This window comes from Burkholderia sp. AU31624, assembly GCF_020420065.1.
Taxonomy (GTDB): Bacteria; Pseudomonadota; Gammaproteobacteria; order Burkholderiales; family Burkholderiaceae; genus Burkholderia.
Genome location: NZ_JAIZRT010000002.1, coordinates 1 through 115,343, shown reverse-complemented (window position 1 = coordinate 115,343; position 115,343 = coordinate 1). Strand labels below are relative to the sequence as shown.

Below are 115,343 nucleotides of genomic sequence, written 5' to 3'. Positions count from 1 at the left end.
CACAGCTTCAGCCGCGACAATCTCAGCCTCACGATTCGCGACGGGCAGAAGGATTTCATCGGAAAATTGCAACCCGGCGACATCTGGGGTTTCAACATCGGCATGGGCCTCGCGCTGAACGAGAAAGCGTCGGTGAGCCTCGGCTACGACCAGAGCATCGTGCTGCCCACGAAACAGAACGGCCAGACGATTCCAAGCTCGGTGCGCGTGATCCTCGGTTCACTGCTCCTCGGTTACTCGTACCGTCTGTCGCCGAAGACCACGCTGAATCTTTCGATCGGCGCGGGCCTCACGCGCGACACGCCGGACGTGGTCATGACGCTGCGCGTGCCGATTGCATTCTGATCGCCGACATGCACCGACGGCGGGCCGCACGCCGGCCCCCGCGTGCCATGACCCGCTCCTCCGCCGATCATCAAGCGCTCGCCGAACCTCATCGTCCCGGCAACGCGCCGAGCAGCGCATGGTTCAGCGTCGACATCACGTTCAGGTTCTTGAACGTCGCCAGTGTGTTGACGGTCGTGTTGATCGTCGTCAGCGCCTGGATTTGCTGGTTGCTCAACGTGTTCTGGATCACCGCGCCGGTCAGCGCCGGCAGCGCGGCGGGCTGCGCGGCGTTGCCCGCGCCCACCTGGATCAACGCGCCCGCGTTCGCGGCCGCCAGCGCCTGCGCCTGTTGCGCGGTGATATGACTGATGTCCGGGATGTTGAAGCTGGTCGTCGTCACCAGCGTGCCGTTCACGAACGCGACACGCGACACGCCGAACGAAATCTTCAGGCCGCTGGGCATATCGAAGCCGCCGCGCATCGCATCGAGGCGCGCGTCGCCGAGCGCGATCGCACCGGTTGCCGCCCAGTTTCGTTGTTGCGCGCCGCCCGACTCCGGTTCCGGGGCCGGCGGCCCGGCCGCGCACTCCGCCATCGCGAGCGGCCCGGCACGCTGGATCGGCGCGCCCCCGGCCGCCGGCTCGGCAGGCGCCGTATCGACGCCTGCGTTCGCGGCGGCTGCCGACACGACGCTGCTCGCCTGCGCGACAGGCTCGACCGTCGCGGTCGGCGCGCCGTCCTGCACCGCCGCCGCACTCACGCACGTCGCCCCGCCGCACACCATCGCGGCGATGCCGGCGATCCTCCTGGTCTCGGATCTCATGACGATCCTCAAAAGTCGCTCGGCCCGTGCTTCGGCATCACGACGTTGTACAGGCCGTCGCGGGCAATGCCGGTGTAGAGCGGCGCGCTCGGCGCAACGCGCCAGTCCCGCGGATCGTTGAACACCGCCCGCTCGGGCCGGTTGTGGATCACGAAAATCACATGGTCTTCCCACTTCTGCTCGAAACTCGCCAGCGACATCGGCCGCGTGCCGGTGGCCGGATCGCCGACGAGCACACGCCCGTCACGCAGCCCCTTCACGACCACGAAATGGTGATAGCCGTGTTCGGTGATCAACACGATCGCCGGCGTGTGCGTCTTCGCAAGCGTCTGCAACGGCAACTCGAAGCCGTCCGCGACGAAGCCGTGCGCGTCCAGAAAACGCCGGATGTCGAGCAGCGAGAAGCCCTGCTGGCGGATCTTCTCCTGATTGCCGTTCTCCCACATCTGGGCGAAGGCGGTCTGCTCGGTCATCGGATAGTCATACTGATAAGTCAGCAGCGTCGCGACAGCGGCCGACCCGCAACTGAAATCGAACTGCTGCTTGACGGTGCGCTTGAACCGCGCTTCCTTGAGACTCGTGACGTGCATCGCATAACCGGCGCCCGCCGGATCGACGATCGTCATCTCGTCCGCCGATGCAGCCGGGCCGGACAGCGCGTACGCGAGCGCCACGATGCGCGCGGCGGCAACCTGTCTCATCGCTCAATTCCCGAAGCGCACGTTGAGCACCGTCGCGTTCTGGATCAGCACGTTCGCGCCGGTATTCTGGATGACCGTCGGCAGGCCGCTCGCATTGGCGAACGAGCCGTCGGTGATCGCATTCGAGCCGGTCGACACCCGGTTCGCGACGTTGTCGGCCACCGTGCCGGTCAGATAGTTCTGGCCGATCAGCGCATCGCCGCCCCGATGCTCGTCGAGCTGGTCGGGCGTCATCGCGACGCCGAAGCTGGCCGCTGGCGCGGCCGCGGCGCCCGTCGCGGAGGGTGTCGCCGCCGCCGGGGGTGAGACGGTCGCGGCCGGATCAGCCTGATCCGTGCGTGCGGCGGATGGGGAAGGGGCAGCGCCCGGCGCAACGCCGGCGGCGGACTCCACCGCGACGGTTCGCGCCTCATCGGCCATGGCATGGGCCGTCAGGCCCGGCAGCAGCGCTGCGGGCAATATCACCTGCGAAAGTGCCGTTCGGATTCGCATGGCTGTCTCCTTGGTCCCTGCGCGAACCGGCACGAACCGGGCGCACGGGGAGCCGAATCCGCGTGACCGTCGATCGACGGAAATCGGCCCGGCCTGCGCCGACGAGAGCGAGACGGCCATTCGGCCATCCCGCCCTTGCCGGCGCGCCAGTCCCTTGGCGATGGAACGCGAGCCGCGGGCTCGCCAGCGCCCGCGTCGACGCATCCGGCTCGCCGGGACCAGCCGGCCGTTCTAACGTCCGACCGACAGGTTGGCCTGCACGGTCACGGCCTGCTGAACGAGCGACGCCATGCCGCTGTTCTGGTTGGCGACCATGATGCCCGCCGCGGTCTGGCCGACGCTCGCCATTGCGTTGGACATGTTGAATGTCCCCGCGTTGACCGTATTGGCTCCGCCTGCGCCGCCCGCGCCGCCGACCGCGCCGTTACCGACGCCGCCGTTGCCCGCGCCGCCTGCGCCGCCGGCTCCGCCCATCGCGCCCACCGCGCCGCTACCCGCGGTCGCGCTGCCGTTGCTGGCCGTCGTCGTCGCGCCGCCGTTCGCCGCGCCGCCGCCCGTGCCCGCGCCGCCGGCTCCGCCGTTGCCCGCCGCGGCCGTCGCCGCGCCGCCGGTGCCGCCCGCGGCCGCACCGCTGCCGCCGGTACCCGAGCCCGATCCGCCCGAAGCCGTCGACGTGCCTGCCGACCCTGCGCCGCCCGTGCCGCTACCCGAACCGCTGCCGGTGCCCGTGCCCGTACCGGTGCCGCTGCCGGCCGATGCCGACGCGCTTCCGCTGCCATGATTCTTGGCCCATGCGGAACCGGCATCGGCCGTGCCGGTGCCGCCGCCCCAGCCGGTGCCGGCGCCCGTGCCGGAGCCGCCTACGCCGACCGAAGCCGCGATGGCGCCGCCGCCCTTGCCGGAGCCATAGCCGCCGCTCGCCGTGGCCTTGCCGCCGGCCCCGCCGCTGGCGTCGGGCGAACCGCCGGTTCCGCCGCCACCGCCGTTGCCGGTGCCGGCCGTCGCGCTGCCGTTGCTGGCGTTGCCTGCCGTGGCGCTGCCGTTATGCGCGCTGCCGCCTTTCCCGCCGCCGCCGCCCGCACCGCCGCCGCCGCCGTTACCGCCCGCGCCGCCGTAGCCGTAGCCATTGCCGCCCTTGCCACCGCTTCCGCCGGCCGCGCTGCCCGAATTGGTCGCGTTGTTGCCAATGCCCCAGACCTGGACATTGCTCACGTACCCGTCGAGTTTGCTGATCGCGACGATCTTGGTGCTGTTGTAGGAATCCTGATAGACGCTCGCGCCAGGCGAGACTTCATTTGCATTGGACCCGGTGGTGCTGGTCTGGCTTGAGCTGACCGAATTGCTGAGCGTGTTCGATCCGTCATCCGCTTTCTGGCTGCACGTCGAACTGGCATTGCTGCTGCATGGATTCGCCATCGCGTAGCCGCTGCATCCCAGGGCGAGAAGCGCAGCGGACGCCAATAAAGTCTTACGCATGAAATCCTCCTGAAGTAACGAGGAACGGCTTGGCCGACCGCACCAATCCGGACGACAACACGCATCGGCGATGCCACGCCGCCAAGCGGCCCGAATACCAAGAGACCGTGGGATTTTCCATGCGAGATGGCCAGCCCCGCGCGACGCCGGCACGCCACTCATGTTTCAACGCTGAAACGTGCGGAGCGGCACGATACCGCGGCGTCCGCGATGCGCAGATGCCTTTCCCGTTTTCATTCAAGGGCTTGCCGATCAGGCCGGCGCGGGCACGGCAAATGCGCGATGTTTCATTTTTGAGATTGCCGTTGGGGCCGCATTCGGGTTTGCCTGTCGTGCCGGATATTCGATCTCGATCGCAAACCCTCGCCCCGGCAAGGACGCGCGCGAATTCATTCCGCCGAGGCGTTAAAAGCCCCGATAAAGCGCCATTCAGAAATGTTTCGAATGTGATAGGTCGCCTTTTTTCTTCGGCGCCCGTCAGCGGGTAGCGCCGGCACGCGCGGATCGGGTGATCGATTGGCATGAGGATTCCGGCCGGCGGACGCGAAGGAATGGCGATGCACGTCCCGCTGCGGTGCAGCGCACGGAACCCAACGGCCTGGGCGAACTGCGTCGCGTCGTCAGACGCAGTGGCATCGCCGCGATTACCGGACGCGACATCGAGCGCGCGCCGTACGATGCGCACCTGCCCGACACGCTGGCTCGCCTCATGACCGACGCCGGGCGTCGGCTGCCGTCCATCGCAACGGCGTACCGTCGCATCCGCTCGCTTGCGTGCTCGGCACGAAGTAGCGGCCGCGGGTCGGCAGGCCGCTTCACGTTTCACGGGGACGTCCCGGTCGCAAGCGCATGCGCGTCCGGCCGAATTACCTCATACACGGCGTGCAGCCACCACGCAACCGTCTGCGGAAATGAAGCGTCTCGGTCGATGAACGGCACGTCGACCCATCCGCCCGTCGCCTTGCCCATCGCTTCCCGCCCGTCGTCGATTGTTGCCGGTCGAACAACATGATGTGTGCGCTCGCGGTGCTTCCGCCTTTCATCCCCCTGACTACAATCCTTCTCACGCCCGGTTGAAAGGCGAGCGAAGCGAAACGCGCGAAATTCGTGGTCGTGCTCGTGAACCGCACCCTGCAGTGCGACTTACCCCACTCGATGAATAGGACTATTGATGATGAGCGAAACCACCCGCAATGTTCAGCCGGTTATCTCCGACCTCGGCAAGCCAGGTTCCGGCGAACTCGTGCCGTCCCGCTACGCCGTCCGCGTGGGTGACGTCGACGTCGTGCTGATCAGCGACGGCATTCTGCCGCTGCCGACCTCCACCATGTCCACCAACGTGAGCGAAGCGGACCGCAATGCCTGGTTCGACGGCCGTTTCCTGCAACGCGACATGTTCGACTGGGCGCTGAACATCGCGCTCGTGCGCAGCGGCGAACGCCTGATCCTGATCGACTCCGGCGTGGGCGACGGCTTCGAATACTTCACGCGCGCCGGGAAGTCGGTGATGCGTCTGGAATCGGCCGGCATCGATTTGTCCGCGCTCACCGATATCGTGATTACCCATATGCACATGGATCACGTCGGCGGGCTGAACGTCGACGGCGTCAAGGCCAGGCTGCGCCCGGACGTGCGCATTCACGTGTCGGCCGCGGAAGTGGCGTTCTGGAAAAATCCCGACTTCAGCAAGACGGTGATGCCCGAAACGGTGCCGCCGGCCCTGCGCAAGGCGGCCGAGAAGTTCGTGACGCTCTACGGCGAAAACATCGTCCAGTTCGACCAGACCGTGGAAGTCGCCGCAGGCGTGTCGGCGCGCGTGACGGGCGGGCACACGCCCGGGCACTGCGTCGTGGACATCGCATCGAACGGCGAGAAGCTGACGTTCGCGGGCGATGCGATCTTCGAAGTCAACTTCGATCATCCCGAGTGGCAAAACGGCTTCGAGCACGATCCTGAAACGGCTGCCGCCGTGCGTATCGCGCTGTTCAATGAAGCCGCCGAGAGCGGCGCGCTGCTGGCCGCCGCGCACGTCGCGTTTCCGTCCATCGGTCATATCGCCAGGAACGGCGACGGATTCCGGTTCGTGCCGGTTCTGTGGGACTACTGATCACGGATCGGCGCTCGACGATCAAGACGCAACCGCCGCGTGTCCACGAGACTCGCGGCGGTTTTTCGTGGACGATCACGTGTCGTCGCCGTGGCGCCGAAAAAAGGCACGCTGCCCGTCGCGGCGTGCCGTTCTTCATGCTCCCGTCAATTCACGCTCGTGCGCTTCTCCACGAACCGCCGGACATAATCATCCGCCGGCCGCGACAGGATATCGTCCGGCGTCCCGACCTGCACGAGCGTGCCGTCGCGCAAAATCGCGATCCGGTCGCCGATACGCAACGCTTCGTCCAGATCGTGCGTGATGAACACGATCGTCTTCGCGAGCGTCGCCTGCAGCTCGAGCAGCTGATCCTGCATCTCGGTACGAATCAGCGGATCGAGCGCGGAAAACGCCTCGTCCATCAGCAGCACGTCGGTATCGGCCGCCAGCGCGCGAGCGAGCCCGACACGCTGCCGCATCCCGCCCGACAGCTCGTCCGGGTAATGATCGCCATAGCCGTCGAGCCCGACCTTCGTCAGCCAGTTGCGCGCGGCCTCGGCCGCATCGTGCCGCTTCTCGCCACGCGTGCGCAGCGCATACGCGGCGTTGTCGAGCACGGTCTGGTGCGGCAGCAGCCCGAAGTTCTGGAACACCATGCTGACCTTGAAGCGGCGCAGCTCGCGCAGCCCGTGCGCGTCGAGCTTGATCACGTCGCGGCCGTCGATCACGATCTCGCCGGCCGTCGGCTCGATCAGCCGGTTGAAGTGCCGCACCAGCGTCGATTTCCCGGAACCCGACAACCCCATGATCACGAAGATCTCGCCCGACTCGATGCCGAGGCTCACGTCGTTGAGCCCGACGTTGCAGCCCGTTTCGGCCAGCACCTCGGCCTTGCGCTTGCCCGAGCGCAGCAGGTCGAGCACGCGCGCATGCGCGGCCTGCGGCCCGAACAGCTTGTACACGTGTTTGACGTCGATGGTCGCCATGTCTGTCTCCGTTCCTATGCCCGCGACGACTGCGTCGCCTGATTCGAATCGACGCCCGCCGACTGCGCCTTGCGCGGCAGCCGGTACGGCACGCGCGACGCGCCCTTCTGGCGGCGCTGCTGCGCGAGCCGCCGCCGGGCGCGGCGCTCCTGGCCGAAGCCCTGGCTGATCCGGTCGATCACGATCGCGAGAATCACGATCGCGAGGCCCGCCTGCGTGCCCTTGCCGACGTCGAGCGTCTGGATGCCCGCGAGCACGTCCTCGCCGAGCCCGCGCGAGCCGATCATCGACGCGATCACGACCATCGACAGCGCCATCATCGTCGTCTGGTTGATGCCGGCCATGATGCTCGGCCGTGCGAGCGGCAACTGCACGTTGACGAGCAGCTGCCAGCGCGTCGTACCGAATGCGCGCGCGGCTTCCGTCACGTCCGGATCGACCTGGCGGATGCCGAGATCGGTCAGGCGGATCAGCGGCGGCAGCGCATAGATGATCGTCGCGAGGATCGCGGGCACCTTGCCGAGGCCGAACAGCATCAGCACCGGGATCAGGTACACGAAGCTCGGCAGCGTCTGCATCACGTCGAGCACCGGCAGCAGCATCCGCCGCAGCCACGCGCTGCGCGACGCGAGGATGCCGACCGGCACGCCGATCGCGACCGACAGCACCGTCGCGACGAGCATCAGCGCGAGCGTCTGCATCAGCTTGTCCCACAGGCCGAAGCAGCCGATCGCGTAAAGCAGCAGCATGAAGAGCGCGCCGAGGCCGATGCGGCGCGTCGCATTCCACGCGATCGCGCCGACCACCAGCAGCACGAGCCACGGCGGCGCCACGCGCAGCGCGCCTTCGAGCGGCACGAGCAGGTAGCGCAGCACCAGCACGCTGAAGTGATGGAAGCCGTCGCCGTATTGCGCGACGAACGTCTCGAGCGCGCTGTTCACCCAGTCGGCGATCGACAGGTGCAGAAAGAAGCCGTTCATGTTGAGTCTCCGTCGCGCCGCGAAGGCGCGTGACGGCGGCGGCGGGCGCGGGCCCGCCGCCGCGCGCAGGTTACGCGCCCTTCAGGCTGCCGGCGATCTTCTGCGCGACGTCGGCCGGCACCCACTGCTTCCACATGTCCTGGCGGGTCTTCAGGAACTGCGTGGCCATCGCCGCGCCGTCGATCTTCTTCGTGGTCATCTCGAGGATCGTCTGGTTCAGGAAGTCCATCGGGAAACGCACCTTGCCGAACACGCCGACGAGATCGGGGTTCGCCTCGGCGAACGGCTTCGACACGCCGACCGTCAGCCGCGACACCATGTACGACGACGCGCACTGGTGCGTGCTGCTCTCGTCGCGCAACGTCTTCCAGCAGGCTTCGTTATAGGCCGGCATCTTCAGCGCGGTGAACTTGTATTTCGCCATCAGCGCGGCCGGGCCCCAGTAATAGAACACGATCGGCGCGCCGCGCTGGTACGCGGACGCGATCGCCGCGTCGAGCGCAGCACCCGTGCCCGGGTGGAAGTTCGTGTACGACTGGTCGAGTTTCAGCACGCGCAACAGGCGCGTGTTCACGCGCTCGCAGTCCCAGCCCGTCGGGCAGTTCAGGAAGCGGCCCTTGTCCGGCTCCTCCTCGTCGGCGAACACCTGCTTGTACTTCGGCAGATCGTCGACCGACACGAGCCCCGGCGCGACCGGCTTGATGTTGCGCGCCGGATCGCCCTTCACCACGTAGTCGGGCACGAACCAGCCTTCCGTCGTGCCGCCCGGCAGCGTGTCGCCGATCAGCTTCACGGCGCCCGACGACACGGCCTTCGCGGTGATCTCGCTGCGCCCCGTCCACTGCTCGGCCCAGATCTGCAGGTCGTTGCGCGCGAGCGCCGTTTCGGTGGCGGCCGTGCTGCCCGGCACGACGTCCGTCTTGCAGCCGTAGCCCTTCTCCATGATCTGCCGCAGCACTTCGGTCGCGAACGACCCGCTTTCCCACGTGATGCCCGCGAAATGGACCGTCTTGCCGTCGGTGCACGCGCCGCCGGCCGCATGGGCGGCAGGCGCGGACAGGATCGCCGCGGCGGCGAGAAGGACCGTTTTCAGTCGTCGAATCTGCATGGTGGGTCGTCTCCAAATCGAATCTGTTGTTTGTGCGTCGCGGCGTGCGCGGCGACCGGCGAAGCGTGAACGCATCCACGTCCGGTCAGCCTGCATGTTTCAGCCGCCAATTTGTTTAGGGAAACGAGTAATTCCGATCATTGCAATCGGCGGCGTCAATCGATCTTCCGGCACCCCTGCCAGGCCCGCCGGACGGGCCTCGCGGCCGATTTTCCGAGCCCGTACATGGCCCGGCGCGGGCTGCGTCGCTGCCACGTTCGGCCGTTGCGCGGCCGGCGTTGCAGCGCGGCACGCCACGCCCCGTTTCGACTGTCGAAACGGCCTGTCGCGCCCCCATTGGCGAACCCGATCCCATCCATCGAAATTACTCGCTTTCGGTTCCGTGCCGGCTTGGGAAGAATGCGCGGTGTCATCGGAGGAGACACGACCCGACGCTGCCGGTTGCCGCGCCGCCGCGCGTTGCGCGACCCGGCGCCGCGCGCGCTGCATCGGGTCGCCCCGGATGACGGGGCGCGCCACGCCGGGCGCGCTCACGACAACCGATACCAGCTGGATATCCCGGAGATCTCTCAATGAAAAAGACCCTGACGGCGCTCGCCGTAACGGCAACCTTCGCGGCCCCCGTGTTCGCGCAAAGCAGCGTCACGCTGTACGGCGTGATCGACGAAGGCCTGAACTACACGAACAACGTCGGCACCGGCCACGTCTACGAGATGGCGAGCGGCTACGCGCAGGGCAGCCGCTGGGGCCTGAAGGGCAGCGAGGATCTCGGCGGCGGCATGAAGGCGATCTTCCAGCTCGAGAACGGCTTCGACGTGAACACTGGCCGGCTCAACCAGGGCGGCCGCATGTTCGGCCGCCAGGCGTACGTCGGCCTGAGCCAGGCGCAGTACGGCACGCTGACGTTCGGCCGCCAGTACGACTCCGTCGTCGACTATCTCGCGCCGACCACGGCCAACGGCAACTGGGGCGGCTACCTGCTCGCGCACCCGTTCGACAACGACAACACCGACAACTCGTTCCGCCTCGACAACACGGTGAAGTACGCGAGCCCGAACTTCGGCGGCTTCCAGTTCGGCGGCGCATACAGCTTCAGCAACAGCACGAGCTTCTCGGACAACCGCGCGTACAGCTTCGGCGCACAGTACCAGAACAACGGCCTGCTGATCGGCGCCGCGTACCTGCAGGCGAACCATCCGGGCAACGGCTCGGCCGGCGCGATCACCGCGAACGACGCGAGCTACATCGCCGAGCGCATGCGCGTGTTCGGCGCGGGCATCAACTACACGTTCGGCCCGGCGACGGTCGGCTTCGCGTACACGAACTCGAACTACAAGAACCCGACCGGCAACGGCTACCTCGGCACGCCGGGCGCGATCATCGCCCCGGGCGCGACGGTCAGCGCGATCAAGTACCAGAACTTCGAGCTGAACGGTTCGTACCAGGTCACGCCGGCGTTCATGGTCGGCGCGCAGTACGTGCTGTCGCTCGAGAAGTACGACGCATCGACCGGCAATGCGAAGCCGAAGATCCATTCGGCCGGGCTGATGGCCGACTACAACCTGTCGAAGCGCACCGACGTGTACGTGCAGGCCGCGTACCAGCACATCGCCGGCGACAAGACGAACTCGATCCTCGACAACGCGTTCATCCCCGGTACCGACGCGCCGTCGTCGACGTCGAACCAGGTGGCCGTGCGCGTCGCGCTGCGCCACAAGTTCTGATGTAACCCGGTTCTCCGTTCTTCACGCGACACCCGCGCGGGTCTGCCCGAGGTGTCTTTGCCCGCCCGCAAGCGCCAGCCTGCCGGCGGGTTTTTTCATGGTTGCGCGGCATCGGTCGTATTGCCTTCAACACCATCGCGCTCCCGCTCATCGCCGTTGCGTGCCTCGGGATCTATTACGCCATTGCCGGATATTGATCGGCGGCGCATTGCCCCGTGACTGCACGACATCCCCGGATATCCGGGTTCGATCGTGTCATCCCGTGTCATGAACCGCCTGCCGTCCCGTCAACCATGACAGGTCGACAGCCGGCCATCCGTCGATACACTGTGCGCCACCCCACCCGAAGGAGTGTCACTTGAAGCACTGGCGCCGCGCGCTGTTCACCTTCGCCGCCGGCCTCCTGGCCGCCGCGACTTCCGATGCCCGCCCGATCTGCACCGTCGTCGCCGACGCCGCCACCGGCCAGATGCTCGTGCAGCAAGGCGACTGCGCGACCCGCGTGACGCCGGCGTCGACGTTCAAGGTCGCCATCAGCCTGATGGGCTTCGATGCGGGCGTGTTGAAAGACGCACACACTCCGACGCTCGACTTCCACGCCGGCTACCCCGACTGGGGCGGCGCACCGTGGCGCGCGCCGACCGACCCGGCGCGCTGGATGAAGCTGTCGATCTTCTGGTACTCGCAGCAGGTCACGCAGGCGCTCGGGCAGGCGCGCTTCCAGCAGTACACGACCGCCTTCGGCTACGGCAACGAAGACGCGACCAGTCCAGCGGGCGAACTGAACGGCGTGATGGGCGCATGGGTCAACGCGTCGCTGCGCATCTCGCCGCTCGAGCAGGTCGCCTTCATGCGCAAGATCGCGAACCGGACGCTCCCGGTCAGCGCACACGCGTACGACATGACCGAACGCATCACCCTGATCGACACGCAACCCGACGGCTGGATCGTGCATGGCAAGACGGGCACCGGGTCGCCGGGGCGCAAGTACGATGCGTCGCACGCGTACGGCTGGTTCGTCGGCTGGGCGGCCAAGGGGCCGCGCAAGGTCGCGTTCGCGTACCTGATCCAGGACGACGAGCGGCAGACGCCAAACGCCGGCCTGCGCGCACGCGATACGTTCCTGGCAACATTGCCGGCCCTCGCCGAACCGGGCAGGCAGCAATGAGCACCGGCCCGCGCAACGCGCGGATCGACCTGCTGCGCGGCGTGTCGATCGTGCTCGTCCTGCTGCACCACTTCAACATCCCCTACTCGCTGCGCGACACGTCGCTGGCACGCGTATTCGGTTGGGATGCCGTGCATGCGATCGCGCGCAACGGCAACTACGGCGTGACGATGTTCTTCGTGATCTCCGGCTATCTGATCACGTCGAATGCGCGCCGCCGCTGGGGTAGCCTCGGCGCGGTCGACGTGCGTGCGTTCTACGTGTCGCGTCTCGCGCGCATCGTCCCGTGCCTGCTCCTGCTGCTCGCGCTCGTCAACGGTCTCGCAGCGGCCGGCGTGCCGATCTTCCAGAATCATGCGCCGGAGGGCATCGCCGTGTCGTTCTGGCTCGTGAACCTCGCGTCGCTGACGTTCTGGATGAACGTGCTGATCGGCGCATACGGGTGGGTCAACTACGCGCTCGGTGTGCTGTGGTCGCTGTCGGTCGAAGAGGTGTTCTATCTGTCGTTCCCGCTGCTGTGCATCGCGCTGCGCCGCGATGCACGGCTGGTCGCGTTCTGGGTGGTCATCGCCGCGATCGGACCCGTGTACCGCTTCACGCATGCCGGCGACGAAGGCGGGTTCCTCTATGCGTACTTCGCGTCGTTCGACGGGATCGCGATCGGCTGCTGCACCGCGTTGCTGGCCGAACGCGTGAACGGGCAGCGGCTGGCCGCGCCGTTCGTGCAATGGCCCGTCGCGGCGGCGATGGCCGCGCTCTATCTCGCCTGGCCGATTGCGGAAAGCCATGTCGCCGGCGTCACCGCGATGGCGCTCGGCACGGCCGTGCTGCTGATCGGTGCGCACGTCAGCGGCGAGCGCGTGCACGGCCGCCTGCTCGCGCCGCTGGGCCGCGCCGGCAAGCTGAGCTACGAGCTGTACCTGTTCCACCTGATCGTGCTCGGCGGGCTGCGCACCGTCTGGCCGCCGTCGGCCACGCACGGCGACACGAAGCTGCTGTTGCTGATTGCGTATCTGGTGTTGTCGGCGGCACTGAGCGCGGCGATCGCGCGCGGCTATGCGACACCGCTCGACCGTTTCATCAAGCGCGTCGCGTCGCGGCCTTCAACGCGCGTGCCGGACGGTGCGCGCTTCTAGCGTGTCATCGGCAATGGCTGCCGGCCAGCCGCAAAAAAAATCGGCCAGGGCCCGGCCGCATCGCTTGACGATACCGGCTGGCCTGACCGCAAGCCCCGCGTACAGATGGTCGAATTCGCCGATCAGTCGAGATAATCCGCGTATTCCTTGCGCGTATAGCTGGCGAGCGTTTGCCACGGCAACGTCTCGCGCCGCGCGGCCGGCGCCGGTGTCAGCGTCAGCTTGCGCACCACGCGCCCGTCGGCGCTCCGGTATTCGACCGACAGCGGCGCCTGCAGCGTCTCGCTCCACAGGATCCGGTTCACGCCGCGCGCGCCGGGCGTGTCGACCGCCTGCTCGTACCAGCGGGTGCCGGGTACGTCGCCGCGCTTCACCGCCGCGAGCCGCTTCAACTGCGACGGCGGCGTGACGTAGTACGCGTTGTCCCACGAGCCGTCGAAGCCCGTGGTTTCGTACTCGGCCGGCGGCACGCTGACGACCGTCCGGTGCGCCGCGTCCACGTACTCGATGCGCGCCGTCTTGCCGTCGTACGTCACATGCCGCGCGGCTGCCTGGAAGTTGAAATGCTTGTGGCCCGCGCGGCCCGCGTGGGCGGCGGCCGGCTGCACGCCGGTGCGACCGCCCGCGTCGTGATCATGGTCGTGATCGTCGCCATGACCGCCGGCCGCCGCGACGGGCAGCACGCGTTCGACCCACACATGCCCGTCGCGCCGCACCATCCGTTCGCGATACATCGTCGTGCGCGTCACGCCATCGGCCGTCACCGTGCGGCTCTCGTGCAGCAGCACGGCGTCGAGATCGGCCGCTGCAAGGGCCGGCAGCGCAACCCACCCGCAAGCGAGCGCGCAGAGAAGCTGACGTTTCATCGGGCGTTCCCGTTCCTCATGAAGTCAACGGATTCAGAAGCCGAACGCCGAGCGCACGAGACCGAACACCTTCGTGTTGTCGATCGTGCCCTTGAACGCCTTCGCGTCCGCGCCGTCGGCGAACAGCATCACGTCGCCGCCGCCGTGCGTCTCCGAGCCCGCGCTGCCCATCCGCACGCCGACTTCCTGCAGATACGCTTCGTTCGTCGCGGTGGCCGAATCGACCGACGCGCGCACGTTCGGCCGGTTCGCGCCGTTGCCGAACACCAGCGTCGTGTAGGTGTTGCCGTCGGCGTCCTTGCTCGGCTGGCCGTCGCGATAGTTGCGGCTGATGTCGAGAATCGGGTTGCCGCGCTTCGAATAGCCGTTGATCGTCATCGTGTGGTCGTGGTCGGCCGTCACGACGATCAGCGTGTTCGACAGGTCGACCTTCGACAGCGCGACGCGGATCGCTTCGTCGAACGCCGCCGTGTCCTCCAGCGCGCGCTTCGCGTTGGTGCCGTGCAGCGCGTGATCGATACGGCCGCCCTCGACCATCAGGAAATAGCCGTTCGAATTCTTCGACAGCACGTCGATCGCCTTCGACGTCATCTCGGCGAGGCTCGGCTGCGTCGGCCCTTCGCCCTTGCCCGCGACACGGTCGAGTTCGTACTCGAGATGGCTCGTCGAACTGAAGAGACCGACCAGCTTGCCGTTGCCGGCCTGCGCGAGCTGATCGCGGGTCGCGACGACCGTGTAGCCCTTCGCCTTCATCTCGTTGAGCAGGTTGCGCCCGTCCGCGCGGCCGCGCTTGTTCGCCACCGGATCGAACGGCGTCCAGTGGTTGCGGCCGCCGCCCATCAGCACGTCGACGCCGTCGCCGAGCGCCGCGTTGTAGCCCGCGCCGCCCGGCGCCGCCTGCGCGGCGATGTCGTACTGCGCATCGCGATGGCAAATGTGCGAATAGGTCGCGGCGGGCGTCGCGTGCGTGAGTTCGGTCGTCGTGATCGCACCCACCGCCTTGCCGCGCGCCTTCGCGAGCTCCAGCAGCGTCGCGACCGGCTGGCCGTTGCCCGGCGCGCAGTTGTTGACCGTCTTGTTGCCGTTGGCGTCGCTGCCCGGCGCGACCGCGCGCGTGTCCGACGACATCGACAGCACTTCGTTGTTCATCTTCACGCCGGTCATGTATGCGGCCATCGACGGTGCGCTGTCGGTCGTCTGCGCGTCGTTCGAGAAGGTCTTGACGCGCGCGGTGCGGGCCAGCTTCTCCATCGTCAGTTGTCCCGACTCACCGACCTTGTAGATCCGGCTCGCCGTCACGGTCGTCGGCCCCATGCCGTCGCCGAGAAAGAAAATCACGTTCTTCGCCTGGCCGGCGGCCTGCGCCGCGCCGCACGCGAAACCCGCGACGGCCAGCGCCGCCGCGATGCACTTGATGGTCGACATCCTGTATTCCCCTGTACCCGTATGGTCGGCGCTCACAGCTGCACCGCGTTGCGCACCAGCTCGAACACCTTGTTGTTCTCGATCACGCCGTGGAACGCATCCGCGCCGCGGCCGATCGCACCGAGGAACACATCGGTGCCGCCGTGCGTCTCGTTGCCCTTGTCCATGCGCACGACCGCCTCCTGGCGATAGTCGTCGGCGCCCGTCACCGCGTCGGTGAGCGTGGTGCCCGCTCGGCTGCCCTGCACGCGGTTCTCGCCGTTGCCGAAGCCGATGATCGTGTACGGCGCGCCGTCCGCATCCTTCGCGACCGCGCCGGTCTGGTAGCTGCGCAGCACGCCGAGCACGCCGGGCTTGCCCGCCTCGGTCTTGCCGGTGCGCGCCGCATAGCCGTTCAGCACCAGCGTGTGGTCGTGGTCGGCCGTGACGACGATCAGCGTGTTCTTCAGGTCGGGATCGGTCTTGCGCACCTTGTCGATCGTGGCCTTGATCGCGTTGTCGAACGCGACCGTATCCTGCAGCGCGCGCTTCGCATTGGTGTCGTGCAGCGCGTGGTCGATCCGGCCGCCTTCGACCATCAGGAAATAGCCGTTCGGGTTCTTCTGCAGCACGTCGAGCGCGCGCGTCGCCATGTCGGCGAGGCTCGGCTCCTTCGTCGCGCCGCGATCGAGGTCGTAGCTCAGGTGGCTCGACGCGAACAGGCCGACCAGCTTGCCGCCCTTCGTCGCATCCGCGGCCAGCAGGTCGTCGCGGTTTTGCGCGACCGCATAGCCCTTCGCCTTCAGCTCGTTGACCAGGTTGCGCCCGTCGGTACGCTTGCCGCCGCCGTCCTTCGGCACGAAGAATTGCGTGCCGCCGCCGAGCACGACGTCGACGCCGTCGCCCAGCGCGCCGTTGTAGCCCGCGCCGCCCGGCACGAGCTGCGCGGCGATGTCGTTCTCGGCGTCGCGATGGCACACGTGCGCATACGTTGCCGCCGGCGTGGCATGCGTGACGCGCGTGGTCGTCACGACACCGGTGGCCAGCCCCTGCGCCTTCGCGATCTCGAGCAGCGTCGTCGCCGATTTGCCGTTGTTCGCACCGCAGTTGCCGGTGAGGCTCGCGGTCGGCTCGATCGCCTTCGTGTCGGGCGACATCGAGATCACTTCGTTGTTGGTCTTGACGCCGGTCATGTACGCCGACATCGACGGCGCGCTGTCCGTCACCTGCGCATCGTTGGAATAGGTCTTCACGAACGCGGTTTCGGGCAGCGTATCGATCGTGAGCGCGCCGTCTTCACCGACCGCGTAGATGCGTGCGGCCGTCAACGTCGTGATCCCCATGCCGTCGCCGAGGAAGAAGATCACGTTGCGCGCCGCCGCCTGCACGGGCGCGGGCGACGTGCTGCTGGTCGGGCCGTCGTCGCTGCCGCATCCGGCCAGTGCAAAGGCGCCCGCGCACAGCAGCGCCGCCAGTTTGATTCGATTCATGTTGCCAGCTCCCCCCGCCATTGATGCTTTCGAAATGAAAGGCGATGGTAGGAACCTGATGTGACGGCAATATGAATGGAAATTGGAAGGGTCAGAAGGATTTATGAAAGGCTAGAGCGAGGCGCCACGATCGAGCGCCCCCTTGGGAGGCGACGTCATTCCGCGTGTTCGGCGGTGAGGCTGCGCACGGTCACGATGCGCGCAGGCGGTATGTTTGCCCACACGATCCGGCTACCGCAGGCAACGAATGCCGAATCGCCGAGCGGATGACGGCCGGGCGGCCGCAGGTCGTACGTGAACTGGATCATCACGCCGTCGGCGGACAGCACGCGATGGCACTGGTCGATGATGGCCGTCACGTCCTGACGCGGCAGCGTGCGCAGCGGCAGGCACGACACGATCGCGTCGACGCGTGCATCGGGCGGCAGCAGCCGCTCGAGCTGCCGCGCGTCGCCCGACACGATCGTGATGCCTGGAAAGCGTCGCCGCAGATGCTGGACGAACGCCGGCGAACGTTCGACCACGACGAGCCGCCGCGGCGCGACACCGCGTTCGAGCAACGCCGCGGTGATCGCGCCGGTGCCGCCGCCGAGCTCGACGACCAGCCCGTCGCCGTCCGGCACCGCGTCGGCCATTTCGCGCGCCAGCTGCCGCGAACTCGGGCACAACGCGCCCACCGCGGCCGGACGGCCGACCCACTCGCGCACGAACAGTGCCGAGACACGCCACGCGTTCGGCCACATCATCGGCGGGCCTCCGGCGCTTGCGCGGCCAGCGGCGGCGTGCCGATGACCGCGCGGAACGGGGCTACGGCGACACGGGTTGGGTTCATGCGCATCCTCCTCCTAAGCGAATCGGTCCGTCGCTGTACACGCGACGTGTCAATCGATTCTAGGAAACGCAAACTTAAGCTGACGTGAAGATTGACCCTGATTTGCCTGATCAATTCGTGCCGGATCAGCTGGCGCGCCCGGTCAGCGGTCCATGCGCTGCTGGAAGTGCGCCGGATAGCGCTCGCCGACGATCCCGATTTGCTGCAGTGCGGTCTCGATCGCGGCGAGGTCGTCGGCGGTCGACATGCCCACTCGTTCAACGCGTCGAGCGCGTCAGGACGTCCGCGAACGGCAAGCCTTCGTCGTCCTCGTCGCGCCGCGAAACTTCGGCGAAGCCGAGCCGCGTGTGACGAACGCCCCCGCACGCTCATCGATGCGTTACGCCGCGCGCGCTGCCTGCAGCATCGCGCGCGGCACCGCATTACCGCAGGTTGGTTCTCGCCAGCTCGACGATCTCGTCGCCGCGCCCACTGAGGATCGCGCGCAGCATGAACAGGCTGAAGCCCTTCGCATGCGCGAGTTCGATCTTCGGCGGCATCGCGAGCTCGTACTTCGACGTGACGACGTCGACGACCGCCGGCCCATCATGCGCGAACGCCATGCGCAGCGCTTCCTCGACGTTCTCCGAATGCTCGACGCGCACGCTGAAGATGCCCGCGCCCTTCGCGATCGCCGCGAAGTCGGTCGGGCTCAGGTCGACGTTCGTGTCGAGATAGCCGGCCGCCTTCAGCTCCATCGACACGAAGCCGAGCAGGCTGTTGTTGTACACGACGATCTTGATCGGCAGCTTGAGCTGTCGCGCGGTCAGCAGATCGCCGAGCAGCATCGACAGCCCGCCGTCGCCGGAGAGCGACACCACCTGCCGCCCCGGATGCGCGCCCTGCGCGCCGAGCGCCTGCGGCATCGCGTTCGCCATCGAGCCGTGATTGAACGAGCCGTGCAGTTGCCGCTTGCCGTTCATCGTCAGGTAGCGCGCGGCCCACAGCGTCGGCGTGCCGACGTCGGCCGTGAAGATCGCGTCTTCCGCCGCGACTTCGTCGACGATCTTCGTCAGATATTGCGGATGGATCGCGCGGCCCGGCGGCTCGGCCACCGCGAGATCGTCGAGGCCCTTGCGCGCCGCCGCGTAGTGCTTCAGCGCGTTCTCGAGAAAACGCCGCTGCGTCTTGCGCGTGAGGCGCGGCAGCAGCGCCGCGATCGTTTCCTTCACGGTGCCGACGAGGCCGAGCGCGAGCGGCGCGCGATGGCCGAGCTGCGAACCTTTCCAGTCGATCTGCGCGACCTTCGCGTTCGACGGATAGAACGGCCGGTACGGGAAATCCGTGCCGAGCATCAGCAGCGTGTCGCACGATTCCATCGCGTGATAGCCCGAGCTGAAGCCGATCAGCCCGGTCATCCCGACGTCGAACGGGTTGTCCCATTCGACGAACTGCTTGCCGCGCAGCGCATGCACGACCGGCGCCCCGAGCGTGTCGGCCAGCGCGACCACCTCGTCATGCGCGCCTTGCGTGCCGCTGCCGCACAGCAGCGTGACCGCGTCGGACGCGTTGAGCAGCGCCGCGAGCCGGTCGAGATCGGCATCGGCCGGCAGGATCGACGGCGGTGACGATTCGCTCCACGCCGGCGCCTCTTCCGGGCCGTCGCCCAGCGCGATGTCGCCCGGCAGCACGACCACCGCGACGCCCCGCTCGTCGATCGCGGTACGCATCGCGCGGGCGAGCACGCGTGGGAACTGCGACGCGTTCGTCACGAGCTCCGCGAAATGGCTGCATTCGCGGAACAGCTCCTGCGGATGGGTTTCCTGGAAGTAGCCGAGCCCGATCTCGGTCGACGGAATGTGCGCGGCGATCGCAAGCACCGGCTGGTGATTGCGGTGGCAGTCGTAGAGCCCGTTGATCAGGTGCAGGTTGCCGGGGCCACAACTGCCCGCGCACACCGCGAGCCGCCCGGTCGACGCGGCATCCGCGCCGGCCGCGAACGCGGCGCTTTCCTCGTGCCGCGTATGCATCCAGCGGATCGAGCCGATCTGGCTCAGGCTGAACGACAGGCCGTTCAGGCTGTCGCCCGTCACGCCCCAGATGCGCTCGACGCCCGCTGCCGCCAGCGTCTTCGCCAGATATTCCGCCATCGTCTGTTTGGCCATGCTGTCCTCGCTCGTTGATGGGTCGTCACACGAATGAATCGGCTCAGGTGGCCGCCTTCGCCACCGAACGCGACGAGCATACGCGATCGCTTCGCGCGGCGTCGTGAAGGTGCAATGCGCTTGCGCGCGTTTCGTTCGGTCCCTTTCGGCGGTGTCGGGCGACTGTCGCCGGTTCGTCGGCAAATGGACGGGTTGACGGGGATACCAGGCGCCAGTCCGGCGCGCACTCGTCGAACACGCGTACTTACAACGGCAGCGCATGCGTCGACAGAATCTCCTTGAGCACCATGAACGAGCGCACCTGCCGCACGCCCGGCAGATACAGCAGTTGTTCGGCGTGCAGCCGGTTGAAGCTGTCGTTGTCGCGCGTGCGCACCAGCATGAAGTAGTCGAATTCGCCGGTCACGACGTGGCACTCGACGCACCCCGACACTTTCTGCGCGGCCTTCTCGAACGCGGCGAACGCTTCGGGCGTCGAGCGATCGAGCACGAAGCCGATCACGACCAGCATCCCTGCACCGAGCGGCTTCGGGTCGAGCAACGCGACGATGCCGCGGATCAGCCCCATTTCCTTCAACCGCTCGACGCGCCGCAGGCACGCCGGCGCGCTCAGCTTCACCTTCGCCGCGAGGCTCACGTTGGAGATCGACGCGTCCTGCTGCAGTTGCCGCAGGATCGCGCGGTCGATGCGATCGAGCGCCGGTGCGGCGTCGGCGGGCGATGCGCCGCCTCGATCTAATTTCATTGCGTCATCCTCCTTTTCAACGAATCAAAATTTCTTATTACGTTCTCGTATCGTCGATAACGTAGGCCACTGCAATTGATTTCGCAAGCTCATTTCTCGCGCTTCTGCCTATCATTTTTCTGGTCGAAACACGGCCTCCCGGCCGCGCCCGAACGATTCCGTTTCCCGACCTGTCCACCGCTTTCCGGAGCCCGCCGATGAACCTGCAACGTTTCCCCCGTTATCCGCTCACGTTCGGCCCGACGCCGATCCAGCCGCTCAAGCGCCTGAGCGAGCACCTCGGCGGCAAGGTCGAGCTGTATGCGAAGCGCGAGGACTGCAACAGCGGCCTCGCGTTCGGTGGCAACAAGACGCGCAAGCTCGAATACCTCGTCCCCGACGCGCTCGCACAAGGCGCGGATACGCTCGTGTCGATCGGCGGCGTGCAGTCGAACCAGACCCGCCAGGTCGCGGCCGTCGCCGCGCATCTCGGGATGAAATGCGTGCTCGTGCAGGAACACTGGGTCAACTACGAAGATCCGGTGTACGACCGCGTCGGCAACATCCAGCTGTCGCGCATGATGGGCGCGGACGTGCGGCTCGTGTCCGACGGCTTCGACATCGGCATTCGCCGCAGCTGGGAAGAAGCGATGGAGAGCGTGCGGCAGGCGGGCGGCAAGCCCTACCCGATTCCGGCCGGTTGCTCCGAGCATCCGCTCGGCGGGCTCGGCTTCGTCGGTTTCGCGGAAGAAGTGCGTGCGCAGGAGGCGCAACTCGGCTTCAAGTTCGACTACATCGTCGTGTGCTCGGTCACGGGCAGCACGCAGGCGGGGATGGTCGTCGGCTTCGCGGCCGACGGTCGCGCCGACCGCGTGATCGGGATCGATGCGTCGGCCACGCCCGAGCGCACACACGAGCAGATCACGCGCATCGCGCGGCACACCGCCGAACTCGTCGATCTCGGCCGGCCGATCACTGAAGCGGACGTGGTGCTCGACACGCGCTACGCCGGCCCCGAATACGGGCTGCCGAACGACGGCACGCTCGACGCGATTCGCCTGTGTGCGCGGCTCGAAGGCATGCTGACCGATCCGGTCTACGAAGGGAAGTCGATGCACGGGATGATCGACAAGGTACGGCTTGGCGAATTCGAACCGGGGTCGAAGGTGCTGTATGCGCATCTCGGCGGCGTGCCGGCTTTGAGCGCATATAGCGAGATTTTCCGGAACGGGTGACACCGTCGCGATGACCCGCCGGCACGACAGGCGATGCCTGTCCGCCGCCGGTCGGCAGCTTGCGAACCATCCGGCCCGCTCGCCGGACCACCAGGACGTGTGCGCACGCCGGTCGTCCTCATGCCGGACGCCGGCACCCGGTTTTCCCGCATCGGCACATTCCGATCAGAAAAATCCGACAAGACAGATCACTTATCCACGACCACTCGTACTTGTTCAATATTCAACCGTGAACGCGTTTCGTACCATCAGCCGGCCTCCTGATTAACCGGTTCGACCATCGACGTGCCGGGGCAGGTGTCCACACGCTCGAGGTCAGAAATTCGGTCCATTCGCTGTTTCTCCTGCCTGTCTGCCGGCCGCGATTCGGCTCGCCAGGCGATCCCCCCACCCGGCGGCAAACCGGCGGCCGCTCGCCGTGCCAGCGCCGTACCCGGCTCCGACCCCCCACTTCGTTCCGTCCTGCGTTGTGCGTGCATGCTTGGCATCGCGCTGTCGCAATCCGGTCTCGCGCACGCACAAGTGCCGAATGCCGGGCAGTCGCTGCGCGACGTTGAAACCGTCCGTCCGGCGCTCCCTGCCCCTGCATCGCCCGATATCGCGATGCCACCGTCGAGCAACGCTGCCGCGCCGGCCGTGCCGTCGGATGCGGAAGCCGGCTCGCGCGTGTCCGTTCGCGCATTCCACATCGAAGGCAACCAGGTTCTCGACACGGCGCGGTTGCAGGCACTGCTCGCCGATCTCGTCGGCCGCGATCTCGGCTTCGACGAACTTCGTTCCGCGGCCGACCGGATAACCGTCGCGTACCGCGAACGCGGCTATGTATTCGCGCGCGCCTACCTGCCGCAACAGGATATCGAAGACGGCGTCGTGCGCATCGCGATCGTCGAGGGTCGCTACGGCAGGATCGAACTTCGCAACGACTCGCGCGTGCTCGACGGCGTGCTGCGCCAGCCGCTCCGCACGCTGCGGCCCGGCGACGTCGTGCGCGGCGCCGATCTCGAACGCAGCCTCACGCTGCTCGATGAACTGCCGGGCGTCACGGCCAGCGGCACGCTGCGCGCGGGCGAGACACCCGGCACCACCGACCTGATCGTCGACGCGGCGCGTGCGCCGTTCGCCACCGGCTCGCTCGAACTCGACAACTACGGCGATCCGGTCACGGGCCGCTACCGCGCCACCGGGGCCGTCACCGTCAACTCGCCACTGCGGCTCGGCGATCAATTCTCGCTACGCGGCCTCACCAGCAATACGAACCAGCAGTACTACCGCGCGATGTACCAGGTGCCGGTCGGCCCCGCGTCCACACGGATCGGCGCCGCCTTTTCCGACATGGGCTACCGGCTCGGCAAGGAGATGCGCGCGCTCGGCTATCACGGCCGCGCGAGCGTGCGCAGCGCGTTCGTCACGCAGCCGCTGCTGCGCAGCCGGCGCGCGAGCGCCAGCGCGCAGGTCCTCTACGAGAACAAGCACCTGCGCGACGACTACGGCGTGTTCGACCTCGTCAGCGACAAGCGCGTCGACCTGTGGTCGTTTTCCGTCACCGGCAACAGCAATGACGACCGGTTCGGAGGCGGCCGCAACGCGTTCTCGGCCACGCTCGGCCTCGGCCGGATGAGCAGCAACGATCCGCTCGGCATGAACCGGTTCTCGCACACGCAAGGCAGTTTCGCGAAGCTCAACGTGAATGCGATGCGGCTGCAGGCGCTCGGCTCGCGGCTGCAGTTCTACACGCAATTCAGCGCGCAGCTCGCGTCGCGCAATCTCGACTCGTCGGAAAAATTCAGCCTCGGCGGCCCGTACGGCGTGCGCGCCTACGCGCTCGGCGCGGGCAGCGGCGACCAGGGCTGGCAGGCCAGCGCCGAGCTGCGCTATCTCGCCACGCCGGGCTGGCAGGTCAGCACCTTCGTCGACACGGGCCGGATGCAGATCAACAAGCAGCCGTGGGTGCGCAACGAGCTCAACACGCTGCAACTGTCCGGCACGGGTGTCGGCGCGAGCTGGTACGGCGCCAACCGGCAGATCAGCATCACCGCCGCATGGCCGCTCGGCAACGCGGACCGCTCGCAGAGGGTCACGCGCGCGCCGAGTGTCTGGCTGCAGGCCGCGCAGTATTTCTAAGGAACCGAGCAACCGGGGCGGCCTCAAGTCGGCCGAACCGCACCGGCGGGCAGCCCCGCTGCCCGCATTCCGAAGGGGCGAATCCATCCGCTCCATCCGTTTCGCTTCGTCGCGCACACGCGCTGCGTCGTGCCGGCGAAGCGAACCAACCCTGAGGAAACAACAACGATGAACAAGACCTATGCATTGGTATGGAACGGCGCCCAGCGATGCTGGACCGCGGTCGGGGAAACCGCGCGCCGGCGCGGCAAGGCGAGCGGCGGCAAGCGCGCCGCCGTCACCGCCGTCTCGCTGCTCGGCTTCGCCGCGCTGCCCGCGTTCGCACTGCCCACCGGTGAAGCGATCACGTCCGGCAACGCCGACATCCTGCGCACCGACGACGGCCGCACGATGAACATCAATCAGCAAACCGACAAGCTCGTCACGAACTGGCAGGACTTTAGCGTCGGCGGCGGCGAACGCGTCAACTTCCACCAGCCCACCGCGCAATCGATCGCGCTCAACCGCGTGATCGGCGGCAACGGCAGCCAGATCGACGGCCAGATCTCCGCCAACGGCCGCGTGTTCCTCGTGAACCCGAACGGCGTGCTGTTCGGCTCGGGTGCACAGGTCAACGTCGGCGGCCTCGTCGCCTCCACGCAGAACCTGTCGGATGCCGACTTCCTCGCCGGCAACTACCGCTTCTCCGGATCCTCGACGCAAGCCGTCACCAACGACGGCACGATCACCGCCGCCGACGGCGGCAGCGTCGCGCTGCTCGGCGCGCGCGTCGCCAACAACGGCACGATCCAGGCGAAACTCGGTAGCGTCGCGCTCGGCGCCGGCAACGCGTTCACGGTGAACTTCGACGGCAGCGGCCTGCTGAACCTGCAGGTCGACGGCGGCGCGGTCGATGCGCAGGCGTCCAACGGCGGCCTGCTGAAGGCCGACGGCGGCGCGGTGCTGATGACCGCCCGCGCGGCCGACAACCTGCTCGGCGCCGTGGTCAACAACACCGGCACGATCGAGGCGCGCGGCCTCAGCACGCGCGGCGGCAAGATCACGCTCGACGGCGGCACCGTGAACGTCGGCGGCAAGCTCGACGCGAGCACGGCCGACGCCGGTACGCCGGCCGGCTCGATCACGACGCGCGGCGAACGCGTGAACGTCGCGAACGACACGCAGGTCGATACGCGTGCAGGCGACACGGCCGGCACGTGGGCGATCGAAGCCGCCAACGCGGGCGTGAACGGGGCGAATGTCAACGGTCAGGCAATCGACGCGGACACGCTGTCGCGCAACCTCGGCACGACGAACGTCGCGCTCGCGAACACGAAGGGCGACCTGACGGTCGGCGGCCCGATCGCGTGGACGAACGACAACGCACTGACGCTCACGTCGCAGAAGGGCAACGTCGACCTGAATCAAACGCTGTCGGCCACCGGGGCGAACGCGAGCCTGTCCGTCAACGCCACAGACCGGATTCGCGTGAACGATGCGGTAAAGCTCTCGGGCCGCAACGCGCATCTCGAGCTGAATTCGACCAACGGCCACACGCTGGCGAACGACACCGGCGTCGTCACGCTGTCGGGCGACAACGCGTCGTACAGCTCGAACGGCGAAGGCTACAAGGTACTGCACACGCTTGCCGACCTGCGCAACGTCGACGCGGACCTGAACGGCCGCTACGTGCTCGGCAACGGCATCGACGGCGCAAACGCCGGTTTCACCAGCATCGGCGGCAGCAACAACGCGTTCGCCGGCACGTTCGACGGCCTCGGCAACACCATCCGCCGCCTGACCATCAGCAATCCCCGCAGCGACGTGGTCGGACTGTTCGGGTGGAACTTTGGGACGATCGGCAACCTGAGACTCGACTCGCTCGCCGTCAGCAGCGTATCGACGTACTACAACGCGATGATCGGCGGGCTCGTCGGCGCCAACTTCATGGGCCGGATCCACGACGTCTCGGCCACGAACGTGAACGTCGTCCACAACGGCGCGGGCCTCGGCTGGGTCGGCGGCATCGTCGGCCGGAATGTCTCCGGCACGATCGACAACGCCCGCTTCAGCGGGAAGCTCGACGGCACCCGCGACACGATGAACATCGGCGGTATCGCCGGCAGCAGCGAAGGCGCGCGCGCGACGATCACGAATAGCCGCGCCGACGCCGACATCAAGATTGCCCGCGCCAAAGATCTTGCCCAGCACATCCAGAGTGCCGGCACGCTGGTCGGCCTGAACACCGGCACCATCGAGAATTCATCCGGCAGTGGCCGCATCGCAGCCGGCGACGGCATGAACGTCGGCGGGCTCGTCGGCTTGAACGACGACGGCACGCTGCGCAACGTGTCGGCGGCCGCAACCGTCACCGCTGGCAAGGGCAGCCAGGTTGGCGGGCTCGTCGGCAAGGCCGTCGGCGGCACGATCGAGCATGCGTCGGCGAGCGGTACGGTCAACGCGACGCAAGCCGCGGCAGCCGGCGGCCTCGTCGGCCTCAACGAGCACGGCAGGATCGCCAACGCGTCGTCGTCCAACACCGTCCAGGCCGGCACGTCGGCCTACGCAGGCGGGCTCGTCGGCTTCAACTCAGGTGTCCTGTCGAAGGTCTCGGCAAGCGGTCAGGTCATCGCGAACGGCCCGGGCTCCGTCGGCGGCCTCGTCGGCCGTCACACCGGCTCGATCGAGAACGCGTCGGCCGACGTCGACGTCTCGGCAGGGCGGGATGCCAACGCAGGCGGCCTGGTCGGCACGAACGGCGGCGGCGTAATCCGCAACGCATCGGCCAAGGGCAGCGTCAAGGCCCTTCGTGCCAACGTCGGCGGCTTGGTCGGTGTCAACGAGAAAGGCGGGCTGATCGAGAGCGCCAACGCATCCGGCGTCATCGGCGGCGCTGGTTCGACTCTTGGCGGCCTCGTCGCGATCAATGACGGGGCAATCCGCTCGTCCGAGTCGCATACGACGCTCGATGCCAATGCATCGACCAACCCCGGCTTCCGCGGCGGGCTGGTCGGATTCAATAGCGGCTCGATCGAATCGAGTGCCACCTTCGGCCCCGCGAAGCAATTCAACACCGTCGGCTTCAACGTCGGCCTCATCGACGGCCAACACCGCCCGGGCCAGATCAGGTAAGTCGCACCGGCCAGCGTCGGCTTCCCGCACGGCGCTACCGGTACGAGCAGCCGCATCGCGACCGTGCGATGCGGCTGCCGGGGAGCAGGCAAAGCCCGCTCCCACCAGATTCGCTTCGCCCTATGTCTCGCCGCCTCGCCGCTTTGAACCCCGGCGCAGGCGGCCGACTCGTCCCGCCCCCCGTCGCGGATTCCGCGTCGGGTCCGGGAACATTTCCCGCTGAAGATCAGCGCAACCCTGAGGAAACAACAACGATGAACAAGACCTACGCATTGGTATGGAACGGCGCCCAGCGATGCTGGACCGCGGCCGGGGAAACCGCGCGCCGGCGCGGCAAGGCGAGCGGCGGCAAGCGCGCCGCCGTCACCGCCGTCTCGCTGCTCGGCTTCGCCGCGCTGCCCGCGTTCGCACTGCCCACCGGCGAGGCGATCACGTCCGGCAACGCCGACATCCTGCGCACCGACGACGGCCGCACGATGAACATCAACCAGCACACCGACAAGCTCGTCACGAACTGGCAGGACTTCAGCGTCGCCGGCGGCGAGCGCGTCAACTTTTCGCAACCCACCTCGCAATCGATCGCGCTCAACCGCGTGATCGGCGGCAACGGCAGCCAGATCGACGGCCAGATCTCCGCCAACGGTCGCGTGTTCCTCGTCAACCCCAACGGCGTGCTGTTCGGCTCGGGTGCGCAGGTCAACGTCGGCGGCCTCGTCGCCTCCACGCAGAACCTGTCGGATGCCGATTTCCTCGCCGACAACTACCGCTTCTCCGGTGCCTCGACGCAAGCCGTCACCAACGACGGCACGATCACCGCGGCCGACGGCGGCAGCGTCGCGCTGCTCGGTGCGCGCGTCGCCAACAACGGCGTGATCCAGGCGAAACTCGGCAGCGTCGCGCTCGGCGCCGGCAACGCGTTCACGGTGAACTTCGACGGCAGCGGCCTGCTGAACCTGCAGGTCGACGGCGGCGCGGTCGATGCGCAGGCGTCCAACGGCGGCCTGCTGAAAGCCGACGGCGGCGCGGTGCTGATGACCGCCCGTGCGGCCGACAACCTGCTCGGCGCCGTGATCAACAACACCGGCACGATCGAGGCGCGCGGCCTCAGCACGCGCGGCGGCAAGATCACGCTCGACGGCGGCACCGTGAACGTCGGCGGCAAGCTCGACGCGAGCACGGCCGACGCCGGCGCAGCGGCCGGCTCGGTCACGACGCGCGGCGAACGCGTGAACGTCGCGAACGACGCGCAGGTCGATACGCGTGCAGGCGACACGGCCGGCACGTGGGCGATCGAAGCCGCCAACGCGGGCGTGAATGGGGCGAATGTCAACGGTCAGGCAATCGACGCGGACACGCTGTCGCGCAACCTCGGCGCGACGAACGTCGCGCTGACGAACACGAAGGGCGACCTGACGGTCGGCGGCCCGGTCGCGTGGACGAACGACAACGCACTGACGCTCACGTCGCAGAAGGGCAACGTCGACCTGAATCAAACGCTGTCGGCCACCGGCGCGAATGCGAGCCTGCTCGTCAACGCCGCGAACCGGATTCGCGTGAACGACGCGGTAAAGCTCACCGGCCACAACGCACATCTCGAGCTGAATTCGACCAACGGCCACACGCTGGCGAACGACACCGGCGTCGTCACGCTGTCGGGCGACAACGCGTCGTACAGCTCGAACGGCGAAGGCTACAAGGTACTGCACACGCTTGCCGACCTGCGCAACGTCGACGCGGACCTGAACGGCCGCTACGTGCTCGGCAACGGCATCGACGGCGCGAACGCCGGCTTCAACAGCATCGGCGGCGGCACGACGTTCGCCGGCACGTTCGACGGCCTCGGCAACACCGTCCGCCGCCTGACCATCAGCAATCCCGGCAACGACCGGGCCGGCCTGTTCGCGGCGAACAAGGGATCGATCGGCAACCTGACGCTCGATTCGCTCACCGTCAGCAGCGCGTCGACCTCCCCCAACGCATTCATGGGCGGGCTGGTCGGCATCAACTACGGCGGCCGGATCCACGACGTCGCGGCCACGAACATGAGCGTCGTCCACAACGGCAAGGGCATCGGCATACTCGGCGGGATCGTCGGCAAGAATAACGACGGCACGATCGACAACGCCCGCTTCAGCGGGCGACTCGACGGCACCCGCGACACGTTCAGCATCGGCGGGATCACCGGCAGAAACGAAGGCGCACGCGCGACGATCAGGAACAGCCGCGCCGATGCCGACATCAAGATTGCCCGGTCCTACCGCCTCCCCACGTATGCGCAGAGCGCGGGCACGCTGGCCGGCCTGAACACCGGCACCATCGAGAATTCGTCCGGTAGCGGCCGCATCGCGGCCGGCGAAGGCATGCACGTCGGCGGGCTCGTCGGCCTGAACGACCGCGGCACGCTGCTCAACGTGTCGGCGAAAGTGGCCGTCTCGGCGGGCAAGGACAGCCATGTGGGCGGGCTCGTCGGCAAGGCCCTCGGCGGCACGATCGAGAACGCCTCCGCCAACGGCACGGTCAACACGATGCATGCCGCGACAACCGGTGGCCTCGTCGGCCTGAACGAACGCGGCCGGATCGCCAACGCATCGTCCGACGTCAAGATCGATGCATTCGGCGGCGGCCCGGTGGGCGGCCTGGTCGGTCGCAACGACCGCGGTGCCATCGAGAACGCAAGCGCAACTGGCGACGTGCAAGCCTACGTGGCGGCGCCCGTGGGCGGGCTGGTCGGCAGCAATACGGGCACGATCGAGAATGCGGCCGCCAGCGGCAACGTGATCGCCGGCACCCGCTCGGACGTGGGCGGGCTCGTCGGAACCAACACAGGCACGATCACGCGCGCATCGGCCAGCGGCAACGTCACGGCCGGCAGGGAATCGAACGCGGGCGGGCTCGTCGGCCTGAACGACTTCAACGGCGTGATCCGTCAATCGTCGTCGTCCGGCAGCGTCACCGCGGACCTTTCGTGGGTCGGCGGCTTGGTCGGCGCCAACGTCAACCTGATCGAAAACAGCAAGTCGACGGGTTCGATCGACGGCGTGAATTCGGATCTCGGTGGCCTGGTGGCGCTGAACATGGGCACCATCCGGTCGTCGGAGTCGAGCACCCGGATCGGCAGCCGTCCGTTGCCGGTACCGCTCCTCCGCGGCAGCCTGGTCGCGCTGAACTTCGGGAGCATCGAGTCGAGCACGGTGTCGGGTCCGTCGGCGGGCATGCAGATCGTCGGCGAAAACTGGGGTACGGTTGACGGCAAGACCGGCTGGTAATCGAGCAGTAATCGGTTGACCCCATCGGGCGGCGAGGTGGCCGGCAGGCCATCCTTGCCGCCCGTGTGCGTTTGGAGGTGGAAGGGTTCACCCCGTCTTCGTGCGTTTCATGGCATGCGAATCGATTGGTATTTCGGGATGTTCCGGAAGGGTCGAGGCTCCTCCGGCGGAACGATGCCTGCCCGGCACGGATGCACCGTGCCTCCGCCGAACCCGGCAAACCCGGAGCATCGTCAGTCGTGCAATCCCGTCACGGTACGAATGAAACGGCCGAATACGCGGCGATACCGCCATGGGGGCGTTACGCAGCCCGTGATCACCGCTTCGGAATAGGCATCCATCCGGCCGCAGTGGTGCGAGAGCTTGCCGGGATGGCACGTATCGCCTGGCATCGAGAAACGCGACGAAGCGCCGCGTCGCGAGACGCCAGCCGATATTGCGCGCTACGCCCGGATCACCGTGGCTGCTGCGCCCTCTACGCGTCCTCCGACCTGTACACCACTTCTTCGACTGCCGCAAACCCTCCCTTCTTCGCCAGCCGCTCTCAGCTCGTTGCGAATCGTTCGCGTCGACGACCCGACATTGCGCGTCTTTCTAAAGACAAGTCCGACTCTGTCAATCGCCCATTCGGACGTGAATCCGACTGATTCGTACACGTACTAATCCATTTCCACGGCAATTAGTAGGCGTTCTATTTAAATCAGGCCCCTGCTTCCCGAAAATTGACCCTGTCGAGTCGGCCGCAACGTTTCGCAAGCATTCGTCCTTCATCGCGCGAGGCTCGGATCGCACCGTTGCAGCGCATCCGGTCGACCGGCACCCCAGGCAGCGCCTCCTTCCCCGATGGCATTTCCCATGCAGTGGAAACAGCGGCCGCGCTCCGCTACGGCCGAGCGTGCGGTTTCGCGTCGCGATCGGAACGACGGGCGTCCCTTTAAATCAGAACGGCAGCAGAAGGGTATATGGATATGTCATTCGAACCACGGCACGCGCACGCAGCGCGTACCGCCGGCGGCCTGATCGCGCGCATTGCTGACGTCGCCCTGATCTCGTCCGGCGCGCTGGCCGCCGCGCTCGTATTGCCTGGCACGGACGTCGATCGGTCGTCCGAACTGGCCGCCGTCGCCTGCGCGGCGACCTTTGCGCTGATGCTGTTTCCCGCATTCCGCCTCTATCACGCGCCGGCCCATACCCCCAAGCACCGCACCGCGCTGCTGACCGCGTTCGCGTGGCTGGCCGCGCAGGCCGGCGCGGCGCTCGTGATGCGGGTGCTCGCGCCGACCCTGGCCATTGCGCTGCCCTGGTACCTGCTCTGGACGGCGATGAGCGGCATCGCACTTGTCGCATCGCGCGTCGTCGCCGGCACGACCCTAGAACGGATCGGCCGCCCGCAGGAAAGCGAGCGCCTCGTCGCGATCGTCGGCACCGGCGCCCATCGCGACGCCGTCCTCGACCGCATTGCCAGCGCGCCGTCGGCCGGATTCCGCACGGCCGCGATGTTCGACATCGCCAGCGCCAACCCGACGAGCCCCGACGGCATGCCGCGCTTTTGCGATCTCGATACGTTCGCCCGGCATGTCCGCACGCACGCGATTCCCGAAGTCTGGCTCGCGCTGCCGATCGGCGAGGCGCGCATCGTGATGGCCGTGCTCGACGCGTTCCGCGACGATCTCGTCAACATCCGCTTCATGCCCGACGTCAGCAAGCTCGCGATGTTCGACGGCGAGATGATCGACCTTGTCGGCGCACCGGCGATCAACCTGGTCGCGTCGCCGCTGTCGTCGCGCGCGCTGCTGCACAAGGCGATCTTCGATCGCGTGTTCGCGGCCACCGTCCTCGTCGGCCTGGCGCCGCTGCTGCTCGCGATCGCGGCGGCGGTCCGGCTGTCGTCGAGCGGCCCCGTGCTGTTCCGCCAGCAGCGCAAGGGCGCGGACGGCCAGGCATTCACGATCTTCAAGTTCCGCACGATGCGGCTGCACGACGCGGGCAGCGAAGTGCACCAGGCGACGCGCGACGATCCGCGCATCACACGGATCGGTGCGTTCCTGCGCCGCACGAGCCTCGACGAGCTGCCGCAGTTCCTCAACGTGCTGCGCGGCGAGATGTCGGTCGTCGGCCCGCGCCCGCACGCGCTCGAACACGACGACCTCTACCGGAAGATCGTCGACGGCTACATCCACCGCTACCGCGTCAAGCCCGGCATCACCGGATGGGCGCAGATCAACGGCCTGCGCGGCGAAACCGACCGCGTCGAAAAAATGCAGCGCCGCGTCGAAGCCGATCTTCATTACCTGCGCAACTGGTCGTTCGCCCTCGACATGCGCATCGTCCTGGCCACCGCCCTGCGCGGCTGGGCCCACCGCAACGCGTACTGATACGCACGCGGCACCGCCACCGCGCGTCGCCGCATCACGATAAGGATGACTGATGAAATCCGCCATGATCGAGCGGGCCGGAACCGCACGTCCCTACCGCGTGCGCACGCTGCTCGCCGCAGCGGTCAGCGTCGCGCTGTCGGCCTGCGCATTCGCGCCCGGCATGCAGATGAGCGCACCGCCCGCCGCCACCGACGGCCAGTTTGCCGGACACGTGAACGCCAGCGCGAGTGCCCTGCCGTTCCGTATCACGACGATCGACGCCAGCCTGATCCGCCAGCTCGACGCACAGGCCGCGCAGCAGCCGAACCTGCCGTCCGGCCCGCTGGCAGCCACGCCCGGCGCTTACCGCCTCGGCGCCGGCGACGTGCTGCAGATCACCGTCTGGGATCACCCCGAACTCGCTGCCGCGCAAGGCGCCGCGCAGCAGAACGCACCGCGCACGGCCGACCCGGTTGCCGGCTTCGTCGTCGATCCGCACGGCAACCTGGCGTTCCCGTTTGCCGGCAGCGTGCCGGTCGCGGGTCTCACGGCCGATGCCGCGCAGGCGCGCCTCGCCGCCGCGCTGTCGCGTGTCTATCGCAATCCGCAAGTGACGCTGCGTGTCGCGTCGTTCCGCTCGCAACAGGTGTATATCGACGGCGAAGTCCGCACGCCCGGTGCGCAACCCGTCAACGACGTGCCGATGACGCTCTACGAAGCGCTCGGCCGCGCGGGCGGGCTCGGCACGGGCGCCGACCAGAGCCGCATGACGCTGGTGCGCGACGGCGTGTCCTACCCGCTCGACCTGACGCGCATGCTGCGCGACGGCCGCAATCCGGCCGACGTCGTGCTGGCGGCCGGCGACCTGCTGCACGTACCGGCGCGCAGCGACTACGGCGTGTACGTGATGGGCGAGGTGAACAAGCCGTCGCTCGCGGTGCCGCTGCGCGACGGCCGGCTGACGCTGTCCGACGCGCTGTCGCAGGCCGGCAGCGTGAACGCCAATACCGCCGACGCCGCGCAGATGTTCGTGATCCGCGGCTCGCAGACGGGCGACCCGCAGGTGTTCCACCTCGACGCGCGCTCGCCGGTGTCGATGGTGCTCGCCAACGAGTTCGCGCTGCAGCCGAAGGACATCGTCTACGTCGACGGCAACGGCCTGGTGCGCTTCAGCCGCGTGCTGAGCCTGCTGCTGCCCGGCGTCAACACCAGCGCCACCGCGGCGCTCGCCGTCAAATGAGCGCCATCGCCACGCTGCTCGTCGTGTGCGTCGGCAACGTCTGCCGCAGCCCGATGGCGCAGGCGCTGCTCGGCGCGCGCCTGCCCGGCGTCGACGTGCGGTCGGCCGGCATCGGCGCGCTCGACGGCCAGCCGGCCGACCCGCACGCCATCGACCTGATGCGCGAGCGCGGCCTCGACCTCGCCGCGCACCGCGCGCGCCAGGTGTCGTCGCGGCACGTCACGCGCGCCGACCTGATCCTGACGATGGACCTCGAGCAGAAGCGCTGGCTCGAGCGCCGCCACCCGTTCCTGTGCGGCCGCGTGTTCCGCCTCGGCGCCGCCGCGCATGGCTTCGACATCCCCGACCCCTATCTCGGCCCGCGCGCGTCGTTCGAACACAGCCTGCAGCTCATCGAGCGCGGTGTCGACGCGTGGTGCGCGCGCATCGCGCCGGCCGCTTCCTCCCCCACCCCGCTTTCTGGACCGAATCGATGACCTCACCCGTTTCCCGCGAACGATCGCACGATCGCGGCGCCGAGCTCGACCTTCCCGGCGTCGTCGACGTGCTCGCCGCCCAGCGCTGGCTGATCGCGCTCGCTACCGCCGCCTGCGTCGGCGCCGGCACGCTGTACGCGTTCCTCGCCCCGCCGCAATACCAGGCCGACATCCTGCTCCAGGTCGAGGACAGCGGCGACACGTCCGCCGCGAAAAGCATGCTCGGCGACGTGTCGTCGCTGTTCGACATCAAGTCGAGCGCCGCGGCCGAAGCGCAGATTCTCGCGTCGCGGCTCGTCGTCACGCGCGCCGTCGACGAGCTGCGCAGCTACATCGTCGCGCAGCCGAAGCGTTTTCCGCTGGTCGGCGATTTCGTGTCGCGCTTCAACACCGGCCTCGCGCACCCCGGCCTCCTCGGTTTCGGCGGCTATGCATGGGGCGAGGAAGCGATCGTGGCCGCCCGCTTCGACGTCCCCCGGGCACTCGAAGGCGAGCGCTTCGAACTGACGCGGCTCGACGACCAGCGCTACCGGCTGACCGGATCCGCGCTGCCGTCGGCCGTCACCGGCCACATCGGGCGCCTGGAAATGTTCCCGACCGCGAGCGGCCCGATCGCACTCGATATCGCGCACATCGACGCGAATCCGTCCACCCGCTTCTCGCTCGTGCGCGAATCGCGCGCCGAGACGATCGACGCGCTGCGGCGCGGCCTCGACGTGCAGGAGAAGATCAAGCAATCGGGCGTGATCGTCGCGACGCTGCGCGGCCCCGACCCGCAACGGATCCAGTCGCAGCTTCAGGCAGTCGCGAGCCATTACGTGCGCCAGCACATCGAGCGCAAGTCCGCCGACGCGGCGCAATCGCTCGCGTTCCTCAACGCGCAGCTGCCGGTGCTCAAGCGCCAGCTGCAGGACGCGGAACAGCGCTACACTGACATGCGCAACGCGAACGGCACGATCGACCTGACCGAGGAAGCGAAGCTGATCCTGCAGCAGACCGCCGACGCGACCACGCGCCGCCTCGAACTGCAGCAAAAGCGCGACGAAATGGCCACGCGCTTCGCGCCGGGCCACCCCGACATGGTCGCGCTCGACGCGCAGATCGCCACGCTCGGCCGCGAGCAACGCGGCTTCGAGCATCAGGTGCGACGGCTGCCCGACCTGCAGCAGGACGCCGTACGGCTGATGCTCGACGTGAAGGTCGACACCGATCTCTACACGGCGCTGCTCGCGAACACGCAGCAGCTCGAACTGGTCAAGGCCGGCAAGACCGGCAGCGTGCGGCTCGTCGATACGGCGATCGTGCCGGAGGACCCGGTGCGGCCGAGGCGGCCCGTCGTGATTGCGGCGGCCGCGCTGATCGGGCTCGCGCTCGGCATCGCGCTCGCCTTCGCGCGCGACTTCCTGTTCGGCGGCGTCCGTCACGCAGACGAGATCGAGCGGCATCTCGACATCGACGTCTACGCGACGATTCCGGACTCGGCGGCCCAGCGGCAAATAGCGCGGCGCATCGCGCAGCACGCACCGGGGCCCAACCTGCTGAGCGCGCGGCACCCGCACGATCCGGCCGTGGAAAGCCTGCGGAGCCTGCGCACGGCGCTGCGCTTCGCGATGCAGGGCGCGCGCAACAACGTGCTGCTGCTGACCGGTCCCGCGCCGGGCGCGGGCAAGTCGTTCGTCGCGGCCAACTTCGCGGCGCTGCTCGCGGCCAACGGCGAGCGCGTGCTGCTCGTCGACGGTGACTTGCGCAAGGGGCATCTGCACGAATCGCTCGGCGTCCCGCGCGAGCGCGGCTTCGCCGAGCTGCTGTCGGGCACGGCCGCGCCGGTCGACGTGATCCACCGCGACGTGGTGCCGTGCCTCGATTTCATCCCGACGGGCGCCGTGCCCGCGCATCCTTCCGAACTGCTTGCCGACGAACGCGTCGCCGCACTGCTCGACGCGCTGTCCGCCGGCTACGACACCGTCGTGATCGACGCCGCGCCGATTCTCGCGGTGACCGACGCGGTCACGCTCGGCCATCACGCCGGCACCGTGCTGCTTACGGCGCGTGCCGCGACGACACGCGTTGCCGAGCTGGACGAAGCGATGCGGCGCCTCGCGCACAACGGTGTCGCCACGAGCGGCGTGCTGCTCAACGGCGTCGATCCTCACGTCGGCCGATACGGTTCGCGCTACGGCGCCTATCGCTATACGCAGTACCGTTACGCGCCGTCGCGTTGCGGACTGGCATCGTCGGTCGGCAGAAGGCTGCGCGCGCTCGTGTCCCGCCGTCGAGGAGCGCCGCGATGAGCGATTCCCGTCACCTCGAACGCGTCACGATACGCGATGCCGCGCCGGCGGGCACGCCCGCCACGACCGAAATGCGCGCCGGCCACGCGCCGGCCCGTGCGGGACGCCTGCGGATCGCGCTCATCGTCGAAGCCGCGGGCGGCGGCGTGGCCGTCCATCTCGCCGACCTGATCGACGGACTGAGCGCAACCGACGGCATCGAACTGCACCTGATCGTGCCGCACGGCCCACGTTTCGACGCAACGATCCTCGATGCACGCGTGCTGTCCCGCTGCGCGAGCGTGCAGGCGGTGCCGATGCGGCGCGCGGTTGGCTGGCGCGACGCGCTCGCGGTCGCCCATGTCTATCGCCACCTGCTGCGCATCCGCCCCGACATCGTGCACAGCCACAGCTCGAAAGCCGGCGCGATTGCACGCCTGTGCGTCGGGCCGTGGTGGCAGGTATACACGCCGCATGCGGTCTATACGCTGAACCCGACGCTGGGCAACCGCCAGCGCCGTTTCTACGGAACCATCGAGCATCTGCTCGGCCGCCTGTGCACGCACCGGATCGTCGCCGTGTCGTACGACGAGGCCCGACATCTGAACGAAGCGCTCGGCATTCCGGCCGCGCGGATCAAGACGATCGTCAATGGCGTCCGATCGCCCGCGCTGATACCGCGCGAAGCGGCAAGGCGCGCGCTCGGCATCGCACGCGATGCATGCGTCGTCGGTTTCGTCGGGCGCTTCGATCATCAGAAGGGCATCGACCGTCTCGTGCGGATCGCGCGCGGCGTGTATCGCCAATGCGGCCGCACCGTGCAGATCGTCGCGATCGGCTCGGGCGACTTCATCACGGCGGCCGGCAACGAGGCCGACGATCTGCCGCCGAATCTTCACGTCGTCGGCCGCGTGAACCATGCGAGCCGCTATTTCTCCGCGTTCGACCTGTTCGCGTTGCCGAGCCGCTACGAAGGCTTTCCCTACGTATGCCTCGAAGCGATGGCGGCCTGCGTGCCGATCGTCGCCACGCAGGTGTCCGGCGCGACCGAGCTGATCGCCACGCATGACATCGGCGTCGTGGTGCCGAACGAAGACGACACGACGCGTTTCGCCCGCGCGGTCGTCGCGCTCGCGAACGATCCAGCTACACGCGACGCGATGCGTGCGAACTGCGTGGCGGCCTTCGAGCACTTCTCGGCCGAAACCATGGTCGCACACACGCTCGACCTCTATCACACCCTTTCCGGACGAGGCCCGGCATGACTGCTCCCATTCACGTCGCGCTGCTGCACGCCTACAGCGCCCGCAATTCCGGTGACGGCCTGCTGGTCGACCTGTCTGTCGGCCTGCTCCGTGAAGCCTTCGGCGATGCCGTCCGCGTGTCGATCGTCGCGGCCGATCCGGCTTCGTTTCCGTCTTACGACGACGTATGCGGGGCACCCGTGCTCGCTGAACGCGGCAAGAGCCGGCTCGTCGGCGCCGCTGCTGCCGCACTGCCCGTTCGCATGAACCGCAGGTTGAACGCACTGCGCGGCCTGCTCGACGAAGCCGACCTGATCGTCGGTGTGGGCGGCGGCTATCTGCGCGCACGGACGGCCATCGAAGCGCTCAAGCTCGAAGCCGGCCACCTGCTGCAAATGCGGGCCGCGCGCGCTTCCGGCAAGCCCGCCGTCTATCTGCCGCAAAGCATCGGCCCGGTGCTGTCCTCGCGCGCGGTCGGCATGCATCTTCAATCGCTGCTCGGCGCGTTCGATACGGTATTCGTGCGTGACGACCGATCCGCCGCCTTTCTCGCCGCGAATCCGAACGCGCGGCGCGCGCCCGATCTCGCGGTGCTCGACTTCGGGCATCGCAGCGAGTCCATCCTTCGGCATGCCGCGCCGACGGGCGACACCGCCCGCCACGTCGCGTTCGTGCTGCGCCGCGCGCCGGCCTGGAGCGCGAAGCGACGCGCGCACTATGACGCGTCGATCGCGCGGCTGATCGAGCAGGTGCGCGCGACGTGCCGGGTCAGCTTTGCGGTGCAAAGCACCGGGCGTGGCAACGACGATCCCGCGTACTACCGCAGTCTCGGCATTCGGGAACCGCTGACGCCGCTCAAGACGCTCCTCGAAACCGACCGGCCGGACATCACGGTGTCGGTCCGCCTGCATGGCGCGATGGAGTCGATCCTGCATGGCGTACCCGCGTTCCACGTCAGCTACGAGCGCAAGGGCTTCGGCGCGTATGCGGACATGAAGCTCGGCGACTGGGTCGTCAACGGTGCGGATTTCGATCCGGCGCAGGTCTGCCGGACGATCCTCGCCCCCGGCGCTACCCAGGCGTTCTGGAACGCCGCGCAGGGCGGCTTTACGCGCATCCGTGCCGCACGCGCACGCGTGATCGACACGCTGCGCGCCGCCCGTCGTGCCGATTCCGGCTCCGACGTCGAAACGAATGCCGGAGCCGACGTAAAAGCGACAGCAGCCGTCGACGAGGTCACGCCATGCTGACGCGCCTGCTCCTGCGCGGCCTGGCGCTCGCCCTGAAATTCGCGCTCGCAATCATCGTCGCACGCACGCTCGGCTTCGACGCGGTCGCCGCATACGGGCTCGCGGTCGCCGCAACCGTGATCGCATCGAAACTGCTCGGCCTCGGCTTCAGCCCCGAACTCAACCGGCGGCTCAGCGAAGCTGATCCGTCGCCAGCGTTCGGCGCAATGCACACCCTTTGCCTCGCGTACGGCGGGCTCTACCTGCTGCTCATTGCGACGCTCGCCATTGCGACGAGCAACGGCGACGCCGGCCTGCTCGCCCGCTTCGGCCTGTCGACGCGGCTCGCGTGGTGCGTGCTGCTCGTTGCGCTGTCCGAGCATGCGGCATTCGAGGCGAACGGCTGGCTGTTCTCGCTGCATCGACCGCGCGCCGGCTCGCTGCTGCTGTTCGTCCGCACGGGCGCATGGGCCGGCCTCGCGTGCGCGGGGCTGCTCGTCGGTGCGCTGCATTCGATCGAGGCCGTCGTGGCCCTGTGGTTCGCGGCCAATACGTGCGTCGTCGCGCTTTCCTGGTGGCGTATCCGCGCGGTTGCACGCCACGCGCACGGCAGCCCGCAGGCAGCTCGCGCATCGGCCGCGCGCGAGCGCGGTGTGCTGTCGGTCTGGTGGCACGGGTTGCCGTTCTACGTGGCCGGCATCGTCCTCGCGTCGTTGCAGTACGCGGAGCGTTTCATCGGCGGCGGCCAGCTGGACGCCGATGCACTCGGCCGGTACGTGTTCGCGTGGTCGATCGCCAACGCGATCCAGGCACTCGCTTTCTCGACCGTCGTCGTGACGGCCGGCCCGCGCTTCGTGCGCGTGCTGTCCGACGCGCCGCACACCTTCCCCCGGCTTGCCGTGCGCGCGACGATGGCCAGCGTGGCCGTCACCTCGATCGCGGCGGCGGCGGTCCTTGTACTGCATCGCGACCTGCTCGCGCTCGCGCACGAGCCGGCGGCCACCGGCGAGTTCGCCCTGTTCGCGACACTGCTCGTGTCGTTCGTGCTGCGCGGCGCGGCAGACGTGCTGTGGACGGCCGCGATCGCGCTGCGCACCGGCTGCGCCGTGATGGTGTCGATGATCGCGCTCGCGCTGTCGTACCTGCCGCTGGCGTGGAGCCTGATCGTTCACGCTGGCGCGATGGGCGCGGCCATCGCGCACCTGGCGGCAAGCGCCGGCATCGTCGTCACGCTGGCACTGATCGTCGCGCGCACCGGCCGGTCGCGCATGGACGCAAGCATGGAGGCTGCCCCGCATGCTGCGTAACCTGATTGCCGGTGGGCCGGCACTGAGCCGAGGCGTCACGCGCGCGGTCGGCGCGATGATCGTGTTCGTCTACTGGATCGTCTACGCGAAGGCCGGCACGTTCCTGCCCGAGTTCGTGTTCCGCGACGCGGAGAAGATCCAGAGCCAGATCGGCGGCGGGAGCACTTACGAGGGCACGTCGTTCGATGCGGTCGCGAAGTTCTATGCACTGCTCGGCCCCACGGGCACGTCGCTGTTCGTTGCCGCGATCGGTACGGCGTTCATCTGGCGGATCGTCGGCGAAGGCCGCCGCGTCGGGTCGCTAGCCGCGACCGTCGTGCTGCTGGCGCCGTGCGTGTTCTTCAACCTGTTCGTCGCCAGCAAGGACACGCTCGTCGTGCTGATCGCGCTCGTGCTGTCCGGCACCATGCGGCGCCGCTCGAGCGCGTGGACCTTCGTGGCCGTCGTTGCGCTCTACGCCGGCTACGCGGCCGTCGTGCGCGGCTACTTCGCATTGATTCTCGCGATCGCGCTGGCCGCGTTCCTGTTCCGGCACGTGTCATGGCGCGGCAAGACGTTGCTGATCGGCGCGGGTGCGATCACGCTGTTCCTGCTGCCGCCGGACGTGTACTACCTGCTCCAGCATCCTCGCGACATGGCAGCCGACTATCTCGCCTACGGTTCGCCGTTCGGCGCGCGCACGAGTTTCTACAACCCGGTCGTGCCCGATTCGTTCATCTCCTTTTGCGCGAACTATGCGTATGCGGCGCTGCGGTTGAATCTGCCGCTGCTGTTCGATGTGGGCCCCAAGGAATTCGCGATGCAGCTGTTCGTGTGGATCGCGCTGGCCGCCGTGTGGCGTCGTGCTCGGCATCGTACGAATCCGGCCCGTGATCTGCTTGCCTGCGTCGTCATCGGTCACGTCGCCATATCGATGCTGTTCGAACCCGATCTCGGCAGCTATACACGCCACCTGTCGAGCGTCGCCTTGCTGTGCGCGCTTCAGTTCGCGGGATTCGATGCGCGTGCCGGTCGACGCCGGCCATCGCACGGTTAAACGACGAGCGGCACGCAGCAATCACACGCTGCCGCCACGCGGCCCCCCGCCCGCCCGCCTGCCTGCCTGCCTGCCTGCCTCACAACGACATCACCCGCTGAACCAGCCATGCAAACGCTCCCGCTTCATTCCGGCATCTTCCGCAACCTCCAGTGCGCACGCGCCTTCGCGGCGCTCGCCGTCGTCGGCTATCACATGGGCGTGCTTCCGTTCGGACAAGCCGGTGTCGACGTCTTCTTCGTGATCAGCGGCTTCATCATGTCCGTCGTCACGCCGCGCGAGGGGCGCGACTTCCTGCGCAAGCGCCTGATCCGGATCGTGCCGCTCTACTGGCTGACCACGCTGGGCGTGTTCGCGATCGCGGTCGTGAAGCCTCAATGGCTGAATTCGACGACGGCCGGCGCCGACTATCTCGTCAAGTCGCTGCTGTTCGTGCCGTACGTGAAGGAAAACGGCCATTGGGGGCCGCTGAACCTCAACGGCTGGACGCTCGAATACGAGATGCTGTTCTATCTCGTCATCGCGGGGGCGATGTGGCTCGTCAGCGTTCGTCATGCAACGGCGTTCGCGGCGCTCGCGCTTGCGCTGTTCTGCGCGTACGTGGCTGCCGGCGGCCCGGCAAGCGAAGTCATCGCTCATCTCGGCCAGCCGTTCGTGCTCGAATTCGGGCTCGGTGTGCTGGCCTGCCGTCTGCTCGAAAGCGGTATCGCCGGGCGTCTGCCTCGCTTCGCGTGGCTTGCGGCGGCCGCTGCGGCGTTAGCGGCGATACCGCTCGCGGCCGTCCTGAACGGTACGCCGACCGGCTTTGAACGTGTGTTGTGGTGGGGCGTGCCGGCTTGCGTACTGATCGTCACCGCGGTCGCGCTCGACCTGCGAGGATGGTCAATCGGGAACACGACCCTCGCCCGGCTCGGCGATGCGAGCTATTCGATCTATTTGCTGCATCCGTATGTGATCGGCGCTGCGAACAAGATCGTCGGAGTACGTCTCGATGCCGGCACGTGGTTGGGCACAACGGCTGCGCTCGCAACGCTGGCGGCCGTCTGCGTATGCGGCTATGCCTGTCATGCATGGATCGAACAGCCGATGCTTGCTGCCTTGAAGCGCTGGCTGTCGCGGAAGCACCGTGCGTCGGCGGACTCGTCGGGATCAACAACGGTGTGACTGACCATCCGTAACGTACAGGCTGCGTCATCGCCAACGGCTATTTCGCGAAAATTCGACGGGATCAGCGAGTCGTCCTTGGGCGATTACGGCCAGAAATACGACGCTCGCCGGTGTCGACTAACGGGCGCTGCGTGACCATCGCGCAAGCGGAAGCAGCGGCGCGCTGATTGGCAGCGGTCCGAGCGTACTGATCTAAACGAGAAATAGAAAAAGGCCGGCGTCACGCAACGCGACGCCGGCCTCCGTATTTGAGCCGCTCAAGATATCGCGGTGCTTCGATCAACGAGGATCAACTTCGATCGCACTCGCATTCATCGAAGCCGCACCACCCCGGCAAGCCTGCTGCTCCGGAATCTCGACGACACGCCCTTGCAGCGTTTGCGGCACACCCGGATACACATTGAACGGATCCGTGACCTTCCCGTCCACCTTGGCTCCGTTCACCGCATAACGCACGGTGCCCGTCGCAGTCAGCCGCGCACCGTGCGCATCGCACTCGACGGACAATTTCGCCCTCTCGCTCCCCGGCATCTGCCGGACCAGCGTGCTGAACCCCATGTTGATGACGATCGTCCCTGCGGTCTTCTGCTCCCCCTGCGTCATCACCTTGATCGAGGGATGGACGTCCAGCCGGTACACCGTCTCGTTCTGAACCGCCTGCAACGGCTTCACGACGATGTTCTTGGTCTGCCCGGGTGCGAGGCTCAGCTTGAACGGAAACGCAATCAGCGTCGGCTGCGCCTCTTCACCGACCGGTTCGCGCTTCTCGTCCTTCAGCGGCACGCCGGGGTTGAGCAAGCGCGACAATGAAATGGTCACGTACTCGGGACGATCACCGTTGTTGATGATCTGCACGTTGGTCGTGCCCGAGTCGAGCACGATTTCCTTCGGAAACACATCGATTGTCGCAGCGGCAAGGCCGGGAACGAATCCGGCGAGCGTTAGCGCCATCGGGAGAATGAATGCATGCAATCTCATGTTCGGGTCCTGGTGAGCCGGCCCGCTGGGAACGCAGGTCGGGACTGCCCTCTTGCGTACGATGTCATCCGCCCGGACAGCACGCACGGAGGACGTCGACGACAATCGGAAACTGGAAACGAAAAGAACACCGCCCGCAACACGGCGGGCGGTCACAAACTGGATCGCCTCCGGCATCGGAGGCCGCCTTCGCTACTTTTGCTTCGGCACGCGCGGTTCGAAAACCAGCGACAGTTCGCCCGTGTAGGTGCCCGCCGTGCTCTTGAAATCGCCTTCGGGCGGAAACGCAGAAACCGCGAGACTGTAATAGCCGTCGGAATCGACATTTGGCGATGGCGGCGCCGGGTTGTCGAACTCGATCGCCTGCCCGACGACCATCGGTTTCGGCTCCCCACCTTCGGCACCGATGCTGACGGCCGTCTTCCGGAACGCGAGCGTCGGTTTGGCCTGATTCCGGATATTGAGCGGCTGATCCATGCGGACCTGGAACGTGCCCGTCGTCGACACCACGTGCAACCGCGCCTCGACCTCATAGGCCGTCTCCCAACCGCCCAGCTGCCGCATCGTCAGGCCCTGCGGAAACCAGGTGCCCTTTTCATCGGTGATGATCAGGTTGTTCTGGCGCACGACCTTGGCCGTGACCTGGCTCGTCGTCTTCCCGTTGATCAATATGACTTGTGCCGACGCGAAAATCGGCAAGCACGCCAGCGCCGCCAGCAATCCGTTCAGAATGATTTTCCACATGTTGCCTCCTACGACTTCGTGACGACCGTGAACGACAACACATCGCTGTAGTTGCCGGCACCGGCGCCTTGGCCCACCGTGGTCCTGAACGTCGGCACGAAACAGGTACGATTGCCCTTGTTCAACTTCACCGATTTTTCTGCCTTATTGGGCAGCAGGAACGATGCGGTGCCACTGTCCAGCGTCAGGTCATACGACACAGTCTCCGATGGCTTGCTGCTATTCGCGAGCAGATATCGATCACCCGAAACGCCGTTCTTGCTCGTCGCGTCGATCACGAAGTTACGGTAACTATCGACACCTGTGTACGTGAAGCAGAGTTGCTGCGCCGTACCGCTGAGCGTCTTCTCGCCGTCGCCTGGCGGCAATTCACCCAGATTCCAGTCCGGCGCAGCCACGGCAATCTCGATAGCGGGCGGCGGCTTCGGCGGCGGTACTTCAGGATCGATCACCGTGCATGTGCTGGCGCCGCTCATTTTGCTGACATAGACGGCACCGGTGACCTCGCCAACATCGGTGCCATCCGTGAAGTTGCCGGCGCGCACTCCGATGCCGGGCCAATCCTTGATCGCGGAATTGTCGATCATCACCTGAATGTTGGCTGAAAACGCGTCCGGGATAAGCCAGTCAGACGGTATCTCCCCCGCTGTGCGATACCCGTGATACATCACATAAGTCGACTCCGTAAAGTAATAAGTGTGTTTCTTGCCATTAAGCATGACATACTTCGCCGCGGCGGAGCTTGGGCGCATTTTCCCGTATTGGTCATACGTGTAAATTACGATGCCGCGAGAACGGAACTTCTGCCACGCCAAGTTCGTCGCATTAGTAGCTCGAAATTTGATAACCAGTTCGATCGTACTGGTTCCATCACCGTTGTTTTTCCATGAGCAATTACCGTAGCTTTCGATCACATCGCGATACACAATTCCAGCAAATGCATTGGAGGAAAGTACGGCCAGAATTACGCCAAATACACAATTTCTCCAATGCCTAACAATTTCGAACTTTTTCATCGATCTCTTCATTCCGATTAGGTCAACACACTGGATGGGTGATTGCTTGCCGCATGCCCTTTCCAAGGTATCAGCGCGTCTCGCTTCGATGCACACTCTCTACCGCGCGTGGGCTGCACGCTGATAAATCACCACGCCATAGCCGACATTGACGAACAACGGGGCCGGTGCGCCTTCACCCTGAGCGGCATCGACGACGATCCGCTCCTTCGGCTTGAACGTGATGCGCCAGATCTGTGTTTCCGAAGGCGCGGCAAGTTCTTTCAGCCCCATCCGATATCTCTGCCCCGGCGCCAACGTCAATCGGGCAGGTGATACCAGCAAGGTCGGATGCGCCACTTCGGCAACGGGCACCAGATGCTCCGGCGAGTCACCCGGATTGGTCAGCAGGTGCTGCTCGACATTCAGATATAGCGGCGTATCGCCCACGTTCTCGGCATACAGCTCGCGCGCCGCTGCTTGCCCGGGCTCCAGCGTCAGCTCCACGCGCGACAGCTTCAGTACGCCGGCGGCCGAGCTACAGGTGCAGGCCAGCGCCGCCAGCAGCCCAAGCACGACGCGCGCTGTGCGCATCATCACGGGCACTCCAGCGTTTGCGGCTTGTCGTCGACACTCAGCGTCATTCGCTTCGTCGCAAAGTACTGGGGGGTACCCGGAAAGACGGCGATCGTTTGTGCCTGCGCCGCCTTGTCAACCTTCACATCGGTAAAGACCTGACGCACGTTGCCCGTGCTCTCGAGCGTCAGCCCGCCGCTCTCGCAACGATGCGTCCAGCCACCGCGCTGCTTGCCCGGGGGCGGCATGTGCCTGACCAGCACGCCATAACCGACCGCCACCGACATCGGCGCGCTGATCTTGTCCTGCGGCTCGTTGTCCACGGTGAGCGACCGGACCGGCACGATATAGAGCCGATACAACTCCTCGTTCGCGGGTTCCGCGAGCGACTTGAGCGTGATCGAGCGAGTTTGGCTCGGCCCGAGCGTGAGCTTGTCGGGGCTGGCCAGCATGCCGGGATGCTGCAGCTCACCCAGATCCTGCTTCTCTTCCGGCGTCTTGCCCGGATTCATCACTTTCTGCACCGAGATCGACAGGTAGAGCGGTGCATCGCCCATGTTCTTCACGGTGACGTTCTGGTCGTGGTTGCTGAATACCTTGGTTGTGGCCGGCATTACCATCAGCTCGCCTTCGGCCTGTGCCGGTTGAGCGACGGCAAACAGCAAACCGCACACGATCGGAAACGCGGTTCGCAAACTCAAATTCATGTCGTCAATCCCTGTAAATGGTTGAGTGGGCCGTCATTGGCAACGGAAGTTATTTCCGTCGGCGTCCTTCAGGCTGCACGTGTACTGATGCCCGTTCTGGTCGAGCGTGATCTGCGACAGCATCGTCTTGCTGACGATCGAGAACAGGCCGTTCGGGTGTACCGTGTCGCCGGTTTCGACTACCTTGCCGCTCACCGGCTTGCCGTTCGCATCCTTCAGGAAGCCGCTGTACACCATGTTGATGTCGACCTTCGCCGTTGCCGCGTAGACCTGGCCCGGATGGGCGCGGACGATGTTCGCCGGCACCTCGACGTTCATGTCGACCTTTTCACTGCTGCTCATCACGCGTGCGAACGGCACGTCACGATAGGCATTGAGCGGTACTGCATAGGTGCTGTTGCCGGCCACCGGGCTGCCTTCGACGTTGAAGCCATACTTCATGCCCGGGATGTTCGGCGTCTTCAACAGCATCGCGCTGCCGCCTGAGCTGTAGCGGCCGAAGGCAACGCCCTGGCGGCTGGCCGCAACCATCCCGCGGTAGTTGAAATCGACGTTGCTGCCCGCGCTGCTCGTGCCCAGGTTCAGCGACGCGTCGCCACGCGTGCCGGAGCGGGTGCCGTAGGTGTTCACGCTGTAATCGGTGCCAATCCGGCTCGCCGTGAGGCCGACGCTGGTCGTACCGAAACCATCCTGGAAATCCTTGCGAACGTCACCGCTGAGCTGCGTCTGCCCACCGGAATGCGCGGCGCTGAAGCTCGCCTGCACCTTATCCAGCATCATGGTCATGTTGAAATACACGCCATAGCCGCCGCTGCCCTGGTACCCGCCCTTCTGAACGCCCAGCGCGAACGTGCCCCACAGGCCGTTCGGCCGATAGTTCCAGCGCGCTTCGGCCTGCTGCGACTCGCTGTACAGCGAGCGCTGGTAGTTGTAGCCGAACGTCACGCCGCGAATGTTGCGGCTGTAGCTCACGGCGGTGCTCGGCTGACCGTAGTAGAAGCGCGACACCTCCGTGTTCTGGTAACGGCTGACCATCAGGCTGCCGAGCGCCTCGCTCGCCATCGAGATGTTGGCGTAGCCGCCGGCGCTGCGTTCGCCGCTCAACACGCCCAGCGTGGGCGTGATGTCGACGCCGCCGAGCTGCATCGGGCGCGTGACGTTTACTTCCGCCGCCCAGCTCCCGCCCTGGCCCGCAAGCATCGACGCATTGAGATAGAACTGCTTGAAGTTCCGGCTCATCGCGGCTTCGAGCAAGTAGCCGCCGGTACCCATCTCCTTGCCGGCCGTCACGTGCCACGCATTGCCGCTGTTCGCACCGAAGTTGAGGTTGTTGACCTCGCGGGTTTCCCGGTTGACCACGTTGCCGTTGCGGTCGACCAGGCGAACTTCGACCGAGTAATAGCCGCCCGGCAGATCGGCGAAGCTGATTTCGTTACGGCCGATCGCCGCGGGTCGCTTGAGGATCAGGCGGCCGTTCCGGTAAAACTCGTAGTTGCCGTCGGCCGACGCATAGAGCACCAGCGAGCCGGCATTGCTTGCGACCTGAAGGTGGGTCTGGCTGCCGATGGTCACGAACTGGTCGAAGCTCGGCGACAGCAACGTGCTGACCGTTCCGGCTGCGTAGTCGATGTTGTTCTGCTTACCTGCCCGCACGTATGTGCTCGCGAAGTTCTTCTGCAGGTAATACGACGACAGCCCCTTCTGGCTGCCGCTGGAATTGTTCGATTCGGTACGGTTCGCGTACCAGCTCATGTAGCCGAAGCTCTGGAACGGGAGCCCGACAAAGGTGTTGCCGTTGACGTTGACGGCACGGTAGCCGTCCGACGACGCCCGCAAGTCGATCGACTGGTTGTTGACGAGGCCGAAACCCGTTTCGGGCGCGATGTAATCCGCGCTCGAATTGCGGATCGAGATCGAACGCTTCAGCTTGTCGACGGTGACGTAGTACCCGGCGATGACAACGTCGCAGCCCTTGCTGCAACGCTTGTAATCGAGCTGGGTGATGACGTTCCGGATGGTATCGACGTCGTCCGGCGAAATGCCGTTGGCCGCATACTTCGCCGCATCGAACTGCAGCGACGTGTCCTTCTGCGAATAACTGATGAACCCCGGCAGCGTGCGCCCGTTGAAGGTCGCAACATAGTTCGCGCTATCATCCAGTTCGGCCGCACTGAACCCTTCAGGTACGCCGTACGTAACCTTTAGCTCTGCAAATGAGTGCGACGAAATAAAAAGAAACGCACCGAGCCACAGCTTGTTGAATCGAAAGGGAGCTTGATAGGCGAACACGCGGTTTTCTTCTAAGGAGGAATAGGACGAACGGCCCCGGGAATTCGGCGGGAATTGCACACGAAGAGGAACCCCGACGGGAGCGGGGTTCCGTGCAGGACAGTTACTTCGTCGTCCCGCCGCTGCCCGATGCCGCGACCGGCTCGAACACCATCACGAGATCACCGCTGTAGCTGCCGTTCGTGCTGACTTCGCCAACCTTGGCCGGTGCTTCTGCGCTGATCTTCAGGTTGTGCACTTCGTCGAAGCCGCCGGTGCCCGACGTCACTTGAGTGAACTTCTGGGCTGCGCCGAACTTGACTTCCGTGTCACCCGAGTTGCCCGACAGCGCCACCTTCACGCCCTTCATTTCGTACTTGCCGCTCGCCAGCTTCAGCGGTTGTGCGAGCGAGACGTTGACATCGGCGTTCGTCGACCAGATACGAACCGGCAGCGACTTCTCGAACTTGGTTTGCGTGTAGTCGGTGGCCGAGAGTTCTTCCGTGCCGTACCAGGTCGAGCCGTCCGGCTTCGACACGAACAGGCCGTCGTTGATCTGTGCGGTCAGCGTGATCTTCTTCGACACCGTGTCGGCCTGTGCCGTGTGTACCATGCCGAACAGTGCCGTGGTGACGCCCATTGCCAGAACGAGTTTGCTGAGTTTCATCGATTGATCTCTATTGAAGAAAATTGATTTACGGAGATCGAATACCGATTAATTTATCAATCAGTATTCAAACGCGTGGAAGATCAATTCCACTGACGTTATTTTCGATGAACAGAAGCAAGCGAGCGATAGGACAACTTTTCGCCGTCGCGTCAAAATAGCTAGTACAAGTACGAAATTAGAAGATTGGCCGTTTTAAATCGCTGATTGTCAGATCGTTTTAACTTTCCGTCCGTACAGGTACGGCTGCGGCGGGCAGCAGGGCATCGCCGGGGCCGGCCCGGCCGTTGGGTGCTCGGCCTCGGTCATGCGCTGCGGGGGCGCGCGACTGCACCCCACTCTCGGGCGATGTTTTAATTTTCTTTAATGAAACGGTCGCTGCCCGATTTCGCTTCAGACAATATCAATTCGAGATAGAGCCTGCTTCAGGACGGCATGCCCGGCAAGAAATGCGACTCCCCTTGGCGATTGTCGCGCTTCCTCAACGGTCGATCCGCTCCAGCGCATGCTCCATCTCCTGCCGGAACGCCTCCCGGTGCAATTCGAATGCCGCCACGCCGCCCGTGTTCACGGCCGCTTCCATCTGCGCACATGCGTCGCACGCGGCCCTGTCGCAGGCGAGCGCGAAGCCGCCGCGCATCGAATGGAGTTCCACCCGGAGCACATCTCCGTCATCACCGGACAACGCCGCTTCGATCGCAGCCAGCGAGCGCAGCGTGGCCTCGCGTAAAGTCCGTCGCATTTCGCCGGTCATCACCGGCGCGACCTCGCGCATGCCGGAATCCACCGCTCGAACGTGCCTGCCATGCCGTCGCAGCGCCGCATCGAGACTGTCGATGGACAACGGTTTGAGCGCCACCTCGGCCACACCGACTTGCAGGCAGCGGCGACGATCTTCATCGGTCGCATGCGCGGTCATCGCAATCACCGGCACCTGCGCACGCTACTCACGCAGGAAATTCGCCAGTGCGAAGCCGTCGAGCTGCGGCATGCTCAGATCGGTCAGCACGACATCGAACGGGTGCGTGAAGTAGGCGCGCATCGCTTCCATCCCGTTCTCGACGATCGTGGCGTCGTAGCCGAGCGCATCGAGCTGATCCCGCAGCAATGCACGGCTCGCCGGGTGATCCTCGGCGACCAGCACGCGTAGCGGCGGCACGTCGTCGCGTTGCTGCTGCGTTTGCGCAACGTGCGCCGCATCCGGTTCGGGTTCGGCGCCCTGCCAGCCGCCCGGCGCATCGGGTAGCGGCAACGTCGCCACGAACGTCGAGCCCTCGCCTGCGCGGCTCTCGACCGTCAGTTCGCCGTGCATCAACCGCGCGATGCGGCGGCACAGCGGCAAGCCGAGCCCGGTGCCGCCGAAGCGGCGATAGATCGACGCATCGGCCTGCATGTACACGTCGAACAGCGTCGGCAACGCGTCCTCGGGAATGCCTACGCCCGTGTCGCGCACGGCAATCTCGACGCAACCGGCGCCCGCGCCGCCACGCGCCAGTCGTGCGTCGATCGAAATGCCACCATGCTCCGTGAACTTGATCGCATTGCCGACGAGGTTCGAAACGAGTTGACGCAGCCGCGTCGGATCGCCGACGTAGCCATTGGCCAGTTCCGCCGCGACATGGCATTCGAGCGCCAGCCCCTTCGCCTCGGCAAGCGGCCGGAAAATCGCCGCAACGTCTTGCAGCACACGCCGCAGGTCGAACGCGATGTGCTCCAGCGCCATCTGGTTCGACTCTGCTTTCGACAGGTCGAGTACGTCGTTGATCACGCGCAGCAGCGCATCCGACGACGAAACGATCGTCTTCAGGCGGCGCTGCTCGACCGCCGGCAATTCGGCCCGCCCCATCAGCTCCAGGTTGCCGACGATCGCATTGAGCGGCGTGCGGATCTCGTGGCTCATCGTCGCGAGGAACGTCGACTTCGCCTTGTTGGCATCGTCCGCGGCCATGCGCGCTTCGCGCAGCTTGTCTTCGGTGAGCTTGCGGGTGGTGACGTCGGTCAGCGTGCAGAGCAGCACGTCGACACCGCGGAACCTGGTGCGGACGACGTGGGCCGCGAGATAGGTCGTGTCCTGACCGGGGCGCTCGACAGCCAGCTCCTGCTGCATCACGAAGCGCCGCTCCGCCGCGCCTGCCGTCTGCTGTTCGCGATACGCGTGCCAGATGCGTTTGCCGAGCGGCAGCCCCAATGCGCCGTCGTCGTACGCAAGCGCGGCGTCGTTGCGCACCACCGTGTCGCCGTCGGCCGCCGACAGCAGCAGCAAGCCGGCCGGTGCCGTGCGGATCAACGTGCGGTTGAACGCCTCGCTTTCGATCAGGCGGATCGCGCGGCGGTTCGCGGGGCGCAGCGCACGGCGGTCGAACGTGACGATCGCGATCCACAGCATCGCAATGGCAAGCAGCGCGGCGGCAAGCGTCACGCTCACGCCGACGGCAGTCGCCCTTGCCACGCTTCGCCACGAGAACGTCGTCAACACGGTGAGGCTGGAATCAGCCGACCGGTCGCTGATCACGAACCGCGTGCCGATCCGGCGCACGGCGACATGCCGAACGGCCGATATACGCGCGTCGTTCAGGACGCGCTCGATCATCGCCGGATCGCGCTGTCGTCCGAACACTACCGCACCGCGCGCGTCCACGACCGCGACATCCTCGTCGTCGGATTGCGGCGTCATGATGTCGTCGAGACGGAACTGGCCGTTGAAGACGAGCCAGCCGAACGGGTGGCCGGACGCATCGTCGAGCCGGCGCCCGAACCGCACGACGGTGCGACCGACGATCGGATCGTAGCGACGGTCGATCATGTACTGGCCGACGTCCAGGCCGAGCTTCTGCTTCGTCGCGCCGGTCGGCATCAGGCGGGCGGTCAATGCGTGCAGGTCGGTATCGGGCGGCAACGACCGTGCGTGCGCAACGAGCCCGACACCCAGCACGCCGAGAAACGTCCCGTCGAGCCCGATCAGGTAGCCGCCGAGCGGCTCGGCGTTTGCCGGGCGCGGCGGAAGTAACGAACGGCCCGAGCCGCTGTCGAATTGCGGAAGCATCGCCCCGAGATATCCCGCATACGACTCGGCCGGCCGGGCCGCCGTGACTTCCGCGATCGCGAACAGGCGGTCCCCACGGCCGAGATCGCCGGCGGTCAACCTGCCGTGTGCCGCCGAGAAGGCCTGGAGTGCATCGGGCGGCGGTTGTGCCCCCTGGCTCCAGAGTTGTTCCGCCCTGGGCCCGAAGGTCGCCAGCATCCCGTCCACCGCCTTCTGGTTCGCGTAGAACTCGGCCTCGCGCAGCAGAAACGTCGACCGCGCCTGCCCCAGGCTGTCCTGCACCTCGAGCCGGATGACCAGCGCCGCGCAGACCAGGATGAATGCGGTGACCGCACCGCCGCCGCCGTACAGCAACACCTGCTGCTGCCGCCGGACGCGACCCGGATCGAACGGCTTGCGGCCCACCGCCGCCGCGTGCGCGAGAAGTCGTTTCAGTTTTGCGGGCATGGATCGTTATCGGTGGCGCCGGACAGGGTGGTCACGCGCCGTACGCATGCATCCGGCGCGCCGCTCGGCCGGATCGCCCGTCGCCGTGCGACGCAATGGTCGATGCATTCGGCTTGCCGGCTATTCGCTTGCGGCAGGCGCATCGGGCGCCGGTACGTCCGACACGGGTGTGTCGGGCAGGTTGCCGTCGCTCGCATAGCGGATCAGGTCGGCGTCGCGCACGACGCCGAGCTTCTTCATCGCACTCGTTTTCTGCGAGCTGATCGTCTGCTTGCTGCGATGGAGCTGTGTGGCGATTTCGCCGACCGTATAGCCGGCGCCGAACAGCCGGACCACCTCGATCTCGCGTGTCGTGAGCGGGCGTGCCGTATCCAGCGTGCCCGCCGACTCCAGCAATTGCTTGATGTACGGCGACAGGTAGTTGGCGCCGACGTACGCTGCATGCACCGCACCGACGAGATGGGAAATCGCATCCGACTTGCTCAGGATGCAGCCGACGCCCTGCTTGCGGATCGCGTGCAGCACGCTCGGATTGTCGATCATCGTGATCGTCACGAGCTTCAGCGCCGGATAGCGGCGCTGCAGGAACGACAGCAGCACGAGGCCGTCGCCGAACTTGCCGCCCGGCATCACGTAGTCGACCACCAGCACGTCGCTCGGTTTCTCGTCGAGCGCCGCCACGAGATCGGTCGAATTGGACACGGAGCCGACGAGCCGGATCGTGCTGCTCTCCGCGAGCGCCTGCGACATGCCCATCGCGGATGATGGGTGGTCGTCCGCCACCATCACACGCACAAAGAATTCATCCATGGTCCCTGTTCTCCCCGAGGCTTTCGATCGCGCATACGCCGGCGGCCGCCAATGCGGGCCGCGGCTCCGTTCCATCCAGCGGACGGGCCGTCGAGTCGACCGTCGCTTCGATACATCGGAGAATGCTAGCGCGCCTCGATTTTAAGATAAAACACTGACAAGACCGTAAGCATTGGCTGACCGGCAGAGGCGGGCCGTGTTCCGCGCCGCCCCGTGACGTGACCCGCATGCGGATACCGGGCGCACGCACCCGGCTGTTGACGATCAGCATACGCTTGCAGGGAAGCACCACGGGCGCGGGTGAAACGGACGACGACGCACGCCGCAGGCTCCCGGTGCGATGCACCGCGGCGCCCGGTTTGCCGCAGCGCCGTCGTGACCGCCTGCGTGGCGGCGCACCCGTCACACAGCCATTGCACACCGGCGTGCTACCCGCCGTGACTATCTGTGCGTCCCCTCATCCGACTCGCCCCGCTCCTCCAGCACCTGCTTCCACTCCGTGATCGCGCGCCGCTTCTGTTGCGGCGACATGATCATGAATTCGTTCATCCTGCCGAGAAAATCCTTTCTGGACTTCTCGGGAAGCGTGGCGAAATCGAGCAGCATTACGAAGACTTTCACCATATAGCGCACGGTCTCCCCCTCTTTTCTCCTGATTGATCTGCGCCGCTCCTGCCGATGCGGCGCGCTGCCTTCCATTCTTCGGACCCCGCCACCTTCGGCCGCGACACACGATCCCCATTCATGTCGTGTCGCCATGCGCGAAATTCGCGACGTCCTGTTCTTGTATTCCTTCTCCGCCCTCAGGCACGCCGCACCGCCGGCCAAGGCCCGCCAACGCGCCGCGCAGGTGCGCGAGCGTCACCGGCCTGGTGAGCACGCAGCCGATTCCCGCGTCGCCATATCGCTGCCCGTCACCGGGCGCGACATGCGATGTCACGACCACCACGTCGCAATCCGTGCCGAGCGCGCGCACGGCGTTCGCCAGCGCGCAGACCGACATGTCCTGCAAGCCCGCATCCACCAGCAGCACGTGCCACGCGCCGGTGGCCAGCAGGTCGAGCGCCGCTTCAGCCGAACCGGCCGCCTGCACCTCGCAGCCGAGCACGTGGAGTTGCTCCCGCAACAGCGTGCTGCTGACGGAATCGATGCCGGCGAGCACCACGTGCCATGCGCCCGGACGCACGGCTTCCACGTGCTTGCTCGCCGGCCGTTGCGCGGCCAGGCCGCCGGCGTCGGCCATCGCCTGCGCAAGCGCAGCCTTCAAGCCGCCCAGCGCATAACCCGACACGCGTATCGTCCTGCCCGCCCGGTACGCTTGCGGCGGGCCGTCCGGTGTGGCGAACACGACAGGGCCGTCACCGCCCAGGCTGTCGAGCTCCGCGCGCGACCACGCATCCGAATCGCCGAACAGGACGATCGCGGCGGCCCGCGCACGACGGTCAGCCGGGATCCGCGCCGGGCGCTCGTATGCGTCGACGTCGAAGCCCCATGCACGCAGATGCGGCAACGCAAAGCGCTGCCATTCCGTACGCGCGACGACGATCACCGGCACGCGCGCGCCGCGCGCGGGATGCGCATCGAGCGACACGACCGCCATGCCGAGCGGCAGCGTCAACGTGAAACGGCTGCCGGTGCCCGGGACGCTCGCCACGTCGATCCGCCCACCCATCGCGGCCGCGAGGCGATCGCACAGCGCGAGCCCGAGCCCGGTGCCGCCGTAGCGGCGCGTGATCGACGCGTCGACCTGCGAGAACGCCTTGAACAGCTTATGGCGATCGGCGCCCGCGATGCCGATGCCGGTGTCTTCGACCGCGATCGACAGCTCGGCGCTGCCCCGTCCGGCCGACGCAACCGACACGCGCACCAGCACATGCCCGCTGGCGGTGAACTTGATCGCGTTGCTCAGCAGGTTGCCGAGCACCTGCCCGAGCCGGGTCGGATCGCCGCGCATCCGCTGCGTGTCGCTCGCGTCGATTTCACAGAACAGCGACAGCCCCTTCGCCTTCGCGACCGGCGCGAACGCACCGAGCGTGCGCTCGATCACGCCGATCACGTCGAACTCGATCGCTTCGACCGTCATCGCACCGGCTTCGATCTTGGAGAAATCGAGGATGTCGCTGACGAGCGTGAGCAGGCCCGACGCTGCCGTGCGCAGCGTCTGCACGCGGCCGTGCTGCGACGCATCCAGCGCGGAACGGTCGAGCAGTTCGAGATTGCCGAGGATCACGTTGAGCGGCGTGCGGATCTCGTGCGTGATTGCCGCGAGGAACGACGACTTCGCCGCATTCGCCGAATCGGCCGCGCGCACCGCTTCCTCGAGCTGCCGGACGAGTTGCCGGCGTGCCGTGACATCGGCGACCGCGACGATCAGCACGTCGATCTCCTGGTAACGCGCGCCGCATGCGCTCACCTCCAGATGCAGCGGCGCAGCGCCTGCGCTCGCGTCGGCCAGCACGAGATCGGTCTGCATCGTGCCGCCGGCCGCGCCGCCTGCAAGGAACGCGTCGTAGCGCGCGACGGCCTGCGCGGACAGCGTGCGGTAGTCGCTGCCGAGCCGCGCGATCATCTCGGCCAGCGCGGGGCTGACGAGCATGAAATGCCCGTCGGCGCGCGAGATCAGGCCGAGGCCGACCGGTGCCGTTTCGATCACGCTGCGGCACAGCGCTTCGCTGTCGAACACACGCTGCGAGCGCGCATAGACGGACGCGAATACACGCCAATGGAAGCGCACGAGCAGGATCCACATGATCGCGATGGTGAGCAGCGACGCGCCGAGCAGCAGGCTCGCACGCCACGCGACGTTCGCGACGACGTCCGTCCACGGCAACGCATAGGCAAGCGTCCAGCCCGTCGCATCGAGGGTGCCGTGGAAGATCACGAAGCCGTCGCGGAACGCGGCCTGCTCGGGCTTCGTGCGATCGCGCGACGGATCGAGCGCCAGCAGGCGGGCGGTGCGTGCTTCGTCGCCGGCCACGCCGGGGCTCGCCGCGACGAGTTGATTGTCGCCGGTCGTCACGAAGAACACGCCGTCGACCGGATGCTCGGGCAGCCATGACAGCAGATGCTCGGGGGGGTATTCGGTGACGAGTACCGCGAACGGTTCGCCGTCGGCCTGTGCCTGCGCGGCGAGCCGGATGCGTGCGGCGCCCGAGATCGGATCGATGAACGGCGGCAGCCAGCGCACGTGCGGGCGACCGGTGCCGCCCTCCTGCGCCGGGACGGCGCCGAAATCGATCCGCAGCGCATCCATCACGCGCGCGCGGCCCTCCGGCGTCGCGAGCGCGCCGCCGCCGGCGCCGGTATCCGGCACGAGCCCGAGCAGGCTCGTGCGCGTGCTGTAGTGATAGCCGACAAGGGTATGCCCGCGATTGATCGAGCTTGCCGCGCAGATGCGCGCCAGCAGCACGGACAGCGACAGGTAGCGGGCCACCTCGGTACGATCGGCGGGCTGCGTCGACACGCCGAACACGACGGACGGATAAGGCTTGATCGCGGCCCGCTCGCCGTCTTCGTAGAACGCATCGATCACGCGCTCGGGCGCCGGCTCCGTCTCCCGCCAGATCAGCTGCGCATTGGTCACGCCGTTGCGGAACGACGTCTCGCTCACCTTGATCTCGTTGAGCGTCTGCACCATGCCCGTCAGGAAATTGTGCCGCTCGCCATCGAGATAGCCGTACACGATCGAACCCATCCCGAGCGCGCAGGCGATCAGGATCAGGATCGTGACGACGATCCCGCCGCCGAACACCGAGATGTTCTGATAGCGGCGGATGGATTGGAGCGGACTGTATGGCATGTCGCAATGCGACGACGCCGGAGCACCGGGATGCGCCTGCATCCGGCTCCGGTATCGCGGACGAAAGTGGCCCAGGGAATTGGAATGCCACGATCATGCCAAACGGTTTTCCTAAAATCAGTCCGGAATGAACGATTTAGTACAAGTCCAATATGATTGAATTTTGATTTGGAACTTGAACGAAATCCGCCCCTCCCATCCGGTCGGCGAGGGTCAGAACGATGTCCGTGATTGCCGGATCTGCGCCGGATGCAAAAAAGCGGGGGAGCGCCGAACTCCGGCTCTCGCCCCGCTTCGAAATAATGCCCGGCCGGCGGCTGTCGCAGCCGCGTCGTTCGCTCAGTTCTGCGTGAGCGGATTCAGTGTCGTGCACAGGAAGCCCGTGCAGTTCTTCGGCGTGAAATAGAACGACGCCATCGCGAGCGGCGGCGTGGTGCCGAGCGCCATGTCGCTCAGATACGCGCTGCCCTGCCCGCCGAACGTGTTCGACTGCTGGACGAAGCTCGCGCCGGTCGACTGGATCGCGGCCGACTGGTACGTGAAGGTCGGCGACTGCGTCTGGTCCTTCACGTAGACCCACGAGATCGCCGTGCCGAACGCCATCGCGCCCTTCGCGCGATAACCCTTCGCCCCTTCGCTGTTGGCCTGCGCGATGAAGTCGCTGACGGTCGACGCCGGCGCCAGCGCGTCGTACGTATAGGTCGCGCTCGACGCGTTGTTCTTCATGTAGATGTTCGCCTGCACCGACGCCACCGCGATCGGCCCCAGGAACCAGTAGCCCGACTGGCCCTGGCCGTTCGCCTGCGTGAGGAACGCATTCGCGTCGGCCGGCAAGCCGGTCGTCGTGTACGTGTACGTGGCCGACGAGCCGCCGTCCTTGCGATAGAGATCACCGTACGTGAGCGGCCCTTCGTAGCGGTAGCCGCTCGACCCTTGCGCATTGGCCGTGTTGACGAACGACGTCATGTCGGCCGGGGCGTTCTGCAGCTGGTACGTGTAGGTCTGCGCGGTGCCGTCGTTCACGAAGATCGATTGCGTTCCGCCGTTGCTCGCGCTGTAGTAATAGTCGCCCAGATAGCGGTAGCCCTTCGCGCCTTCGCTGTTGACCAGCGTCAGGAAGCTCGCCTTGTCGGCCGCGACGGGCTGCGCCTCGTAGCGCCACGTCAGCGTGCCGCCGCCCGAGCCGCCCGAGCCGCCCGAGCCACCGGAACCGCCCGAACCACCGCTGCCCCCGCTTCCCGTCCCGCCCGAACCCGTGCCGCCGGTTCCACCGGTGCCGCCGTTGTTGCTCGAGCCCGATCCACCGGACGCCGCGGGCGAGGAATCGTCGCCGCCGCAAGCGGTCAGCGCCAGACAGGTCAATGCGATCAGGGCAACGGCTTTCATCGGGATCACCTCGGTGCAAAAAAGGACGAACGAAGCCGGCACGCGCGGATCACGCGGCGCGCACGGACAGTCAAGCATCACGAATCAGGAATCGACCGGCGGCGCACCGCCGGCCCGCGAACGTCAGTTGACCTGGAGCTGGCCACCGCGGCCGAGGCCGCCCTTGACGTCCTGCGCCTTGTAGCTGCGCAGCGCGACGACCATCTTGTTCCACGCATCGATGAACGCAACGACCGTCGCCTTGCCTTCCGGCGTCGTCGAGAAACCGGCGAGCCCGCCACCCACGCCGCCGCCGAAGCCGCCCAGCGCCGCGCCGTAGTTCGTCGCCGTCGAGCTGCCTTCCGACGCCGCGATCTGCACCGCCGAGCGCACGTCGAACAGCGTCAGCGTGACGACCGACGCCTTCGTCTGCAGATGGCCCGCTACCGCGGCCACCGCGCTGTTGCCGATCAGCCCGCCGATCATGCTGCCGATGCCGCCGATCGGCGAATCGTTGATGACGATCTGCGGTTCCATGTAGTAGTCGGCCGCGACACGCTGGCCCTTCTGCTGCTTCGAGCCCGCACGGTACTCGCCCGAGTTGCGCTGCAGCTGCGTGATGCGCGACAGGCGCGCGTCGCTCTTCTGGTTGCCGATCGACGTGATCACGAAGCAGTTCGACTGCTGCACCGCCAGGCGCAGCAGCGGGTCGATGCTCGTCACCTTGGTCGCACTGCCGAACGGGCCCCACCAGTCGGCGTTGCGGCCATCATCGACAGCGATCGTGCCGAGCGGCGACGTGCAGCGCTGCAGCTGCGAATCGGCGCCGGCGCTCGCGCCACCCGCGGCGGCACCGGTCACGCCCGCGTTCTGGCCGCCGGGCGTCACCACGCCGCCGCAGCCTGCCACGGACGCGCAAAGCGCTGCCACCAGCGCACCTTGAGTGAGACGTTGGGAAAGGATGGTCTTCATGTCGTTGTCGATCGATTTAGAGTCGTTGTTCGGCTTATGTGTTCGTGCGAACTTCGATAAGCCCCCCGGCTGGCGCGCGATGGTGGTCTCCCCGCTGCTGCCCCCGTTGCTTCAGCCCCGGTCAGTAGTACCAGTACGTCTGCTGCCAGACGCCGTAGTACGGATAGCCCGAGTACCAGTAGCCGTAATAGCGATCACGCCATTCCGTGCGCCATTTCCAGTCTTCTTCGTCTTCCTTCTTGGCCTTGCGCGCCAGATCGAGCAGCTTCTTCGACTCCTTGTCGCCGCGGCCGGCCGCGATCGACAGCCACTTCTCCGCTTCGCGCGCATCGGAGCCCATTTCCTCGAGGCCGAACAGGTAGAAACTGCCGAGCGCCTTTTGCGCCTGCAGGTCGCCACGCTCGGCGGCCTCGCGCATCCACTTGAGTGCCTGGTAGCTGTCCTGGCGCACGCCGTCACCGCGGAAATAGCGCAGGCCGAGGTCGTAGGCGGCCTTCGGCTGGGTCTTCGCGGTCTGCTTCAGCGCAGCAATGCGCGGGCTTTCCTGGTCTTCCGAATCGTCCCTCTTTTGATAGGAGACCTGATCTTTAGGACGGTCGGAACAGCCGGTGTCGTCGCAGATCCGCACCGTGTTGCTGGTGAGGGACGGATCCTGCGCGCACGCGGCCAATAGCAACAGCAGCCCCGATGCGATCAAACGGCGGTACATTGTTACTTTCCTCAGGTTTTATTGGCGCCGCAATTCTTCGAGCTATCCACCCCCGCGAGCTCGTACCCGGCGGCGCGCGGCGCAACGGATACAATCCGCCGACGCCGACACGCACTCCAAGGCTCTCTCAGGTTCTCTCTTCGAATCGTTCCGTCACTGCTTCATTGCTGTCGCTTTTCGTTGTTCCGGCTGTCGCCGGCATCGATCTCCAAACATGACGCGACAAACAATAGTGACGTGGTGAGCAATAATAATGAAGAAAAAAGGCATGTCAAGGTCATTCGCTTTTTCAAAGCTTGCATGACACGTCAGTTTTGATATGCTCACCCTCGCCAAAAACCCCTGGAGACCCCATCGAGATGTCCAACAGCGAGCAGGCCAACGTCGATCTGATCACCGCCAACAAGGTGCGCGACCTACTGAACCGGAACGGGATTCCGCCGCGAAGTCACAACACGACGATCGCGAACGTGCTCGGCCTGAGCTTCTCGGTCGTCACGCGCAAGATGAAAGGCCTGATTCCGTGGAACCTGTCGCAGTTGCAGGACATCGCGACGCACTTCGGCGTGCCGCCCGCGATCCTGCTCGACGACAAGGGTACGCAGCCGGCCGCCGCCGAGATGATCGACGCGACACTCGTGATCGAATCGCGGCGCTTTCGCTGCCGCGCCGCGATCTCGACCAAGGCCAGCAGCCAGAGCGAGACGGATTTCGTCGCGCTGCAGTGGCAGGGCGAATGGCTGATCACCGAGCGTCAGCACGCGCGCGAGGGCCGCACGTATCCGGTCGACGTCATCGAGCTGCGCTCGACCCAGCCGAACGTGTATGCGGCACGCATCGCCGTGGTGGACGATTCGCAGGATGTCGCCGAAACGGTATGTGAATATTTCATCGAAAAAGGCGTGAACGCGATTCCGTACTTCGACGGTGCGGCATTCCGCAAGGCACTGGAGGTCGAGGATTTCGACGGCTACATCCTCGACTGGATGCTCGGCGACCAGACCGCCGCCGAACTCGTGCGCGGCATCCGCTCGAGCGAGAACAGCGGCGCGCCGATCTTCCTGCTGACCGGCAAGATCTCGACCGGCGAAGCCAGCGAGGACGAAATCGCGCACATCGTGTCGCACTACAACGCGCGCTGCGAGGAAAAGCCGGTGCGCCTGCCGATCCTGTTCGCCGAAGTGGCGCGCGAACTGAAGATCACGCTGCCGGCCACGGCCGCGGCGAACTGAGACCACCACGGCACATCACCACCGCACGACCGAGGGCAACCCATGCGAATCTCGACCATCTGGACCAAGCGCCTGCTGACGGCCTGCCTGCTCGGCATGGCCGCCGCGACCTGGGCTGCTTCGTCGTTCACGTTCACCGTCGACGGCAAGATCGACAAGCACAACCAGCAGGGCAAGACGGCGTACGTGTTTTCCGAGCAGGCGCTGATGGCGCTGCCGCAGCACACGATCGTCACGTCGACGAGCTGGACGCCGAAGGCGGCCTTCACCGGCCCGCGCCTGTCCGACATCCTGAAGACCGTCGGCGCGCACGGCACGCAGATCGAGTTCCGCTGCATCGACGAGTACACGTTCACGATTCCGGTGTCCGACGCCGATCGCTATGGCGTGATTCTCGCGCGGACGATGAACGGCAAGGTGCTCGGCAACGACAACTACGGCCCGCTGTGGATCATGTACCCGCGCGACCAGTATCCCGATGAACTGAAGACGCCGCTCGGCGAAGCCAAGTTCGCGTGGCAGATCATCGGCCTGACGGTGAAATGAAACGCCGGCGATGGAAAAATAGAAAAATCATCCTGGTCCTCGGCGCGCTGTGGATCATGGGGTTCGCCGCGTGGGCGTTCCTGCTGTGGGACCTGCTCGCCACCTCGGTCAACGAGGGCGTGCTCGAAGGGCCGCGCGAAGGCGTGTTCTGGACCGCCGCGCAATACCGCAACGTCTATACGCGATTCGACCGGCAGCTGATCCTCTACGCGACACACCAGGACGACGACTTCAATCACGTGCAGATGCAGCTCGACAGCCTGTCGGTGTCGTTCGGCTTTCTGCAGCGGCCGTCGGAAGTATCCGAATACTGGCTGCGCATCCCGCGCGCGCGCAACGAGATCGATGCGCTCGGCGAATTCATGACGCGCCTGAAGCACGAAGTACCGTTGCTGCGCGATTCGCCGAAAAGCGCGCAGCAGGTCATCGACGAGGTCAACGCGTACTGGCCGAAGGTCAACGGGCTCGCGAACTATTTCCGCGCGATCGAAATGGCGCAGCGCGACTTCACGTTCCACCAGCTGAAGGAGAAGCAGCGCGCGATCCTGATCCTCGGCATCGTGCTCGGCGTGATCCTGTGCGCACTGTTCCTGCTGCTGTTCTATACGATGCGCACGCGTGACGACCTGCTCGAGCGGCAGGACGCGGCGCTCGACGCGGAACGCAAGGCGTCCGACCGCGCGTTCGAAATGATCGAGGCGAAGAACGCATTCCTCGGGATGGTCAGCCACGAGTTGCGCACGCCGCTGCAGGCGATCTGCGGATCGGTCGAGATCCTGCTCGCGCGCCCGCAGTCGGAGGCGAACCTGAAGACGATCCGGCGGCTGCAGAATTCCGCGTTGTCGCTCGAGGCGCTCGTCAAGGATCTGACCGACTACATCAAGCTGCGCTCGACGAAGCGCCTCGCCGAACGGGAAACCGTCGGCATGGCGTCGCTGCTCGCCGAGGTGCTCGATCCATTGCGCGAGAAGATCGCTGCCAAGCGGATCGCGATCGCGCAGCAGGTCGAGCCGCACGACCTCACGATCCGTTCGGATCGCAAGCTGCTGCGCCAGGTGCTGTCGAACCTGATCGAGAACTCGGTCAAGTACACGCTCGGCGGGTCGATCGACGTGTCGATCACGCTCGCCGACGCGCCGGCCGGCCCGCAATTGAAGATCGCCGTGCGCGACACGGGCACCGGCATCGCGAAGCCGCACCTGTCGAAGATCTTCGAGCCGTTCTATCGCGCGAACGACGCGGTCGGGCTGCATGTGGACGGGATCGGCATGGGGCTCGCCGTCGTGCGCGAAATCGTGACGACGCTGCGCGGGCATGTGGACGTGCGCAGCGTCGTGGGCGAAGGCAGCGAGTTCGTCGTGACGCTGCCGGCCGAAGTGCCCGGCATCGACACCGCCGGCCACGCGACCGGCGACGCGCTCGCACTGCCGCACGCATCCGTGCACCGCGACCGGCGCGCGCTGGTGGTCGACGACGACGACAACGCGCGCGAAACGCTCGGCGCGATGCTGTCGGCGCTCGGCATCGACGCCGAGCTGTGCGGCACCGGGCAGGAAGGCGTCGCGCGCTTCGGTACGGGCCATTACGACATCGTCGTGATCGATCTCGAGCTGCCGGACTTGAGCGGCTTCGAAGTCGCGCGGCGTATTCGCACGGTCGCGGTACCCGACGACGATGGCCGGCATCCGGCGATCCTCGGCGTCAGCGCATATGAATCGGCTGCACTGCGCGAGAACAAGCAGGTATTCGACGCATTCCTGCCGAAGCCCGTCCACCTGCGCGAACTCGGCGCGCTCGTCGAGAAGCTGCTCGCCTGAGCCGGTGTGCCGGCGTTGCGCCGCTGGTTGCCGCTTGTTGCGCTGGTTGCCGCTTACTCGCCGATCAGGTGCAGCACGATGTCGCGGCGGTGCGCCGCGCGGCGATGCTCGAACAGGTAGATCCCCTGCCACGTGCCGAGCACCATGCGTCCCTGCTCGACCGGGATCGACAATTGCACCTGCGTGAGCGCTGTGCGCAGATGCGCCGGCATGTCGTCGGTGCCTTCGGTGTCGTGCTCGTAGCGCGTGGCGTCCTCGGGCGCGAGCGTCGCGAAGTAGCGCTCGATGTCGCGCTGCACCGACGCGTCGGCATTCTCCTGGATCAGCAGCGATGCCGAGGTATGGCGACAGAACACGGTGAGCAGGCCGGTGCTGATGGCCTGCTGGTCGACGAACGCGCGCACCTGCGACGTGAATTCGACGAGGCCGCTGCCGCGCGTGTCGATGCCGATATGCGTGATCGCCTGTTGCATCGTCGTGACCTCAAGCCAGCGCGGCGAAGCCGTCGGCTTCGATCTGCTTCGCGTCGGCGGGACGCACGACGCGCGCGACTTCGACACCATCGCGCAGGAACACCAGGGTGGGCCACAATTTCACGCCGAACGAGCGGCCGAGCGGCCGGCCCGGGCCATCCTCGATCTTCAGGTGCCGCACGGCGGGGTGCGCGGAAAACGACGCGACGATCGCCGGTTGCGCGCCCGCGCAAATCCCGCACCAGTTCGCGCCGAATTCGATGACGGTCGGGCCGCCCAGTGCGTCGACTTCCGCGCGCGTCGGCGCGTTGGCGGTGTAGCGTTGCTCGGTATCCATCAGGCCCTCGTGTGCGTTGGCGGAACAGGGCCGCGCGAGCCCGTGTAACGCGGCGGGCGCGGCCTGCGATTTCCTACTGTAGCGGAAAAGCGCGTGCGATGCCGGGCGGTCCTGCCCGGCGCAAATGCCATTCCTGCTCCTCTGGAATGACACGACAAGATTCGGAGCGCCACGCCGCCGCGACAGGATCAGCATGCGGACTGATCCCTCAACGATGGCACCGATCATGAACGCTCCGCATTGCGTCACCGAACCGAACATCCTCTATTTCGGCACGCCCGTCGTGCTGGTCAGCACGCTGAACGAAAACGGCACCGCCAATCTCGCGCCGATCTCGTCCGCGTTCTGGCTCGGCTGGCGCGGCGTGATCGGCATCGCCGCCAGTTCGCAGACCACCCGCAACCTGCTGCGCACCGGCGAGTGCGTACTGAACCTGCCGTCGTCGGCACAGGCGCACGCGGTCGACCGGATCGCGCGCACGACGGGCACCTGCCCGGTACCGGACGGCAAGCGCGCGAAGGGCTACGTGTACGAACCCAACAAATTCGGCACGGCCGGGCTCACCGAGGCGGCGTCGCAAACCGTCGCGCCACCGCGTGCGCTCGAATGCCCGGTGCATATGGAAGCGGTCGTCGCGGCCACGCACGGGATCGGTGAGGAAACGCCCGACGTGCGCGGCCACATCCGCGTGTTCGAGTTGCGCATCCAGCGCGTGCACGTGCATCCCGACCTGCTGATGGACGGCCACGCGGACCGCATCGATCCGGACAAGTGGTCGCCGCTGATCATGAGTTTCCAGAAGTTCTACGGCCTTACGCCGCATCAGGTGCATGCATCGCGGCTCGCCGAGATTCCCGAGCGCGCGTATCGCAGCCCGGACATCGAGCGCTCGCGTGATGCGGGCGTGCCGGCCGGCGCGGGGCGGTAGTGGCGTGGAGCGCGATGGCCGGCACGTTGGGGCAACGACCGCGTATGCCTGAGCCGCATCCTTGCCGCCGGACGATAGCCCGGCGCTGGCGTGGTGCACGGCCGGCGCCCACGTGCCGACCGGTGCGCAAAGGCCGATCGGATAAGATACGGCCGGCCATGCTCATTGGCCCCTGACCGAACCGACGGAGTGTTTTCAGTGATTCAACCGACCCAAGTATTCAAGGACAACCTCGCGCAACTGCCGGCCATCGACGGCGTCGCGCGCATCGATCTCGTCGGCGCGAACGGCGACGTGGTCGCGACCATCGAGAACCAGCCGGGCAAGCAAGGCTCGCTCGCGGTGTACCACTACCTGAAGCAAGCATTCGGCACGCTGGACGCGAAAGCCGCCGAGCACGGCCTCGCGGTGTTCGCCGAACATACGGCCGACGCACGCAATCGCCCGGGCGCGCATCCGAACGTCGATCGCCTGCTGGCCATCGTCGACGGCGGCGAAGCGCTGCGGATCGATGTCGTCGCGAAGGGCTGAGTCATCGGTGGCACGCTGGTGCGCTGCCGGCCGGTGCGCGCGATCATGACACGCGGGCGCAAACCCGCGATCATCGCGCCCGTGCCCCTTTCCCCGGAGACCACCCAAGTGTCCCGTTTCGTTGCGTTGCCGTTTGCCCGCCGTCTTGCGCCGATCGTGTCGATCACAGCCATTGCATGTGCCGCGCTCGGCGGTACGGCGTCGGCCGACACGCTGCGTACGACCTCCGATATCGCCGGTGCGTCGCTGGTGCCGCTCGGCGTGCTGCCGCACTCGCCGGAGAACGGTTCGCTCGACCCGTTCTGCACGCAATATCGCGCAAAGACGACCACCGCAGCCGGCCGTGAAGTCGCGAAGCGCGACTGGATCGTGACGTCAGAAGCACCACTCGGCCGCTACACGGTCGTCACGTTCGCGAGCGGATTCAGTGCCGGCACGAGCGCGATCTGTTTCGCGCGCAACGGCAACGTCGGCGTGTTCGACGGCACGACGCTCGTCGCGCTCGGCTACACGGCGCGCAAGGCGGGCTGGCAACTCGGCACGGCCGATCGGCTGGAAAGCGGCGCGCTGCTGATCTGGGGCGGCGACGGCCCGGCGCCGCCCGTCGGCGAACTCCACGAAGAGAACGGCGGCCTGCGCCTGACCCGGGTCGCGGCTGAAAACACCTACTGCCAAGGCCGCGTGGTCGTGCCCAACGTGTACGGCAAACCGCTCGACGTCGCGCGCCGGATCCTGATCGCGAAAGGCTGGCAACCGCTGCGCCCGCGCGAGAAGCCGGATGCGATGGACGGCGCGGCGACGCTCGCGAAGCACGGCATCATCGAAGCCGAAGCGTGTTCAGGCACCGGCATGGGCTATTGCGCGCTGCGCTACCGAAATGCAGCCGGCGTGCTCGGCGTGACGACGGTCGGCGGCGAGCCGGACAAGCCGTCGGCGAATGCCGTGATCGATTATCAGGTGGCCTGCCGCAAGCGTTGAACCGTGCGGCGATCGCGCACGCAAGGCGCTGCATGGGCGTATGCCGTTGATGCAGCGGCGGGCACGATCGGCGTGCCGCAGGCAGCGCATCGGGGTTGACGATCGGCCTCAACGGCCGGCCAGACCATCGTCCATTCGTTCGATTGACCGGCCTCGCGCGCCCTCCTAAACTGACCTCCCTTTTACGCGGTATCCACAAAAGGGACTTCCATGATCGACCTCCCCACGCTCGCGCTGTTCTCCGGCGCGTGTCTCGCACTGACTGCCACGCCGGGCCCCGACATGCTGCTGATCGCGTCCCGCAGCGTGAGCCAGGGCCGCCGCGCAGGCTTCGCGACACTCGCGGGCATCCAGGCCGGCACCTACTGCCACGCACTGGCGGCCGCGCTCGGGCTGTCGCAGCTCTTCGTCGCGGTGCCGCTCGCCTATGACGCCGTGCGCTTCGCGGGCGCCGCCTATCTGCTGTATCTCGCGTGGAAGACGTTCCGTTCGGATGCGACCGCGCTGTCGCCCGTCGCGTCGCCGCGTCGCCACTCGAGCGCGGCGATCTTCCGCCAGGGGCTGACGACGAACCTACTGAACCCGAAGATGGCGCTGTTCGTGCTCGCGCTGTTTCCGCAGTTCGTGCGACCCGGACACGGTTCGATCGCCGTGCAGATTCTCGTGCTCGCGACGGTGCTGAACTTGATCGGCTTCGTCGTGAACGGCGCGGTCATCCTGTCCGCGAGCCGGCTGAGCCAGCGGATCGGCGCGCGCCGCCGCCCGTCGAAGCTGCCGCAGTACCTGCTCGGCTCGGTGTTCGTGGGGCTGGCGGCGCGGCTGGCGGTGGCGGGGCGGCAGTAGTCGTGAACCTGCCGGGGAATCGCGCTGGTGCAATCGAATTGATGAGGTTTGATATGGGAACGTATGAAGATCTGCGCAAACGCGCATTGTCCGACCCCGAGTTGCGCGCTGAATACGAACGACTGAACCGCGAGGAATTTGCAGCGCTCGACGCAATGCTTGCCGCGCGGCGAGCGGCCGGCGTAGCGTCGACCGATATCGTGGAAGACACGGAGCCGAGCGCGCCCACTGTGGAGTAACACCGGCTCGCGTTCGTGGCGAGCCGGCGTGCGCGATCACGCGATCGCCCCTCAAGCGGGCGACGGCCGGTGACAAAAGGTTCGTGACCTCGCTCGCTTGCGTCAAACGCTATCCGGATCGTCACCTTCGGACACGTTCTCGACGTGCTTGCGCGTATCCGCCACGACCTTCAACGCCGCGCTATCGAGCAAACTCGCCGGCGTCACCGTGCGGCGGCGCCACGGAATCCTGCCGAAGTACCAGATCCGCCAGAAGCCGAGCGGATGATCGGGATTCCGGCGCAGCAGCATGTCGAAGGTCTCGACGTCGCCGAGCACGATCCGCGTCGCATCGCGCACGACTTCGCGCACGAACCGCGAGCAAAACTGCCGGCGCGACGCAAGATTGAACCCCGTGTCGTAGACCACGCCGATCCGGCGCAGCGCCGCGTCAACAAGCCGGCGCCGCTGCGCGGCATCGAGCGGCTGCTTCAGCCGCGCGATCACGCACGCGCCGCGATCGGAGCGCGCAAGAAACCGCGACATCGTCGTGACGCGCGATAGCGGAAACGTGCTCTCCGCAATCAACGGCTCGCCGCCGCGCTCGCCGACGACGATCCCGACGTGATTCGTCCACGAGCGCGTCGCGCTCGCCACTTCGAGAAACGGCCGCACGGTTACGCGGATGAAGACGATGTCGCCGATCTCGGGCTCGATCGGCAGCGGCATGTCATGCGGATCATGCGGAACGTGTGAACCCACGGAGAAGAGACGCCGCCGGCCCGCTTCCGGCGAACGGATCATGAGCGGCCGGCAGCCGGTATCGACAACCATACGGACCTCGCGCGAGTGGGGATGGCGCGAGCATGTCAGCCGCCGCCGCGCGCCGCATCCGCTGCTTGCGCAAGGGCGGGTATCCGCGCCGCCGGGTGGCGGATTTCGATACCCGTGCGCGTACCGCCGCGCTTCGTTCAGCGTGTCGCGCCCAGCGCCACGCGCAGCCGCTCCATCAACTGCGTGTAGTACCGCAGCACGTCGTCCTTCGGCACGACGTTCGCCGTCGCGAAACGGTCCAACCACGCCGGTTTCCATTCATACGAGCCGTGCACGCTGCGATCGCCGTCGGGCGCCTGGACCAGCGAACGGATCCGCGCATCGCGGCCCGGGCCCGTATGCACGTCGAACAGCGCGTGGATATACGTGTGATACGCGTCGTACACGTCGTCGTCGAACAGGTAGCGGTAGATGTGGAACGTGCGGTCGAGGTCACGCTTCGCGCGGATCACGTCGTCCGGCGAGATGTCCTTCCAGTAGCCGATCCACGTGTAGAAGCACAGCAGCGCATTGAGCTGCGGCGCGACCGCGTCGTACAGCGCGAGCCGCTTCTCGATCAATCGCTGGTTGGTCCACTGCACGAGTTCGAGCCGCTTCAGCCGGCGCGCGACGAGCCAGCCGAGACACGCGACCGACAACGGCGTCAGCACGCCTAGCACGAGCTTGACGATTTCCAGCGAATTCCACGGATTGTTGATTGGCTGCATGAATGGCCCGACAAGAAGAAACGCATTCGCATCACAGCACGACCCGGCGCGCAGCGCCGCCTGCCCGATCACGTCGACATTGACCGTTAGTTGCTTGCGCATCGAACGTCGCGAAACCACTCGGGCAACCGGTTCGACGCAGCGTGATTCGTCAGTCTATCGGACGATTGTCACCGAGCCGTGACCGTTCGTCGACCCGTCGTCGTCGCATGGCTGAGCACGTGCGTCACGCTAGGTCGGCAGCGCCGACGTGAGCTTGACCTTCTGCATCGGGATGTCGGTCTTCACGCTCAGCACACCCGGAATACGCGTGAGGGTTTCCATCTGGAAGCGCCGGTAATCGTCGATGTCGGCCGCGACGACGCGCAGCAGGAAATCGCAGTCGCCCGCCATCAGGTGGCATTCGACGACTTCCGGCATCTGCTGGACGGCCTCGGCGAAGCGGTTCACCGATTCCGCGTCCTGCCCCTTCAGCCATACGCGCGTGAAGATCGTCAGCCCCTTGCCGACTTTCGCGGGATTCAGCACGGCCACGTATTTCTCGATCACGCCGGCTTCCTCGAGGAGGCGCACGCGCCGCAGGCACGGCGACGGCGACAGCCCGACTTCGTGCGCGAGCTCCACGTTCTGCATGCGGCCGTCGCGCTGGAGCGCGCTCAGGATCCGGCGGTCGATGGCGTCAAGTTTCATTGGCATCCGATTCCAAAAAATTTTCAAATCACGCGTTCAATGCCAAATTCTGAGAAAAATCTGGCCACAACGCAACCCGATTCGAGTCAAAAAAGCAGACAATTCCTCCCCCGAAGGAGGAGTAATGAGCAGTAGCGTTTCAACGTCGTCCGGGCTTCGCGACAAGCCCACCTATGTCGCCGAGATGGGTCGCGGTTTGCGCGCGGCGCTGCCCGTCATGCTGGGTTTCGTGCCGTTCGCGCTCGTGCTGGGCGCGCAGGCCGCGCAGAAAGGGCTGAGCCTGTTCGAAGTGCCGATGATGACCGGCATGAACTTCGGCGGCGGCTCCGAATTCGCGGCGATCCATCTGTGGTCATCGCCGCCGCACATCGCGCTGATCGTCGCGATGTCGTTCCTCGTGAATTCGCGCCACATCCTGATGGGCGCCGCATTCGAACCGTATATCCGCCGCCTGCCGCGCCGCCGCGCGTTCTTCGCGCTGTTCTTCATGTGCGACGAAAGCTGGGCGATGTCGCTCGCCGATGCCCGGGCGCGCTCGGCCACGCACATCAGCGTGCCCTATTACGCGGGCATCTGCATGGGGCTCTACCTGACGTGGATCTCGATGACCACGCTCGGCGCGGCCGTCGGCCCGACGATCGGCAACGTCGAGCAATATGGCTTCGACATGGCGTTCACGGCCGTGTTTCTGGTGCTGCTGCGCGGGATGTGGAAAGGGATGCGCGCGAGCCGCCCGTGGTTCGTGAGCCTCGTCGTCGCGGCGGCCACGCACCTGGCCGTGCCCGGCGCATGGTACGTCGCGGCCGGCGCGTGCGCGGGGCTGATCGCCGCGCTGCTGTGGGAGCCGCGCGATGCCTGATTTCCCGGATTTCAGTACGGTCGCGACGATCGTGCTGATGGCGTCGACCACCTATCTGTCGCGCATCCTCGGCTACGTGCTGCTGCGCAACCGCACGCTGAGCCCGCGGATGGCGTCGGTGATGGAGAACGTGCCCGGCTGCGTGCTGATCTCGGTGATCGCGCCGGCCTTCGTGTCGACGCGCCCGGCCGACCTGCTGGCGCTGGCCATCACGCTGATCGCGGCGACGCGCCTGTCGATCCTGCCGACCGTCATCGTCGGCGTCGTGTCGGCCGGCCTGCTGCGGCACCTGCTCGGCTGAACGGTTCCGACCCGCCGGCACGCCGCGGCCCGGCCACCGACGAACGGGCGCGCAATGCGCCCGTTTTCACATCCTAGGCCACCGCGCGACACGACGATCCTCACGCGGGAATGCTAGCCTTGTGGCTTGCGCCACGCTGCACTCCCCTCTCATTGCCCAACTCCGCGAGGATCGTCCCGATGCAAGAAACCCGCCCGCTGTTCGACCGCGTCCTGCTCACCAACGACGACGGCATCGACGCCCCCGGCCTTGACGTGCTCGAACACGTCGCCACGCAACTGGCGCGCGAAGTGTGGATCGTCGCGCCGGCGGAAGACCAGAGCGGCACGTCGCACTCGCTGAGCCTGCACGAACCGCTGCGCGTGCATCGCAAGAGCGAACGCCGCTTCGCGGTGCGCGGCACGCCGGGCGATTGCGTCGCGATCGCGATCAGCCACCTGATGAAGGGCGCGCGGCCCGACATCGTGCTGTCCGGCGTGAATCGCGGCGGGAACCTCGGCACCGAAACGGTGTTTTCCGGCACGGTGGGCGCCGCGATGACGAGCATGCTGGTCGGCGTGCCGGCCATCGCGCTGAGCCAGGCCTTCACCGATCGCAACGCGGTGCCGTGGGACACGGCACGCTCGCTCGCGCCGGACGTCATTCCCCGGCTCGTGGCCGCAGGCTGGGACAGCGACGCGTGCCTGAACGTGAATTTCCCGCCGCGGCCCGCGCAGGACGTGCGCGGCCTGAAGGTGACGAACCAGGGCGCCGGCACGCTGCAGGGCGTCGAGATCGTGTCGGGGCGCGACCCGCGCGACTTCGAGTATCACTGGCTGAAGCTCTCGCGCGCGCCGCGCGACGACGATGCGGATTCGGAAACGGTCGCGCTGGGTGACGGGTATGTCGCCGTCACGCCGCTGAAGTTCGAGCGCACGCACGATCAGGCGCTCGCGCAACTGCGGTCGCGGCTCGGCTGATCGCGTCGCTCGGCAAGCAAGCGGTCGCGGTAGTCGCGCCTGTGACACCTGCGCGCGGGTGCGCGGCCGCATCCGCCTTCGGTGCTTCGGTGCTTCGGTGCTTCGGTGCTTCGGTGCTTCGGTGCTTCGGTGCTTCGGTGCTTCGGTGCTTCGGTGCTTCGGCGCGTCACCGGCTCTCGCCTCACGTCAGGTTCATTCCCCCGTCGAGCATCACGATCTCGCCCGTCACGTAATCGGACGCGACGAGCATCGCGACCGTCTGCGCGATGTCGTCCGGTGTTGCCGCACGGCGCATCGGCGCGCGCTCGCGCCAGAGCTGCTGCGCGTCGGTCCAGTCGGCCGTGAGCGGCGTATCGACGAGCCCCGGCGCAACCGCATTGACGCGAATCGCAGGCGCGAGCGTTTTCGCGAGCAGCCGCGTCGTGTGATTGAGCGCGGCCTTCGCCGCCGCATACGGAATCGACGCGCCTTTCGGCCGCACGCCCGCATGCGAGCTGACGTTCACCACGCACCCGGCCCGCCCGTGCGACGCCGCCTCGCGCAGCGCAGCCTCCGCCTCGGCGACGAGCCGGAACGGCGCGATCACATTGATCTCGTGCATCTCGCGCCACACGTCGGGCGTCGCCGCAGCGAGATCGTCATGCGGAATCACGCGGCTGACGCCCGCATTGTTGACGAGCACGTCGAGCCGCCCGTGTACGGCAACGGCTTCGCGGATCAACCGCACACGCTCGGTATCGTCCGTGAGATCGGCCTGCACATAAGCTCCGCCGAGTTCGCGCGCCATCGCACGTCCCACGTCGGCCGAGCGGCGCGAATGCAGGATCACCGCGTAGCCGTCCGCCACCAGGCGGCGCGCGATCGCCGCACCGATCCCCGACGTCGATCCGGTGACGAGCGCGACCGGCCGATGCACGCGCGACGCGCGCGGCTCGGCGACGGTTTCGGTTTCAGGTTCCGTTTCGGAAATCGGGGCAGACATCGGCGGGAGCGGCGCGTCCATATCGGGGAACCCTGTCAGTGGCGTTCCCGCATCATAAGCGCGACGACGCCCCATGACACGAACGTGACGGCGACCACCACCGGGATTGAACCGGTCAAGCCGAAGCGGCCGGCCGTCAGGTGCCGGATCCATTCGATGCCGAGCCGGAGCGGCATGAGCGATCTGCCGGCCGGGACGGAAACCATCGCCTGCTGTCGCGCCCCGTTTGCGTGTGAGCCGCCGAAGCAGTCACCGCGTTGGCGCATGGCGTCCCCGCCGCGCGACCCAAGGACAGATCCCCGGGGCAGGCCGCTTCCTGCCTCGCGGCCGCGGCCCGCACCGTCGCGTCACATGAAGGGGAAGAAACGCGGCCCGCGTCGCAGCGGGCCGCTAGCAGCCGCTACTTGCCGGCCAGCGCCAGCGACGGCGCGAGCGCGCTGTTCGGATCCTGCCCATTCCAGGTGCTGACCCATGCGTCGTTCGGCGTCGACCCCATCACGAAATCGAGCGTGCCGCCGGCCTTCATCTCGTCGTACGTGATGTACGGCCGATGCAGCGGCGTGCCGTTCAGGCTGACCGACTGGACATAGCGATTGACCGACGACGGCGCGCCGCCGCCGGCCGTATGCGCGGTCACCGTGAAGCGCCGCGTCGCGCCGAACTTCAGGCCCTTGCCGTCCCCGCCGCCCGACGCCACCGGAATGTCGATCGTCGCCTCCTCGAACAGCGGCGTGCCGAGGTAGAACACGCCGCCCACCGGATTCAGCGAATAGATGCCGAGCGCGGACAGCACGTACCACGCGGACAACTGCCCGCAATCGTCGTTGCCGGGAATCGCCGCATCGCGCACGCGGCGCGGGTCGGCCAGCGCAGCCTTCAGGCTGTCGCCGCTGAGCAGCGCGCGATCACCGGCCGTCAGCGTCAGCGAGTACATGTCGTCCATCACCGACCGCACGCGATCCTGCGTCTTCGACGGCATGCCCGCGACGTCGTACAGGTACGGCAGGTGGTTCGCCGGCTCGTTCCCCGCGAAGAACTGGCCGCTGCGTCCGGTCAGGTCCGGAAAGCCCTGGTTGTTGAGGAAGGTCAGCGGATTGGCCGGATCGAACGTGCGGTCGAGCTGCGCGATGAACTGGCTCTTGCCGCCGAGCAGCGCCACGAGGCCGGGGAAGTCGTGGAAGATGTTCCACGTATCGACCCACGAATTCGATTCGGAGAAGTCCGTCTTCTCGGCGGCCGTCGGGTCGAAGCCCGCGACCCAGTTGCCCTGCGCATCCTTCGGCTGCGCAAACTTCCAGCCGTTGTTCGGCACCGGGTTGAATACGTTGCGGTAGTTCTGGCTGCGCTGCAGGTATGGCCGGTAGTCGGCCGTGCTCTTGCCCGCCGCCTTGCCGACTGCTGCCGTCGCCCAGTCGTCGAACGAATAGTCCTGCGTCGTCGACACCGATGCGTTGTCGCCCGCGGTCACGTAGCCGCTCTGCCGGTACTGGTCGAAGCCGTGCGCGCTCGCGTTCTGCGTGGTCGTCAACGCAGTCCAGATGTCGTCGATGCCCGCGCTCGTCAGGTGCTTCAGGTACGCATCGGCGATCAGCGGGATCGACGGGTGGCCGGCCATCGTGAAGGTTTCCGTCTGCGCGAGCGGCCACACCGGCAGTTCGCCCTTGCCGTTCTGCCTGAACTGCGTGAGCAGCGACTTCACCCAGCCGTCGACGCGCTCGGGCTGCACCAGCGTCATCAACGGCGACTCGGCGCGGAAGGTGTCCCACAGCGAGAACGTCGACGAATAGTCGAAGCCCGGACTCGCGTGCTTGCTCGTGGTCGGCGGCGACTTCGTGCCGTCGTTGGTCGAATCGGTGCCGACGTAGCTGCCGTCCGCATTGTTGTAGACGGTCGGCGCGAGCATCGTGCGGTACAGCGACGTGTAGAACATCGTCCGCTGGTCGGCGCTGCCGCCCTTGATGCGGATCCGGTTGAGCGCGGCGCTCCACACCCGCTCGGCCGCCCCGCGCACCTGGTCGAACGACTTCGCGCCGACTTCCGAGGCGAGATTGGCCTGCGCATCCGCGACGCTCGACGGCGAGATGCCGACCTTCACCGTCACCGCGCCGCCGCTGTCGTTGCCGTCGGCGAACGTCAGGTAGGCCCTGAAGCCGTCCGCGCTGAACGCGACGTGCTTCGTATCGAACGGCTTCGAGAAACGCGCGACGAAATAAGTCGGCTTGTTGTTCGCCCAGTTGTTCGTGATTTCCCAGCCGGCGATCGTCTGCGCATCGATCACCTGGATCTTGCCGCTCGCGGTCGAGCCGCCGATCGGGTTGTCGATGCTGACGATCATGCTGCGCTTCTGCGCGGCCGCGCTCGGGAAATACGTGTAGCGATGCACGCCCGCATGCGTGGTGGCCGTCATCTCCGCGAGGATTTTCGCGCCCTGCACGTTCCACGGCGTGTTGCCGCTGCCGACCGGCGCCATCTTCACGCGGTAGTAGCCGGGGCTCGCGGTTTCGTCGTCGTGGCTGAACGACGCGTTGTAGGTGATCGACGAATCGGCGGCGACCTTCGCCAGCGTCGCGGTGTCGACCGGCGCGAGCGTCGGCAGGAACCGCACTTCGCCACCCGAGCCGATGCCGGTGCCCGACAGGTGCGTATGCGTGAAGCCGGTGATGAACGGATCGTCGTACTGGTAGCCCGACGTGCGATCCCAGTTCCACGGCAGCGTGTGCGCACCGCCGGTCGTGTCCGGCCCGAGCTGCACCATCCCGAACGGCACGGTCGCGCCCGGGTACACGTGGCCGTGGCCCCGCACGCCGCTGCTCCAGTCCGCGTTGATGTCGAGATTCGCGGTACCGATCATCGGATCGACGCTGTGCAGCACCGACCGCTTGGCCGCGCCGCCGTTTTCGCCTTGATCGTTCTGATCGCCTTGATCGTTCTGATCGCCCTGGTCGTTCTGGTTGCCTTGGTCGTTCTGGTTGCCCTGCACGTTCGACCGCTGCGCGAGCACGCTCGCATCCGTCGAACCCTGATCACCGCCGCACCCCGACAACACGGCAAGGCACCCGATGCCCACCACATGACGTAGCTTCATCCGTTCGTCCCCTCTCTCTGCGTCGATCCTGTCGGCAAGAACCGCTCGTTGATCTCCCTGGCCGTTACGGCGCGCTGGCCGCCCGCGGGAACGACGGCATCGCCGATGCGTCGGTGCCCCAGGTCGTGGCGCTCGCGTCGGCCGTCATCGCGTACGACAGCTTCCCGCCCTTCGCGATCTGCTCGAACGGCAGCCACGCGGTGGAGTACGGTGCGCCGTTCAGCTTCAGCGACTTCACATAGAACGACGCAGCATCGCTGGAGCCGGCACCCGGCGCGACGATGTGCAGCAGACGGTAGCTGCCGTCCTTCTGCCCGACGCGCACCGTGATCTTCTCGAACTGCGGGCTCGACAGCGCGACACCGCTGACGCCCGGCACGACCGGATAAAGACCGAGCGCGGCCCACACATACCAGCCCGAGATCGCGCCGAGATCATCGTTGCCCGGCAGCCCGGCCGCGCCGGTGCCGAACTCGTTCGCGAGCGATGCGTGCAGCACGCGCTGCGTATGCGACGGCGCACCGGCCCATGCGTAGACCCACGGCACGGCCATCGTCACTTCGTTGCCGACGTAGAAATACGGCTGCACGGTGCCGATGTTCAGGTGCGTGAAGAACGTGTCGAGCCGCTTGACGACCGGCGCGGCGCCGCCCGCCTGCGCGACCACGCCGGCGAGATCGTGCGGCACGTACCACGTGTACTGCTCGGCATTGCCTTCCATGAAGCCGGTGCCATCGGTGACCCACGCGCCGGCCGACGTCTTCGGCTGGATCGCGCCCTGATCGAACAGGTTGTGCCAGTTGCCGCTCGACTTCAGCAGCGTGCCTGCCGTCGTCGTGTCGCCGAGCGCCGTCGCGAAGCGCGACACCGCGAAATCGCGCACCGCGTATTCGAGCGTGTTCGAGGCGGTCTGGTTGTCGCCCGATCCCGACGACGGCACGTACCCGAGCCGGTCGTAGTCCGCGCGGCTGCCCATCACCGGCGTGCCGGCGCACGCGGCGCCCGGCGCCGTGCTGTTCTTCATGATCGACAGCGCGGCCTGCGTGTCGAAGTTCGTCGCGCCGAACGCATGCGCGTTCGCGACGATGATCGAGCCCGCGTCGCCCGGCATCACGGCCGTCTCGGTATTGAAGTACGCCCAGCGCGGGAACGCGCCGCACGCCTTCGCATCGAGCACGAGCGACTGCACGATGTCGCCGGTGCGCACCGGATCGAGCAGCGCCTGCAGCTGGATGAACGAGCGGTCGATGTCCCAGCCGGAGAAGTTCGCGTACATCGTGCGGCCTTTCTCGACCTGACGTGTCGGCGCGGCCGCCGCGCCGTTCGACGCGTAGAAGTCCGGATACTGGCCGTTCACGTCGTTGAACACGTTCGGGTGCAGCGACGCGTGATACAGCGCGGTGTAGAACTTCGTCTTGTCGGCGTCGCTGCCGCCGGTGACCTGGATCGCGTTCAGGCGCGCATTCCATGCGGTGCTCGCCGCGCGGCGCACGGTGTCGAACCGCCAGTTCCGGTTGCCTTGCGTATCCGTTTCCGGATTCTCCGCGCGCAGGTTCGCCTTCGCATTCGCTTCGCTGACGAACGAGATGCCGAGCTTCATCATCACGTCGGGATGCTTGCGGTCGACATTGAACGTCACCGTCACCGGGCTGTTGTTCGACAACGCCGGCTTCGACGCGAACGGCTGGCTGAATTCCGCGTAGTAGTAGACGGGCACCGCATGCCCGGCCCAGCAGAATCCGCCGCCCGCGATCGTGCCCGACAACGCGCGGTCGCCGACCTGGCTGATCGTGTCGCTCGTCGTGCCCTGCGCGCGGTTGTTCAGCGCGGTCGGATCGATCGCGATCGTCGCCTGCTGGCCCTGCGCGAGTGCCGGATACGTGAAGCGCGCGAAGCCGGTGCGCACCGTCGTCGTCAGCTCGGCCTTGATGCCGTTGCCGAGCGTGACGCCGTAATAGCCGGCCTGCGCGGTTTCGTTCGCGTGAGTGAAGCTGGCCGGCGTGCCGGCGTCGCCGGGTGCGAGCTGCGGCATCACGTTCAGGTAGCCGCCGTTCGCCCAGCAGCCGGTGCCGCTCAGGTGCAGGATGCTGAATGCATTGATCGACGTGTCGCCGTACCAGTAGCCGCCGGAGAAACCGGAGCCGTCGCCCTTGCTGCTGTCGTATTGGGCGGTCGGCGTCATCGGGCTCCATTGCATCATCCCGAACGGGACCGTCGGCCCCGGGAACGTGCCGCCGCCGAGCCCCGAGCCGACCGGGTCGGCAGGCTGGTCGGTCGCGTAGTCGGTGCCGATCAGCGGATTGACGTATTGCGCGACGCGGATGTCGGCATTTTTCTTCGACGACTCGTTGCCGTTGCTGTTGTCGTTTTCGTTTTCGTTACCGTTGTCGTTGCCGCCGTTGCCGTTTTCATTGCCCTGCGACTGCGCGGCAGCCGACAGGTTCGCCGCAGCCACCGACGGTGAATCGCCATCACCGCCGCAGGCAGACAAGACAACGCACAGCGCCAGCAGCGCCGTTCCCAACCCCCAGTTCCTGGACATCGCCCGTCTCCGTATCGTTCTTGAATCTGGATATTGATTCGAACTACTGAGCTTTCAATCAGGATGCTTTTGATGAATTCCGCTTGCCCAGACAATCGGTCGAAAATCCCGGCTGTGTGTCGTTATTTCCGAATGCGCGCACCTGGAAACAGACGCGCCGGCATGTCGAAATACCGGCGCCCCGCAACGGACAATGCGCACAAGCGTGCCCAAATAAACGCGTTTTCTCTACCCCGTGTTTTTACGAATTTTTATTTCGTTTATCTAAACACGCGGTTATTGATTCGGTTTTTATGTGGAATGGGGCACTGAATGCACGATTGGCGATCAAGGCTGCTTCGGCAGATCGACATAGTCCTCGAGCTCGCCGGCCACATAAAGCCGCTTGCCGAGTCGCGGGTATTCGCAGACGTCGTGTTCGAGCCGCTGCCCGCCGACGAGCAGCTCCAGCGGCGTATCGCCGGTGTTCTGCACCGTATGCGCTTCACCGCCGCGCGGAAAGCCGATGAAATCGCCCGGCCCGATTTCACTGGCGCGTTCGCCGATCGTGACCGCGCCCGTCCCGGACAGCACGTACACGAACTCCTCTTCGTACAGATGACGGTGATACTCGGCCGATTCGTGACCGGGCATCAGCGTGAGCAGGTGAACACCGAATTGCGTCAAGCCGGTCAGGTCGCTGAGTTGTCGCTTGAGACGAACGGCATTGGGATTCAGCGAATGCACCGCGCGCGTCGGTTCCATCTTCGCAATATCGGCGGCCTTCAGCAGTTCCCGGGGAAAGGGAGTCGACATGGGGATCTCGCAAACGTGAATGCTTTGGTTGAACGCGGCGCCAGCTTGGCGCGCGCAGCGGCCATTGTCCGACATTTTCACGCTTGCGGAGGGGTTGCGGGCCCCGCCATCGCACGCGGCTAGCGCGCGCAATCGGCCAGCAGGTTCGCCAGCACCGACGCACCTTGCGCGAGGTGCACCGGATCGGCATCTTCCGCTTCGTTGTGGCTCAAGCCGGCCTTGCACGGCACGAACACCATCGCGGAAGGCGCGACGTACGACAGGTTCACCGCGTCGTGCCCCGCGCCGCTGCACATCTCCTTGTACGGATAGCCGGCGGCAGCCGTTGCCTGCCGCACGCGCTCGACGCATTCCGCATCGAACACCACCGGCTCGTATTCGGCGATCGTCTCGACCTGCACGCTCGTGCCGCGCAGCGCGGTGCGCTGCATGCAGATCGCCTCGATGTCGGCGACCAGCTGCTGCAACGCCGGCCGCGACGGGTGACGCACGTCGACGCTGAACCGGACCTTGCCCGGAATCGTGCTCGGCGAATTCGGCTGGCACGCGACATGACCGACCGTCACGCGCGCATCGTCGTCGAACGCATGGCCGTGCTCGACGATCGCGGCGATCATCCCGGCCGCCGCGCCCATCGCGTCTCGGCGCACGCTCATCGGCGTCGTGCCCGCATGCGACTCGAAGCCGGTCACCGTGACGTCGAGTTCGTAGATGCCCTGCACGCCCGTCACGACGCCGATCGGCAAGCCGGCCTGCTCCAGCACCGGCCCTTGCTCGATATGCGCTTCGAAATACGCCTTCGGCATCAGCCGCTCGCGCGCGGGGCCGGCGAAGCCCGTGCGTTCGAGTTCGTCGCGCAGCAGCGCGCCCGTCTGCATGCACGGGCGATCCAGTGCGTAGTCGAGATCCAGCGCGCCGGCATAGACGGCCGAGCCCATCATGCCCGGCGTGAAGCGCGACCCCTCTTCGTTGGTCCACGCGACGACGTCGATCGGATGCCGCGTTTCAAGGCCGCGCTCGTTCAGCGTACGAATCGCTTCGAGGCCCGCGAGCACGCCATAGACGCCGTCGAAGCGGCCGCCGAGCGGCTGCGTGTCGAGATGGCTGCCGCACGTCACGGGCGGCAAACCCGGTTCCGTGCCCGGCCGGCGCGCGAACACGTTGCCGATCGGATCGATGCGGATCTCGCAACCGGCTGCTTCGCACCACGCGATGAAGCGGCGCCTGCCGCGCGCGTCGTCGTCGCTGAGCGCGAGCCGGCAACTGCCGCCGTGCGCGGTCGCGCCGATCGTCGCCATCTCCATCAGCGAATCCCACAGCCGTTGCTGGTTAACGAGGATCATCGTGACCGCTCCTGAAAAGCACCGAGCATATACACTCGACCCAATAAGAAAAATCCAAGATTTCGTTGTGGTCGATAACTTTTTCTTGTCACCCGGCGTTCGGCCCGGCAGCCCGCGCTTCCTTCGTATTCGGATCGGTCATTCATGAAGCTCAAGCAGCTCGACGCGTTTCTCGCGGTCGCCGAGCATCGCACCATTCGCGGCGCGGCGCGCGCGCTCGGCGTCACGCAACCGGCGATCAGCAGCATCGTGCGCGAGCTCGAACAGGAACTCGGCGTGCCGCTCGTCGTGCGCAGCGTAAAGGGAATTGCGCTGACCGATTACGGCAGCGCGTTTGCGATTCGCGCGCGGCTGATCGTCGAGGAGATCCAGCGCACGCGCGACGAAATCGAGCAGTTGCGGCTCGGCACGACCGGCTCGGTGTCGATCGCGGTCAGCCCGACCGTCGCGCTGACGCTCCTGCCGCGTGCGTTCGCCGCGTTCTCACGCGACCTGCCCGGCGCCACGCTGAACGTCGACGATGCGCTGACCGCGACGGATCTCGCGCGACTGCGCGACGGCTCGCTCGACTTCATCGTCACGCATCAGTTGTCGAACGCGATACCGGACCCTGACGAATTCGCGAGCATTCCGTTGTTCCGGACGGCGTTCGCGGTCGTCGCGAGAAGCCGGCATCGGCTCGCGCGCGCCCGCTCGCTGCGCGAGCTCGTCGATGCGCAGTGGTGCGTGCCGCGCTACGGCGACGAGGGAGACGATCTGGTGCGCTCGATTTTCATGCCGTTCGGCATCGACGTGCCGAAGCGGGTGATCCACTGCCCGTCGTTTGCCGCGACGCTCGGGCTCGTGTCGCAAACGGATGCGCTCGGCGTGTTCGCACGGCCGCTCGCCGACGTCGAACGCAAATCACGCGGCATCGTCGCGCTGGATCTTGCCGAGCCGATGCCCGCGTTGACGGTTGCGATCGTGATGCGGCGGCATGCGCTGCTGACGCCGGCCGCACTGCATTTCATCGAGTGCCTGAAGGGGGCGGCTGCAACCATTCAGGGCTCGGACGGCGCATGATGCTCAGCGCACGTGCACGCCGCGCAGCTCCGTCAGCAAGGCCACGAGACGATCGATGTGCGCGTCTTCGGTACGCCACGACGACACGCTGATTCGGAACGCCGGCCGCCCCTGCCACACCGTCGCGCCGAACCACACGTCGCCCGACGCCTGCGCGGCCGCGAGGATCGCCGCCGTTTCATCGTCGGTGCCGGCGCGCACCAGCACCTGATTCAGCACGACGCGGTTCAGCACGTCGTAGCCGGCCGCACGCAGGCCGTCCGCGACCCGCGCCGCGTGCGCGCAATGCTGCTCGACCATCGTGGCCACGCCGGCGCGGCCGAGCGAACGCAGCGCGGCCCATACGGGGATGCCGCGCGCGCGTCGCGAGAATTCGAGGTTCAGGTTCTTCTGCGCGTCCTGCGCACCGCTCAGGTACACGGCGTCGCTGTTCATCGCGGTCGCGAGCGCGGCCGCGTCCCGGCAGATCACCATCGCGCCGTCGTATGGCGTGTTGAGCCACTTGTGGCCGTCGGTGGTCCAGCTGTCCGCGCCGTCGATGCCGTCCGTCAGCGCGCGCTTCGACGAGGCGCGGGCCCACAGGCCGAACGCGCCGTCGACGTGCACCCACGCCCCGGCCGCCTTCGCGGGCGGAATCAGCGCCGCGAACGGATCGAATTCTCCCGTGTTCACTTCGCCGGCCTGCACGCAGAGGATCGTCATGTCGTCGAGCGCCGGCAGCTGTGCCGGGTCGATCCGGCCGTGCGTGTCGACCGGCGCGACGATGAGGCGCTTCATCCCGAAACCGAGCACGCGCAGCGCCTTCTTCACCGTGATGTGCGCCAGCTCGGAGATCACGACCTTCACTTCGGGCGCGCCGATCAGGCCGTCCGCGTCGATGTCCCAGCCTTTGCGCGCGAGCAGCGCGCGCCGCGCGGCCACCAACGCGACGAGCGTGCAGGCCGTCGCGCTCGTGCCGAAACCGACCGCGCTGCCTTCGGGCAACCCAAGCACGTCGACGACCCAGCGCGCGGCCTGGCGCTCGATCGTCGCGGCCACCGGTGAATTCGCATAGGACGACGCGCACTGGTCCCACGCGAGCATCAGCCGCTCGGCCGCCGCCGCGGCCGGCAGCGTGGCGCCGATCACGAAGCCGAAGTAGTTCGGGCCGTTCGACGCGACGGTCGCGGGCGTGCCGCGCTCGTCGAGCAGGCGCAGCACGTCGTCAGCGGCGCGGCCCGTATCGGGCAGCGGCTCGTCGAACGCCGCCAGGCCGGCCAGTGCGGCCGCGTCGGGAAACGCGCGCCGCGCGTTCGTCGCGGCCAGATACGCGTGCGCGCGCCGGTCGGCGTCGGCCAGCAATGCAAGTTCGTCCATGTCGGTTGCCTCGGTGTGAGTCAGAGTTGCAAAAGATCGCGGCCGAGCTGCTGCAGCGCGCCGTCGATCCGCTTGTAGTACGTGAACTTGCCGACGCGGGTCGCCTGCACGAGCCCGGCATCCGCGAGGATGCGCATGTGGCGCGTGGTCGTGGCCGGCGCGATGCCGAGCTTCTCGGTGATGTACGTGCAGCACACGCCGAGTTCGTCGACATCGCCGTGCGGCTGCGGCGGGAAATGCTTGCGCGGCTGCTTGAGCCAGCGCATCACGGCCAGACGGCTTTCGTTGGCCAGTGCGCTGATGCGGGTGACGTCGTCCATGGGTTCGGTTTCAATTAACGTTTCGAATATTAGCTAAATGACGAAATGTGTGCAATTGGTTCGAAGGGCGACTTGAGCTGACGCTGGGGTGTATTTGGCCGCCGTATCGGCACCGGATGCGATTGCGGCAAGCGCGCCGCTGCAACGCGTTGCACACAGCGCCGGGAACACGCTTCAGCTCGCCGTCGATGCCGAGCGGCCATTCCGCATACAAGTCGGGCCCGAAACGCATTGCGATCCGTCATGTGCGGCAGGATCGTCCCGACGCGCCTGCCTGCCGTGTGCGGCGCGCACACCACGCGCCGCGCACGGCCGAGCGAGCGGCCGCGCAATGCACTATCCGTTGGCCCGGCCCATCCGCCAGTGCGGGGGATGCAAGGGGTGCGCGGAAGCGTTACCGTGAAATGCATGCGCGGTCTGTCAACGAACCCGCGCCCGTTTCATTGTTCGAGAGGGAGGGTTCGCTAGCTCAATCCCACGGATTAACGATAGGAACGCCGGTTTCAACAAAATCGGCGACATTGCGCGTCACGACGGTCATGCCATGCACGAGCGCCGTTGCGGCAATGAGTGCGTCCCGCTCCGACCGCCGATCCGGTACATGGAGTCGTGCGCATCGTTGTGCGACCGCAGTATCAACCGGCAGCACGCGACCCGCGAACTCCGGCAGGACATGCCCGTCAAGCCATGCCCGCAGAAGCGCACCTTGAGCCGTGTCCCGGCGTTCGATTTGCAAGACGCCTGTCTCCAGTTCCATGATCGTGATTGCCGAGACAAAAAGCGTGGGTGCGTCGACGGTTGAACTCCAGGCCACCAGACCTTTGTCTGCCTTGCCGGTTCGCACCTTCCTGAGTTCCGAAACAACGTTGGTATCGAGGACGAACATCATCAAAAATCAACCTTTTTGATACCGATCTCCGCGCGCGGAGGCTCAAACTCGATGTCCTCGACACCGGGCATGGCCAACGCGTCGGCAATGTTGCGCCGTTGCTGCGTGAGACGCTGGTATTCCTCGAAACTCAGCAGCACATGGGCAGGCCTGCCACGATCCGTAATGAACACCGGGCCATCCTTTGCTGCCTTCTTCGCTTTGGTCACATCCTGGTTAAGTTCGCGACTCGAGAGCGTTGTGATGGTCATCATGGGCTCCTCAAACCAATCAATGTAGGTATGTTACTACAATAAATGAGATTGCGCGGCATTGCCCGCCCCGGTTGATCCGGCCCCGTGCGCGTCTTCTTCGTCGATGACTCTTGCGCCTACGTACGAGTTACGTTTCCGGCGGCAAGGTCCTCTGGCAGGAAGAATCGTTTCCGTTCAATCACGCGCATCCGATTCCGAGGACAACCCATGCCGAGTTTCGCCGTTGCCGAAGCGAACTCGCCACAATGACCACCCGAAGGGCACGAAATTGGCGTCGTCACGTCGAGTCCGACGCAATTACATCCAACACGTTCACGCCGCCAGCGCCTGCGCCAGCCGTTCGATCAGCGCCCGCACGCGCCGCGGCTGCATGGCGTTGCCCGGATAGACGATCTGCAGATCGACGTCGCCCGGCGAGAACGCGCGCAGGACTTCGACGAGCGCGCCGGACGCCAGATCCTGCTCGACGTCGACCAGCGACTTCAGCGCAACACCATGCCCCGCGACGCACCACGCGCGCACGAGTGCGCCGTCGTTGGCCACCCGCCGGCCGCGCACCGTCACGCGCCGGGGTTCGCCATCGATGCTGAACGGCCATTCGGCATACAGGTCCGGCCCGAAGCGCATCACGATGCAGTCGTGCGCGGCGAGATCGTCCGGATGTTGCGGCGTGCCGTGCACCGCGAGATACGCGGGCGACGCGCACACCACGCGCCGCGCACGGCCGAGCGAACGGCTGCGCAGCGAACTGTCGGCGAGCACCCCGCGACGGATCGCGAAATCGAGCCCCTGCCCGACGACATCCACGTAGCCGTCACCGAGATGCAGATCGACCGTAACGCCCGGATGCTCGGCGAGGAACGCATCGACGACGGGCACCACGCGCTCGCGCCCGAGATCGGCCGGCGCGCTCAGGCGCACCGGCCCCGACAAGGTCTGCACGCCGAGCCGCACTCGGCCTTCGAGTTCGTCGGCCTCCGCCAGCAGGCGCCGCGCGCCGTCGACGAGCATGCGGCCTTCGTCGGTCAGGCTGATCGCGCGCGTCGTGCGCGTGAGCAGCGCCGCGCCGTAGTGGCGCTCGAGCGCGGTCAGCCGCTCGGACACGGTGGCCGGCGACAGCCCGAACTCGCGGCCCGCCGCGGCCAGTCCGCCCTTCTCCACGATGCGCAGGAACAGCGCGAGGTTGTCGAGCAGCATTATTCGCTCCTTCCGAACGATATTTTCGAAGTCTGCCCAATTATCCGAAATATCCGCAAGCGATACAGTGTGCCAACGCGTGGCCTCGCGACCACCCTCGACACGTCGATCACCCAAAGGAAACCCGCCATGGAATACCGCACCCTCGGCCGCTCCGGCCTCAAGGTTCCTGCCCTGAGCTTCGGCGCCGGCACGTTCGGCGGCACCGGCCCGCTGTTCGGCGCATGGGGCAACACGGGCGTCGACGAAGCGCGCCGCCTGATCGACATCTGCCTCGAAGCCGGCGTGAACCTGTTCGACACGGCCGACGTGTATTCGGACGGCGAATCCGAGCGCGTGCTCGGCGCCGCGATCAACGGACGTCGCGACCAGGTGCTGATCTCGACGAAAACGGGCCTGCCGACCGGCAGCGGCCCGAACGACGCGGGCACGTCGCGCGCGCGGCTGGTCCGCGCCGTCGACGACGCGCTGCGCCGCCTCGACACCGACTACATCGACCTGCTGCAACTCCACGCGTTCGATGCGAGCACGCCGGTCGAGGAAGTGATGTCGACGCTCGACGATCTCGTGCGCGCGGGCAAGCTGCGCTACATCGGCGTGTCGAACTTCGCCGGTTGGCAGATCATGAAGTCGCTGGCGGTGGCCGACCGGCACGGCTGGTCGCGCTACGTGGCGAACCAGGTCTACTACTCGCTCGTCGGCCGCGACTACGAGTGGGACCTGATGCCGCTCGGCGCCGACCAGGGGCTCGGCGCACTCGTCTGGAGCCCGCTCGGCTGGGGTCGGCTCACCGGCAAGATCCGGCGCAACACGCCGCTGCCCGAAGGCAGCCGCCTGCATGAAACGGCCGGCTTCGGGCCGCCGGTCGACGATGCGCGCCTGTACGACGTGGTCGATGCGCTCGACGCGATCGCCGAGGAAACCGGCAAGACCGTGCCGCAGATCGCGCTGAACTGGCTGCTGCAGCGCCCGACGGTGTCGTCGGTGATCATCGGCGCGCGCAACGAGGCACAACTGCGGCAGAACCTCGGCGCGGCCGGCTGGGCGCTGACCGATGCGCAGGTCGCGACGCTCGATGCGGCGAGCGCGGTGGAAGCCCCTTACCCGTACTTCCCGTATCGCCGCCAGCAGGCGTTCGCGCAACTCAATCCGCCGCTGCGCGGGTGAGCGCCGACGGCCTCCCTTTTCACGGGAGGCTTGCAAATTCAAGCGTTGTTCCGGAACCATCCAGACTCGACAAAACGGCGGCTGGCGATCACATTGACATATCGGTAATTCTCGATATACTCGCTGCCCATGGAATTGCTCGACATCTTCAAAGCCCTCTCGAACCGGACTCGCCTTGAAATCCTGCAGGGTTTGAAGGACCCCGTGAAGAACTTCCCGCCGCAGGATGAAGGGGACGTTCATACGGTGGGCGTCTGCGTCAGCAGTATTCAGGAAGGTGTCGGGCTGTCGCAATCGACGGTGTCCGATTATCTTGCGACGCTGCAACGAGCCGGCCTGGTGGAAGTCAGGCGCATCGGCCAGTGGACCTACTACAAGCGCAACGAAGCAGCCATCAGTGCGCTGGCCAAGGCCATCGGGAAAGACCTGTAATTTTTTGCCCCATGATATCGATAATTCCCGATATCCCTTTTTATCGAAACGCGGAGATGCAATGAAAGCGCTGTTGCTCAAGTCATTTGGCGGCCCGGAATCATTCGAACTACGTGACGTACCCAAGCCGGCGCCGCACGCCGGGCAAGTCCTGGTTCGCGTCCATGCCACCTCGATCAATCCATTGGATTACCAGATCCGACGGGGAGACTATCCGGACCTGGTACCCCTTCCGGCCATTACCGGACACGACGTATCGGGCGTGGTCGAAGCCGTCGGGCCCGGCGTGACGGCCTTCTCGCCGGGAGACGAAGTCTGGTACACCCCGCAAATCTTCGACGGGCCGGGCAGTTATGCCGAGTACCACGTGGCGGCCGACCGCATCGTCGGCAAGAAGCCGCCTTCGTTGAGCCATCTCGAGGCGGCCAGCCTGACCCTGGTGGGCGGCACCGTTTGGGAAGCACTGGTCGTGCGTGCGGCGCTACGTGTGGGCGAAAGCATTCTGATACACGGCGGTGCGGGAGGCGTCGGCCATGTGGCGATCCAGCTCGCGAAAGCCATCGGTGCAAGGGTGTTCACGACCGTGCGCGAAGCAAACGTCGAGTTCGCCCGAAGCCTGGGTGCGGATGTGGTCATCGACTACGAACAGGACGATTACGTCGACGCCGTCATGCGAAACACCGGTGGCCGCGGCGTCGATGTCGTGTTCGACTCCATCGGCGGCAACACCCTGTCGCGCAGCCCCGATGCGCTCGCCCAGCTTGGCCGCGTCGTCACGATCGTGGACATCGCCCAGCCACAAAACGTCATTCAGGCGTGGGGCAAGAACGCGAGCTATCACTTCGTCTTCACGCGACAGAATCGCGGCAAGCTGGATGAGTTGAGCGCGTTGATCGAGCGTGGACAGTTGCGGCCACACGTGGGCGCCGTCTATTCCCTTGCCGACGTTCCGCTCGCGCATGCGCTGCTGGAGCGTCCCAACAACGGGCTTCGAGGAAAAATCGCGATCGCGGTCGAGCCGTCGGCTTATCCCGAACCTGTTGCCGGTACTCGAGCGGCGTGATCTTTGCTCGCATGTGGACCGGAGCAAGCTGCGCGTGATTCGCAGGGCGCCGCGAGCATCAGGGTTGCGAGAGGGCCGAACCAGTCTGCCCGAAGCTCTGCCGGCGTGATCGCAGCAGGTTCTGACGGACAGTCGACATCGTGAGAATGATGCGGATCGTGGCACCATGAAATGCGGTCGCCATGGGCCTACTCATGAGGCCGCGAACCTCCTATCGTAGAGACCTGCGACGCGCCTGCCGGATCGGCGGCGCGCCCTCTTCTCATCGACAGGTCCGCCAACATGAACGCCAACGACACCGGACTGACCGTACGCGCGGTCACGGAACACGACTACGACCAGTGGCTGCCGCTGTGGGACGGCTATAACCGCTTCTATGGCCGCTTCGACGATACGGCCCTGCCCCTGCGGGTCACACAACTCACGTGGTCGCGCTTCTTCGACGGCTACGAACCGGTGCATGCGCTCGTCGCGGAGCGCGCCGGCCGGCTCGTCGGGCTCGTGCATTTCCTGTATCACCGCAGCACGACGCATATCGGGCCGACCTGCTATCTGCAGGATCTGTTCACGCTCGACAGCGAGCGCGGCAAGGGTGTCGGCCGCGCGCTGATCGAAGCCGTGTACGACGCCGCGCGTGCGCATCGCGCCGAGCGCGTCTACTGGCAGACGCACGAGACGAACCACACGGCGATGCGGCTCTACGACACCGTCGCGGCAAAGCCGGGGGCCGTGCTCTATCGGAAGGAGTTGTCGCGCTGAGCGGAACGGCGAAACAGGGGCAGCGCCATGTCACGGATGGCCCCGCCCGATTGAAGACCATGATCGCTTCCGGAAACAGCCGCTTCGGCAAACTGGGTAGCCCCTGGGATACAAGACCATCCTTTCGGCCGATTTTTGTGTCCCCGGGGCTACTCAATCAAGCCACCGGCCGCGCCTTCATCCACAGAAACAGCGGCACGCGCGCCCACTGCTTCAACTGATCCGTATCGGCATGGTCGGGCGGCGGCTCGCGCAGCGACATGATCGCGAACCCGGCCGCTTCCAGCGCCTCCATGTACGCCTGCAGCGGCAGCGACCAGCCGGCGAAGTGCATCGACAGCCCGTCGCGCGTTTCCACGCCATCGAAATGCTCCCGCCCGAAATAGCTGCCCTTCAGCACGAACGGCGCATCGGGCTGCGGCCCCGCGAAGCCGCCGCGATCGCGGAACGGATGCACGAGCGAGATGAACAGCGTCCCGCCCGGCTTCAGCACGCGGCGCGCCTCGTTCAACGCGCGCTGCATGTCGTCGAGATCCATCAGCACGTTGTACGCCATCACGAGATCGAAGCTGGCCGCGTCGAACGGCAGCGACGCCGCGTCGGCCAGCTTGTAGCGATGCGCGGAATCCGCGTGACGCGCGGCGTCGAGCATCGCGGGCACCACGTCGGTCGCGGTCACGTCGTAGCCGAGCGCCTTCAGCTCGCGGCTCACGCGGCCTTCGCCGCAGCCGATCTCCAGCGCGCGGCCGGACTCGCGGCCAATATAGGCCGCAAGCCCCGCGCGGTATTTCCAGAACGCGTCGTGCCCCGGCTTGCCGGCCCAGTCGATCCATTGGTCGGCGACCTGCGTCCAGTGTTCGGTGATGGCTGTCGTGTCGGTCATGTGCGCTCCCGCCCGATGTGCGTCGTTGGCTCAGGTTGCGCATGGTAAGCCGAAGCGGCGGAACGCGTCGGCAGGGTGCGCCGCGCAACCGGTTTCCGTTTCCGGCTGCGACGTTCTACAGTGACATAAAACAATCTGCGCCGTTGCACGTCGTCGCCGCCCGACGATGCGCACCCGATTCCGAGGACATCCGATGCCGAGCATCCTGGCCGCGCCCGCCAATCTCCCCCCGAGCCCCGTCGCGGCGGAAACGCGCATGGTGCACGACGTCGCGACGCTCAAGCCGTCCGACTACCGTGGGGCGGACGGTGCGTCGTGGGTCATCGCCACCGTCACGCCGGCCGCGGACAGCGGCACGAACGTGACCGGCACGACGTACTTCGACACCGCCAAAGGCCAGACCGTCCCGGTGCCCGACGCGCGACGCCGCTATGCGAATCGCGGCACGTGGCAGGTCGTCGCGAGTTCGAGCCCGTCCGTGCCCGCCACCGGCCGCTACGACTGGCTGACGCTCGCGTGGCTGCCGATCAACCGGCGGCCGCTGCCGCAAACGCCCGAGCACCTGTATTCGCCGTTCATTCGCGGCGGCACGATCGTGTATCGATGGAATCCGGCCGCGGAAGGCGGCGAGCAATTCGGCAACGTGCGGATGATTTTTCCGGAATGGACGCAGCAAGTGGCCGATGCGCTGCGGGCCGCTTCGGCAGCGTCGCCGGACGACGCCAGCGCGCCGGCCGCACCGCCCCCGCTCGATCGCCTGAAAGCGGACACGAATCCGATGACCGCCGTGCTCGACTTCAGCGATGCGCTGCGCGACGAGCCGGTCGAAAAGGTCGTCGCGCGGCTGCCGGGCCTGCTACGCGTGAAGGATCTGCACGAACTGTCTGCGATCGTGTTCCTGTGCCTGTCCGGATCACGCGCGGAAGACCGGCCGCGCTTCGCGGAAACGATCAACGGCTCGATCGCGTCGACCGACGACAGCGCGCGCCTGCTCGCGATCGCCTATGGCGCGTTCGCGGCCGGCCGGGCGCGGCCTTATCCATTCAACGATGCGGCGCAGACGGCGCGGATCAACGACGTGTTCGGCGCGTTGAAGCGGCGCACGGCGGCGCTCAATGTGCCGGTTGGGGAAGGTTCGCCCTGGTATGAGTTCTTCACCGCGTATCGGCTTGGCGGGGCCGTGTCCGGCAACGGACAGTGATCGCGCGTACGGGTCAGCGCCGCGACAGCAACGCCCGATCGCCCGTACCCGCAATCTCTCGCCATGCGGTCAGCCGGCTTTCCATCCGCGTATCGCACCGCGATCCATGCATGCCGAATCGATCTTCGATCTATTCGACCTTTTGAATCGAATCGCCCGGTGTTAGATTCCCGCCCGGCCACAAAGCCATCTCAAATAACCCGAACTAAAAAAGACCAAACCATGAAATCTGTATTCCGTCATGCCGCGCTGGCATTGGTGACGATCGGCTTCTTGTCGGGCTGCGCGAGCAGCGTGACACGCGACGCCAGCGATCAGGCGGGGGCCATCGCGACTGCATCGACGTCCAAATTCGGCTCGAAACCCGTGATCGTGCAAGTCACACTCGACAATGCCGCGCAGGAAGCGCTGAAAAGCAACCTGAAATTCAGCCCCGAGAACCTGAAAGGGAAAATCGAAAGCGCACTGGCCGCACGCAAGCTGCTGGCAAAGGCGGATTCGACCGATGCAATGCACCTTAACGTGGAAGTCACCGGCATTCGCACGCGCTCGAGTTTCTCGGCCGTCATGTTCGGCTTCATGGCCGGCAACGACCATGTCGACGGGACCGTGACGCTCACCGATGCCGACAACCATCCTCTCGATCGCTTCAAGGTGTCGGCATCGTATGCGCTCGGCGGCATCGCCGGCATCGACAGCATGCGCATGGACTGGCTGTACGAGAAATTCGCCGAGAAGACGCTCGCGACGCTCGATCCGGCGACCGCGGCCACGCAGGCCGACACGGCACCGGCAGCATCGAAGAAGCTGTAAGACCCGACGCCCGACGGAGCGCGGATGCGCGGCCCGTCGGGCGACGGCGGTGAATCACATGCCACCGCCAACGCATCGTTTCGCCGATCGCGAACCGACCGTCATGCAATGCGCGAGTGAATGCCCGGTGCTCGCATCTGGCAGCGGTCCTATTCCGTTTAATCAGCCGACATGATCGGGGCGCGGCCGCGCCCACCGGCCGCCACCAGGCATTCGCGCCCGCACGCGCGACGATAAAAAATCGGCCGCTCCGGGGGCAGAGCGGCCGTCAAGGAAAGATCCCTGTTCGGGATACCGGAGGACACCACACCAGACCGGCCTGCGTATTGTTGACGAACCCTATTTCGCTGACCATCAGACTGGTCTGATTCGCACCCTGCCTGCATAAAAATCACGGTGTCCTGATCCACGCAGGTTCACCGAATCCGCAACGCGCCGTTACGTTCTCGACGGGAACCCCCATACGCGGCGACCTGTCGAATCGCCGCACGACCGTCGACGGCTTCATCGCCGTGGCGGACAATCCCCTCTCCAGCCCCGCTCGATCACGTCCCGCCCTTTCATGCTGAGCATTGGTCCCTTCTCGATCCGCGTCGTCGCGGTAGCCGTCGCCGCGCTGCTCGCGTGGCTCGTCGCCCGTTTCATCCAGCGTCGGCCGCCGGACGGACATCACAAGACCGCATCGAGCCTGATCCTCGATGCATTGCTGTTCGGCCTGCTCGCCGCGCGTATCGGCTACGTCGCGCAGTGGTGGCATGAATACGCCGCCGCGCCGCGCTCGATCATCGCGCTCGGCGACGGCGGCTTCGACTGGCGCATCGGTCTCGCGGCGGGCATCGTGTTCGCGGGCTGGCGCCTGCGCCGCCTGCCCGTGCTGCGTCGCCCGGTAATGGCCGGCATGCTCGCCGGTGTTGCCGCATGGGGCATCGCGCAGGGCACGCTCGCTACATTGCAGCACGGTGCGCCGCCGCTTGCCGCGTTGCAGCTCGAGGCGCTCGACGCCACGCCGGTGCCGGTGCAACGTTTCGCGGGCAAGCCCGTCGTCGTGAACCTGTGGGCCACGTGGTGCCCGCCGTGCCAGCGCGAAATGCCGATCCTCGCGCAAGCGCAGCAGGATCACCCGGGCATGACGGTACTGATGGTCAACCAGGGCGAGGACGCGCAAGCGGTGCGCGCGTTCCTCGAACAGAAAGGGCTGCGGTTCGATCACGTGCTGCTCGATCGCACGCTGCACGCGATGAAGACCTACGGTTCGCGCGGGCTGCCGACGACGCTCTTCTTCGACGCGACAGGCAATCTCGTCGAATCGCACATGGGCGAGATCACCGCCGCGCGGCTGAAGGATGCCGTGGCGGACCGCTTCAGGCAGTAACGCGCGTCTCGTCCAAAGAACCGCGGCAACCGCTTCGTCACATCCGTGCCTCGACCGCGGCCAACCGCGCCGGCAGATGTTCCAGCAGCGCATCGACGGCGGCCCGGACTTTCAGCGGAAGATGCAGCGTGTAGGGCCACACTGCCTGAATCGGAAAGATCACGCCCGGCCGATCGGGCAGCAACTCCCGCAACCTGCCGCTGCGCAACGCGTCACGCACCAGCCAGTACGGCAACCATGCGACGCCCAGATCCGCAATGGCCGCATCCATCAGCGCGCTCAAGTCGTCGGACAGCAAACGAACGGCGGGCTGCAATTCCACGCGCTGACCTTCGACGATGACGGGCCAGCGATGCACCTGGCCGAACCGCGTATAGGCCAGCGCCTTGTGCCGTTCGAGCGCTTCATAGGTCGTGGGTTCGCCGCAGCGGCTCAGGTATGCCGGCGATGCGCAGAACGCCATCCGGTGCTCGCCCAGCGGACGCGCCACCAGTTCGCTGCTGTTCGGCAACGTGCCGACGCGAACCGCCAGGTCGAAACGCTCTTCGACCAGATCGACGGAACGATCGCTGAACGACAGGTCGAGATCGAGCTCGGGATGCGCCTTCACCAGATCGATCAGGATCGGCGCCACACACAGATGACCGAAAAGCGTCGGCATCGACACGCGCAGGCGCCCCTTCATCTGCCATTTGCCGGTTTCCAGCAGCGCTTCGCCCGCCTGGATCTGCTCCATCGCGCGCAGGCAATGGTCGTAGAACAACGCGCCTTCGTCGGTCAGGTTCTGGCTGCGCGTCGTCCGCTGAAACAGCACGACGCCCAGCCGCTCCTCGAGGCGCGCGATGCTCTTGCCGACCGCGGACCGCGTGATGTGCAGCCTCTCCGCGGCTTCCGCAAAGCTGCTCGCTTCCGCCGCGGCGACGAACACATCGATGCCCTTCAGGTGGTTTCGCATGCGATTGGGGACAAATACGCTACACAGTGCGTCGATCTTATCGCTTTTGGAGATAAAAGGTGGCTGATAGGATCGGTTCCCGTCCTCACCTTCGCAACGGAGCACTTCGCATGGCACGCATCCTCGTCCTTAAATCGAGCATCAACGGCAGCCAGTCGCAAACCGGTGCGCTGATCGACACGTTCCTGGCCGAGCGCCAGGCCAACGGCCATGCCGACGACGTGATCGTGCGCCATCTCGTCGACGCCGAGCTGCCGATGCTCGACAGCGAGCTGTTTCACGCGCTGCGCGGCGCGGCCAATCCGAGCGAGCGCGCGCAACGGGCGATCGTGCTGTCCGATGAACTGATTGCCGAGCTCAAGGGCAGCGACCTGCTGCTGATCGGCGCACCGATGTACAACCTCAACGTGCCGACCCAGTTGAAGAACTGGTTCGACCTCGTCGCGCGGGCACGCGTGACGTTCCGGTACACGGAGACCTATCCGGTGGGGCTCGTCGAAGGCATCAGCGCGATCGTGTTCAGTTCCCGCGGTGGCGTACACGTCGGGCAGGATACGGATGCGGTCACGCCTTACCTGCGTGCCGTGCTCGGCCTGATGGGGATCTCGGACGTGGAATTCGTCTATGCCGAAGGGCTCGACATCAAGCCGCACGGGGTCGAAGCCGGGCTGGCGAATGCACGCCGGCAGATGGATGCGCTGCACGCGTGAGTCCGGATCGCGCGCGGCGGAAAGCGCGACGCCGACGCACACCCGCCGTTCAAAGCGAGACCGACGCTCGGGCCGCTCAACGTTCGATCAAACGCGGATGGCCCGGCAGGTCTACCGTGAGATCGGTAGCGCCTGCAACCGGCTGTGCCACCTCGCGCGTCGCCGCGAGCCAGTGCGTGAACTCGGCGGCGGTCATGCCGACGGCGGCGGCCGATCCGGATGTCGATGCTGCCGCCTGAGCCGCAAGCCGGTCATTGTCGTGCGCATGCAGTGGTGCTGCGCGTACAACCTCGGCCACCGGCGCCGCACGATGTTGGCCAGACGTATCGTCATGCGCCTTCCGGTCATGCGCGACGACTGCCGGCTTCGACGCTACGGCGGAATACGCCCGGGCTGCCTCCGGCATGCTGCGCGCAACCTTCGTCGATCGCGACACATCGCGTGCCGGCTGCGTCTTCGCCGCATCGTCGTTGCGTGCGGGATGCGTCCCGGCCGACATGCTTGCGGCCGATGTAACTTCCGGTGAAACGACAGGCTTCGTAGCCGACGCATTCGACACGCTCGGCACATCCGATGCCTCCGCCGCGTCCACCATCGCAGACACGGCCGCAACCGGCGCCGCGATGATCGCCTCCGGCGCGATTGAAATTGCCCCCGCATAGACGCTGCCGGGTTCCGCCACATGCGCGCGCTCGTCGACCAGATGCGTGGCCACCACGCACACGACGCCGAACAACGCGGTCGCCATCAGCGTCATGCGCCAGCGCCGACGCATCGGATGCGGCCTGATCCACGCCCGGTTGTCCGAACCGAAATCCTGCGCGCGAACCGGCCTGGCCGCCGACACGGGTACGGCTGCCTGTGCGCGATTCGCGCCGCGCAGGTCGAAAACGTTCGGTCGCTGTCGCCGGTTCGCCACGAACGGCCGACGGCGCCGGCCATACGGCGGCGGCACATCCGAAAACGGATGCGCGAGCGGAATCGCGTAATGCCCGGTGATGTCCAGCATGCTCATGGTGTCGACGACGCATTGCGCGACCTTCGCCGCGGCAATCCGTGCTCCTGTAGTTGTCCGATCGGCATCGAGTATCGCCGCCGGACGGGTACCCGACAATCGGACCAGGCCCAATCGCGCGCGCCGCGACCGTCAGCCCAGTCCTATCGCCGAAGCCGGTGCCGGAGTATGTCGGGGTCAGCATGGAAGGCAACGCGGAACACCTGATCAATTTCAGACTGGACTGATTTCGTTGCGATACCGAACGAATCACAATGATTGTGCCGGGCCGCCCCATCCAGAGGCGTGCCGGCGCCATAGTCGATATTTGAATCCCGCCTGCACGGCGGGACTTTTTTGAAGACGCCGCAGCGAAGCGCAATCCGATCTCCTCCGGCCATCCGGCCATGAGTCGGCGCCCGCTCCGTTCCTCGCAACCGCGCGCAGCCGCCATTCCGACCGGCACCTCGCACCGTGACCGACGCCCCTTCGACCTCCATCGCGATCCTGACGATCGATCACCCCGGCCGCATCGCGTTCGACGATCGCCTGCGCCGCGCAGGACACGGCTACGACCGGCTGCGCATCGACGACATCCTGCGCCGGGCCCGCTACCGGCCATCGCGCTTCGAGTATCTGCCGGACCTGTTCGCGGCCTGCGGCACGCAGTCGTTCGACCTGTTCATCGTGCAATGCGAGACGGCGTGCTGCCGCACGCTCGACGCGATCCGCGCGCTGCGCGCACACTTCACCGACACGGTCCCGATCCTGTCGATCAGCCAGCGCGACGCGGACGCGTCGCGCAGTGCCTGCTTCCTGGCCGGGTCGAACGAGCACCTGGCTTACTCGACATCCTCCGAGGCACTGATCTCGAGCATGTCGACCTGGCTCAAGTGGTCGCATCACCGGGCCACGCATCACCGCCAATGGCGAATCGGCTGCTTCGAGTTCGATGCAGCCCAACGCATCGTGCGCGTCGCGGGCCAAGAGCACGTGCTGGCAGAGAAACACTTCCAGATCGTCACCGCGTTCTTCCTGAACATGGGCCGTGCACTGGATCGCGCGCACGTCAGCCAGCTCGTGTGGGGCTCGCTCATTGCATCGCATAGCCGGCGGCTCGATACGCATGTCTCGTACCTACGCGACCGGCTCGAACTCGACGGCCGGCATGGCGTGCGGATGATGACGCTGTATGGCGTCGGGTACCGGCTCGTGACGTGTACGCCAGAAGCCCGGGCAGGCAGACGTAGCGGCATCCCGTAACGCGCACGCGCGTCGCGGGCCCGACGGGCACCGTTGCGCCGTGCCCGGTCTCCATTATCATGGCGAAACCCTGGCCGCCCGACCCGCCCCGATGGACCACCGCGTCGAACCCGATCGTTCCCGTGCCGTCACCGGCAACCCGCAGCGCACGCGCACCGGCCGCCGCCAGCGCGCGCTGCTCTATGGCGGCGGCGTCGCCGTGACGATCGCGATCCTGCTGGCCAGCGGCCTGATGTTGTACGCGATGGCCCGTGAAGCGATCCAGCAGCGCTATGCGGCCTTCGCGGTGCGCCAGTTCCTCGTCCAGTTCACGTTCAAGCTGCGCACGACCGGCATGGATACGCTCGTCACGCACGACGACGCGGTCTGGAACACGCGTCCGACCGATGACACACTCGTCGCGAAACTGGCGGCCGGGCATGGGCGGCTCGTGCTGCAAGGCAGCCCGCAATTCCCGCCGTCGCTCGTGCTGGCCGACCTGTCGCCCGACCTGCCAGCCGCCTCCTACGCGCACGATCTGGCGATGGCGAGCGACATGACCTACCGGGTCGGCGCCTACGTCGCCAAACACGACGTCAATCGCGAGATCGCCGGTTATACGTATCGTCCCGATCGACACTTTGCGCTGGTCATTCCCGCGGCCGCCCCTGCCGACGCCGACGTGCTGGCCCGTACGCCCGGTGCGGCCGCGCTGCTCGACCAGGTCGCGGGCGGCATCGCGACGCCGCCAGCCGACCGGTTCGCATGGTATGCGCCCGCGTACGACCCCGTGCAGCGGCGTGACGTGTTCCGGATCGCCGGCGCCGTCTATGTCGCGAACGTGCCCCAAGCCGTGTTCATCTCGACGCTCCCGGTCAGCGTGCTGCAGGAGCGCCTCGCGATGGACGACCCGACGGACACGGCGATCATCGCCGATGCGCAGGGCCGCCCGCTGCTGCGCGCCGGCGCGGCCGCGAGCGATGCCGCCGCACTTGCGGAAACCCAGCGCCTCGCGGTCCGCACCCGCGCCATCCCTGGCAGCGGCCCGCACACCGCCTACGGCAGCGGCCGCTTCGCGCTCAGCCAGCCGATTCCGGACACCGACTGGACGCTCGTGCAGACGTTCTCCGCCACGTCGCTGCTCACGACGATCGGCCTGCGCGCCGGCTGGTACGTCGTGGTCATGCTGGCCGCGCTCGCGCTGGTGTGGACGCTTCTCGTGCTGTTCGACCGCAAGGTGCTGAAACCCGACGATGCGCGCACACGCCGCGTGATCGAAAGCGAGGGCCTGAACCGGACCATCGTCGAGGCTGCCCCGTCCGGCATCGCGCTGCTGGCGCTGGCCGATGGCGCGGTGCTGCTGCAGAACGACACGATGCGCGCGTACGACGCACGGCTCGCGAGCGGGCCGCCGCTTGCCGCACGGCTGCTCGCGCATTTCGACCGCTCGCCCGACGCGCTCGCGTGGCAGACCGACCAGTACGTGTCGCTGCCGACCGCACAGGGCGACACGGTCGACCTGCTCGTCAACCTCGTGCGCACCCGCTACCGCGATGCGGATGCCGTGCTGTGCAACTTCTCCGACATCACGTCGCAGAAGAACGTCGAGCGTCAGCTCGACGAAGCGCGCCGCGCGGCCGACGCCGCGAACAACGCGAAATCGGCGTTCCTCGCGACGATGAGCCACGAGATCCGCACGCCGCTCAACGCGATCCTCGGCAATCTCGAACTGATCGGCCGCGAACCGCTCGCCGATACCCAGCGCGATCGGCTGCAGACGGTCGAAGGCGCGTCGTCGGTCCTGCTCGACCTGATCAACGACATCCTCGACCTGTCGAAGATCGAGGCCGGACAGATGACGATCGAGGCGATCCCGTTCGATCTCACGGAGACGATCCGGCGGACCGGCGCGATGTTCGAACCGCTCGCGGCCGCGAAAGGGCTGCAGTTCGACGTATTCGTCGACGACGCACTGGCCCCGCGCTATCTCGGCGATCCGACGCGCATCCGGCAGATCGCGGCGAACCTGCTCGGCAATGCGATCAAGTTCACGAACCATGGGGAAGTCACGCTCGAGGTCTATCTACGCGACGACACGAATCCGGATTCGCCCATTGCGATCGGCGTGAGCGACACGGGCATCGGCATGAGCGAAGCGCAGCGCGCGACGCTGTTCCGCCCGTTCACGCAAGCCGACACGTCGATCACGCGCCGCTACGGCGGCACGGGCCTGGGGCTCGCGCTGACCAAACAGCTCACGCAGATGATGCGGGGCACCGTGGACGTGACGAGCGAACCCGGCAAGGGCAGCACATTCGTCGTCACGCTGCCGATGCATGCCGCAAGCAGCACACAGATCGCCGAGCACGATGCGGCTCAGGCCGACGACCACGCATTGCCGTCGGTCACCGCGCGCGTGCTCGTCGTCGACGATCATCCGGTCAACCGCAAGCTGCTGCAGGGTCAGCTCGTCACGCTCGGCTATGTGGCCGATGCGGCCGAGGAAGGCGCGTCAGCGCTGCGACGCTGCGCAGATACGCGCTACGACCTCGTGATGACCGACCTGAACATGCCGGGCATGGACGGCTACACGCTGGCTCGCGTGCTGCGCGCCCAGTATCCGGACATGCCGGTGGTCGCCGTCACGGCACACGCAAGCGCCGCCGAGCATGCGCGCTGCGCGGAGGCCGGGATCATCGCAGTGCTCGTGAAGCCGGTGCTGCTCGCGACAATCGACCGAACCGTGCGGCGGCACGCATGCGCCGCATCCGCACAGACCGCGCCACGGCGTACGCTCGTCGATCTCGCGGCCGGCCCGTTGCCGCCGGACGTGCATGCGCTGCTGGAAACGAGCCTCGTGCAATCGCTCGCGTCGATCCGCGACGCGCGCGAGCGCAACGACATCGCCGTACTCCGTCACGAGCTGCATTCGCTGCGCGGCGCGTTTGCGACGATTCACGAGCATGACGTGGCAGATGCGATCGGCGCGCTCCAGGCCGCCGTGCATGCCGGCGACATGACCTCGTTCGACGCGCAACTTGCACAAGCCGAAAGTCACGCACGCGACGCGCTGCAGCGGCGCGCGACGCATACGCCACCGGCCTGAGCGCGGCGCGTTCGCACGCGCTTGCCCGCATCCCTTTCCAGCTCGCTTTCCGCACCCGTGCACGTCTGCGCACACGCGTAGGACTTGCCCTACAAAAACGCTATCTCGAATCAGCCGTGGACGACTGATCAGAACGAAGCCAATCCCTACCATGGGTTTGTCACCTGACAAACTGAAAGGAGTAGGGGAAATGAACAAGACCTATCGCAGCATCTGGAACGCAACGACCAACACGTGGACCGCAGCAGCCGAGACGGCACGGTCGCATTCGAAGGGTTCGGCACGCATCGCGCGTGCGGCATTGATCGCGTTCGCCCTGGGCGGTGCGGCAATCGGCAACGCAGCGGCAGCCGATGCATGCACGACGGCGGACGGTTCGAGCGGATCGCTCGACGGCGCGGGTGTGTGCAAGGCTGCGGGCGGCACGATCGGGACGATGGGGACCATCGGTACGATGGCCGCGATCGACGATACGTACATCAAGATCAATGCTGGCGGTGCGGCTGCGGCACAGGCCGGCACAAACGCCGTCGCACTTGGCGGAAACGCACAGGGCACGGGAGGCAATGCCGTTGCGCTCGGCAACAACTCGAGCGCGAGTGCCATGAACGCCATCGCAATCGGTGCGAGCACGTCGGCAACCGGCGCGGCCAGCACGGCGCTCGGCATGAGCGCCAAGGCGACGCAAAGCCATGCCATGGCACTCGGCGTCGGCGCGAATGCACTCGGCGTGAATTCCACTGCGATCGGCGTCAGCACCAGCGCATCGGGCACGGGCTCGATCGCCATCGGCGAAGCCGCCAACTCGTCCGCAGACGGGGCAGTTGCGCTCGGCGCAGGCTCCGTGGCCGACCGCGCCAACAGCATTTCCGTCGGCACGACGGCGGCAACGCGCCAGATCGTCAACGTCGCCGACGGCACGCAGAACCACGACGCCGTGAACCTCGGTCAGATGACCACTGCGCTCTCCACGAAAGTCGACGATACGTACGTGAAGATCGATACGAGTTCGGGCAAGGATCCCGCCGTGGCGGGTGCGAGCTCGATCGCCGTGGGTGCCGCAGCCAGCGCATCCAACACCTATGCAACTGCTTTCGGCAACAAGGCGATGGCAACCGGCTCGAACGCCACCGCAATCGGCTTTGCCGCTACCGGCTCGGGCGGCGCGAGCGTCGCGGTCGGCGGCATGTCCGTCTCGAGTGCCAGCCACTCAGTCGCGCTCGGCGATAGTGCAATCGCGTCTCACAGCGAGTCGGTAGCGCTCGGGTTCGGTTCGCAAACCGACCGCACAAACAGCGTGTCCGTCGGCACGGCGGCGCTGCGACGCCAGATCACCAACGTTGCCGCTGGCACGCAAGACAATGACGCCGTGAATCTCGGCCAGTTGAACACGGGCCTGTCGACGACGAACGCATCGATCTCGACGGTGGCGTCCGGATTGTCGACGACGAATGTTGCCCTCTCCACCGCGAATACGACACTGACGTCGCTTGGCGCCGAAGTGTCGACCGCGAAGGACACCATTGCAGCACACACCGGCGACATCTCGAAGATCAACGACCAACTCAACGAGTTGTCGAATGGTACGGTCGGTCTCGTCCAGCAAGCCGGTGCAGGTGACGACCTCACGGTCGGCGCAAACACCGACGGCGACGCGGTGAATTTCGCCGGCAAGACCAAAGATCGCAAGCTGACGGGTATCGCCGCAGGCGACGTCTCGGCCACGAGCAACGAAGCCATCAACGGCTCGCAACTGCACGGCGCGTCGGAAAGCGTCGCGGCAGCGATCGGCGGCGGCTCGACGGTCAACGCCGACGGCTCGATCTCGGCTCCGGCCTTTACGGTCGGCGACGGCAGCGGCGGCACGACCACGGTCGGCTCGGTTGCGGACGCAGTCTCCAACCTCGACGGCCGCACGACGACCAACGAAGGCCAGATCTCGAAGCTCGCCGACCAGATCGGCAGCGGTACGGTTGGTCTCGTCCAGCAAGCCAGTGCAGGTGCAGACCTGACGGTCGGCGCGAACACCGACGGCGACGCAGTGAACTTCACCGGCAAGTCGGGCGATCGCAAGCTGACGGGTATCGCCGCAGGCGACGTCTCGGCAGCCAGCAACGAAGCCGTCAACGGCTCGCAACTGCACGGCGCGTCGGAAAGTGTCGCGGCAGCGATCGGCGGCGGCTCGACGGTCAACGCCGACGGCTCGATCTCGGCTCCGGCCTTCACGGTCGGCGACGGCAGCGGCGGCACGACCACGGTCGGCTCGGTTGCGGACGCAGTCTCCAACCTCGACGGCCGCACGACGACCAACGAAGGCCAGATCACGGATCTCGGCGGCCGCGTGTCGACCAACGAAGGCGCAATCTCGAAGCTCGCCGACCAGATCGGCAGCGGCACGCTCGGCCTCGTCCAGCAAGCCAGCGCAGGTGACGATCTCACGGTCGGTGCGAACACCGACGGCGACGCAGTGAACTTCACCGGCAAGGCGGGCGATCGCAAGCTGACGGGTATCGCCGCAGGCGACGTCTCGGCAGCCAGCAACGAAGCCATCAACGGCTCGCAACTGCACGGCGCGTCGGAAAGCGTCGCGGCAGCGATCGGCGGCGGTTCGACGGTCAACGCCGACGGCTCGATCTCGGCTCCGTCCTTCACGGTCGGCGACGGCAGCGGCGGCACGACCACGGTCGGCTCGGTTGCGGACGCAGTCTCCAACCTCGACGGGCGCACGACGACCAACGAAGGCCAGATCTCGAAGCTCGCCGACCAGATCGGCAGCGGAACGGTCGGTCTCGTCCAGCAAGCCGGTGCAGGTGCGGACCTGACGGTTGGCGCGGACACCGACGGCGCGGCAGTGAACTTCACCGGCAAGGCCGGCGATCGCAAGCTGACGGGTATCGCAGCCGGCGACGTCTCGGCAACGAGCAACGAAGCCATCAACGGCTCGCAACTGCACGGCGCGTCGGAAAGCGTCGCGGCAGCGATCGGCGGCGGTTCGACGGTCAACGCCGACGGTTCGATCTCGGCTCCGGCCTTCACGGTCGGCGACGGTAGCGGCGGCACGACCACGGTCAACACCGTCGGCGGCGCGATCTCCAACCTCGACGGTCGCACGACGACCAACGAAGGCCAGATCTCGAAGCTCGCCGACCAGATCGGCAGCGGCACGGTCGGTCTCGTCCAGCAGAATCCGGCGGACGGCTCGATCACGGTCGGCGCCGGCACCGGCGGCTCGGTGGTGAACTTCGCCGGCAACGGCGGCCCGCGTGTGCTGTCCGGCGTCGCCAACGGTGTGGCCGACGACGATGTCGTAACCGTGTCGCAGCTGCGTGCCACGGGCCTCATCGACTACACCGGCAAGGAAGTCGGCGCCGTCACCTACGACAGCGGCCTCTCGTTCGACTCGGTGACCTTCGCCGGCACCAACGGCACGAAGCTGCGCCAGGTTGCGGCGGGCGAGATCAGCGCCACGAGCATGGAAGCGGTCAACGGCAGCCAGCTGTTCGATCTGCAGGAGCAGTTCGCCCAGCAGTACAGCGATCTGTCGAGCCGTTACGGCGATCTGTCCGGCCGTGTCGGCGACCTCGAAGCCGGTGGTGGTTCGGGCGGCGGCAGCGGCGGCACCGGCTCGGGTGGCGAAGGTTCGATGTTCGTCGGCGACGGTGCGGTAGCGTCGGGCGAGAACAGCTCGGCAATCGGCCAGGGTTCGCTTGCCTCGGGCGAGAACGCGTCGGCGGTCGGCCAAGGTGCGGTCGCATCGGGTTCGAACAGCTCGGCCGTCGGTCAGGGTTCGGTTGCGTCGGGTTCGAACAGCTCGGCCGTCGGCCAGGGTGCAGTCGCGTCGGGTGAGAACAGCTCGGCGTTCGGCCAGGGTGCATCGGCCACGGGCAGCAGCTCGGTCGCCATCGGCCAGGGTTCGGTTGCGACGGAGGCCAACACCGTGTCGTTCGGCTCGGAAGGCAACGAGCGCCGTCTCGTCAACATCGCGGACGGCATCAACGCCACCGATGGGGCGACGAAGGGCCAGCTCGACCGTGCGATGGAGTCCGTCGATCAGCGGTTCAACGACACGAACCGCGCGATCAACGACGTCGCGAAGAACGCGTACGCCGGTATCGCGGCCGCGATGGCGATGCCGAACATGACGCCGTCGCAACCGGGCAAGACCGTCGTCGCACTGGGCGCCGCGAACTTCAAGAGCGGCTCGGCAGTCGCCGCCGGCGCCACCTACCGGTCGCGCAACGGCAAGTGGCTGGTGAACGGCGCGGCGTCGGTCACGTCGGTCGGCGATGCGGGCGTCCGTGCCCAGGTCGGCTACGAGTTCTGACCGGACGGCTCCGCGCAAGCGGAGCCTCGACCCGAAGCGGGGGGAGCGATCCCCCCGCTTTTTCCGCCGACGGCCAGTGACAATTCCCCGCGAGTTGCCACCGGCCGTCGGCGCGACGGGGTCGCGTCGGGCCAGCCGCACCGCCCGAAGCGACCGCCTCCCCGCGCCGACTCCAACCCGTCTCAGCCACGCCGAACGCGCACCGGCCGGTGCGTCGCGACGCGCAACACAAGATGAACAGAACCTTTCCGATTCGCATCACGATTGCCGACGACCATCCGGCAATCGTCATCGGCGCCCGCTATGAGCTGTCCGCGACGAACACCGTCGCGGTCGTCGCCACCGCGCACAACTCGACCGAGTTAATGGAAGCGCTGGCGAACCATCCGTGCGACGTGCTCGTCTCCGACTACGCGATGCCCGGCATCGAATTCGGCGACGGCCTCGCGCTGTTCACCGCCATCCTCAAACGCTTCCCCGGCCTGAAGATCGTCGTGATGACGATGATGGAAAACGCGGTCGCGTTACGCGCGCTGATCGATCTCGGCATCGCATGCATCGTCAGCAAGTCGGACATGCCGAACCACCTGACGATGGCGATCCATGCGGCCTACACGAACGGTCGCTACCTGTCGCCCTCGATGGACAAGATCCTGCGCAGTACAGGCGGCGTGGGCGGCAAGACGCTGGCCCTGTCGGTCCGCGAAGTGGAGGTGATCCGACTGTTTTCGTCCGGACTGTCGGTCAACGAGATCGCCGAGAAACTGAATCGAAGCAAGAAAACCATCAGCACGCAAAAGAGCTCGGCGATGCAGAAGCTCAGTATCGACCGCGACGTCGATCTCGTCCGTTATGCGATCGCATGCGGTCTCGTGACCGACTATGGCTATGCGCCGGCCAAAAACGCCGGCGGAGCGGACTGAATACGCCGCAGCCCTGAATGAAAGCACCGGTGCCCGTGCGGCCCCGGTGCACGCCGCAGGCACACGCTTCGCGCTGCCTCGCCACGAGGCGGCGCGCCTCGGCACGCGCCCCGTCAGGCCGGGTCGGTGCCTTGCCCCTCTTCTTCCACCCCGCCGCTGCGTCCTTCGCTGCCCGACGCGGCGACGATCCCGTGCTCGATCGCATAGCGAAGCAGGTCGATATCTTTTTCCAGCCCGAGCTTTTCCATCGCGCGCGCCTTCTGCGTGCTGATGGTCTTCTTGCTGCGGCTCAGCTTCTCCGCGATTTCGTTGACCGTCAGCCCCGATGCGTAGTGCCGGACGACTTCAAGCTCGCGCTCGCTCAGCTCACGCTTCTGGTCGGCCGCCCGCGCGCTCGAATGCGACGTCTGCGTGCGCACGACCTTCTCGACCGACGGCGAGTAGTACGTGCCGCCCGTCGCGGCCGCGTGAATCGCGGGAATCAGGTGATCGACCGTGTCGGACTTGCTGACGATGCAGGTGATGCCGAGCCGTGTCAGCGCGCCGATCACGGCCGGGTTGTCGAGCATGGTCAGCACGACCAGCTTGGCCTTCGGGAAATGGCGTTGCAGGTAGGAGAACAGCGTGATGCCGTCGCCGTGCGCGCTGCCCGGCATCGCATAGTCGGACACCACGACGTCGCACGACCCGGCTTCGAGCAGCCGGATCAGTTCGGTCGAACTGCCGGCCTTGCCGGTCAGCTGGATCGTCGGCACCGACGACAACCCGTGCTCGACGCCGGCGAGCATCGCCGGATGGTCGTCGGCCAGTACCACGCGTATCAGATAGCTTCCCATAGTCGTCCAGGTGTCCGCGGCCGGCGTCGCGGCGGCACTGCCGCTCGCCAGCCCGTGACGACGCGATCGCGTCGTCGTGGATCGTAGTGGGCGCTATCTTCGCATGAAACCGGGGTGTCATCCATGGATCGGCGGCCGCCGGCATCCGGACCGGACGCCACCATGAAAAAACCGCCGGCTCGGGTCGAGCGGGCGGTTTCGGATGCCCGCGCGAGGCGCGGGCAAGGGCATCGGCGATGCCGGTCGGCTTACGGCATCACTGCGCGTCGATGCGAATCTCGACACGGCGGTTCTGCGCGCGGCCTTCCACCGTCGCATTGGACGCGATCGGATCGGCGGCACCGACCCCTTCGGAGAAGAACGACTGCGCCTTCAGCCCGTTGCCGCGCAAATATTCCATCACCGTGCGCGCGCGAGCGTCCGACAGCTTCTTGTTGTGCGCGGCGCTACCCGTCGAGTCCGTGAAGCCCGTGAGCGCCACGCGGCGGAATTCGGCACCGCGGTTGATTTCGATGAACCGGTCGAGCGCCTGGCGCGCCTGCGGCGTCAGCGCCGCGCTGTCGAGCGCGAAATTCGCGTCGCCCTGCAGCAGCACCTGGCGCTGCGGGACCGGCTGCGGCGCAGGCTGCGGTTGCGGTTGCGGCTGGGCAACCGGCTTCGGCTGTGGCTTACCGCACATGAACGTGATTTCGCGCGGATCCTTCATCACCGAGCGGCTGTACACGCGGTCGATCATCTGCAGCGGCGTGAAGCCCTGCCCCTGGCAGAACTCCTCCGCCGCACGCGCGCAGGCATTCGCGCTGCCGAGCAGCCCGTCGCAGCTCACGCGGAACACGTTGTCCGGCTGGCCCGGCACCGACACGGCACGGATGTCATAGGTGAGGCCCGACTGCGTGGTGCACGCACCGAGCGCCATTACGATCGCGCCGACCGATGCGGCGCGCAACAACAAGGTTTTCATGGTCATGGTGAAACGTCCACCGTGGCGGCGGACGCCTGATACGAGTTGAATGGAATGACTTGGCTTGAAAGGGCCGGGCGGGGCTCAAGCCCCGCCCGCCGCCTTACCACTGATACGAAGCGCCCACGCCGACGGTGTTGCCGCCGCTCGACAGACCCACGCCCGCCTTCATCTTCAGGTTCTGCGTAATGCGGGCTTCCCCGCCGAACGCCACTGCCTGATAGCCCTTGAAGGTCGCACCGCCGACACCGAACGAGATCGTCTTGCCCGGATCGACACCCGGAATCATCGTCAGCGCGGTCGCTGCGGCGATACCCGAGTACGCATTGCGCGACAGGTCGTTGATCTGACCCTGCATGCCGCCCATAGCGCGGTCGAGCTGGCCCTTCGTCGCGGCGTCGGACGCGTTCACGCCGTCCGCCACGTTCGAGATCGTGCGCTGCTGCAGTGCCGACCCGACGGACACGGTGTTGTCGTCCGTGGCCACGGAACCGGCGCCCAGCGCGACCGAGTTCGAACCGGAGGCGTTCGCACGGTTGCCGATCGCCGCCGAGTTGCTGCCCGACGCCATGGCGCCGCTGCCGATCGCCGTGGCGCCTTCGGCGGAGCTGTTCGCACCGGAACCGATCGCGGTGCCGTTGCTCATCGACGCGTTCGCGTTCGAGCCGACGACCGTGGCGTTGTTCGCGCCCGTGCCGACCACCGCGCCCGAACCGGCTGCCGTGTTGCCCGTCCCCGTGCCGGCATTGGCCGGGGTCGTGCCTGTACCGGTGTCGGTCGCTTGGAAGTAGTCGCTGCCGATCGGGCTGGAGCCACCGCCACCGCCCGGGTTCTGCTCGAGCACGCCGACACGCCCGTCGATATCCCCGATCCGGTCGCTGAGCTGGCTCAACTGGCCGAAGTTCACCGCGTCGTACTGGCTCGTGCCGTCCGCGACGTTCGTCAGCCGCACCGGCGCCGCACCCGTCCCGCCGAGGGTCACCGAACCGAAGTTCGGCGTGCCGTCGCCGTTCAGGTCGTAACGCACCGCGAGCGAGTCGGTCGCGCCGTACGCGGCCGCGGCCTGGACTGCTTCGGCCACGGTCTTGTACTTGCTGCCGTTCACCTCGATCGCCGTATCCGCGAGCTTGCCGTCGGCATCGACCGTCGTGCCGCCGCCGATCACGTCGGCGACGCTCTGTGCCGTGCCGTGCAGTTGCGAACCGTTGATCGCGTCGACGCTCGTCGCGCTCACCTCGCCCGCCGCCACACCGGTCAGCACGCGGTTGCCCGCCGTGCCCGCGAAGTTCACCGACGTGCCGTCAGTGCCTTTCGCAACCGTGATGTCGCGCGTCGTTTCGTCCTGCTGGACGAGACCGATCGACCCGTCGGCCAGGCTGCTCGAGATGTTCTCGATCGCATCGCCGACGTTGTCGAACGTCTGGTTGTTGACGACGTACGACGGGTTCGTCACGTTGCCGTTCGCGTCGACGCTCGCGCCGCCGCCCAGCGACTTCGCGACGCTGCTCGACACGCCGTGCAGCTGTGAGCCGTTCACGGCGTCCGTGCTGGTCGCGTTGACCGCGCCTGCGTGGACGTTCGTGATCGTCGTGCCGTTCGTACCGGCCAGCGCGACCTGGTCGAAGTTCGCCGTACCGTCCGCGTTCTTGCCGTAGGTCACCGCGAGCGACGCCAGACCCGCTGCCGGGTTGGTCGGGTCGACCTGCGTCACGAGGCCCGTGTCCTTCAACTGGCCCACGTTCACCGCGTCGTTACGATCCACGCCGGCTGCGACGTTCTTCAGCGCGACAGGCGCGGCTGCGTTGGCGCCGCCCAGCGTCACCGAACCCAGGTTCGGCGTGCCGTCGGTGTTACGGTCGTACGTCACCGCCGCGATCGACTGCCCCGTCACCGGATCGACCAGGCCCGAATCGGCCAGCTGCTGGTTGATCACCGTGATGTTCTCGGTGTTCGTCGTCGTGCGGCCGTCCAGGTTCGACAGTGCGTCGCCCACGTTGTCGTAGGCAACCTTCTTCGATCCGTCCGTCGGATCGGCCAGCGTGTACGTCGGGTTCGTCACCGTGCCATCCGTGCCGACGGTCGAGCCGCCGCCCAGCGAATCGGCCACGCTCTGCGACACGCCATGCAGTTGCGCGCCGTTGATCGCGTCCATGCTGGTCGCGCTCACTTCGCCCGCCTTCACGTTCGTGATCGTCGTGCCGTTCGTACCGGCCAGCTTGACCTGATCGAAGTTCGCCGTGCCGTCGGCGTTCGTGCCGTACGTCACCGCGAGCGATGCCAGCCCCGCACCCGGATCGGTCGGATCGACCGGTGCAATCAGGCCTGCCGACTTCAACTGGCCCACGTTCACCGCGTCCATGTCTGCCACGCCTGCCTTCACGTTCGACAGCGTCGTGCCGTCCGTGCCTGCCAGCGTCGCCTTGTCGTGGTTGATCGTGCCGTCCAGGTTCGTGTCGTACGTCACCGCTGCCGACGTCAGGTTGCCGTTGGCATCTTCACCCACCAGACCCGCGTTCTTCAGCTGACCGAGGTTCAGTGCGTCGTGGTCGTCCTTCGCGTCTGCCACGTTCTTCAGTGCGACGGGCGTCGTTGCGGCCGTGCCGCCCAGCGTCACCGAGCCCTTCGTCGCGTCGTCGTACGTCACCGCGGCGATCGACTTGCCGTCGTCGCCGATCAGGCCCGAATCCTTCAGCTGCGAGACGTTCACCGCGTCCATGTCCGCAACGCCTGCCTTCACGTTCGACAGCGTCGTGCCGTCCGTGCCCTTCAGCGTCACCTTGTCGAGGTTCGGCGTGCCGTCGGTGTTACGGTCGTACGTCACCGCCGCGATCGACTGCCCCGTCACCGGATCGACCAGGCCCGAATCGGCCAGCTGCTGGTTGATCACCGTGATGTTCTGGGTGTTCGTCGTCGTGCGGCCATCCAGGTTCGACAGTGCGTCGCCCACGTTGTCATACGCCACCGTCTTCGACCCGTCCGTCGGGTCGGCCAGCGTGTACGTCGGGTTCGTCACCGTACCGTCCGCGCCGACGGTCGAACCGCCGCCCAGCGAATCGGCCACGCTCTGCGACACGCCATGCAGCTGCGAACCGTTGATCGCGTCCATGCTGGTCGCGCTCACTTCGCCCGCCTTCACATTCGAGATCGTCGTGCCGTCCGTACCGGCCAGCGTCGCCTTGTCGGTGTCGATCGTGCCGTCGGGCTTCATGTCGTAGCGCACGGCGAACGAATCCGTCGCGCCGGACGTGGCTGCAGCCTGAATAGCCTGCTCGACCGTCGTGTAGCCTTTGCCGTTCACGGTGAACGACGTGTTCGCCAGCTTGCCGTCCGAACCGACCGTCGTGCCGCCGCCGAGCGTCGACGCAACGCTGTCCGCGAGGCCGTACAGCTGCGAGCCGTTCACGGCGTCCATGCTGGTTGCGTTCACCGCACCCGCCGTCAGGTTCGTGATCGTCGTGCCGTTCGTGCCTTCCAGCGTCACCTTGTCCTTCGTCGCGCTGTCGTACTTCACGGCCAGCGACGTCAGATTGCCCGCGCCGTCGTCACCCACCAGGCCTGCGTCCTTCAGCTGGCCGAGGTTCAGTGCGTCGTGATCGTCCTTCGCATCCGCCACGTTCTTCAGCGCGACAGGTGTCGTCGAACCTTCACCGCCCAACGTCACCGAACCCATGTTCGGCGTGCCGTCCGCGTTGCGGTCGTACGTCACTGCAGCGATCGCCTTGCCGTCGTCGCCGATCAGGCCCGAATCCTTCAACTGCGAGACGTTCACCGCGTCCATGTCCGCAACGCCTGCCTTCACGTTCGACAGCGTCGTGCCGTCGGTGCCTGCCAGTGTCGCCTTGTCGTGGTTGATTGTGCCGTCCGTATTCGTGTCGTACGTCACCGCTGCCGACGTCAGCTCGCCGTTCGTATCTTCACCCACCAGGCCCGCGTTCTTCAGCTGGCCGAGGTTCAGTGCATCGTGGTCGTCCTTTGCGTCCGCGACGTTCTTCAGCGCGACAGGCGTCGTCGAACCTTCACCGCCCAGCGTCACCGAACCCAGGTTCGGCGTGCCGTCCGCGTTGCGGTCATACGTCACTGCGGCGATTGCCTTGCCGTCGTCGCCGATCAGGCCCGAATCCTTCAGCTGCGAGACGTTCACCGCGTCCGTGTCGGCAGTGCCGGCCTTCACGTTCGACAGCGCGACAGGCGTCGTCGAACCCGTGCCGCCCAGCGTCACCGAGCCCTTCGTCGCGTCGTCGTATATCACGGCCAACGGGTTGGCTCCGCCACCACCGCTCGTTGCGGCCAGCGCATCGAGCGCGTCACCCACGTTGTTGTACGTCTTGCCATCGATGGTGTAAGTCGGATTCACGATGGAACCGTCCGCGCCCACACCCGCCTTGCCGCCGAATGCCGAGACGGCATCGCGCAACTGGCTGACGTTCACCGCGTCGGTATTGGCCGTGCCGCGCGCGACATAGATGATCTGACGTTGCTGGCCAGACGAGCCGACCGAAACCGAATTCAGACGATCCGCCGTCGAGCTCGCGCCCAGTGCCACCGAATTCAGTGCCGTGCTGGTCACATTGGCTGCACGGCCAATCGCGATCGAGTTCGTCGCGGCCGCATCGACCTGCGCGGTGGTGCCGAACGCGATCGAATCCGCCGCGTTGGCACGCGCCGTGTTACCCATGGCGAACGAGTTCACGCCCGATGCCTGCGTGTTGAAACCTGCCGCAATCGAGTTGTTGCCGGTGGCAACCGTACCGTTACCCAGTGACAGTGCGTTCGCGCCGGTCGCGCTGCTGCTGCCGAACGCCACGGCGCCCGCCGACGTTGCTGACGCGCCTGCGCCAATCGCGACCGCTGCACTCCCCGACGATACCGCCTGCGGGCCGATCGCGACTGCCGTCACGCCCGATGCGCTCGCGTCCGCGCCGATCGCCACGCCGAATGTGCCGGAACCCGCGAACGCATCGTCGCTCCCGTCGCCGGCACCGTCCACTCGCACGTAAGGATCGGTGCTCGCGGTCGTGTTCATCATCGTGTTGATCGCGTCAAGGCGGCTATTCACATCCATGATCGCACTCTGCGTCTTCGTGTCGATGCTGCTGATCGCCGTCTTCGTGCTCGTCGACGTCACGCCCAACAGTTCGTTCACTTGACCGACCGTCGCGACATCCGTATCCGCCTGGCCGTTCTGCACGTTGGTGATACGACGCAGCAGCCCCGCACCGCCGTTACCGACGGAGATCGTGTTGACTTCGTTTGCGACCGAACCAAGACCCAGCGCCACTGCGTTGATCTTGGTCGCCTGCGCGGCGAGCGTGTTCGCGTTCGCGCCAAAGCCGCCGATATACGGGTTGCCTTCGACCACGGCCTTTTGCATCTGCTGGACGTTGACGGCGTCAGTCGGTGCAACACCGGCAGCCACGTTGGACAGCGTCACCGGGCCGGAGGCATTGCCGCCGCCCAGCGTCACCGCGTTGTAGTTCGGCGTACCGTCTGCATTGCGGTCGTACGTCACGGCGGCGATTGCATTGCCGTCGTCGCCGATCAGGCCCGAATCCTTCAGCTGCGAGACGTTCACCGCGTCCATGTCCGCAACGCCTGCCTTCACGTTCGACAACGTCGTGCCGTCCGTGCCTGCCAGCGTCGCCTTGTCGTGGTTGATCGTGCCGTCCGTATTCGTGTCGTACGTCACCGCTGCCGACGTCAGCTCGCCGTTCGCATCTTCACCCACCAGGCCCGTGCCCTTCAGTTGGCCGAGGTTCAGTGCATCGTGGTCGTCCTTTGCGTCCGCGACGTTCTTCAGCGCGACGGGCGTCGTCGAACCTTCACCGCCCAGCGTCACCGAACCCAGGTTCGGCGTGCCGTCCGCGTTGCGGTCGTACGTCACCGCGGCAATCGCCTTGCCGTCGTCGCCGATCAGGCCCGAGTCCTTCAGCTGCGATACGTTCACCGCGTCCGTGTCGGCAGTGCCAGCCTTCACGTTCGACAGTGCAACAGGCGTCGTCGAGCCTTCACCGCCAAGCGTCACCGAACCCATGTTCGGCGTGCCGTCCGCGTTACGGTCGTACGTCACTGCGGCGATCGCCTTGCCGTCGTCGCCGATCAGGCCCGAATCCTTCAGCTGCGAGACGTTCACCGCGTCCATGTCCGCAACGCCTGCCTTCACGTTCGACAACGTCGTGCCGTCCGTGCCTGCCAGCGTCGCCTTGTCGTGGTTGATCGTGCCGTCCGTATTCGTGTCGTACGTCACCGCTGCCGACGTCAGCTCGCCGTTCGCATCTTCACCCACCAGGCCCGTGCCCTTCAGTTGGCCGAGGTTCAGTGCATCGTGGTCGTCCTTCGCGTCCGCCACGTTCTTCAGCGCGACGGGCGTCGTCGAACCTTCACCGCCCAGCGTCACCGAACCCAGGTTCGGCGTGCCGTCCGCGTTGCGGTCGTACGTCACCGCGGCAATCGCCTTGCCGTCGTCGCCGATCAGGCCCGAGTCCTTCAGCTGCGATACGTTCACGGCGTCCATGTCCGCAACGCCTGCCTTCACGTTCGACAGCGTCGTGCCGTCCGTGCCAGCCAGCGTCGCCTTGTCGTGGTTGATCGTGCCGTCCGCATTCGTGTCGTACGTCACCGCCGCCGACGTCAGATCGCCGTTGGCATCTTCACCCACCAGGCCTGCATTCTTCAGCTGGCCGAGGTTCAGTGCATCGTGATCGTCCTTCGCGTCCGCCACGTTCTTCAGCGCGACAGGCGTCGTCGAACCTTCACCGCCCAGCGTCACCGAACCCAGGTTCGGCGTGCCATCCGCGTTGCGGTCGTACGTCACCGCGGCAATCGCCTTGCCGTCGTCGCCGATCAGGCCCGAGTCCTTCAGCTGCGATACGTTCACGGCGTCCATGTCCGCAACGCCTGCCTTCACGTTCGACAGCG

91 protein-coding genes and 1 pseudogene (1 of these 92 running past the window's edge) are annotated in these 115,343 nt (G+C 66.6%); 42 read left to right on the top strand and 50 right to left on the bottom strand.

Going from position 1 to position 115,343, the window contains the following annotated elements:
* Nucleotides 1–345, top strand: partial view of an acetate kinase gene (locus LGM89_RS05695; RefSeq protein ID WP_226272539.1) — the end only. 1,020 nt of this gene lie to the left of the window's left edge; only the last 345 of its 1,365 coding nucleotides appear in the window; its start codon lies beyond the left edge, outside the window; the stop codon is at nucleotides 343–345.
* Between the two features lie 88 nt (nucleotides 346–433).
* Here LGM89_RS05695 and LGM89_RS05690 read toward each other — a convergent pair whose 3' ends face one another.
* The 5 genes from LGM89_RS05690 to LGM89_RS05670 all read right to left on the bottom strand — a co-directional run bounded on the left by LGM89_RS05690 (nucleotide 434) and on the right by LGM89_RS05670 (nucleotide 4,342).
* Nucleotides 434–1,150: a hypothetical protein gene (locus LGM89_RS05690; RefSeq protein ID WP_226272538.1), complete on the bottom strand. Its 717-nt coding sequence runs from the start codon at nucleotides 1,148–1,150 to the stop codon at nucleotides 434–436.
* 8 nt (nucleotides 1,151–1,158) lie between these two features.
* Nucleotides 1,159–1,851 (bottom strand): C39 family peptidase, encoded by a 693-nt coding sequence (locus LGM89_RS05685; protein ID WP_226208164.1) that lies wholly within the window; start codon nucleotides 1,849–1,851, stop codon nucleotides 1,159–1,161.
* A gap of 3 nt (nucleotides 1,852–1,854) precedes the next feature.
* Entirely contained in the window at nucleotides 1,855–2,463 is a 609-nt protein-coding gene (locus tag LGM89_RS05680; protein ID WP_226208163.1) for a hypothetical protein, read from the bottom strand.
* A 111-nt stretch (nucleotides 2,464–2,574) separates the two neighbouring features.
* Nucleotides 2,575–3,819: a hypothetical protein gene (locus LGM89_RS05675; protein WP_179254927.1), complete on the bottom strand. Its 1,245-nt coding sequence runs from the start codon at nucleotides 3,817–3,819 to the stop codon at nucleotides 2,575–2,577.
* Nucleotides 3,812–4,342 (bottom strand): hypothetical protein, encoded by a 531-nt coding sequence (locus LGM89_RS05670; protein WP_226272537.1) that lies wholly within the window; start codon nucleotides 4,340–4,342, stop codon nucleotides 3,812–3,814. The genes LGM89_RS05675 and LGM89_RS05670 overlap by 8 nt, the downstream gene beginning before the upstream one ends.
* 651 nt (nucleotides 4,343–4,993) lie before the next feature.
* Between LGM89_RS05670 and LGM89_RS05665 the strand changes: the two genes are divergently transcribed.
* Nucleotides 4,994–5,926 carry an MBL fold metallo-hydrolase gene (locus LGM89_RS05665; RefSeq protein ID WP_226272536.1) on the top strand — a complete coding sequence of 311 codons (933 nt, stop codon included), beginning with the start codon at nucleotides 4,994–4,996 and terminating at the stop codon, nucleotides 5,924–5,926.
* 146 nt (nucleotides 5,927–6,072) lie between these two features.
* Here the strand turns inward: LGM89_RS05665 and LGM89_RS05660 are convergent, their stop codons facing one another.
* The 3 genes from LGM89_RS05660 to LGM89_RS05650 all read right to left on the bottom strand — a co-directional run bounded on the left by LGM89_RS05660 (nucleotide 6,073) and on the right by LGM89_RS05650 (nucleotide 8,982).
* A complete protein-coding gene (locus tag LGM89_RS05660; protein WP_226272535.1) occupies nucleotides 6,073–6,894 on the bottom strand; it encodes a quaternary amine ABC transporter ATP-binding protein in 822 nt (273 codons plus the stop codon).
* Nucleotides 6,895–6,908: 14 nt separating this feature from the next.
* Nucleotides 6,909–7,874 carry an ABC transporter permease gene (locus LGM89_RS05655; protein WP_089457454.1) on the bottom strand — a complete coding sequence of 322 codons (966 nt, stop codon included), beginning with the start codon at nucleotides 7,872–7,874 and terminating at the stop codon, nucleotides 6,909–6,911.
* Nucleotides 7,875–7,944: 70 nt separating this feature from the next.
* Nucleotides 7,945–8,982 (bottom strand): ABC transporter substrate-binding protein, encoded by a 1,038-nt coding sequence (locus LGM89_RS05650; RefSeq protein ID WP_089497872.1) that lies wholly within the window; start codon nucleotides 8,980–8,982, stop codon nucleotides 7,945–7,947.
* A 572-nt stretch (nucleotides 8,983–9,554) separates the two neighbouring features.
* Here LGM89_RS05650 and LGM89_RS05645 point away from each other — a divergent pair.
* From LGM89_RS05645 to LGM89_RS05635, 3 genes are all read left to right on the top strand, one after another.
* The gene (locus LGM89_RS05645) at nucleotides 9,555–10,706 is read left to right on the top strand and encodes a porin (RefSeq protein WP_226272534.1); all 1,152 of its coding nucleotides are present in this window, start codon (nucleotides 9,555–9,557) and stop codon (nucleotides 10,704–10,706) included.
* A 358-nt stretch (nucleotides 10,707–11,064) separates the two neighbouring features.
* Nucleotides 11,065–11,874 carry an OXA-1043 family class D beta-lactamase gene (gene blaOXA / locus LGM89_RS05640; protein ID WP_226272533.1) on the top strand — a complete coding sequence of 270 codons (810 nt, stop codon included), beginning with the start codon at nucleotides 11,065–11,067 and terminating at the stop codon, nucleotides 11,872–11,874.
* The gene (locus tag LGM89_RS05635) at nucleotides 11,871–13,010 is read left to right on the top strand and encodes an acyltransferase family protein (protein WP_226272532.1); all 1,140 of its coding nucleotides are present in this window, start codon (nucleotides 11,871–11,873) and stop codon (nucleotides 13,008–13,010) included. The genes blaOXA and LGM89_RS05635 overlap by 4 nt, the downstream gene beginning before the upstream one ends.
* A 122-nt stretch (nucleotides 13,011–13,132) precedes the next feature.
* Here LGM89_RS05635 and LGM89_RS05630 read toward each other — a convergent pair whose 3' ends face one another.
* From LGM89_RS05630 to LGM89_RS05605, 6 genes are all read right to left on the bottom strand, one after another.
* On the bottom strand, nucleotides 13,133–13,876 hold the full coding sequence (locus tag LGM89_RS05630) for a hypothetical protein (protein WP_226272531.1): 744 nt from the start codon (nucleotides 13,874–13,876) through the stop codon (nucleotides 13,133–13,135).
* A gap of 33 nt (nucleotides 13,877–13,909) precedes the next feature.
* Nucleotides 13,910–15,301: an alkaline phosphatase gene (locus LGM89_RS05625; RefSeq protein WP_166889152.1), complete on the bottom strand. Its 1,392-nt coding sequence runs from the start codon at nucleotides 15,299–15,301 to the stop codon at nucleotides 13,910–13,912.
* 32 nt (nucleotides 15,302–15,333) lie between these two features.
* Nucleotides 15,334–16,770 carry an alkaline phosphatase gene (locus LGM89_RS05620; protein ID WP_226272530.1) on the bottom strand — a complete coding sequence of 479 codons (1,437 nt, stop codon included), beginning with the start codon at nucleotides 16,768–16,770 and terminating at the stop codon, nucleotides 15,334–15,336.
* 155 nt (nucleotides 16,771–16,925) lie between these two features.
* Nucleotides 16,926–17,516: a class I SAM-dependent methyltransferase gene (locus LGM89_RS05615; RefSeq protein WP_226272529.1), complete on the bottom strand. Its 591-nt coding sequence runs from the start codon at nucleotides 17,514–17,516 to the stop codon at nucleotides 16,926–16,928.
* A 508-nt stretch (nucleotides 17,517–18,024) separates the two neighbouring features.
* Nucleotides 18,025–19,746, bottom strand: a complete 1,722-nt coding sequence (gene poxB, locus LGM89_RS05610; protein WP_226272528.1) for a ubiquinone-dependent pyruvate dehydrogenase — start codon at nucleotides 19,744–19,746, stop codon at nucleotides 18,025–18,027.
* 244 nt (nucleotides 19,747–19,990) lie between these two features.
* Nucleotides 19,991–20,491, bottom strand: a complete 501-nt coding sequence (locus LGM89_RS05605) for an Lrp/AsnC family transcriptional regulator (protein WP_089497880.1) — start codon at nucleotides 20,489–20,491, stop codon at nucleotides 19,991–19,993.
* A 197-nt stretch (nucleotides 20,492–20,688) separates the two neighbouring features.
* Between LGM89_RS05605 and LGM89_RS05600 the strand changes: the two genes are divergently transcribed.
* From LGM89_RS05600 to LGM89_RS05540, 13 genes are all read left to right on the top strand, one after another.
* Complete coding sequence (locus tag LGM89_RS05600) at nucleotides 20,689–21,705, top strand: 1-aminocyclopropane-1-carboxylate deaminase (protein WP_089497881.1); 1,017 nt, start codon at nucleotides 20,689–20,691, stop codon at nucleotides 21,703–21,705.
* A 477-nt stretch (nucleotides 21,706–22,182) separates the two neighbouring features.
* Complete coding sequence (locus LGM89_RS05595) at nucleotides 22,183–23,826, top strand: ShlB/FhaC/HecB family hemolysin secretion/activation protein (protein ID WP_226272527.1); 1,644 nt, start codon at nucleotides 22,183–22,185, stop codon at nucleotides 23,824–23,826.
* A 168-nt stretch (nucleotides 23,827–23,994) separates the two neighbouring features.
* Entirely contained in the window at nucleotides 23,995–26,937 is a 2,943-nt protein-coding gene (locus LGM89_RS05590) for a GLUG motif-containing protein (protein WP_226272526.1), read from the top strand.
* A gap of 254 nt (nucleotides 26,938–27,191) precedes the next feature.
* Nucleotides 27,192–30,203 (top strand): GLUG motif-containing protein, encoded by a 3,012-nt coding sequence (locus tag LGM89_RS05585; protein ID WP_226272525.1) that lies wholly within the window; start codon nucleotides 27,192–27,194, stop codon nucleotides 30,201–30,203.
* A 962-nt stretch (nucleotides 30,204–31,165) separates the two neighbouring features.
* Nucleotides 31,166–32,578 carry an undecaprenyl-phosphate glucose phosphotransferase gene (locus tag LGM89_RS05580; protein ID WP_226272524.1) on the top strand — a complete coding sequence of 471 codons (1,413 nt, stop codon included), beginning with the start codon at nucleotides 31,166–31,168 and terminating at the stop codon, nucleotides 32,576–32,578.
* A gap of 52 nt (nucleotides 32,579–32,630) precedes the next feature.
* Nucleotides 32,631–33,800 (top strand): polysaccharide biosynthesis/export family protein, encoded by a 1,170-nt coding sequence (locus tag LGM89_RS05575; protein WP_226272523.1) that lies wholly within the window; start codon nucleotides 32,631–32,633, stop codon nucleotides 33,798–33,800.
* On the top strand, nucleotides 33,797–34,276 hold the full coding sequence (locus tag LGM89_RS05570; protein ID WP_226272522.1) for a low molecular weight protein-tyrosine-phosphatase: 480 nt from the start codon (nucleotides 33,797–33,799) through the stop codon (nucleotides 34,274–34,276). The genes LGM89_RS05575 and LGM89_RS05570 overlap by 4 nt, the downstream gene beginning before the upstream one ends.
* Nucleotides 34,273–36,567, top strand: a complete 2,295-nt coding sequence (locus LGM89_RS05565) for a polysaccharide biosynthesis tyrosine autokinase (protein ID WP_226272521.1) — start codon at nucleotides 34,273–34,275, stop codon at nucleotides 36,565–36,567. The genes LGM89_RS05570 and LGM89_RS05565 overlap by 4 nt, the downstream gene beginning before the upstream one ends.
* On the top strand, nucleotides 36,564–37,811 hold the full coding sequence (locus LGM89_RS05560; RefSeq protein ID WP_226272520.1) for a glycosyltransferase family 4 protein: 1,248 nt from the start codon (nucleotides 36,564–36,566) through the stop codon (nucleotides 37,809–37,811). Before LGM89_RS05565 ends, LGM89_RS05560 begins: the two co-directional genes overlap by 4 nt.
* Nucleotides 37,808–39,040 carry a polysaccharide pyruvyl transferase family protein gene (locus LGM89_RS05555; protein WP_226272519.1) on the top strand — a complete coding sequence of 411 codons (1,233 nt, stop codon included), beginning with the start codon at nucleotides 37,808–37,810 and terminating at the stop codon, nucleotides 39,038–39,040. The genes LGM89_RS05560 and LGM89_RS05555 overlap by 4 nt, the downstream gene beginning before the upstream one ends.
* Entirely contained in the window at nucleotides 39,034–40,326 is a 1,293-nt protein-coding gene (locus tag LGM89_RS05550) for a polysaccharide biosynthesis protein (protein WP_226272518.1), read from the top strand. The genes LGM89_RS05555 and LGM89_RS05550 overlap by 7 nt, the downstream gene beginning before the upstream one ends.
* On the top strand, nucleotides 40,316–41,362 hold the full coding sequence (locus LGM89_RS05545) for a hypothetical protein (RefSeq protein WP_226272517.1): 1,047 nt from the start codon (nucleotides 40,316–40,318) through the stop codon (nucleotides 41,360–41,362). The genes LGM89_RS05550 and LGM89_RS05545 overlap by 11 nt, the downstream gene beginning before the upstream one ends.
* A gap of 108 nt (nucleotides 41,363–41,470) precedes the next feature.
* On the top strand, nucleotides 41,471–42,526 hold the full coding sequence (locus LGM89_RS05540; protein ID WP_226272516.1) for an acyltransferase family protein: 1,056 nt from the start codon (nucleotides 41,471–41,473) through the stop codon (nucleotides 42,524–42,526).
* Nucleotides 42,527–42,808: 282 nt separating this feature from the next.
* On the opposite strand, the gene LGM89_RS05535 is transcribed toward LGM89_RS05540, so the two are convergent.
* The 14 genes and pseudogenes from LGM89_RS05535 to LGM89_RS05470 all read right to left on the bottom strand — a co-directional run bounded on the left by LGM89_RS05535 (nucleotide 42,809) and on the right by LGM89_RS05470 (nucleotide 60,609).
* On the bottom strand, nucleotides 42,809–43,507 hold the full coding sequence (locus tag LGM89_RS05535) for a hypothetical protein (RefSeq protein ID WP_226272515.1): 699 nt from the start codon (nucleotides 43,505–43,507) through the stop codon (nucleotides 42,809–42,811).
* A 192-nt stretch (nucleotides 43,508–43,699) separates the two neighbouring features.
* Complete coding sequence (locus LGM89_RS05530) at nucleotides 43,700–44,251, bottom strand: hypothetical protein (RefSeq protein ID WP_226272514.1); 552 nt, start codon at nucleotides 44,249–44,251, stop codon at nucleotides 43,700–43,702.
* 8 nt (nucleotides 44,252–44,259) lie between these two features.
* Entirely contained in the window at nucleotides 44,260–45,267 is a 1,008-nt protein-coding gene (locus LGM89_RS05525) for a hypothetical protein (protein ID WP_226272513.1), read from the bottom strand.
* Between the two features lie 99 nt (nucleotides 45,268–45,366).
* The gene (locus LGM89_RS05520; RefSeq protein ID WP_226272512.1) at nucleotides 45,367–45,843 is read right to left on the bottom strand and encodes a hypothetical protein; all 477 of its coding nucleotides are present in this window, start codon (nucleotides 45,841–45,843) and stop codon (nucleotides 45,367–45,369) included.
* On the bottom strand, nucleotides 45,843–46,529 hold the full coding sequence (locus LGM89_RS05515) for a pilus assembly protein (RefSeq protein WP_226272511.1): 687 nt from the start codon (nucleotides 46,527–46,529) through the stop codon (nucleotides 45,843–45,845). Before LGM89_RS05515 ends, LGM89_RS05520 begins: the two co-directional genes overlap by 1 nt.
* Before the next feature lie 33 nt (nucleotides 46,530–46,562).
* Nucleotides 46,563–48,818 carry a TcfC E-set like domain-containing protein gene (locus LGM89_RS05510; RefSeq protein ID WP_226273000.1) on the bottom strand — a complete coding sequence of 752 codons (2,256 nt, stop codon included), beginning with the start codon at nucleotides 48,816–48,818 and terminating at the stop codon, nucleotides 46,563–46,565.
* 103 nt (nucleotides 48,819–48,921) lie between these two features.
* Nucleotides 48,922–49,464: a CS1 type fimbrial major subunit gene (locus tag LGM89_RS05505; protein WP_226272510.1), complete on the bottom strand. Its 543-nt coding sequence runs from the start codon at nucleotides 49,462–49,464 to the stop codon at nucleotides 48,922–48,924.
* A 481-nt stretch (nucleotides 49,465–49,945) separates the two neighbouring features.
* Nucleotides 49,946–52,954: pseudogene (locus tag LGM89_RS05500) on the bottom strand (ATP-binding protein).
* Nucleotides 52,955–53,074: 120 nt separating this feature from the next.
* Nucleotides 53,075–53,764 (bottom strand): response regulator, encoded by a 690-nt coding sequence (locus LGM89_RS05495; protein ID WP_089497901.1) that lies wholly within the window; start codon nucleotides 53,762–53,764, stop codon nucleotides 53,075–53,077.
* A gap of 441 nt (nucleotides 53,765–54,205) precedes the next feature.
* The gene (locus tag LGM89_RS05490) at nucleotides 54,206–54,388 is read right to left on the bottom strand and encodes a hypothetical protein (RefSeq protein WP_179254950.1); all 183 of its coding nucleotides are present in this window, start codon (nucleotides 54,386–54,388) and stop codon (nucleotides 54,206–54,208) included.
* Between the two features lie 118 nt (nucleotides 54,389–54,506).
* Nucleotides 54,507–57,563, bottom strand: coding sequence for a hybrid sensor histidine kinase/response regulator (locus LGM89_RS05485; RefSeq protein WP_226272509.1), 3,057 nt, complete (start codon nucleotides 57,561–57,563; stop codon nucleotides 54,507–54,509).
* A 339-nt stretch (nucleotides 57,564–57,902) separates the two neighbouring features.
* Complete coding sequence (locus LGM89_RS05480; RefSeq protein WP_226272508.1) at nucleotides 57,903–58,949, bottom strand: hypothetical protein; 1,047 nt, start codon at nucleotides 58,947–58,949, stop codon at nucleotides 57,903–57,905.
* 123 nt (nucleotides 58,950–59,072) lie between these two features.
* The gene (locus LGM89_RS05475; RefSeq protein WP_089497903.1) at nucleotides 59,073–59,900 is read right to left on the bottom strand and encodes a hypothetical protein; all 828 of its coding nucleotides are present in this window, start codon (nucleotides 59,898–59,900) and stop codon (nucleotides 59,073–59,075) included.
* A 121-nt stretch (nucleotides 59,901–60,021) separates the two neighbouring features.
* Nucleotides 60,022–60,609 (bottom strand): tetratricopeptide repeat protein, encoded by a 588-nt coding sequence (locus LGM89_RS05470; RefSeq protein ID WP_089463341.1) that lies wholly within the window; start codon nucleotides 60,607–60,609, stop codon nucleotides 60,022–60,024.
* Nucleotides 60,610–60,968: 359 nt separating this feature from the next.
* Between LGM89_RS05470 and LGM89_RS05465 the strand changes: the two genes are divergently transcribed.
* The 3 genes from LGM89_RS05465 to atsR are packed head-to-tail and all read left to right on the top strand — an operon-like array spanning nucleotide 60,969 to nucleotide 64,204.
* Nucleotides 60,969–61,841 carry a response regulator gene (locus tag LGM89_RS05465; protein ID WP_089497904.1) on the top strand — a complete coding sequence of 291 codons (873 nt, stop codon included), beginning with the start codon at nucleotides 60,969–60,971 and terminating at the stop codon, nucleotides 61,839–61,841.
* Between the two features lie 42 nt (nucleotides 61,842–61,883).
* Nucleotides 61,884–62,387: a molybdopterin-dependent oxidoreductase gene (locus LGM89_RS05460; RefSeq protein ID WP_089446952.1), complete on the top strand. Its 504-nt coding sequence runs from the start codon at nucleotides 61,884–61,886 to the stop codon at nucleotides 62,385–62,387.
* On the top strand, nucleotides 62,384–64,204 hold the full coding sequence (atsR, locus tag LGM89_RS05455; RefSeq protein WP_226272507.1) for a hybrid sensor histidine kinase/response regulator AtsR: 1,821 nt from the start codon (nucleotides 62,384–62,386) through the stop codon (nucleotides 64,202–64,204). Before LGM89_RS05460 ends, atsR begins: the two co-directional genes overlap by 4 nt.
* 53 nt (nucleotides 64,205–64,257) lie before the next feature.
* Here the strand turns inward: atsR and LGM89_RS05450 are convergent, their stop codons facing one another.
* Nucleotides 64,258–64,677, bottom strand: coding sequence for a secondary thiamine-phosphate synthase enzyme YjbQ (locus LGM89_RS05450; RefSeq protein WP_089428528.1), 420 nt, complete (start codon nucleotides 64,675–64,677; stop codon nucleotides 64,258–64,260).
* A gap of 10 nt (nucleotides 64,678–64,687) precedes the next feature.
* On the bottom strand, nucleotides 64,688–65,014 hold the full coding sequence (locus LGM89_RS05445) for a thioredoxin family protein (RefSeq protein WP_039369742.1): 327 nt from the start codon (nucleotides 65,012–65,014) through the stop codon (nucleotides 64,688–64,690).
* Nucleotides 65,015–65,240: 226 nt separating this feature from the next.
* Here LGM89_RS05445 and LGM89_RS05440 point away from each other — a divergent pair, with 226 nt between their 5' ends.
* The 5 genes from LGM89_RS05440 (at nucleotide 65,241) to LGM89_RS05420 (ending at nucleotide 68,533) form a co-directional block, all read left to right on the top strand.
* Nucleotides 65,241–65,942, top strand: coding sequence for a flavin reductase family protein (locus LGM89_RS05440; RefSeq protein WP_226272506.1), 702 nt, complete (start codon nucleotides 65,241–65,243; stop codon nucleotides 65,940–65,942).
* Between the two features lie 198 nt (nucleotides 65,943–66,140).
* Complete coding sequence (locus LGM89_RS05435; RefSeq protein WP_041493406.1) at nucleotides 66,141–66,473, top strand: DUF2322 family protein; 333 nt, start codon at nucleotides 66,141–66,143, stop codon at nucleotides 66,471–66,473.
* 108 nt (nucleotides 66,474–66,581) lie between these two features.
* A complete protein-coding gene (locus LGM89_RS05430; RefSeq protein ID WP_226272505.1) occupies nucleotides 66,582–67,451 on the top strand; it encodes a PASTA domain-containing protein in 870 nt (289 codons plus the stop codon).
* 210 nt (nucleotides 67,452–67,661) lie between these two features.
* Nucleotides 67,662–68,294 carry a LysE family translocator gene (locus tag LGM89_RS05425; protein ID WP_089497909.1) on the top strand — a complete coding sequence of 211 codons (633 nt, stop codon included), beginning with the start codon at nucleotides 67,662–67,664 and terminating at the stop codon, nucleotides 68,292–68,294.
* A 53-nt stretch (nucleotides 68,295–68,347) separates the two neighbouring features.
* Complete coding sequence (locus LGM89_RS05420; protein WP_226272504.1) at nucleotides 68,348–68,533, top strand: hypothetical protein; 186 nt, start codon at nucleotides 68,348–68,350, stop codon at nucleotides 68,531–68,533.
* Nucleotides 68,534–68,635: 102 nt separating this feature from the next.
* Here LGM89_RS05420 and LGM89_RS05415 read toward each other — a convergent pair whose 3' ends face one another.
* The 3 genes from LGM89_RS05415 to LGM89_RS05405 all read right to left on the bottom strand — a co-directional run bounded on the left by LGM89_RS05415 (nucleotide 68,636) and on the right by LGM89_RS05405 (nucleotide 70,743).
* Nucleotides 68,636–69,346: a YebB family permuted papain-like enzyme gene (locus LGM89_RS05415; protein ID WP_226272503.1), complete on the bottom strand. Its 711-nt coding sequence runs from the start codon at nucleotides 69,344–69,346 to the stop codon at nucleotides 68,636–68,638.
* A 137-nt stretch (nucleotides 69,347–69,483) separates the two neighbouring features.
* Nucleotides 69,484–70,053 carry a hypothetical protein gene (locus LGM89_RS05410; RefSeq protein WP_226207545.1) on the bottom strand — a complete coding sequence of 190 codons (570 nt, stop codon included), beginning with the start codon at nucleotides 70,051–70,053 and terminating at the stop codon, nucleotides 69,484–69,486.
* 231 nt (nucleotides 70,054–70,284) lie between these two features.
* On the bottom strand, nucleotides 70,285–70,743 hold the full coding sequence (locus tag LGM89_RS05405; RefSeq protein WP_012365188.1) for an Lrp/AsnC family transcriptional regulator: 459 nt from the start codon (nucleotides 70,741–70,743) through the stop codon (nucleotides 70,285–70,287).
* 124 nt (nucleotides 70,744–70,867) lie between these two features.
* Between LGM89_RS05405 and LGM89_RS05400 the strand changes: the two genes are divergently transcribed.
* From LGM89_RS05400 to surE, 3 genes are all read left to right on the top strand, one after another.
* On the top strand, nucleotides 70,868–71,602 hold the full coding sequence (locus LGM89_RS05400; RefSeq protein WP_226272502.1) for an AzlC family ABC transporter permease: 735 nt from the start codon (nucleotides 70,868–70,870) through the stop codon (nucleotides 71,600–71,602).
* A complete protein-coding gene (locus tag LGM89_RS05395; protein ID WP_011356491.1) occupies nucleotides 71,595–71,903 on the top strand; it encodes an AzlD family protein in 309 nt (102 codons plus the stop codon). Before LGM89_RS05400 ends, LGM89_RS05395 begins: the two co-directional genes overlap by 8 nt.
* A 179-nt stretch (nucleotides 71,904–72,082) precedes the next feature.
* Nucleotides 72,083–72,862 carry a 5'/3'-nucleotidase SurE gene (gene surE, locus LGM89_RS05390; RefSeq protein ID WP_226272501.1) on the top strand — a complete coding sequence of 260 codons (780 nt, stop codon included), beginning with the start codon at nucleotides 72,083–72,085 and terminating at the stop codon, nucleotides 72,860–72,862.
* Between the two features lie 181 nt (nucleotides 72,863–73,043).
* Here surE and LGM89_RS05385 read toward each other — a convergent pair whose 3' ends face one another.
* The 6 genes from LGM89_RS05385 to LGM89_RS05360 all read right to left on the bottom strand — a co-directional run bounded on the left by LGM89_RS05385 (nucleotide 73,044) and on the right by LGM89_RS05360 (nucleotide 81,609).
* Complete coding sequence (locus LGM89_RS05385; protein ID WP_089497913.1) at nucleotides 73,044–73,865, bottom strand: SDR family NAD(P)-dependent oxidoreductase; 822 nt, start codon at nucleotides 73,863–73,865, stop codon at nucleotides 73,044–73,046.
* A gap of 14 nt (nucleotides 73,866–73,879) precedes the next feature.
* On the bottom strand, nucleotides 73,880–74,020 hold the full coding sequence (locus LGM89_RS05380; RefSeq protein WP_226272500.1) for a hypothetical protein: 141 nt from the start codon (nucleotides 74,018–74,020) through the stop codon (nucleotides 73,880–73,882).
* Nucleotides 74,021–74,244: 224 nt separating this feature from the next.
* The gene (locus LGM89_RS05375; RefSeq protein ID WP_226272499.1) at nucleotides 74,245–76,929 is read right to left on the bottom strand and encodes a GH92 family glycosyl hydrolase; all 2,685 of its coding nucleotides are present in this window, start codon (nucleotides 76,927–76,929) and stop codon (nucleotides 74,245–74,247) included.
* 64 nt (nucleotides 76,930–76,993) lie between these two features.
* Entirely contained in the window at nucleotides 76,994–79,471 is a 2,478-nt protein-coding gene (locus tag LGM89_RS05370; protein WP_226272498.1) for a GH92 family glycosyl hydrolase, read from the bottom strand.
* A gap of 327 nt (nucleotides 79,472–79,798) precedes the next feature.
* Nucleotides 79,799–80,266: a cupin domain-containing protein gene (locus LGM89_RS05365; RefSeq protein ID WP_226207499.1), complete on the bottom strand. Its 468-nt coding sequence runs from the start codon at nucleotides 80,264–80,266 to the stop codon at nucleotides 79,799–79,801.
* Nucleotides 80,267–80,385: 119 nt separating this feature from the next.
* Nucleotides 80,386–81,609, bottom strand: coding sequence for a Zn-dependent hydrolase (locus LGM89_RS05360; protein WP_226272497.1), 1,224 nt, complete (start codon nucleotides 81,607–81,609; stop codon nucleotides 80,386–80,388).
* A 144-nt stretch (nucleotides 81,610–81,753) separates the two neighbouring features.
* Here LGM89_RS05360 and LGM89_RS05355 point away from each other — a divergent pair, with 144 nt between their 5' ends.
* On the top strand, nucleotides 81,754–82,671 hold the full coding sequence (locus LGM89_RS05355) for a LysR family transcriptional regulator (RefSeq protein ID WP_226272496.1): 918 nt from the start codon (nucleotides 81,754–81,756) through the stop codon (nucleotides 82,669–82,671).
* 3 nt (nucleotides 82,672–82,674) lie between these two features.
* Here the strand turns inward: LGM89_RS05355 and LGM89_RS05350 are convergent, their stop codons facing one another.
* From LGM89_RS05350 to LGM89_RS05325, 5 genes are all read right to left on the bottom strand, one after another.
* Nucleotides 82,675–84,027, bottom strand: coding sequence for a pyridoxal phosphate-dependent decarboxylase family protein (locus tag LGM89_RS05350; protein ID WP_226272495.1), 1,353 nt, complete (start codon nucleotides 84,025–84,027; stop codon nucleotides 82,675–82,677).
* A 20-nt stretch (nucleotides 84,028–84,047) separates the two neighbouring features.
* Nucleotides 84,048–84,347: an ArsR/SmtB family transcription factor gene (locus LGM89_RS05345; RefSeq protein WP_085038359.1), complete on the bottom strand. Its 300-nt coding sequence runs from the start codon at nucleotides 84,345–84,347 to the stop codon at nucleotides 84,048–84,050.
* Nucleotides 84,348–84,816: 469 nt separating this feature from the next.
* The gene (locus tag LGM89_RS05335) at nucleotides 84,817–85,236 is read right to left on the bottom strand and encodes a type II toxin-antitoxin system VapC family toxin (protein ID WP_174975468.1); all 420 of its coding nucleotides are present in this window, start codon (nucleotides 85,234–85,236) and stop codon (nucleotides 84,817–84,819) included.
* Complete coding sequence (locus LGM89_RS05330; protein WP_089429196.1) at nucleotides 85,236–85,487, bottom strand: type II toxin-antitoxin system Phd/YefM family antitoxin; 252 nt, start codon at nucleotides 85,485–85,487, stop codon at nucleotides 85,236–85,238. Before LGM89_RS05330 ends, LGM89_RS05335 begins: the two co-directional genes overlap by 1 nt.
* Before the next feature lie 315 nt (nucleotides 85,488–85,802).
* Nucleotides 85,803–86,687, bottom strand: coding sequence for a LysR family transcriptional regulator (locus LGM89_RS05325; protein ID WP_226272494.1), 885 nt, complete (start codon nucleotides 86,685–86,687; stop codon nucleotides 85,803–85,805).
* A 129-nt stretch (nucleotides 86,688–86,816) separates the two neighbouring features.
* On the opposite strand from LGM89_RS05325, the gene LGM89_RS05320 reads away from it, so the two are divergent.
* The 4 genes from LGM89_RS05320 (at nucleotide 86,817) to LGM89_RS05305 (ending at nucleotide 90,108) form a co-directional block, all read left to right on the top strand.
* A complete protein-coding gene (locus tag LGM89_RS05320; protein WP_226272493.1) occupies nucleotides 86,817–87,854 on the top strand; it encodes an aldo/keto reductase in 1,038 nt (345 codons plus the stop codon).
* 129 nt (nucleotides 87,855–87,983) lie between these two features.
* The gene (locus tag LGM89_RS05315; RefSeq protein ID WP_089428545.1) at nucleotides 87,984–88,286 is read left to right on the top strand and encodes an ArsR/SmtB family transcription factor; all 303 of its coding nucleotides are present in this window, start codon (nucleotides 87,984–87,986) and stop codon (nucleotides 88,284–88,286) included.
* Nucleotides 88,287–88,347: 61 nt separating this feature from the next.
* A complete protein-coding gene (locus tag LGM89_RS05310) occupies nucleotides 88,348–89,349 on the top strand; it encodes a zinc-dependent alcohol dehydrogenase family protein (protein ID WP_226272492.1) in 1,002 nt (333 codons plus the stop codon).
* Nucleotides 89,350–89,631: 282 nt separating this feature from the next.
* The gene (locus tag LGM89_RS05305) at nucleotides 89,632–90,108 is read left to right on the top strand and encodes a GNAT family N-acetyltransferase (protein WP_089497924.1); all 477 of its coding nucleotides are present in this window, start codon (nucleotides 89,632–89,634) and stop codon (nucleotides 90,106–90,108) included.
* Nucleotides 90,109–90,265: 157 nt separating this feature from the next.
* On the opposite strand, the gene LGM89_RS05300 is transcribed toward LGM89_RS05305, so the two are convergent.
* Nucleotides 90,266–90,991 (bottom strand): class I SAM-dependent methyltransferase, encoded by a 726-nt coding sequence (locus tag LGM89_RS05300; RefSeq protein ID WP_226272491.1) that lies wholly within the window; start codon nucleotides 90,989–90,991, stop codon nucleotides 90,266–90,268.
* A gap of 193 nt (nucleotides 90,992–91,184) precedes the next feature.
* Here LGM89_RS05300 and LGM89_RS05295 point away from each other — a divergent pair, with 193 nt between their 5' ends.
* The 3 genes from LGM89_RS05295 (at nucleotide 91,185) to LGM89_RS05285 (ending at nucleotide 94,377) form a co-directional block, all read left to right on the top strand.
* A complete protein-coding gene (locus tag LGM89_RS05295; protein ID WP_226272490.1) occupies nucleotides 91,185–92,192 on the top strand; it encodes a hypothetical protein in 1,008 nt (335 codons plus the stop codon).
* Between the two features lie 222 nt (nucleotides 92,193–92,414).
* Nucleotides 92,415–93,005 carry a DUF4410 domain-containing protein gene (locus LGM89_RS05290; RefSeq protein ID WP_226272999.1) on the top strand — a complete coding sequence of 197 codons (591 nt, stop codon included), beginning with the start codon at nucleotides 92,415–92,417 and terminating at the stop codon, nucleotides 93,003–93,005.
* Nucleotides 93,006–93,567: 562 nt separating this feature from the next.
* Nucleotides 93,568–94,377 carry a TlpA disulfide reductase family protein gene (locus tag LGM89_RS05285; protein WP_226272489.1) on the top strand — a complete coding sequence of 270 codons (810 nt, stop codon included), beginning with the start codon at nucleotides 93,568–93,570 and terminating at the stop codon, nucleotides 94,375–94,377.
* Between the two features lie 37 nt (nucleotides 94,378–94,414).
* Here the strand turns inward: LGM89_RS05285 and LGM89_RS05280 are convergent, their stop codons facing one another.
* Nucleotides 94,415–95,449, bottom strand: a complete 1,035-nt coding sequence (locus LGM89_RS05280; protein WP_226272488.1) for a LysR family transcriptional regulator — start codon at nucleotides 95,447–95,449, stop codon at nucleotides 94,415–94,417.
* On the opposite strand from LGM89_RS05280, the gene LGM89_RS05275 reads away from it, so the two are divergent.
* Nucleotides 95,443–96,042, top strand: a complete 600-nt coding sequence (locus LGM89_RS05275; protein ID WP_226272487.1) for an NAD(P)H-dependent oxidoreductase — start codon at nucleotides 95,443–95,445, stop codon at nucleotides 96,040–96,042. The two genes, LGM89_RS05280 and LGM89_RS05275, sit on opposite strands and share 7 nt — an antisense overlap.
* A 76-nt stretch (nucleotides 96,043–96,118) precedes the next feature.
* On the opposite strand, the gene LGM89_RS05270 is transcribed toward LGM89_RS05275, so the two are convergent.
* Nucleotides 96,119–97,171, bottom strand: a complete 1,053-nt coding sequence (locus LGM89_RS05270) for a serine protease (RefSeq protein WP_226272486.1) — start codon at nucleotides 97,169–97,171, stop codon at nucleotides 96,119–96,121.
* Nucleotides 97,172–97,510: 339 nt separating this feature from the next.
* Here LGM89_RS05270 and LGM89_RS05265 point away from each other — a divergent pair, with 339 nt between their 5' ends.
* From LGM89_RS05265 to LGM89_RS05250, 4 genes are all read left to right on the top strand, one after another.
* Entirely contained in the window at nucleotides 97,511–98,299 is a 789-nt protein-coding gene (locus LGM89_RS05265; protein ID WP_226272485.1) for a winged helix-turn-helix domain-containing protein, read from the top strand.
* Nucleotides 98,300–98,390: 91 nt separating this feature from the next.
* Nucleotides 98,391–101,384 carry an ATP-binding protein gene (locus LGM89_RS05260; protein ID WP_226272484.1) on the top strand — a complete coding sequence of 998 codons (2,994 nt, stop codon included), beginning with the start codon at nucleotides 98,391–98,393 and terminating at the stop codon, nucleotides 101,382–101,384.
* Nucleotides 101,317–105,708 carry an ESPR-type extended signal peptide-containing protein gene (locus LGM89_RS05255; protein WP_226272483.1) on the top strand — a complete coding sequence of 1,464 codons (4,392 nt, stop codon included), beginning with the start codon at nucleotides 101,317–101,319 and terminating at the stop codon, nucleotides 105,706–105,708. Before LGM89_RS05260 ends, LGM89_RS05255 begins: the two co-directional genes overlap by 68 nt.
* Nucleotides 105,709–105,941: 233 nt before the next feature.
* Complete coding sequence (locus LGM89_RS05250) at nucleotides 105,942–106,631, top strand: response regulator (RefSeq protein WP_226272482.1); 690 nt, start codon at nucleotides 105,942–105,944, stop codon at nucleotides 106,629–106,631.
* A 113-nt stretch (nucleotides 106,632–106,744) separates the two neighbouring features.
* On the opposite strand, the gene LGM89_RS05245 is transcribed toward LGM89_RS05250, so the two are convergent.
* The 3 genes from LGM89_RS05245 to LGM89_RS05235 all read right to left on the bottom strand — a co-directional run.
* A complete protein-coding gene (locus LGM89_RS05245) occupies nucleotides 106,745–107,467 on the bottom strand; it encodes a response regulator transcription factor (RefSeq protein WP_226272481.1) in 723 nt (240 codons plus the stop codon).
* 256 nt (nucleotides 107,468–107,723) lie between these two features.
* Nucleotides 107,724–108,434, bottom strand: a complete 711-nt coding sequence (locus LGM89_RS05240; protein WP_226272480.1) for an OmpA family protein — start codon at nucleotides 108,432–108,434, stop codon at nucleotides 107,724–107,726.
* Between the two features lie 97 nt (nucleotides 108,435–108,531).
* Nucleotides 108,532–115,343 (bottom strand): YadA-like family protein (locus LGM89_RS05235; protein WP_413227459.1); only part of this gene is annotated, 6,812 nt, incomplete at its 5' end.

Bases quoted from the DNA above. Each gene is read 5' to 3' on its own strand.
- LGM89_RS05690 (WP_226272538.1), bottom strand. From the start codon at position 1,150: ATGAGATCCGAGACCAGGAGGATCGCCGGCATCGCCGCGATGGTGTGC.
- LGM89_RS05685 (WP_226208164.1), bottom strand. From the start codon at position 1,851: ATGAGACAGGTTGCCGCCGCGCGCATCGTGGCGCTCGCGTACGCGCTG.
- LGM89_RS05680 (WP_226208163.1), bottom strand. From the start codon at position 2,463: ATGGCCGTCTCGCTCTCGTCGGCGCAGGCCGGGCCGATTTCCGTCGAT.
- LGM89_RS05675 (WP_179254927.1), bottom strand. From the start codon at position 3,819: ATGCGTAAGACTTTATTGGCGTCCGCTGCGCTTCTCGCCCTGGGATGC.
- LGM89_RS05670 (WP_226272537.1), bottom strand. From the start codon at position 4,342: ATGCCAATCGATCACCCGATCCGCGCGTGCCGGCGCTACCCGCTGACG.
- LGM89_RS05665 (WP_226272536.1), top strand. From the start codon at position 4,994: ATGAGCGAAACCACCCGCAATGTTCAGCCGGTTATCTCCGACCTCGGC.
- LGM89_RS05660 (WP_226272535.1), bottom strand. From the start codon at position 6,894: ATGGCGACCATCGACGTCAAACACGTGTACAAGCTGTTCGGGCCGCAG.
- LGM89_RS05655 (WP_089457454.1), bottom strand. From the start codon at position 7,874: ATGAACGGCTTCTTTCTGCACCTGTCGATCGCCGACTGGGTGAACAGC.
- LGM89_RS05650 (WP_089497872.1), bottom strand. From the start codon at position 8,982: ATGCAGATTCGACGACTGAAAACGGTCCTTCTCGCCGCCGCGGCGATC.
- LGM89_RS05645 (WP_226272534.1), top strand. From the start codon at position 9,555: ATGAAAAAGACCCTGACGGCGCTCGCCGTAACGGCAACCTTCGCGGCC.
- LGM89_RS05635 (WP_226272532.1), top strand. From the start codon at position 11,871: ATGAGCACCGGCCCGCGCAACGCGCGGATCGACCTGCTGCGCGGCGTG.
- LGM89_RS05630 (WP_226272531.1), bottom strand. From the start codon at position 13,876: ATGAAACGTCAGCTTCTCTGCGCGCTCGCTTGCGGGTGGGTTGCGCTG.
- LGM89_RS05625 (WP_166889152.1), bottom strand. From the start codon at position 15,301: ATGTCGACCATCAAGTGCATCGCGGCGGCGCTGGCCGTCGCGGGTTTC.
- LGM89_RS05620 (WP_226272530.1), bottom strand. From the start codon at position 16,770: ATGAATCGAATCAAACTGGCGGCGCTGCTGTGCGCGGGCGCCTTTGCA.
- LGM89_RS05615 (WP_226272529.1), bottom strand. From the start codon at position 17,516: ATGATGTGGCCGAACGCGTGGCGTGTCTCGGCACTGTTCGTGCGCGAG.
- poxB (WP_226272528.1), bottom strand. From the start codon at position 19,746: ATGGCCAAACAGACGATGGCGGAATATCTGGCGAAGACGCTGGCGGCA.
- LGM89_RS05605 (WP_089497880.1), bottom strand. From the start codon at position 20,491: ATGAAATTAGATCGAGGCGGCGCATCGCCCGCCGACGCCGCACCGGCG.
- LGM89_RS05600 (WP_089497881.1), top strand. From the start codon at position 20,689: ATGAACCTGCAACGTTTCCCCCGTTATCCGCTCACGTTCGGCCCGACG.
- LGM89_RS05595 (WP_226272527.1), top strand. From the start codon at position 22,183: ATGCTTGGCATCGCGCTGTCGCAATCCGGTCTCGCGCACGCACAAGTG.
- LGM89_RS05590 (WP_226272526.1), top strand. From the start codon at position 23,995: ATGAACAAGACCTATGCATTGGTATGGAACGGCGCCCAGCGATGCTGG.
- LGM89_RS05585 (WP_226272525.1), top strand. From the start codon at position 27,192: ATGAACAAGACCTACGCATTGGTATGGAACGGCGCCCAGCGATGCTGG.
- LGM89_RS05580 (WP_226272524.1), top strand. From the start codon at position 31,166: ATGGATATGTCATTCGAACCACGGCACGCGCACGCAGCGCGTACCGCC.
- LGM89_RS05575 (WP_226272523.1), top strand. From the start codon at position 32,631: ATGAAATCCGCCATGATCGAGCGGGCCGGAACCGCACGTCCCTACCGC.
- LGM89_RS05570 (WP_226272522.1), top strand. From the start codon at position 33,797: ATGAGCGCCATCGCCACGCTGCTCGTCGTGTGCGTCGGCAACGTCTGC.
- LGM89_RS05565 (WP_226272521.1), top strand. From the start codon at position 34,273: ATGACCTCACCCGTTTCCCGCGAACGATCGCACGATCGCGGCGCCGAG.
- LGM89_RS05560 (WP_226272520.1), top strand. From the start codon at position 36,564: ATGAGCGATTCCCGTCACCTCGAACGCGTCACGATACGCGATGCCGCG.
- LGM89_RS05555 (WP_226272519.1), top strand. From the start codon at position 37,808: ATGACTGCTCCCATTCACGTCGCGCTGCTGCACGCCTACAGCGCCCGC.
- LGM89_RS05550 (WP_226272518.1), top strand. From the start codon at position 39,034: ATGCTGACGCGCCTGCTCCTGCGCGGCCTGGCGCTCGCCCTGAAATTC.
- LGM89_RS05545 (WP_226272517.1), top strand. From the start codon at position 40,316: ATGCTGCGTAACCTGATTGCCGGTGGGCCGGCACTGAGCCGAGGCGTC.
- LGM89_RS05540 (WP_226272516.1), top strand. From the start codon at position 41,471: ATGCAAACGCTCCCGCTTCATTCCGGCATCTTCCGCAACCTCCAGTGC.
- LGM89_RS05535 (WP_226272515.1), bottom strand. From the start codon at position 43,507: ATGAGATTGCATGCATTCATTCTCCCGATGGCGCTAACGCTCGCCGGA.
- LGM89_RS05530 (WP_226272514.1), bottom strand. From the start codon at position 44,251: ATGTGGAAAATCATTCTGAACGGATTGCTGGCGGCGCTGGCGTGCTTG.
- LGM89_RS05525 (WP_226272513.1), bottom strand. From the start codon at position 45,267: ATGAAAAAGTTCGAAATTGTTAGGCATTGGAGAAATTGTGTATTTGGC.
- LGM89_RS05520 (WP_226272512.1), bottom strand. From the start codon at position 45,843: ATGATGCGCACAGCGCGCGTCGTGCTTGGGCTGCTGGCGGCGCTGGCC.
- LGM89_RS05515 (WP_226272511.1), bottom strand. From the start codon at position 46,529: ATGAATTTGAGTTTGCGAACCGCGTTTCCGATCGTGTGCGGTTTGCTG.
- LGM89_RS05505 (WP_226272510.1), bottom strand. From the start codon at position 49,464: ATGAAACTCAGCAAACTCGTTCTGGCAATGGGCGTCACCACGGCACTG.
- LGM89_RS05495 (WP_089497901.1), bottom strand. From the start codon at position 53,764: ATGGATGAATTCTTTGTGCGTGTGATGGTGGCGGACGACCACCCATCA.
- LGM89_RS05490 (WP_179254950.1), bottom strand. From the start codon at position 54,388: ATGGTGAAAGTCTTCGTAATGCTGCTCGATTTCGCCACGCTTCCCGAG.
- LGM89_RS05485 (WP_226272509.1), bottom strand. From the start codon at position 57,563: ATGCCATACAGTCCGCTCCAATCCATCCGCCGCTATCAGAACATCTCG.
- LGM89_RS05480 (WP_226272508.1), bottom strand. From the start codon at position 58,949: ATGAAAGCCGTTGCCCTGATCGCATTGACCTGTCTGGCGCTGACCGCT.
- LGM89_RS05475 (WP_089497903.1), bottom strand. From the start codon at position 59,900: ATGAAGACCATCCTTTCCCAACGTCTCACTCAAGGTGCGCTGGTGGCA.
- LGM89_RS05470 (WP_089463341.1), bottom strand. From the start codon at position 60,609: ATGTACCGCCGTTTGATCGCATCGGGGCTGCTGTTGCTATTGGCCGCG.
- LGM89_RS05465 (WP_089497904.1), top strand. From the start codon at position 60,969: ATGTCCAACAGCGAGCAGGCCAACGTCGATCTGATCACCGCCAACAAG.
- LGM89_RS05460 (WP_089446952.1), top strand. From the start codon at position 61,884: ATGCGAATCTCGACCATCTGGACCAAGCGCCTGCTGACGGCCTGCCTG.
- atsR (WP_226272507.1), top strand. From the start codon at position 62,384: ATGAAACGCCGGCGATGGAAAAATAGAAAAATCATCCTGGTCCTCGGC.
- LGM89_RS05450 (WP_089428528.1), bottom strand. From the start codon at position 64,677: ATGCAACAGGCGATCACGCATATCGGCATCGACACGCGCGGCAGCGGC.
- LGM89_RS05445 (WP_039369742.1), bottom strand. From the start codon at position 65,014: ATGGATACCGAGCAACGCTACACCGCCAACGCGCCGACGCGCGCGGAA.
- LGM89_RS05440 (WP_226272506.1), top strand. From the start codon at position 65,241: ATGAACGCTCCGCATTGCGTCACCGAACCGAACATCCTCTATTTCGGC.
- LGM89_RS05425 (WP_089497909.1), top strand. From the start codon at position 67,662: ATGATCGACCTCCCCACGCTCGCGCTGTTCTCCGGCGCGTGTCTCGCA.
- LGM89_RS05420 (WP_226272504.1), top strand. From the start codon at position 68,348: ATGGGAACGTATGAAGATCTGCGCAAACGCGCATTGTCCGACCCCGAG.
- LGM89_RS05415 (WP_226272503.1), bottom strand. From the start codon at position 69,346: ATGGTTGTCGATACCGGCTGCCGGCCGCTCATGATCCGTTCGCCGGAA.
- LGM89_RS05410 (WP_226207545.1), bottom strand. From the start codon at position 70,053: ATGCAGCCAATCAACAATCCGTGGAATTCGCTGGAAATCGTCAAGCTC.
- LGM89_RS05405 (WP_012365188.1), bottom strand. From the start codon at position 70,743: ATGAAACTTGACGCCATCGACCGCCGGATCCTGAGCGCGCTCCAGCGC.
- LGM89_RS05400 (WP_226272502.1), top strand. From the start codon at position 70,868: ATGAGCAGTAGCGTTTCAACGTCGTCCGGGCTTCGCGACAAGCCCACC.
- LGM89_RS05395 (WP_011356491.1), top strand. From the start codon at position 71,595: ATGCCTGATTTCCCGGATTTCAGTACGGTCGCGACGATCGTGCTGATG.
- surE (WP_226272501.1), top strand. From the start codon at position 72,083: ATGCAAGAAACCCGCCCGCTGTTCGACCGCGTCCTGCTCACCAACGAC.
- LGM89_RS05385 (WP_089497913.1), bottom strand. From the start codon at position 73,865: ATGGACGCGCCGCTCCCGCCGATGTCTGCCCCGATTTCCGAAACGGAA.
- LGM89_RS05380 (WP_226272500.1), bottom strand. From the start codon at position 74,020: ATGCCGCTCCGGCTCGGCATCGAATGGATCCGGCACCTGACGGCCGGC.
- LGM89_RS05375 (WP_226272499.1), bottom strand. From the start codon at position 76,929: ATGAAGCTACGTCATGTGGTGGGCATCGGGTGCCTTGCCGTGTTGTCG.
- LGM89_RS05370 (WP_226272498.1), bottom strand. From the start codon at position 79,471: ATGTCCAGGAACTGGGGGTTGGGAACGGCGCTGCTGGCGCTGTGCGTT.
- LGM89_RS05365 (WP_226207499.1), bottom strand. From the start codon at position 80,266: ATGTCGACTCCCTTTCCCCGGGAACTGCTGAAGGCCGCCGATATTGCG.
- LGM89_RS05360 (WP_226272497.1), bottom strand. From the start codon at position 81,609: ATGATCCTCGTTAACCAGCAACGGCTGTGGGATTCGCTGATGGAGATG.
- LGM89_RS05355 (WP_226272496.1), top strand. From the start codon at position 81,754: ATGAAGCTCAAGCAGCTCGACGCGTTTCTCGCGGTCGCCGAGCATCGC.
- LGM89_RS05350 (WP_226272495.1), bottom strand. From the start codon at position 84,027: ATGGACGAACTTGCATTGCTGGCCGACGCCGACCGGCGCGCGCACGCG.
- LGM89_RS05345 (WP_085038359.1), bottom strand. From the start codon at position 84,347: ATGGACGACGTCACCCGCATCAGCGCACTGGCCAACGAAAGCCGTCTG.
- LGM89_RS05335 (WP_174975468.1), bottom strand. From the start codon at position 85,236: ATGATGTTCGTCCTCGATACCAACGTTGTTTCGGAACTCAGGAAGGTG.
- LGM89_RS05330 (WP_089429196.1), bottom strand. From the start codon at position 85,487: ATGACCATCACAACGCTCTCGAGTCGCGAACTTAACCAGGATGTGACC.
- LGM89_RS05325 (WP_226272494.1), bottom strand. From the start codon at position 86,687: ATGCTGCTCGACAACCTCGCGCTGTTCCTGCGCATCGTGGAGAAGGGC.
- LGM89_RS05320 (WP_226272493.1), top strand. From the start codon at position 86,817: ATGGAATACCGCACCCTCGGCCGCTCCGGCCTCAAGGTTCCTGCCCTG.
- LGM89_RS05315 (WP_089428545.1), top strand. From the start codon at position 87,984: ATGGAATTGCTCGACATCTTCAAAGCCCTCTCGAACCGGACTCGCCTT.
- LGM89_RS05310 (WP_226272492.1), top strand. From the start codon at position 88,348: ATGAAAGCGCTGTTGCTCAAGTCATTTGGCGGCCCGGAATCATTCGAA.
- LGM89_RS05305 (WP_089497924.1), top strand. From the start codon at position 89,632: ATGAACGCCAACGACACCGGACTGACCGTACGCGCGGTCACGGAACAC.
- LGM89_RS05300 (WP_226272491.1), bottom strand. From the start codon at position 90,991: ATGACCGACACGACAGCCATCACCGAACACTGGACGCAGGTCGCCGAC.
- LGM89_RS05295 (WP_226272490.1), top strand. From the start codon at position 91,185: ATGCCGAGCATCCTGGCCGCGCCCGCCAATCTCCCCCCGAGCCCCGTC.
- LGM89_RS05290 (WP_226272999.1), top strand. From the start codon at position 92,415: ATGAAATCTGTATTCCGTCATGCCGCGCTGGCATTGGTGACGATCGGC.
- LGM89_RS05285 (WP_226272489.1), top strand. From the start codon at position 93,568: ATGCTGAGCATTGGTCCCTTCTCGATCCGCGTCGTCGCGGTAGCCGTC.
- LGM89_RS05275 (WP_226272487.1), top strand. From the start codon at position 95,443: ATGGCACGCATCCTCGTCCTTAAATCGAGCATCAACGGCAGCCAGTCG.
- LGM89_RS05260 (WP_226272484.1), top strand. From the start codon at position 98,391: ATGGACCACCGCGTCGAACCCGATCGTTCCCGTGCCGTCACCGGCAAC.
- LGM89_RS05250 (WP_226272482.1), top strand. From the start codon at position 105,942: ATGAACAGAACCTTTCCGATTCGCATCACGATTGCCGACGACCATCCG.
- LGM89_RS05245 (WP_226272481.1), bottom strand. From the start codon at position 107,467: ATGGGAAGCTATCTGATACGCGTGGTACTGGCCGACGACCATCCGGCG.
- LGM89_RS05240 (WP_226272480.1), bottom strand. From the start codon at position 108,434: ATGACCATGAAAACCTTGTTGTTGCGCGCCGCATCGGTCGGCGCGATC.